The 112,255-nt window shown below is 59.0% G+C and carries 112 protein-coding genes and 1 tRNA gene (2 of these 113 only partly in view); 61 read left to right on the top strand and 52 right to left on the bottom strand.

What is annotated here, in order from left to right; genetic code table 11:
• The 6 genes in view from V8J82_RS08575 to rho are tightly spaced (at most 18 nt apart) and all read right to left on the bottom strand, a layout consistent with a single transcriptional unit that may run on beyond the window.
• On the bottom strand, positions 1–794 hold the 5' portion of the coding sequence (locus tag V8J82_RS08575; RefSeq protein ID WP_339974198.1) for a ParB/RepB/Spo0J family partition protein. The gene continues 112 nt to the left of window position 1, outside the view; 794 of the gene's 906 nt are visible here — the first part of the coding sequence; it begins with the start codon at positions 792–794; its stop codon lies beyond the left edge, outside the window.
• Positions 794–1,573, bottom strand: a complete 780-nt coding sequence (locus tag V8J82_RS08570; protein ID WP_339974196.1) for a ParA family protein — start codon at positions 1,571–1,573, stop codon at positions 794–796. Before V8J82_RS08570 ends, V8J82_RS08575 begins: the two co-directional genes overlap by 1 nt.
• 18 nt (positions 1,574–1,591) lie before the next feature.
• Complete coding sequence (gene rsmG / locus V8J82_RS08565; protein ID WP_339974194.1) at positions 1,592–2,206, bottom strand: 16S rRNA (guanine(527)-N(7))-methyltransferase RsmG; 615 nt, start codon at positions 2,204–2,206, stop codon at positions 1,592–1,594.
• A complete protein-coding gene (gene mnmG, locus V8J82_RS08560) occupies positions 2,203–4,077 on the bottom strand; it encodes a tRNA uridine-5-carboxymethylaminomethyl(34) synthesis enzyme MnmG (protein ID WP_339974192.1) in 1,875 nt (624 codons plus the stop codon). The genes rsmG and mnmG overlap by 4 nt, the downstream gene beginning before the upstream one ends.
• Positions 4,078–4,079: 2 nt before the next feature.
• Entirely contained in the window at positions 4,080–5,360 is a 1,281-nt protein-coding gene (gene mnmE / locus V8J82_RS08555; RefSeq protein WP_339974190.1) for a tRNA uridine-5-carboxymethylaminomethyl(34) synthesis GTPase MnmE, read from the bottom strand.
• 13 nt (positions 5,361–5,373) lie between these two features.
• Positions 5,374–6,645, bottom strand: coding sequence for a transcription termination factor Rho (rho, locus tag V8J82_RS08550; protein ID WP_339974188.1), 1,272 nt, complete (start codon positions 6,643–6,645; stop codon positions 5,374–5,376).
• Positions 6,646–7,066: 421 nt separating this feature from the next.
• Here rho and V8J82_RS08545 point away from each other — a divergent pair, with 421 nt between their 5' ends.
• From V8J82_RS08545 to dnaQ, 4 genes are read left to right on the top strand one after another with little or no spacing between them, the layout of a single operon-like run.
• The gene (locus tag V8J82_RS08545; protein ID WP_339974186.1) at positions 7,067–7,786 is read left to right on the top strand and encodes a Maf family protein; all 720 of its coding nucleotides are present in this window, start codon (positions 7,067–7,069) and stop codon (positions 7,784–7,786) included.
• On the top strand, positions 7,779–8,615 hold the full coding sequence (locus tag V8J82_RS08540; protein WP_339974184.1) for a shikimate dehydrogenase: 837 nt from the start codon (positions 7,779–7,781) through the stop codon (positions 8,613–8,615). The genes V8J82_RS08545 and V8J82_RS08540 overlap by 8 nt, the downstream gene beginning before the upstream one ends.
• Positions 8,612–9,208: a dephospho-CoA kinase gene (gene coaE / locus V8J82_RS08535; RefSeq protein WP_339974181.1), complete on the top strand. Its 597-nt coding sequence runs from the start codon at positions 8,612–8,614 to the stop codon at positions 9,206–9,208. Before V8J82_RS08540 ends, coaE begins: the two co-directional genes overlap by 4 nt.
• The gene (gene dnaQ, locus V8J82_RS08530) at positions 9,209–9,907 is read left to right on the top strand and encodes a DNA polymerase III subunit epsilon (RefSeq protein ID WP_339974179.1); all 699 of its coding nucleotides are present in this window, start codon (positions 9,209–9,211) and stop codon (positions 9,905–9,907) included.
• Here dnaQ and secB read toward each other — a convergent pair whose 3' ends face one another.
• Together secB and V8J82_RS08520 are read right to left on the bottom strand one after the other, a co-directional pair.
• Positions 9,908–10,423 (bottom strand): protein-export chaperone SecB, encoded by a 516-nt coding sequence (gene secB, locus V8J82_RS08525; RefSeq protein ID WP_339974177.1) that lies wholly within the window; start codon positions 10,421–10,423, stop codon positions 9,908–9,910.
• Between the two features lie 55 nt (positions 10,424–10,478).
• The gene (locus V8J82_RS08520) at positions 10,479–10,937 is read right to left on the bottom strand and encodes an FxsA family protein (protein ID WP_339974175.1); all 459 of its coding nucleotides are present in this window, start codon (positions 10,935–10,937) and stop codon (positions 10,479–10,481) included.
• Between the two features lie 140 nt (positions 10,938–11,077).
• Between V8J82_RS08520 and V8J82_RS08515 the strand changes: the two genes are divergently transcribed.
• The 3 genes from V8J82_RS08515 to V8J82_RS08505 are packed head-to-tail and all read left to right on the top strand — an operon-like array spanning position 11,078 to position 13,368.
• Positions 11,078–11,737, top strand: a complete 660-nt coding sequence (locus V8J82_RS08515) for a Tim44/TimA family putative adaptor protein (protein ID WP_339974173.1) — start codon at positions 11,078–11,080, stop codon at positions 11,735–11,737.
• Positions 11,738–11,740: 3 nt separating this feature from the next.
• Positions 11,741–12,757, top strand: coding sequence for a murein transglycosylase A (mltA, locus tag V8J82_RS08510; protein WP_339974171.1), 1,017 nt, complete (start codon positions 11,741–11,743; stop codon positions 12,755–12,757).
• Positions 12,758–12,759: 2 nt separating this feature from the next.
• A complete protein-coding gene (locus tag V8J82_RS08505) occupies positions 12,760–13,368 on the top strand; it encodes a Smr/MutS family protein (RefSeq protein ID WP_339974169.1) in 609 nt (202 codons plus the stop codon).
• A 2-nt stretch (positions 13,369–13,370) separates the two neighbouring features.
• Here the strand turns inward: V8J82_RS08505 and V8J82_RS08500 are convergent, their stop codons facing one another.
• Together V8J82_RS08500 and hslU are read right to left on the bottom strand one after the other, a co-directional pair.
• Complete coding sequence (locus V8J82_RS08500) at positions 13,371–14,492, bottom strand: alpha/beta hydrolase (protein ID WP_339974167.1); 1,122 nt, start codon at positions 14,490–14,492, stop codon at positions 13,371–13,373.
• 22 nt (positions 14,493–14,514) lie between these two features.
• The gene (gene hslU, locus V8J82_RS08495; RefSeq protein WP_339974165.1) at positions 14,515–15,831 is read right to left on the bottom strand and encodes an ATP-dependent protease ATPase subunit HslU; all 1,317 of its coding nucleotides are present in this window, start codon (positions 15,829–15,831) and stop codon (positions 14,515–14,517) included.
• A 132-nt stretch (positions 15,832–15,963) separates the two neighbouring features.
• Between hslU and V8J82_RS08490 the strand changes: the two genes are divergently transcribed.
• Positions 15,964–16,347, top strand: coding sequence for a DM13 domain-containing protein (locus V8J82_RS08490; protein ID WP_339974162.1), 384 nt, complete (start codon positions 15,964–15,966; stop codon positions 16,345–16,347).
• Positions 16,348–16,440: 93 nt separating this feature from the next.
• Here V8J82_RS08490 and hslV read toward each other — a convergent pair whose 3' ends face one another.
• From hslV to crtD, 3 genes are read right to left on the bottom strand one after another with little or no spacing between them, the layout of a single operon-like run.
• Positions 16,441–16,998 (bottom strand): ATP-dependent protease subunit HslV, encoded by a 558-nt coding sequence (gene hslV / locus V8J82_RS08485; protein WP_339974160.1) that lies wholly within the window; start codon positions 16,996–16,998, stop codon positions 16,441–16,443.
• A 54-nt stretch (positions 16,999–17,052) separates the two neighbouring features.
• Complete coding sequence (crtC, locus tag V8J82_RS08480; protein ID WP_500796447.1) at positions 17,053–17,880, bottom strand: carotenoid 1,2-hydratase; 828 nt, start codon at positions 17,878–17,880, stop codon at positions 17,053–17,055.
• Positions 17,877–19,457, bottom strand: a complete 1,581-nt coding sequence (crtD, locus tag V8J82_RS08475; protein ID WP_339974158.1) for a 1-hydroxycarotenoid 3,4-desaturase CrtD — start codon at positions 19,455–19,457, stop codon at positions 17,877–17,879. The genes crtC and crtD overlap by 4 nt, the downstream gene beginning before the upstream one ends.
• Before the next feature lie 98 nt (positions 19,458–19,555).
• Between crtD and V8J82_RS08470 the strand changes: the two genes are divergently transcribed.
• The 14 genes from V8J82_RS08470 to dxs all read left to right on the top strand — a co-directional run bounded on the left by V8J82_RS08470 (position 19,556) and on the right by dxs (position 32,950).
• On the top strand, positions 19,556–20,428 hold the full coding sequence (locus V8J82_RS08470) for a polyprenyl synthetase family protein (RefSeq protein WP_339974156.1): 873 nt from the start codon (positions 19,556–19,558) through the stop codon (positions 20,426–20,428).
• Positions 20,429–20,430: 2 nt separating this feature from the next.
• On the top strand, positions 20,431–21,561 hold the full coding sequence (locus V8J82_RS08465) for a methyltransferase (RefSeq protein ID WP_339974154.1): 1,131 nt from the start codon (positions 20,431–20,433) through the stop codon (positions 21,559–21,561).
• 142 nt (positions 21,562–21,703) lie between these two features.
• Positions 21,704–22,645, top strand: a complete 942-nt coding sequence (gene bchC / locus V8J82_RS08460; RefSeq protein WP_339974153.1) for a chlorophyll synthesis pathway protein BchC — start codon at positions 21,704–21,706, stop codon at positions 22,643–22,645.
• Complete coding sequence (locus V8J82_RS08455) at positions 22,642–23,643, top strand: chlorophyllide a reductase iron protein subunit X (RefSeq protein ID WP_339974152.1); 1,002 nt, start codon at positions 22,642–22,644, stop codon at positions 23,641–23,643. The genes bchC and V8J82_RS08455 overlap by 4 nt, the downstream gene beginning before the upstream one ends.
• A complete protein-coding gene (locus V8J82_RS08450; RefSeq protein ID WP_339974151.1) occupies positions 23,633–23,809 on the top strand; it encodes a hypothetical protein in 177 nt (58 codons plus the stop codon). The genes V8J82_RS08455 and V8J82_RS08450 overlap by 11 nt, the downstream gene beginning before the upstream one ends.
• The gene (gene bchY, locus V8J82_RS08445) at positions 23,806–25,371 is read left to right on the top strand and encodes a chlorophyllide a reductase subunit Y (RefSeq protein WP_339974150.1); all 1,566 of its coding nucleotides are present in this window, start codon (positions 23,806–23,808) and stop codon (positions 25,369–25,371) included. Before V8J82_RS08450 ends, bchY begins: the two co-directional genes overlap by 4 nt.
• A 91-nt stretch (positions 25,372–25,462) precedes the next feature.
• Positions 25,463–26,947, top strand: coding sequence for a chlorophyllide a reductase subunit Z (gene bchZ / locus V8J82_RS08440; protein ID WP_339974147.1), 1,485 nt, complete (start codon positions 25,463–25,465; stop codon positions 26,945–26,947).
• The gene (gene pufQ, locus V8J82_RS08435) at positions 26,940–27,161 is read left to right on the top strand and encodes a cytochrome PufQ (RefSeq protein WP_339974145.1); all 222 of its coding nucleotides are present in this window, start codon (positions 26,940–26,942) and stop codon (positions 27,159–27,161) included. The genes bchZ and pufQ overlap by 8 nt, the downstream gene beginning before the upstream one ends.
• A gap of 213 nt (positions 27,162–27,374) precedes the next feature.
• Positions 27,375–27,527, top strand: coding sequence for a light-harvesting antenna LH1, beta subunit (gene pufB / locus V8J82_RS08430; protein ID WP_339974143.1), 153 nt, complete (start codon positions 27,375–27,377; stop codon positions 27,525–27,527).
• 11 nt (positions 27,528–27,538) lie between these two features.
• Positions 27,539–27,706 carry a light-harvesting antenna LH1, alpha subunit gene (gene pufA, locus V8J82_RS08425; RefSeq protein WP_339974140.1) on the top strand — a complete coding sequence of 56 codons (168 nt, stop codon included), beginning with the start codon at positions 27,539–27,541 and terminating at the stop codon, positions 27,704–27,706.
• Between the two features lie 144 nt (positions 27,707–27,850).
• Positions 27,851–28,765 carry a photosynthetic reaction center subunit L gene (gene pufL, locus V8J82_RS08420; protein ID WP_339974138.1) on the top strand — a complete coding sequence of 305 codons (915 nt, stop codon included), beginning with the start codon at positions 27,851–27,853 and terminating at the stop codon, positions 28,763–28,765.
• Positions 28,765–29,772, top strand: coding sequence for a photosynthetic reaction center subunit M (gene pufM, locus V8J82_RS08415; protein WP_339974136.1), 1,008 nt, complete (start codon positions 28,765–28,767; stop codon positions 29,770–29,772). The genes pufL and pufM overlap by 1 nt, the downstream gene beginning before the upstream one ends.
• Before the next feature lie 3 nt (positions 29,773–29,775).
• Positions 29,776–30,924, top strand: coding sequence for a photosynthetic reaction center cytochrome PufC (gene pufC, locus V8J82_RS08410; RefSeq protein WP_339974134.1), 1,149 nt, complete (start codon positions 29,776–29,778; stop codon positions 30,922–30,924).
• A gap of 121 nt (positions 30,925–31,045) precedes the next feature.
• Positions 31,046–32,950, top strand: coding sequence for a 1-deoxy-D-xylulose-5-phosphate synthase (gene dxs, locus V8J82_RS08405; protein ID WP_339974132.1), 1,905 nt, complete (start codon positions 31,046–31,048; stop codon positions 32,948–32,950).
• Here dxs and V8J82_RS08400 read toward each other — a convergent pair.
• The 7 genes from V8J82_RS08400 to V8J82_RS08370 are packed head-to-tail and all read right to left on the bottom strand — an operon-like array spanning position 32,947 to position 39,623.
• Entirely contained in the window at positions 32,947–33,336 is a 390-nt protein-coding gene (locus V8J82_RS08400) for a hypothetical protein (RefSeq protein ID WP_339974130.1), read from the bottom strand. The two genes, dxs and V8J82_RS08400, sit on opposite strands and share 4 nt — an antisense overlap.
• A gap of 59 nt (positions 33,337–33,395) precedes the next feature.
• Positions 33,396–33,929, bottom strand: coding sequence for an isopentenyl-diphosphate Delta-isomerase (locus V8J82_RS08395; RefSeq protein ID WP_339974128.1), 534 nt, complete (start codon positions 33,927–33,929; stop codon positions 33,396–33,398).
• Positions 33,926–35,107 carry a geranylgeranyl diphosphate reductase gene (locus V8J82_RS08390; protein WP_339974126.1) on the bottom strand — a complete coding sequence of 394 codons (1,182 nt, stop codon included), beginning with the start codon at positions 35,105–35,107 and terminating at the stop codon, positions 33,926–33,928. The genes V8J82_RS08395 and V8J82_RS08390 overlap by 4 nt, the downstream gene beginning before the upstream one ends.
• Positions 35,108–35,109: 2 nt before the next feature.
• Positions 35,110–36,315, bottom strand: a complete 1,206-nt coding sequence (locus V8J82_RS08385; protein ID WP_339974124.1) for a PucC family protein — start codon at positions 36,313–36,315, stop codon at positions 35,110–35,112.
• Between the two features lie 41 nt (positions 36,316–36,356).
• The gene (gene chlG / locus V8J82_RS08380; protein WP_339974122.1) at positions 36,357–37,268 is read right to left on the bottom strand and encodes a chlorophyll synthase ChlG; all 912 of its coding nucleotides are present in this window, start codon (positions 37,266–37,268) and stop codon (positions 36,357–36,359) included.
• A 57-nt stretch (positions 37,269–37,325) separates the two neighbouring features.
• Positions 37,326–38,777: a transcriptional regulator PpsR gene (ppsR, locus tag V8J82_RS08375; protein WP_339974120.1), complete on the bottom strand. Its 1,452-nt coding sequence runs from the start codon at positions 38,775–38,777 to the stop codon at positions 37,326–37,328.
• Between the two features lie 6 nt (positions 38,778–38,783).
• Positions 38,784–39,623: a cobalamin B12-binding domain-containing protein gene (locus V8J82_RS08370; RefSeq protein ID WP_339974118.1), complete on the bottom strand. Its 840-nt coding sequence runs from the start codon at positions 39,621–39,623 to the stop codon at positions 38,784–38,786.
• Positions 39,624–39,984: 361 nt separating this feature from the next.
• Between V8J82_RS08370 and bchF the strand changes: the two genes are divergently transcribed.
• The 15 genes from bchF to V8J82_RS08295 all read left to right on the top strand — a co-directional run bounded on the left by bchF (position 39,985) and on the right by V8J82_RS08295 (position 56,023).
• Positions 39,985–40,470, top strand: coding sequence for a 2-vinyl bacteriochlorophyllide hydratase (bchF, locus tag V8J82_RS08365; protein ID WP_339974116.1), 486 nt, complete (start codon positions 39,985–39,987; stop codon positions 40,468–40,470).
• Positions 40,467–41,750, top strand: coding sequence for a ferredoxin:protochlorophyllide reductase (ATP-dependent) subunit N (locus V8J82_RS08360; RefSeq protein ID WP_339974114.1), 1,284 nt, complete (start codon positions 40,467–40,469; stop codon positions 41,748–41,750). Before bchF ends, V8J82_RS08360 begins: the two co-directional genes overlap by 4 nt.
• Positions 41,751–41,823: 73 nt before the next feature.
• Positions 41,824–43,389, top strand: a complete 1,566-nt coding sequence (gene bchB, locus V8J82_RS08355; protein ID WP_339974111.1) for a ferredoxin:protochlorophyllide reductase (ATP-dependent) subunit B — start codon at positions 41,824–41,826, stop codon at positions 43,387–43,389.
• The gene (locus tag V8J82_RS08350) at positions 43,379–46,942 is read left to right on the top strand and encodes a magnesium chelatase subunit H (RefSeq protein WP_339974109.1); all 3,564 of its coding nucleotides are present in this window, start codon (positions 43,379–43,381) and stop codon (positions 46,940–46,942) included. The genes bchB and V8J82_RS08350 overlap by 11 nt, the downstream gene beginning before the upstream one ends.
• 49 nt (positions 46,943–46,991) lie before the next feature.
• A complete protein-coding gene (gene bchL / locus V8J82_RS08345) occupies positions 46,992–47,915 on the top strand; it encodes a ferredoxin:protochlorophyllide reductase (ATP-dependent) iron-sulfur ATP-binding protein (RefSeq protein WP_339974565.1) in 924 nt (307 codons plus the stop codon).
• Positions 47,916–48,608 carry a magnesium protoporphyrin IX methyltransferase gene (bchM, locus tag V8J82_RS08340; RefSeq protein ID WP_339974107.1) on the top strand — a complete coding sequence of 231 codons (693 nt, stop codon included), beginning with the start codon at positions 47,916–47,918 and terminating at the stop codon, positions 48,606–48,608.
• On the top strand, positions 48,605–50,035 hold the full coding sequence (locus tag V8J82_RS08335) for a PucC family protein (RefSeq protein WP_339974105.1): 1,431 nt from the start codon (positions 48,605–48,607) through the stop codon (positions 50,033–50,035). Before bchM ends, V8J82_RS08335 begins: the two co-directional genes overlap by 4 nt.
• A gap of 24 nt (positions 50,036–50,059) precedes the next feature.
• Positions 50,060–50,842: a photosynthetic reaction center subunit H gene (puhA, locus tag V8J82_RS08330; protein ID WP_339974103.1), complete on the top strand. Its 783-nt coding sequence runs from the start codon at positions 50,060–50,062 to the stop codon at positions 50,840–50,842.
• Between the two features lie 39 nt (positions 50,843–50,881).
• Positions 50,882–51,535 carry a photosynthetic complex putative assembly protein PuhB gene (puhB, locus tag V8J82_RS08325; protein ID WP_339974100.1) on the top strand — a complete coding sequence of 218 codons (654 nt, stop codon included), beginning with the start codon at positions 50,882–50,884 and terminating at the stop codon, positions 51,533–51,535.
• Between the two features lie 15 nt (positions 51,536–51,550).
• The gene (gene puhC, locus V8J82_RS08320) at positions 51,551–52,057 is read left to right on the top strand and encodes a photosynthetic complex assembly protein PuhC (protein WP_339974098.1); all 507 of its coding nucleotides are present in this window, start codon (positions 51,551–51,553) and stop codon (positions 52,055–52,057) included.
• 3 nt (positions 52,058–52,060) lie between these two features.
• A complete protein-coding gene (locus tag V8J82_RS08315; RefSeq protein WP_339974096.1) occupies positions 52,061–52,357 on the top strand; it encodes an O2-dependent cyclase accessory protein in 297 nt (98 codons plus the stop codon).
• Complete coding sequence (gene acsF / locus V8J82_RS08310) at positions 52,354–53,472, top strand: magnesium-protoporphyrin IX monomethyl ester (oxidative) cyclase (RefSeq protein ID WP_339974094.1); 1,119 nt, start codon at positions 52,354–52,356, stop codon at positions 53,470–53,472. The genes V8J82_RS08315 and acsF overlap by 4 nt, the downstream gene beginning before the upstream one ends.
• Positions 53,472–54,284, top strand: a complete 813-nt coding sequence (gene puhE, locus V8J82_RS08305; RefSeq protein WP_339974092.1) for a putative photosynthetic complex assembly protein PuhE — start codon at positions 53,472–53,474, stop codon at positions 54,282–54,284. Before acsF ends, puhE begins: the two co-directional genes overlap by 1 nt.
• Positions 54,281–55,492 carry a 5-aminolevulinate synthase gene (gene hemA, locus V8J82_RS08300; RefSeq protein WP_339974089.1) on the top strand — a complete coding sequence of 404 codons (1,212 nt, stop codon included), beginning with the start codon at positions 54,281–54,283 and terminating at the stop codon, positions 55,490–55,492. The genes puhE and hemA overlap by 4 nt, the downstream gene beginning before the upstream one ends.
• A gap of 84 nt (positions 55,493–55,576) precedes the next feature.
• Positions 55,577–56,023 carry a c-type cytochrome gene (locus V8J82_RS08295; RefSeq protein ID WP_339974087.1) on the top strand — a complete coding sequence of 149 codons (447 nt, stop codon included), beginning with the start codon at positions 55,577–55,579 and terminating at the stop codon, positions 56,021–56,023.
• A gap of 62 nt (positions 56,024–56,085) precedes the next feature.
• On the opposite strand, the gene bchO is transcribed toward V8J82_RS08295, so the two are convergent.
• The 4 genes from bchO to crtA are packed head-to-tail and all read right to left on the bottom strand — an operon-like array spanning position 56,086 to position 60,384.
• Positions 56,086–56,952, bottom strand: coding sequence for an alpha/beta fold hydrolase BchO (bchO, locus tag V8J82_RS08290; RefSeq protein ID WP_339974085.1), 867 nt, complete (start codon positions 56,950–56,952; stop codon positions 56,086–56,088).
• The gene (locus tag V8J82_RS08285) at positions 56,949–58,634 is read right to left on the bottom strand and encodes a magnesium chelatase subunit D (protein WP_339974083.1); all 1,686 of its coding nucleotides are present in this window, start codon (positions 58,632–58,634) and stop codon (positions 56,949–56,951) included. Before V8J82_RS08285 ends, bchO begins: the two co-directional genes overlap by 4 nt.
• Positions 58,631–59,650 carry a magnesium chelatase ATPase subunit I gene (bchI, locus tag V8J82_RS08280; protein WP_339974081.1) on the bottom strand — a complete coding sequence of 340 codons (1,020 nt, stop codon included), beginning with the start codon at positions 59,648–59,650 and terminating at the stop codon, positions 58,631–58,633. The genes V8J82_RS08285 and bchI overlap by 4 nt, the downstream gene beginning before the upstream one ends.
• A complete protein-coding gene (gene crtA, locus V8J82_RS08275) occupies positions 59,647–60,384 on the bottom strand; it encodes a spheroidene monooxygenase (protein WP_339974079.1) in 738 nt (245 codons plus the stop codon). The genes bchI and crtA overlap by 4 nt, the downstream gene beginning before the upstream one ends.
• A 123-nt stretch (positions 60,385–60,507) precedes the next feature.
• Here crtA and V8J82_RS08270 point away from each other — a divergent pair, with 123 nt between their 5' ends.
• On the top strand, positions 60,508–62,058 hold the full coding sequence (locus V8J82_RS08270) for a phytoene desaturase (protein ID WP_339974077.1): 1,551 nt from the start codon (positions 60,508–60,510) through the stop codon (positions 62,056–62,058).
• Positions 62,059–62,069: 11 nt separating this feature from the next.
• A complete protein-coding gene (gene crtB, locus V8J82_RS08265) occupies positions 62,070–63,083 on the top strand; it encodes a 15-cis-phytoene synthase (protein WP_339974075.1) in 1,014 nt (337 codons plus the stop codon).
• On the opposite strand, the gene V8J82_RS08260 is transcribed toward crtB, so the two are convergent.
• On the bottom strand, positions 63,084–63,956 hold the full coding sequence (locus V8J82_RS08260; protein WP_339974073.1) for a DMT family transporter: 873 nt from the start codon (positions 63,954–63,956) through the stop codon (positions 63,084–63,086).
• Positions 63,953–64,591: a tRNA (5-methylaminomethyl-2-thiouridine)(34)-methyltransferase MnmC2 gene (gene mnmC2, locus V8J82_RS08255; RefSeq protein ID WP_339974071.1), complete on the bottom strand. Its 639-nt coding sequence runs from the start codon at positions 64,589–64,591 to the stop codon at positions 63,953–63,955. Before mnmC2 ends, V8J82_RS08260 begins: the two co-directional genes overlap by 4 nt.
• A 54-nt stretch (positions 64,592–64,645) precedes the next feature.
• On the opposite strand from mnmC2, the gene V8J82_RS08250 reads away from it, so the two are divergent.
• Positions 64,646–65,671 (top strand): NAD(P)/FAD-dependent oxidoreductase, encoded by a 1,026-nt coding sequence (locus tag V8J82_RS08250; RefSeq protein ID WP_339974070.1) that lies wholly within the window; start codon positions 64,646–64,648, stop codon positions 65,669–65,671.
• Here V8J82_RS08250 and V8J82_RS08245 read toward each other — a convergent pair.
• On the bottom strand, positions 65,668–66,207 hold the full coding sequence (locus V8J82_RS08245; RefSeq protein ID WP_339974068.1) for an NADPH-dependent FMN reductase: 540 nt from the start codon (positions 66,205–66,207) through the stop codon (positions 65,668–65,670). The genes V8J82_RS08250 and V8J82_RS08245 overlap by 4 nt on opposite strands.
• Before the next feature lie 30 nt (positions 66,208–66,237).
• Positions 66,238–67,584, bottom strand: a complete 1,347-nt coding sequence (locus tag V8J82_RS08240; protein WP_439650039.1) for a mechanosensitive ion channel family protein — start codon at positions 67,582–67,584, stop codon at positions 66,238–66,240.
• A gap of 245 nt (positions 67,585–67,829) precedes the next feature.
• Here V8J82_RS08240 and leuC point away from each other — a divergent pair, with 245 nt between their 5' ends.
• On the top strand, positions 67,830–69,233 hold the full coding sequence (gene leuC, locus V8J82_RS08235) for a 3-isopropylmalate dehydratase large subunit (RefSeq protein WP_339974066.1): 1,404 nt from the start codon (positions 67,830–67,832) through the stop codon (positions 69,231–69,233).
• Positions 69,234–69,269: 36 nt separating this feature from the next.
• Here the strand turns inward: leuC and V8J82_RS08230 are convergent, their stop codons facing one another.
• Positions 69,270–70,955: an ABC transporter permease gene (locus tag V8J82_RS08230; protein ID WP_339974064.1), complete on the bottom strand. Its 1,686-nt coding sequence runs from the start codon at positions 70,953–70,955 to the stop codon at positions 69,270–69,272.
• 102 nt (positions 70,956–71,057) lie between these two features.
• On the opposite strand from V8J82_RS08230, the gene V8J82_RS08225 reads away from it, so the two are divergent.
• From V8J82_RS08225 to arsJ, 3 genes are read left to right on the top strand one after another with little or no spacing between them, the layout of a single operon-like run.
• Positions 71,058–71,882: an arsenate reductase/protein-tyrosine-phosphatase family protein gene (locus V8J82_RS08225; RefSeq protein WP_339974062.1), complete on the top strand. Its 825-nt coding sequence runs from the start codon at positions 71,058–71,060 to the stop codon at positions 71,880–71,882.
• Between the two features lie 5 nt (positions 71,883–71,887).
• Positions 71,888–72,883, top strand: coding sequence for an ArsJ-associated glyceraldehyde-3-phosphate dehydrogenase (locus V8J82_RS08220; RefSeq protein WP_339974060.1), 996 nt, complete (start codon positions 71,888–71,890; stop codon positions 72,881–72,883).
• Complete coding sequence (gene arsJ / locus V8J82_RS08215) at positions 72,876–74,132, top strand: organoarsenical effux MFS transporter ArsJ (protein ID WP_339974058.1); 1,257 nt, start codon at positions 72,876–72,878, stop codon at positions 74,130–74,132. The genes V8J82_RS08220 and arsJ overlap by 8 nt, the downstream gene beginning before the upstream one ends.
• Here arsJ and V8J82_RS08210 read toward each other — a convergent pair.
• Positions 74,119–74,916: a phytanoyl-CoA dioxygenase family protein gene (locus V8J82_RS08210; RefSeq protein WP_339974056.1), complete on the bottom strand. Its 798-nt coding sequence runs from the start codon at positions 74,914–74,916 to the stop codon at positions 74,119–74,121. The two genes, arsJ and V8J82_RS08210, sit on opposite strands and share 14 nt — an antisense overlap.
• A gap of 260 nt (positions 74,917–75,176) precedes the next feature.
• On the opposite strand from V8J82_RS08210, the gene V8J82_RS08205 reads away from it, so the two are divergent.
• Both V8J82_RS08205 and V8J82_RS08200 read left to right on the top strand, forming a co-directional pair.
• A complete protein-coding gene (locus V8J82_RS08205) occupies positions 75,177–76,901 on the top strand; it encodes a cation:proton antiporter (protein ID WP_339974053.1) in 1,725 nt (574 codons plus the stop codon).
• Positions 76,898–77,884, top strand: a complete 987-nt coding sequence (locus tag V8J82_RS08200; protein ID WP_339974051.1) for a universal stress protein — start codon at positions 76,898–76,900, stop codon at positions 77,882–77,884. The genes V8J82_RS08205 and V8J82_RS08200 overlap by 4 nt, the downstream gene beginning before the upstream one ends.
• Positions 77,885–77,965: 81 nt before the next feature.
• Here the strand turns inward: V8J82_RS08200 and rraA are convergent, their stop codons facing one another.
• From rraA to V8J82_RS08180, 4 genes are all read right to left on the bottom strand, one after another.
• Positions 77,966–78,439 carry a ribonuclease E activity regulator RraA gene (gene rraA / locus V8J82_RS08195; RefSeq protein ID WP_339974049.1) on the bottom strand — a complete coding sequence of 158 codons (474 nt, stop codon included), beginning with the start codon at positions 78,437–78,439 and terminating at the stop codon, positions 77,966–77,968.
• Between the two features lie 37 nt (positions 78,440–78,476).
• On the bottom strand, positions 78,477–79,754 hold the full coding sequence (gene otnK, locus V8J82_RS08190; protein ID WP_339974047.1) for a 3-oxo-tetronate kinase: 1,278 nt from the start codon (positions 79,752–79,754) through the stop codon (positions 78,477–78,479).
• A complete protein-coding gene (locus tag V8J82_RS08185; RefSeq protein ID WP_339974045.1) occupies positions 79,748–80,422 on the bottom strand; it encodes an aspartate/glutamate racemase family protein in 675 nt (224 codons plus the stop codon). The genes otnK and V8J82_RS08185 overlap by 7 nt, the downstream gene beginning before the upstream one ends.
• An 85-nt stretch (positions 80,423–80,507) precedes the next feature.
• Positions 80,508–81,593: an isocitrate/isopropylmalate dehydrogenase family protein gene (locus tag V8J82_RS08180; RefSeq protein WP_339974043.1), complete on the bottom strand. Its 1,086-nt coding sequence runs from the start codon at positions 81,591–81,593 to the stop codon at positions 80,508–80,510.
• A gap of 277 nt (positions 81,594–81,870) precedes the next feature.
• Here V8J82_RS08180 and V8J82_RS08175 point away from each other — a divergent pair, with 277 nt between their 5' ends.
• From V8J82_RS08175 to V8J82_RS08160, 4 genes are all read left to right on the top strand, one after another.
• Positions 81,871–82,836, top strand: coding sequence for a Bug family tripartite tricarboxylate transporter substrate binding protein (locus V8J82_RS08175; protein ID WP_339974041.1), 966 nt, complete (start codon positions 81,871–81,873; stop codon positions 82,834–82,836).
• 67 nt (positions 82,837–82,903) lie between these two features.
• The gene (locus V8J82_RS08170; protein WP_339974039.1) at positions 82,904–83,431 is read left to right on the top strand and encodes a tripartite tricarboxylate transporter TctB family protein; all 528 of its coding nucleotides are present in this window, start codon (positions 82,904–82,906) and stop codon (positions 83,429–83,431) included.
• Between the two features lie 33 nt (positions 83,432–83,464).
• Positions 83,465–85,003: a tripartite tricarboxylate transporter permease gene (locus V8J82_RS08165; protein ID WP_339974037.1), complete on the top strand. Its 1,539-nt coding sequence runs from the start codon at positions 83,465–83,467 to the stop codon at positions 85,001–85,003.
• A gap of 153 nt (positions 85,004–85,156) precedes the next feature.
• Positions 85,157–86,071: a GntR family transcriptional regulator gene (locus V8J82_RS08160; protein ID WP_339974035.1), complete on the top strand. Its 915-nt coding sequence runs from the start codon at positions 85,157–85,159 to the stop codon at positions 86,069–86,071.
• 184 nt (positions 86,072–86,255) lie between these two features.
• On the opposite strand, the gene V8J82_RS08155 is transcribed toward V8J82_RS08160, so the two are convergent.
• From V8J82_RS08155 to V8J82_RS08135, 5 genes are all read right to left on the bottom strand, one after another.
• Positions 86,256–86,332: transfer RNA gene (locus tag V8J82_RS08155), tRNA-Pro, on the bottom strand.
• A 46-nt stretch (positions 86,333–86,378) separates the two neighbouring features.
• Complete coding sequence (locus V8J82_RS08150; protein WP_339974033.1) at positions 86,379–87,353, bottom strand: DMT family transporter; 975 nt, start codon at positions 87,351–87,353, stop codon at positions 86,379–86,381.
• 117 nt (positions 87,354–87,470) lie between these two features.
• A complete protein-coding gene (locus V8J82_RS08145; protein WP_339974032.1) occupies positions 87,471–87,929 on the bottom strand; it encodes a GNAT family N-acetyltransferase in 459 nt (152 codons plus the stop codon).
• Between the two features lie 6 nt (positions 87,930–87,935).
• Positions 87,936–89,036, bottom strand: coding sequence for a 3-isopropylmalate dehydrogenase (gene leuB / locus V8J82_RS08140; RefSeq protein ID WP_339974031.1), 1,101 nt, complete (start codon positions 89,034–89,036; stop codon positions 87,936–87,938).
• Between the two features lie 57 nt (positions 89,037–89,093).
• Positions 89,094–89,987, bottom strand: coding sequence for a LysR family transcriptional regulator (locus V8J82_RS08135; RefSeq protein WP_339974029.1), 894 nt, complete (start codon positions 89,985–89,987; stop codon positions 89,094–89,096).
• Between the two features lie 94 nt (positions 89,988–90,081).
• Between V8J82_RS08135 and V8J82_RS08130 the strand changes: the two genes are divergently transcribed.
• On the top strand, positions 90,082–90,945 hold the full coding sequence (locus V8J82_RS08130) for a Rossmann-fold NAD(P)-binding domain-containing protein (RefSeq protein ID WP_339974027.1): 864 nt from the start codon (positions 90,082–90,084) through the stop codon (positions 90,943–90,945).
• Here the strand turns inward: V8J82_RS08130 and V8J82_RS08125 are convergent.
• The 4 genes from V8J82_RS08125 to V8J82_RS08110 form a co-directional block, all read right to left on the bottom strand.
• Positions 90,942–91,850: an endonuclease/exonuclease/phosphatase family protein gene (locus V8J82_RS08125; RefSeq protein WP_339974025.1), complete on the bottom strand. Its 909-nt coding sequence runs from the start codon at positions 91,848–91,850 to the stop codon at positions 90,942–90,944. The two genes, V8J82_RS08130 and V8J82_RS08125, sit on opposite strands and share 4 nt — an antisense overlap.
• Before the next feature lie 47 nt (positions 91,851–91,897).
• The gene (locus V8J82_RS08120; protein WP_339974023.1) at positions 91,898–92,767 is read right to left on the bottom strand and encodes a hypothetical protein; all 870 of its coding nucleotides are present in this window, start codon (positions 92,765–92,767) and stop codon (positions 91,898–91,900) included.
• 288 nt (positions 92,768–93,055) lie between these two features.
• A complete protein-coding gene (gene leuD / locus V8J82_RS08115; RefSeq protein WP_339974021.1) occupies positions 93,056–93,661 on the bottom strand; it encodes a 3-isopropylmalate dehydratase small subunit in 606 nt (201 codons plus the stop codon).
• 54 nt (positions 93,662–93,715) lie between these two features.
• Positions 93,716–94,522 carry a DUF4198 domain-containing protein gene (locus V8J82_RS08110; RefSeq protein ID WP_339974019.1) on the bottom strand — a complete coding sequence of 269 codons (807 nt, stop codon included), beginning with the start codon at positions 94,520–94,522 and terminating at the stop codon, positions 93,716–93,718.
• Positions 94,523–94,536: 14 nt separating this feature from the next.
• Here V8J82_RS08110 and V8J82_RS08105 point away from each other — a divergent pair, with 14 nt between their 5' ends.
• Entirely contained in the window at positions 94,537–95,664 is a 1,128-nt protein-coding gene (locus V8J82_RS08105; protein ID WP_339974017.1) for a HupE/UreJ family protein, read from the top strand.
• 76 nt (positions 95,665–95,740) lie between these two features.
• Positions 95,741–96,910: an MFS transporter gene (locus V8J82_RS08100; RefSeq protein WP_339974015.1), complete on the top strand. Its 1,170-nt coding sequence runs from the start codon at positions 95,741–95,743 to the stop codon at positions 96,908–96,910.
• 33 nt (positions 96,911–96,943) lie between these two features.
• Here V8J82_RS08100 and V8J82_RS08095 read toward each other — a convergent pair whose 3' ends face one another.
• Positions 96,944–97,951 carry an extracellular solute-binding protein gene (locus V8J82_RS08095; protein WP_439650050.1) on the bottom strand — a complete coding sequence of 336 codons (1,008 nt, stop codon included), beginning with the start codon at positions 97,949–97,951 and terminating at the stop codon, positions 96,944–96,946.
• A gap of 171 nt (positions 97,952–98,122) precedes the next feature.
• On the opposite strand from V8J82_RS08095, the gene V8J82_RS08090 reads away from it, so the two are divergent.
• Positions 98,123–99,310 (top strand): MFS transporter, encoded by a 1,188-nt coding sequence (locus V8J82_RS08090; RefSeq protein WP_339974011.1) that lies wholly within the window; start codon positions 98,123–98,125, stop codon positions 99,308–99,310.
• A gap of 6 nt (positions 99,311–99,316) precedes the next feature.
• Here the strand turns inward: V8J82_RS08090 and V8J82_RS08085 are convergent, their stop codons facing one another.
• Positions 99,317–100,609 (bottom strand): DEAD/DEAH box helicase, encoded by a 1,293-nt coding sequence (locus V8J82_RS08085; RefSeq protein WP_339974009.1) that lies wholly within the window; start codon positions 100,607–100,609, stop codon positions 99,317–99,319.
• A 345-nt stretch (positions 100,610–100,954) separates the two neighbouring features.
• Between V8J82_RS08085 and V8J82_RS08080 the strand changes: the two genes are divergently transcribed.
• On the top strand, positions 100,955–101,977 hold the full coding sequence (locus V8J82_RS08080; RefSeq protein ID WP_339974007.1) for an aspartate-semialdehyde dehydrogenase: 1,023 nt from the start codon (positions 100,955–100,957) through the stop codon (positions 101,975–101,977).
• Positions 101,978–102,243: 266 nt separating this feature from the next.
• On the top strand, positions 102,244–103,917 hold the full coding sequence (locus V8J82_RS08075; protein ID WP_339974005.1) for a DUF4139 domain-containing protein: 1,674 nt from the start codon (positions 102,244–102,246) through the stop codon (positions 103,915–103,917).
• 15 nt (positions 103,918–103,932) lie between these two features.
• Here V8J82_RS08075 and V8J82_RS08070 read toward each other — a convergent pair whose 3' ends face one another.
• The 4 genes from V8J82_RS08070 to V8J82_RS08055 all read right to left on the bottom strand — a co-directional run bounded on the left by V8J82_RS08070 (position 103,933) and on the right by V8J82_RS08055 (position 106,544).
• Positions 103,933–104,466, bottom strand: coding sequence for an SRPBCC family protein (locus V8J82_RS08070; protein WP_339974003.1), 534 nt, complete (start codon positions 104,464–104,466; stop codon positions 103,933–103,935).
• A gap of 68 nt (positions 104,467–104,534) precedes the next feature.
• Positions 104,535–104,846 carry a P-II family nitrogen regulator gene (locus tag V8J82_RS08065; protein WP_339974001.1) on the bottom strand — a complete coding sequence of 104 codons (312 nt, stop codon included), beginning with the start codon at positions 104,844–104,846 and terminating at the stop codon, positions 104,535–104,537.
• Between the two features lie 3 nt (positions 104,847–104,849).
• A complete protein-coding gene (locus V8J82_RS08060) occupies positions 104,850–105,830 on the bottom strand; it encodes a sodium-dependent bicarbonate transport family permease (protein ID WP_339973999.1) in 981 nt (326 codons plus the stop codon).
• A 63-nt stretch (positions 105,831–105,893) separates the two neighbouring features.
• Positions 105,894–106,544 carry a carbonic anhydrase gene (locus V8J82_RS08055; protein WP_339973998.1) on the bottom strand — a complete coding sequence of 217 codons (651 nt, stop codon included), beginning with the start codon at positions 106,542–106,544 and terminating at the stop codon, positions 105,894–105,896.
• Between the two features lie 165 nt (positions 106,545–106,709).
• Between V8J82_RS08055 and V8J82_RS08050 the strand changes: the two genes are divergently transcribed.
• The 3 genes from V8J82_RS08050 to V8J82_RS08040 are packed head-to-tail and all read left to right on the top strand — an operon-like array spanning position 106,710 to position 109,384.
• Positions 106,710–107,114 (top strand): hypothetical protein, encoded by a 405-nt coding sequence (locus V8J82_RS08050; protein ID WP_339973996.1) that lies wholly within the window; start codon positions 106,710–106,712, stop codon positions 107,112–107,114.
• Between the two features lie 60 nt (positions 107,115–107,174).
• On the top strand, positions 107,175–108,548 hold the full coding sequence (locus V8J82_RS08045; RefSeq protein WP_339973994.1) for a leucyl aminopeptidase family protein: 1,374 nt from the start codon (positions 107,175–107,177) through the stop codon (positions 108,546–108,548).
• The gene (locus V8J82_RS08040) at positions 108,545–109,384 is read left to right on the top strand and encodes a C40 family peptidase (RefSeq protein WP_339973992.1); all 840 of its coding nucleotides are present in this window, start codon (positions 108,545–108,547) and stop codon (positions 109,382–109,384) included. Before V8J82_RS08045 ends, V8J82_RS08040 begins: the two co-directional genes overlap by 4 nt.
• Here V8J82_RS08040 and V8J82_RS08035 read toward each other — a convergent pair.
• Together V8J82_RS08035 and V8J82_RS08030 are read right to left on the bottom strand one after the other, a co-directional pair.
• Positions 109,381–109,716 carry a DUF2794 domain-containing protein gene (locus tag V8J82_RS08035; protein WP_439650049.1) on the bottom strand — a complete coding sequence of 112 codons (336 nt, stop codon included), beginning with the start codon at positions 109,714–109,716 and terminating at the stop codon, positions 109,381–109,383. The genes V8J82_RS08040 and V8J82_RS08035 overlap by 4 nt on opposite strands.
• A 50-nt stretch (positions 109,717–109,766) precedes the next feature.
• Positions 109,767–110,219, bottom strand: coding sequence for a MarR family winged helix-turn-helix transcriptional regulator (locus V8J82_RS08030; RefSeq protein ID WP_339973988.1), 453 nt, complete (start codon positions 110,217–110,219; stop codon positions 109,767–109,769).
• 107 nt (positions 110,220–110,326) lie between these two features.
• On the opposite strand from V8J82_RS08030, the gene V8J82_RS08025 reads away from it, so the two are divergent.
• The gene (locus tag V8J82_RS08025) at positions 110,327–110,755 is read left to right on the top strand and encodes an organic hydroperoxide resistance protein (RefSeq protein WP_339973986.1); all 429 of its coding nucleotides are present in this window, start codon (positions 110,327–110,329) and stop codon (positions 110,753–110,755) included.
• Between the two features lie 63 nt (positions 110,756–110,818).
• Here V8J82_RS08025 and V8J82_RS08020 read toward each other — a convergent pair whose 3' ends face one another.
• On the bottom strand, positions 110,819–111,688 hold the full coding sequence (locus V8J82_RS08020; protein ID WP_339973984.1) for a branched-chain amino acid aminotransferase: 870 nt from the start codon (positions 111,686–111,688) through the stop codon (positions 110,819–110,821).
• Between the two features lie 191 nt (positions 111,689–111,879).
• Here V8J82_RS08020 and V8J82_RS08015 point away from each other — a divergent pair, with 191 nt between their 5' ends.
• Positions 111,880–112,255: the 5' portion of a MarR family winged helix-turn-helix transcriptional regulator gene (locus tag V8J82_RS08015; RefSeq protein ID WP_339973980.1), read on the top strand. 140 nt of this gene lie beyond the right edge of the window; 376 of the gene's 516 nt are visible here — the first part of the coding sequence; the start codon lies at positions 111,880–111,882; its stop codon lies beyond the right edge, outside the window.

Here is a 112,255-nt window from a genome sequence, read left to right as displayed (position 1 = left end):
CCAATCGACGCAGTAAGATCTCGTTCCAATGCAATTGTATCGGCATCTTTTGAACGGGCCGCTGGACGCTGTGCTTGCCCACCGTCGCCAGATGCAGTTTTCGCGGCACGCTCTACCTCCCGCACCGACATCCCAGCCGACACAGCTTTCCGCGCGAGCCCAACCGGGTCATCCGCGGTGATCAAGGCGCGCGCGTGACCGGCGGACAAGCGACCGTCAACAAGCATCGACTGAACTTCGTCCGGCAATTGTAGTAACCGCATGACGTTCGCCAAATGACTTCGGCTTTTACCCATCGCTTGGGACAATTGCTCTTGCGTATGTCCGAACCGATCAATCAGCTGTCGATATCCCTGCGCTTCTTCGATCGGATTGAGGTCCGTGCGCTGGATATTCTCGATAATCGCGACTTCCAGAACTTCAGTGTCATCGAAGTTCCGCACGACAACTGGAACCGTGTGAAGCTGAGCGAGCTGAGCGGCACGCCAGCGACGTTCCCCCGCGACGATTTGATAACTCCCGTCGTCGGTTGGATCAGGCCGCACGATCAGTGGTTGGATAATGCCCTTCTCCGAAATCGAGGCCGCCAGATCGGCGAGCGCATCTTCGGAAAAATGACGCCTTGGCTGATCGGGATTCGGACGAATGGACTCGACCGGAATCTCTCGCTCTGGACGACTTTGCGCAATTCCACCAGATGATGTAGGCTCAGCTGTCGCTGGCGCAATATCGGCCTCAGCCATAAGTGCTGATAATCCACGGCCAAGCCCGCGACGATCCCTTTGTTTCGCCATTATACGGGCTCCTTCTGTGATGTTTGTCGCGCGATCAGCTCCTGCGCCAGATCGATATAAGCATGACTGCCCTTGGATGTCGGGTCATACGCGATGACGGGCAATGCAAAAGACGGCGCCTCTCCCAACCGGACATTGCGTGGAATTCGAGTTTTGAACACCAACTGACCAAGCGTTTTGCGCGCGTCTTCTTCGACTTGGCGGCTTAGATTATTGCGCGGATCGTGCATTGTCAGGACAACACCTTCAATGCGGATGCTGGGGTTAGCTGTCTCGCGAATATCGCGGATTGTCAGCATGAGTTGCGACAATCCTTCTAGCGCGAAAAACTCTGCTTGCAGCGGGACCAATACGGAATCCGCAGCAACGAGAGCATTGACAGTCAGCAAGCTCAGCGACGGGGGACAATCTATCAGGACGATATCATAGAGCTTATCGCTTTGATGCAGAGCTTCCTTCAAAAGAAAGATCCGATTGTCTCTGCTGCTCAGCTCGACATCGGTTGAACTAAGATCCGTTGTCGCTGGGGCGATCGCAAGATTTGCCACATCCGTTGGCACAACAACATCCCGCAACGCCGCACCTTCAAGCAGAAGATCATAGGTTGTGAGCTCGCGATCAGTCGAGTCCACACCTAATCCTGTCGACGCGTTGCCCTGCGGATCAAGATCAATAATCAGAACCTTGTATTCCATCGCAGCCAGAGTTGCGCCCAGATTGATGGCTGTGGTTGTTTTCCCAACGCCACCCTTTTGATTTGTGATGCCGATAACACGCATGGCTCAGGGGTCCGAATATCAATTGTGGAATCTAAGGATGACAGCGCTAGGATCGGTCTGGCTTGGCACCACATCCACCTTTGTTTGCCAGTCAGGATCGAGGGTTTCAAGCTCATCCTGATACGTTGCGCCCTTTGGGAACAACATGATCGCACCCTGCGCGAGATGGGGGGTCGCATAGGCGACAAGCTGATCCAACTGCGACAATGCGCGAGCGGAGACAACTTGGGCGTTTTGCTGCGGGATCTGATCAATTCGCCGACTTAGAATGTTCACCTTAATACCCATTGCTCGCGCCGTTTCCCTAAGAAATCCACATTTTCGGATATCACTCTCCACCAGCGTCACGGTTAGATCTGGAGATTTTTCGGCAGCGATCGCTGCGATGACCAGTCCAGGGAATCCACCTCCGGATCCCAGGTCCAGCCAGCTACCACTCACGTTTCCAGCAATATCCCAGAGCTGTGCGGAATCGAGGAAATGGCGCGACCATATGACATCCAGCGTTTTGGGTGCTACGAGGTTGATTGTGCGCTGCCATTTCAAAAGAAGGGCTTGATAGATATCCAACCGTTCTGATGTTTCACGTGAAACATCAGAAAGCACATGCGCCCGCGCTTCATCTTCAGTCACGCCGAAATCCGTTCCATGTGGCGCAGCTTTGCCAGGATCAATGCCAGCGCTGCAGGTGTCATGCCATCGATACGCCCGGCTTGCCCCAAGGACGATGGCTTCACCCGTGTTAGCTTTTCGGTCAGCTCGTTTGAGAGACCTTCGACAGAGGAATATGGGAAATTGCCTGGGATCGATTTCGCTTCATCCCTGCGCAAGGCCTCTGCATCACGGTTCTGGCGTGCAACATAGGTCGCGTAGACCGCCTCGATCTTTAGCTGATTTTGTGTGTCTGCATCGACATCTTTGAAAGCTGGGCACGCTTTGACCAGATCAGAGGGCTGAATATCGGGAAATGCCAGCAAATCCAGGCCATCGCGACGCTTACCATCGGCATTGACCGGCAGGCCAACAGACTTCGCTTCGCCTGGCGACAGACGAAGCTCTTTCAACACCTGGCGTCCGTGACTGAGCCGCTCCATCTTCTGAGAAAACGCGCAGATGCGCTGTTCATCGCAAAGACCCAACTCGATCGCCAGCGGTGAAAGCCTCTGATCTGCATTATCCGCCCGCAAAGACAGACGATATTCGGCGCGCGATGTGAACATGCGATACGGTTCCATCACACCACGCGTCACAAGATCATCGACCATGACGCCAATATAACTTGTCGCACGCGAGAACTGTGCAGGATCTCGACCCAAAGCACGATGAGCCGCATTTAAGCCAGCAACCAATCCTTGTGCTGCGGCCTCTTCATATCCTGTCGTGCCATTGATTTGACCTGCAAAGAAGAGGCCAGACATGTTCTTCACTTCAAGCTCAGAGGTCAGATTGGTTGGATCAACGTAGTCATATTCTATCGCGTATCCTGGCTGCAGAATCTCCGCGTTTTCCAAACCTTTGATCGAATGCACGTAACGAACCTGCACATCCAACGGCAACGAGGTCGAGATACCGTTTGGATAGATCACATCAGATCCGACGCCCTCAGGCTCAAGGAAAATCTGGTGAGAGGTTTTATCGGCAAACCGGACCACCTTGTCTTCAATAGATGGGCAATATCGTGGGCCAACTCCTTCGATCATACCGCCATACATTGCTGACCGATCCAAGTTTTCCTGGATAATAGCATGCGTATCGGTGTTCGTATGAGTGATCGCACAGCTTACTTGTGGCGCTTGCACCGACGTCGTCATGAACGAAAAGAAGACAGGATCAGGATCACCCTCCTGTTTCGGAAAAGAATCCCAATCAAGCGACGTTTTTGAAAGGCGCGGCGGTGTTCCGGTTTTCAAACGCGCTGTCGTCAGGCCCAAACCGCGCAAACGCTCCGCTAGATAGGTCGCAGGGCGATCCCCCCAGCGGCCACCGCTTTCTTTCTTGTCACCGATATGAATGGTTCCGCCCAAAAACGTTCCAGTCGTTATGATCAAGGCAGGCGCTTTAAGGATGCTATCATCGGCTAAACGAACACCATCCACAGAACCATTCATATCGAGAATATCGACGACTTCGCCTTCGATGATGGTCAGGTTATCTATCTTTGTAAGACGGTCCGTCACAGCGCGGCGGTACAACTTACGGTCTGATTGAGCGCGCGGACCTTGTACTGCCGCACCTTTCCGACGATTCAACAGCCTGAACTGGATACCAGCAGCATCTGCCGCCTGCCCCATGAGCCCGCCCATTGCGTCAATCTCGCGAACAAGGTGCCCCTTCCCGAGACCTCCAACCGCCGGATTACAGGACATAACGCCAAGATCGGTCTTTTTCAGAGATATCAACGCGACACGCGCGCCTACACGACAGGCGGTATCGGCAGCCTCTGCACCTGCATGACCACCGCCCACAACGATGACATCAAATTTAGAATGTTCCACGTGAAACACCCTCACTTGCCAATACAAAAATTCGAGAAAATCTCACCTAAGACCATCTCTACATCAACACGCCCGATCAATGAGTCAAGTGCACCAACCGCAGCCCGGGTGCGTTCGGCTACCAATTCAATTGGTCCATCATTGCTCGCAATATCTTGCGCAATTTCCAACTCAGATGCGGCACGTTGAAGATTTCCGCGCTGCCGCTCAGATACAGTCGTGCGCACGGTTGCCATTCTACCTTCCAAAACAGCGAAGATATCAGCAAGCATTTGATCGATACCTGCGCCAGTTTTCCCTGAAAGCGTACCTGCACCCCCAGGATCGCCTTTTGCAATATAGCTGAAATCGATCCTGCCGTCTAAATCCGCGCGAGGCTGCCAATCGTCGGTTCGCAGCAGAATTCGAAGATCCGCATCCAAAGCGCGTTGGATCGCACGGGCGACACCAATCTTTTCGACATGATCCGTCGTATCTCTCAAACCGGCAGTGTCCAGAAACGTGACCGGCACGCCGTGAACATCTAAGCGTGCCTCCACAACATCACGTGTGGTTCCAGCCATCTCGGATGTAATTGCGACCTCGCGTCCTGCAAGCGCGTTCAGCAATGTCGACTTTCCCGCATTCGGTGCACCGACAATCGCTACCTCAAATCCGTCGCGCACACGTTCCGCCACAAAAGATCCAGCAATTTCATCTGATAGATCCGATGACACCTGGCGCAACAGCTCCATCACCTCGGGCATCACGTCGGTGGGCACATCTTCATCAACAAAATCGATCGTGGCTTCCATCAACCCCGCGGCACGAAGCAAATCGCTTCGCCATTTCTCAGTTCGCTTGGTCAATTCACCATCAAACAACTGAGAGGCTTGTTTTCGCTGCGCTTCCGTCTCGGCGTTGATAAGGTCCCCTAACCCTTCGACCTGCGCGAGATCCATTGCCCCATTCAGAAGTGCGCGTTGGGTGAATTCTCCCGGCTCTGCCAGGCGTGCGTGACCTGTCGCTTCGATGGCTGATTGGATCGCAGCCACCACGGCAACACTGCCATGTACTTGAAATTCAACAACATCTTCGCCTGTAAAGCTGGACGGGCCTTCAAAAAACAAGACTAAACCGCGGTCAAGAACATCCCCGTCCACCGAACGAATGGACCGCAACCGATGATGCCCAGGAGCTGGCAAATCACCAACCAGCGATGTCGCGACCAAAACAGCATCTGGCCCGGATATGCGTATGATCGCCACGCCCGCTTTTCCCCGGGCCGACGCCTGGGCGAAAATCGTTCGCATGGCGACCTCCGGTCTAAGTGTTCATCGAGTCGAAGAACTCGGAATTGGTCTTCGTCTGTTTCAACTTTGAAATCAGGAACTCAATCGCATCGGTCGTTCCCATCGGGTTCAGGATCCGCCGCAAAACAAAAGTCTTCTGCAAGTCACCCTTATCGACAAGCAGATCTTCTTTCCGCGTTCCCGATTTCAGGATGTCCATCGCTGGGAACACACGCTTGTCGGCAACCTTGCGATCCAGAACAATCTCGCTGTTACCGGTACCCTTGAACTCTTCGAAGATCACTTCATCCATCCGGCTCCCGGTATCGATCAGAGCGGTCGCAATGATGGTCAGCGATCCACCCTCTTCGATGTTCCGAGCCGCACCGAAGAAGCGTTTTGGGCGTTGCAGCGCGTTCGCATCCACGCCGCCGGTCAAAACTTTACCTGAGCTCGGCACCACCGTGTTGAAGGCGCGTCCAAGTCGGGTGATCGAGTCGAGCAGAATGACGACATCCCGCTTATGTTCCACCAAGCGTTTGGCTTTCTCGATCACCATCTCAGATACTGCCACATGGCGTGTCGCCGGCTCATCGAAAGTAGATGAAATGACCTCACCCTGCACGGAACGCTGCATGTCCGTCACTTCTTCTGGGCGTTCATCGATCAACAGGACCATCAGATAGCATTCCGGGTGGTTCGTCTCGATCGACTTCGCAATGTTCTGAAGTAGAACGGTTTTCCCTGTCCGCGGCGGAGCGACGATCAGGCTCCGCTGGCCTTTCCCAATAGGCGAGACCAGGTCGATAATCCGGGCAGAGCGGTCTTTGATGGTCGGATCTTCGATTTCCATGGTCAGACGTTCGTCGGGATAGAGCGGCGTCAAATTGTCGAAACTAACCTTATGTCGGGCGCGCTCAGGTTCTTCAAAGTTGATCGATGCCACTTTCACCAGACAGAAATAACGCTCCGTCTCACGCGGCGCTGTGATCACACCCTCGACGGTATCCCCTGTCCTGAGGGAATGCTGGCGGATCATGTCAGGCGAAACATAGATATCATCGGGACCTGGAAGATAGTTCGCCTCCGGGCTCCGCAGAAATCCAAAACCGTCCTGTAGCACTTCCAGAACGCCATCTCCGGAAATCTCCCAGCCTTCCTCAGCACGATCTCTGAGGATCTCGAACATCATGTCGCCCTTACGCATGGTTGAGGCGTTCTCGATCTCCAGATCTTCAGCCATCGCCAAAAGGTCTTTAGGGGACTTCGCCTTGAGATCAGACAGGCTTAGGGTGTTCTCGGTCATGGGGTATCCGATATCCGTGCAAAGCATCTCAGCCCAGCATATGGTCGTAAATATATGTGAAGGTGCTGTCCCGGACGGGCTGCAATACTCAGCTAAGTTCCTAGGAGCCGTCTGTCAATCTGCACCTTAGGCTCATGAACGAATAAATAAGAAAGAAAGAATCTTATTTTGTTGTTCTTAGTAGCACCGAGGAGAACGCGGATAAGTCAGTTGTGAACATTTTCTTAACACGTTTGCAATTCCTCCTTCCGCCAGCGTTATCTCGATGCAGATCTTCGATAATAAACATGTATACAATATATTTATCAGATGCTTATGCTGCGATTACCTGTTAACAAAACGTTGAAAACTTACGGGCAGAAGAGCATAACTTCTGAGGTAGGTTTCTTCACAAGCTTATCTTCCCCCGGGCAGAAACATCATGGCAGTTGTCACAAAACCCGCGCAAAGCGCTAGCCGGGCGGTGATGAAAAAACTTCACCACAATCGACACAGGCCGATTACACAGGTTTTCAACAGGGATGTGCTGAACCGGGCTACCATGACAAAAATCACGTTGGCTTCGTCGTCACCCATACGACTTCAACTTCTTGAAAATGTTGGGTTATCCGTAAGAACGCACCCGGTTCGTGTAGATGAAGACGCGATCCGAGAGGCTTTGATTGCCGAAGATGCCAGCCCGCGTGACATTGCCGATACCCTTGCTGAATACAAAGCGAGGCGTGCGTCAGATCAATGTCCAGCCGACCTGATTCTCGCTGCCGATCAGGTTCTGGCCCTGAAACGGCAGGTTTTTGCCAAGCCCAACGACCGCGATGAGGCAGCGGAACACTTGGAGTTGCTATCTGGACAAACCCATCATCTCTATTCGGCTGCCTGCATCTATCAGGCCGGGAAACCGCTTTGGCGCCATGTCGGCACCGCCAGGATGACCATGCACGCCCATACCAGCGCTGAAATCCAAGTCTATCTGCAGCAAGCATGGCCCGATGCATGCTACTGTGTCGGCGCCTATCAGGCCGAAGGTTTCGGCGCGAAGTTGTTCTCACGGATTGAAGGGGATTGGTTCTCGGTCCTCGGGTTGCCGTTGCTGGATATTCTGTCCTACCTTCGATTGCGGGGGTCAGATGATCATGGCTAAGAACATCATTCCGCTGGCCGGCGTCATCGGCGATCCGGTGGCGCAGTCTTTGTCGCCGCGGCTCCATGGCCATTGGCTGCGCCGCTACGGTTTGCCTGGCCACTATATTCCCATGCATGTCAATCACACGGATCTTCCTGACGTCTTGGATACTCTTCCACGGATGGGATTTGCCGGTGTCAATGTTACGATCCCCCACAAAGAGCTGGCCTTGAGTCTCGCCGATAACGTCACGGACCGGGCTGCGTTAATCGGGGCAGCCAATACACTGACATTCATGGCAAACGGTCAGATTCAGGCTGACAATACCGATGGCATCGGCTTTCTCGCCAATATCCGCCAATCACTACCCGGGTGGAGCGCTTCGGCGGGTCCTGCCTTGGTGTTGGGCTCTGGCGGTGCAGCGAAGGCGATTGTCTCTGCCCTAATCTCTGATGGCGCGCCGCTGGTTTACGTCGCCAATCGCACCCGGGCGCGCGCTGATGGGTTGCGCGAACAATTCGGGGCCCGTGTCTCGCCGCAAGACTGGACAAAGATCGCCGATCTTGTTGGGGATTGCGCGTTGATCGTGAACACGACGTCCCTTGGGATGCAGGGTCAACCGCCTTTGTCTTTTGATCTTAGCCGCTTGTCGCCGCCAACAATTGTGACGGATATCGTCTACACGCCCCTGGAAACCGATCTCCTTGCCGAGGCGAAACAGCGAGGATGCGAGACGGTGGATGGGCTTGGTATGCTTCTTCATCAAGCGGTGCCTGGGTTTGAGCGCTGGTTCAGCTACACACCCCTGGTTGATGAAGATCTGCGTCAGGCCGTTTTGGCGCCGTGAGCGTTACGCTTGGTCTAACCGGCTCGATCGGTATGGGGAAAAGCACCACGGCGCAGATGTTTCGCGATCTGGATGTGCCGGTATGGGATGCGGATGCGGCGGTTCATCACCTCTATGCGCCGGGCGGTGGCGCGGTCGCTCCAATTGGTGAACTTGTGCCCGAGGCGATACGCGATGGCGGTGTCGACCGCGTGGTTCTGAAACAGCATCTCGCCGCAGATCCATCATTATTTGCCCGGCTTGAATCCATCGTTCATCCGTTGGTTGCCGAAGATCGTTCAAAGTTCCGCAGGGCGCATGAGAACTTCCCCCTGGTGGTATTCGATATCCCGTTGCTGTTCGAAACCGGTGGGGACGCTCACTTTGATGCAACTCTCGTTGTCACCACGGATGCTTCAGAACAGCGGCGCCGAGTCTTGGCGCGTGGGACGTCGGAACAGGTGTTCGAGGATTTGCTTGCGCGGCAGATATCAGATGCCGACAAACGCCACCGGGCGACCTATGTCATCCGGACAGATACACGCGAAGCTACTCGCAAAGCGGTTGCAGATTTGGTATCCAAGCTTTCTATAGACACTAAAGAAGACCCTTAGATGCGCGAAATCGTCCTTGATACCGAAACCACAGGGTTAAACCCGTTCGATACGCCGCGCCATCGGATTGTCGAAATCGGCGCGGTCGAACTTTGGAACCAGGTGCCCACCGGCAAGACCTATCACCAGTACATCAACCCGGAACGCGATATGCCGACCGAAGCGTTTGAGGTGCATGGCATCGGTGATGAGTTTCTAGCTGACAAACCGGTATTCACTCAGGTGGTGCAAGCTTTCCTGGATTTTGTTGGTGACGCCAAGATGGTCATCCACAATGCTGAATTCGATATGCGGTTCCTGAATGCCGAGCTTGAATGGGCGGGCCATCGGCTATTGCCCAACGACCAGGCGTTGGACACGTTAAAGATTGCTCGGCGGCGCTTTCCAGGTTCGCCTGCATCGCTGGACGCCCTGTGCCGCCGGTTCGGGATCGACAATTCCGCGCGGGAAAAGCACGGCGCTTTGCTCGATTCCGAAATTCTGGCGGAGGTCTATCTAGAGCTTACTGGCGGCAAACAGCCCGATTTCGCCTTGGCTCAGGCCGAAAAGCGAAGTTCCGGCTCGGACGCGGATGAAAGCTGGCGACCCCGGCCTCGCACACAGACTTTACCATCTAGAGTAACGGAAACGGAAAAGGCCGCGCATGCGGCCTTTGTCGATAAACTTGGCGATGACGCGTTGTGGCGTCGGTTTAGCTGATCAAGCTGTGCCCTGTGCCGTCTGCTGCGCCCGAGCGGCCAATTGCTGACGGTAGAGCGCCACGAAATCGATTTGATCCAGATTCAGCGGTGGGAACCCACCATCGCGTGACACGTCAGAGACGATGCGGCGCACGAACGGGAACAGCATCCTCGGGCACTCGATCATCAGGAATGGATGTAGCTGTGCCTCTTGAACGTTTTCGATCAGGAACACGCCGCCATATTCCAGCTCGATCAAGAAGATCGCCTTCGGTTCGTCTTCCTTGGTCTTCGACTCGATCTTGACCTTCATGATCACGTCGAACTGATTTTCAGTTGGGCGTTTGCGCGCATCAAGTGCGACCTGCACCTGAATGTCGGGCTGGCCATTGGCGACCACGGCATTCTGAACTGCGGCGTTTTCAAAGGATAAATCACGGATAAACTGACCCAAAATCTGCATCTTGGGCAAAGTGGGCATCGCCGTGTCTGGCGCGCCCTCGGTTGCGTCGCCGTTTGCGGTGGCGTCGGACATTGTTGGACTCCCTAAATCAAGGTCGCGCCGTCCATAGCAGGCGGGCGCGCAGGCCTCAATCCCGGGTCCAACCTGAAGGCCCGCTGGGGCGATCCGCCTCGGAATAGGTGCCCTCGATGATCGTGTCATCTTGTGGGCGCCATCCCGCGTCGCGGCTCACGGTCTGAACTTTCACACGTTTCTTCAGCTCTCGCAGAACGCCTCGGCGCACGCCCGGGATCAAAAGTGCGAAACCGACGGCATCAGTGAAAAAGCCAGGCGTCAACAGAAGCGCGCCCGAGAACAAGATCATGGCCCCATGGGCCAAAGGTTCGGTCGGATCGCGTAAATCGTCAAAACTCGACCGCAATTGTGCCAAGGCTTGGGCACCTTGGCTGCGTACCAAGGCGGTTCCGACAAATGCGGTGACGACGACGATCGCAAGCGTTGGCCAAAGACCGATCCAACCGCCCACCTGGATGAACAATCCGATCTCAACCAGCGGAACGATGATGAAAAGTAAAAGCAGCCACATGTCGATATCGCCTCAAAGTCGATCCAATCAGGAGGGATTTCACCCCATGCGCCCTAAGGCGACATGGACTTGACCCATCCCCTCACCTACATATGTGCCTGAAACGCCAAAAATGAACCCATTCGCCTTGCTGAGGTGCCATGAACTCGTCCCTCTTGTCTCTGTTGGTGCTTGCTGGCATCGCAATTTTCCTGATCCTGCGGCTTCGATCCGTCTTGGGCACGCGCGAAGGGTTTGAAAAGCCAGTCGCGCGTCCGGACACGTTGCGGTCAGGGCCGCGGCAGCAATTTGAGGTGATCGAAGGCGGCCCCGACGAAGATATCATCGACCATGTCGAAGATGGATCCGACAGCGCCAAAGCCCTCGCTGCAATGAAGCTGGCCGAGCCTGGTTTTCGGGTGTCTGAATTCTTGCAGGGCGCGCGCCAGGCCTACGAGATGATTTTAATGTCGTTTGAGCGCGGCGATGTCGACGGCCTGCGCCCCTTTTTGGCGGACGACGTCATGGAAACCTTCGAGGCGGTCATCAATCAGCGCAATGAGCAGGGTCTTAGCATTGAGGCTGAATTTGTCGGTGTGCGCGAGACCGTCCTGCAAGTCGCCACATTTGATCGTGACACTAACACCGCCGAGATCACCGTGCGCTTTGTTGCGGAACTGACCAGCGTTGTTCGGAATTCCGATGGCGAAATCATCGAAGGCGACACCAGCGAGATCAAACGTCAGCGCGACGTGTGGACATTTGCCCGGTCGATGGGGTCCGATGATCCCAACTGGGCGCTGGTGGCAACCGACGGATGATCCATGCGGCTGCGGGCGGCTGTCCTTTCCTTTTGGCTGGCGACGACTGGTGCTGTGGCGGATGAACCCGTCCAGCTTGTGGAATTTGCCGATCTAGACGGCTGGGCTGCGGATGATCATGCCGCAGCCCTTGCGACGTTTCAGTCTACTTGCATGGATCTGGATGGGTCCGATTGGGACGCGATTTGCGCCGTTGCCGATACTGCGCCTGATGCCCGCACGTTCTTCGAGCTGTTTTTCCAACCGGTCCTGATTGGGAGCGAGAGCCCGGCCCTGTTCACCGGCTATTTTGAGCCCGAGCTAAGCGGTTCGCGGCAGCGTATCGGGCGCTATAGATTTCCGGTCTACAGATTGCCGCCAGAGGTTGATGGCCAATGGCTGACTCGTGCGCAAATCGAAGAAACGGGTGTGCTTGAAAATCGCGGGCTTGAGATTGCTTGGGTCGATGATCCGGTGGAATTGTTTTTCCTGCAAATTCAAGGCTCTGGTCGGATCACGTTGACGGATGGCGATATCATCCGTGTTGGATATGCTGGACGCAACGGGCATGAATATCGCTCGGTCGGGCAAGAACTTGTACGTCGTGGCATCTATCAGCCGCATCAAGTTTCCGCGCAGGTTATCCAATCCTGGGTCCGTCGCAATCCTGTTGCCGGTCGGGATCTGTTGCATCACAATCCATCTTACATCTTCTTCCGCGAGGTCGATATCAGCGATCCAGAGCTTGGGCCGCTCGGGGCGATGAACCGCAACATCACGCCGCTGCGCAGCATCGCGGTGGATCCAGAATTCACGCCACTGGGCGCGCCGGTCTGGATCGAGAAGGACGGCGCGGATGAGATGCGACGCTTGATGATCGCCCAAGATACCGGCGGCGCGATCCGTGGTGCTCAGCGCGCGGACATTTTCTTTGGCTACGGCGATGCGGCGGGCGAGGCCGCTGGCACGATCCGGGATCCCGGCCGCATGATCGTGTTGTTGCCCATCGAACGGGCCCATCAATTGGTTCCGGATGCCTGAATATGGCGAAGCGCGGCAAACGAGGTCTCTCGTCTGAGGATAAGGCCCTTTGGGAACGTGTTGCGGCCACGGCCAACCCAATGGATCGCCGTGGTGCTCCGAAGATTGCGGATATCCCTGTTCCGTCCAAACCTCAGATCAGGCCGGAGCCCACAACCACCGCTGATCGCCTACCCGCCTTCCGCCTGGGCGAAAAATCATCGTTCAATTCCGGCACCACCAACCATTCGCCGACATTGTCGGCCAAGCTGGCCCATGCGCCGGTACGGATGGATCATGGCACGCATAAACGAATGCTCCGTGGCAAATTGAAGCCCGAGGCGCGCATTGATCTGCATGGCATGACGCTGTCAGAGGCCCATCCGGCACTGATTGGCTTCATAAACTCTGCTTATGATCGAAATCTAAGATTGGTTTTGATCATAACTGGCAAAGGCAAGGATCGGGACAGTGGTGGCCCGATCCCAATCCGGCGCGGTGTCCTGAAGCATCAGGTGCCCGGCTGGCTCACCGCGCCGCCCTTGGGTGCCCTTATCCTCGACATCCGCGAAGCGCATCAACGCCACGGCGGTGGCGGCGCCTACTACGTCTACATGAAACGACGGCGATGAACTCAGCGCAGGTTTGGCGGGCTCAGCACGACTTGGGTTGCGTTTTGGATGATCAGAACCGTGCCTGGAATCAATCCGGGTAGCTGCGTTGGATCTTGCTCGAAGGATTGGTTCACGCGATTGACATCCCTGAGGATCTGGATGACCGCAGGCGACGTGGCGCCAGCGAAGTGATTGAACGGATCCCGCGTACCACCCTGAAACTCGGAGATATCGATCAATGTGATTTCGAAATCGGCAACCTCATCCGCCGAGGCGAGATTTCCAACGCGCGCGGGCGATCCTGTGATCCGGGCCGAAAGGCCCAGCGCTCGGTCGCGTTGCGAAGTGAAAATGATGAAGGGTTGTGGTAGCTCGCCGATGCGCATGGCTTGGCTACGAAATACATCCACATCAATGTCCGGCGAAAACAGGATCACGCCGTTGATCTGACCGATCACATCCTCGCGCCGCCCAATCCGAAGCTGTCGCAATAGCTCCATCACCACGGACGATCCAAGCGAATGGGCGATCAGAACCACATTCAACCCGGCATCCGTGATCTGGGTGACCAGTTGCTCCAGCCCGTCCCTCGCAAAAAGCGCCGAATCTCGATCATAGGCATACCAAAGCGGATGTGCGGCGCTGGGCCAAGCGTAGTGAACGGCAAGGCCCGGGATGTCAAAATCATGCCGGATCTGCGCGGTTCGGTAGAGGCCGGACCCAAAGGTGTTGTTGAACCCGTGGATGAAGATCATCACCTCGCGCGTGCCGCGCCGCTTAGCCTCCGCGATCAGCGCCTCGCGAAATCCGCGATCTCCGCCCAGTTGCTCGCCAGAACTGGCCACAAAATCGGATTGTAAATTTGGGCCGCGCGGGCCGCCCCGCGCCGGATTGACTGCGCCGGCCAAACGGTCTGGCGGAACATTGACCGAAAACCGTGCAAAGCTCAGATACTCCTGCCGGTCCACCTGGAAGGCACCATCGGCGAAGATCCGGTTTGTGGCGACAAATACCGTTTCACTGCTGCCTAAACCCGCTGCTTCCGGCACGATCATCAGATCCGGCGCGTCCCCACATGCCAGTAATGGCAGGCAGGCTGCGCTGGCCATGAAGCTTCGGCGAGAGAGGATTGCGCGTGTCATGGCCCCGCATACCAAGCTTGGCTTACAAAACGTAGCGGCTCAAATCGGTACTGCGCGTCAATTCGCCGAGATTGTCATCGACAAAGCTGGCATCTACGCGGATTTCCGCACCGGCCCGGTCTGGGGCGGTAAAGCTAAGCTCCTCAAAAACGCGCTCCAAAACGGTATAAAGCCGCCGCGCACCGATGTTTTCAATGCTCTGGTTCACCTCTGCTGCAATACGCGCCAAGGCTGCGATCCCATCATCGGTGAACTCGACCGTGACCTCTTCAGTGGCCATGAGCGCGGTGTACTGGCGTGTCAGGGCGTTGTCGGTTTCGGTCAGGATTCTCACGAAATCTTCTTCAGTAAGCGCACGCAGATTGACCCGGATCGGTAGACGGCCCTGTAGTTCCGGCAGCAGATCCGAGGGCTTGGCGATGTGAAACGCGCCCGAGGCAATGAACAGGATATGGTCGGTTTTCACCGGGCCGTGTTTGGTCGAAACGGTTGTGCCTTCGATCAATGGCAACAGGTCCCGTTGCACGCCTTCGCGGCTGACGTCCGCCCCACGCGCATCGGAGCGCGCGCAAACCTTGTCAATCTCGTCGATGAAGACGATCCCGTTTTGCTCAACGGCACGCAGGGCCTCCTTTGTGACCGTTTCCGCATCCAGTAGCTTGTCCGCCTCCTCATCAATGAGGATCTCGTAGCTGGCGGCGACGCTTAACCGGCGTTTCACCTTGCGACCCCCCATCCCTTTGAACAGATCGCCCAGGTTCATCATGCCGCCGCCCATACCACCAAGCCCACCAGGTTGTCCGGGGATCTCAAACCCGCCAAACGGGTTGGAATTGTCGGTCACCTCAAGTTCGATGATCGTGTCGTCCAGCTCACCGGCACGGAGCTTCTTGCGGAACATCTCGCGTGTTTGCTCGCGGGCGGTGTCACCTGCCAATGCCTCAATCACGCGTTCTTCCGCGGCATCATGGGCCTTCGCCTTCACCTCTTCGCGCATGTTCTCGCGGATCATAATTTGCGCTGCATCGACGAGATCGCGGATGATCTGTTCCACGTCGCGCCCGACATATCCGACCTCGGTGAATTTTGTGGCTTCCACTTTTAGGAAGGGCGCTTTGGCGAGTTTTGCCAGGCGCCTCGAAATTTCGGTTTTGCCAACGCCGGTGGGCCCAATCATCAGAATATTCTTCGGATAAACCTCATCCCGCAGGTCGTCGCCCAGTTGTTTGCGCCGCCAGCGATTGCGCAACGCCACGGCGACCGCGCGCTTGGCATCGGATTGGCCAATAATGAAACGGTCCAGCTCGCTGACGATTTCGCGCGGGGTAAGATTGGTCATATTCGGGCTCCTTTCGCCCATACCTAGTCAGTCACGAAAAATGCGCAACCAATCACGAGGCCGTGGGGGTGGGCTGACGAGATGGCCACGTCTGTGCATGTATTTCGACACTCACCTAAAGGAGCCAAGGATATGGACCGTCGCCACTTTCTTTTCACCGTCGCCTCGACTGCAGCGGCAACCACAGCATTCGCCACCCTACCCGCATCTGCCGGTGGTCACGGCCGTATTGGCACGTTTCAAGGCCGGTCAAATCACGTGACCTCGGGCCGCGTCGAAATCGTCGATGGGCGCGTCAATCTTCTAGATGATTTTTTCTTCGATGGGGCGCCGGATCCCAAGGTTGCCTTGGGCAATAACGGCTATGATCCATCAACCCTCATGGGCCTTTTGACATCAAACACTGGCGCGTCCAGCTATCAGATCCCCGATGGGATCAATCCCGACGATTACAACGAGGTTTGGATCTGGTGCGAGCGGTTTAACGTTCCGCTGGGCGTTGCGCGGCTGACCTAAATCGCAAAAGGCGGCAACCTGGTTTTGCCTGGAAATCCTACCAAGGCGCGGATGATCGCGCCTTGGCCTAAAGGTCGTCGCGGGTGATATCGCTTATGCGCTGATCGTCTCAACGGTGAGATTTCCGTTTGTATAGACACAGATATCAGCGGCGATCTGCATTGCGTCGCGGGCAACGGTTTCGGCGTCTTTGTCGCCGTCGATCATTCCGCGAGCCGCAGCAAGCGCGTAGTTCCCGCCGGACCCAATGGCGGCTATCCCGTGTTCGGGTTCCAGCACATCGCCGGCGCCGGTGATGATATAGAGTTCGGATCCGTCGGTGACGATCAGCATCGCTTCGAGCTTCTGCAGATACTTATCGGTGCGCCAGTCTTTTGCCAGCTCGACCGAGGCGCGTTGAAGCTGGCCGGGTGTCGCCTCCAGCTTGGATTCCAGCCGTTCCAGTAACGTGAAGGCATCCGCCGTCGACCCGGCAAAGCCGCAGACAACATCATATCCGCCAGGGCTCAGCCGCCGCACTTTACGCGCCGAGCCTTTTATCACTGTTTGTCCAAGGCTCACCTGCCCGTCACCGGCCACCACCACTTGGCCGCCCTTGCGGACGCCGATGATTGTCGTGCCATGCCAGCCGGGAAATTCGTTACTTGCCATCGGGATCTCCGTTTTTCTACGCCCTATATGGCGAGCGTCACGGTCCGCGGCAAGCTATCCGCCGGGCCAACCACGGCGCCGGGGCACCCGAACCGCCAGCATCGGCATCAGCCAGGGGCCGCGGAACCGATCAAGATCCAGCGCCTCGTAGACGCCGATGGTTTCCTCGCCGTTGATCTGTGTCTGAATGGCCGAACGATTGTAGAACGGGGCGTCCAGCATCGCTTTGACCTGCTTTGGCCGATAACCCGCATCCGCCCGTGTTTCCCGCCGCACCATCCACAAAGGCCTGTTCAGTTTCGCTTTCGGGGGAATTTGGATCGCGTATGGGCTGCCGTCTTCGGCAAAGCCAACGCCGGTTCCCATCGCCGTTCCATCGCGCCTTTGCAGATCATAAAAACACGCTGATCCGTCTGACAGTGGAAAGCGCCCCCAAGTCCAATAGTTGAAATCGGCCTCCAGGGCGCGCGTGCCGAAATTCGCATCGAAATAGCCATGGCCGGTCCAGGTCCAGCCTGGCCTATTGAGCATCACCTCGATCCGCGCGGTTGGAGCAAAGGGACGCCAGATATGGGCGCCATCTTCTGTCAGCGGCATTTCGACATTCGTGATCGCGCTGGGATGGATTGTGACCATGCCGCTGATCCGTTGGGCATGGGGGGTCGAAATCTCGTTCACTTCGACCTCAAGCCGGTCGCCGCGCCACACCATGGCAGAGGGCCCGATTTGAAGCCGATCCTCCGATAGACCAAGCGCATCGGCGCCCCGGTCTGTCATGGTCCATCGCCCGCCGCGTCCATAGGTAACGACGTTTAAACAGCAATGGTTCGCCGGGTTGCGCCGTCCGCTCCACCGATACCAGGGCGAAAAGACCGATCCTATGAAGCCGATGATGGAGATGGCGCGGGTGCCATCGTCGCTGATCCCGTCGACATACCACCAGGCATAGCCATCGGGCGGGACGTCGATATCGAAGCAAGGTCGCTGAGTATCGCCGCGGCCGCGTGCTTGCCGGAGAGGCAGGCCATCGGGATCCCCGCCCCCGGATGCGCCCCGCCGCCCGCCAGATAGAGCCCCGGTATTGTCGTTCGTGCTGTGGGTCGTTGGAACGTGGCAGACATCCCGTGCGGGCTCCTCCCGTAGAGGGAACCGTCCGACGCGGGAAAGGCCCGGTTGAAATCCGCCGGCGTGGTCAACGCGCTGATGTCGGGTGTCGGAGAGAAGGTCAAACCCATCCGCGCTAACGTCTCGAACGTGCGTGTTTGGCATGTTTTTCTATCCTCCGTCGTCGTCCTGTGACCGGGTGGGCCGTTCATGATGATTTCAAAGCGTTCAGGTCCATCGTGTGTCCGGGCACCCCGATCCTGTGCGCAGACATAGAGGCTCGCGTCGCGTGGCATCTGACCCTGAGCAAGATCGCCGAATTCCACCTTTGGATCGTCGCAGAAGAAGACGTTGTGGTGCACCAGATCAACGCCCGCTGGTTCAGCGGCAAATCCCCAAACGAAGGCGGACAAGCTGCGCGGCTCGGTCCCGGTATCTGGAACAGCGCCCGTGACGGCATCGCCCAAAAAGCCATGGCGCAATGCGCGCGGGTCACCATTGAAAACGATCACGTCAGCTGGAAGGCATGTGCCGTCAAGAAGAACCGCCTGCGCGATGCGCCCCTCTGATTGATCGATTTGGGTGACAGGCTGACTGAAGATGAACTCCACGCCTTTCGAGGCTGCGAGGTCGTGCATGGCCTTGGCCAGGCCATGCATTCCGCCCGCCACGCTCCAAACGCCCTGCGCTTCGGAATGCCAAATCAAGCCCAACACGGCGGGGCTTTGATAGGGCGAGCCGCCGACATATGTGGCGTAACGCCCGAAAAGCTGTTGCAATCGAGGATCACTGAAGCTGAGCGATAGGCGCCGCGCGAGGCTAAGGCCGGGCGCCATAGCGGGGATCAAGGACGGTTTCCTCAGCACATGGGCTGTTAGCCTGCTGAAACGCGGAGTGTCCGCTTGCATCACCGGCCCATCGAACGCCTCGAATAGCGCGCGGGCCTTAGCGCTGAAGCGACGGAATTGCCGCTCGGCCTTGGCGCCTGCAAAGTTGCGGACAGCCTCGGCGCTCGCGTCAGGGTCGTCGAACAGGTCAAGGCTGGATCCGTCACGCCAATGATGCCGCGCCAGCAGGGGGTCACGATGGAGTGTGACGTGATCGGTCAAGCGCTCCCCCAGATTTGCGAAGAGCTCTTCAAAGACCGGGCGCATGGTCAATACAGTCGGGCCGATATCAATCGGGCCTGCATCAGATGGGGTGGTGCGCATCTTGCCGCCCGGCATATCGGCTGCCTCGACAACTGTTACCGCCAGACCTTGCGCGACCAAACGCATTGCAGCCGAAAGACCGCCGATACCGGCGCCAATTACAACGGCACGGGTCTGCGAACGGGTCAGCGCATCATCCTCCAAGTGTCAGTCATTGTTGACAGTGCGATCCAATATGTCCAGTCTGATTTACATATCAGATGTCGTAGCCACTGACCGCCCTGATGATGAAGGAGATGCCCATGCCCTTGAAAACGCGTATCGAACGGGCGGTGTCGACTGCAATTTCGCAGGCGCAGGGCGGTGCGGCGCCACCAAAACTGGCCAACGCTTTGGACTATGCGGTCAATCCGGGTGGCGCACGGATTCGCCCGACTATCTGTTTGTCCGTTGCGTTGGCATGTGGTGATGATCAGCCTGCTTTGTCTGATGCCGCGGCAACGGCGATCGAGTTGATCCATTGCGCCAGCCTTGTGCATGATGACATGCCCTGTTTCGACAACGCCGATACGCGCCGCGGCAAGCCATCGGTGCACAAAGCCCACGGCGAGGCGCTGGCCCTGCTCACGGGCGATTCCCTGATCATTGCATCGTTTGAAGTCTTGGTTCGTGAGGCAGCGAGCGATCCCGGTCGCGCGATTGAGCTGATGCGGATCTTGGGCGACTCGACGGGTATGCCCAATGGTATCTGTGCCGGTCAGGGCTGGGAGAGCGAGGATAAGATCGACCTCTCTGCGTATCATCGCGCCAAGACCGGCGCGCTGTTTGTCGCCGCGACCCGAATGGGTGCCGCCGCCGCCGGGCACGAATCCGGGCCTTGGACCGAGCTTGGCGCGCGGATCGGCGAGGCGTTCCAGGTCGCGGATGACCTGCGTGATGCGCTTTACGACGAGGCGACCTTAGGCAAACCAATCCACCAGGATGAGATCAACGGGCGGCCCAACGCAGTGTCCGAGCTTGGCGTGCGCGGCGCGATCAGACGGCTGGAGGACATTTTGTCCGGTGCCATCGCCTCGATACCGTCCTGCCCGGGCGAAGCGATGCTTGCCGATATGGTCCGCAAGACCGCGGAACGCCTGACGCCCGTCATGCCGCCGGTGCAAGCGGCGGAGTAACCATGGCGCTGGCCGAACCCGACCATATCCCTTTGCGTGACAGGCTTTATGCATGGAAAACCGCCCTGATTGGATCGCGCGGATTTCAAAAACGCGCGGCCCGCATGCCGATTGCCGCCAGCGTGGCGCGCAAAGACGGTGAGGCGCTGTTCGATCTGGTGGCGGGCTTTGTACATAGCCAGATCCTGATGGCCTTTGTTGAATTAAACCTGCCGCAGCATCTGGCCCGACAACCGCACAGTCTTGAGGATTTGGCGCAGCGGACAGATGTTCCGGTGGATCGAATGCGTGTGTTGGCCCAAGGCGCAGCGGCGTTGGGCTTGATGAAACGTCGACGCGACGGGCGCTATGCGTTGGGTCGATTTGGCGCAGCATTGCCTGGCATCCCGGGCCTTGCGCAGATGATCCGTCATCATGATGTGCTGTACCGCGACCTTGCAGACCCTGCCGCATTCTTCCGCGATGGGTCTGCGACCGAGCTTGCCGAGTTTTGGCCCTATGTCTTTGGCGCCACTGGGGATGTTGATCCAGAGATTGCAGCGAAATACTCGGATCTCATGGCCGACAGTCAAGCCTTGGTTGCGGAAGAGACGTTGACCCATGTGAAACTTAACGGCGTCAAAACGCTGCTGGATATCGGCGGCGGTACAGGTGTGTTCTTGAGCGCCGCGGGTCACGCATATCCAGATCTGTCGCTCCATCTGTTCGACCTGCCAGCCGTTGTGGCGCCGGCCCAAGCTCGCTTTGACTGCGAAGGTTTGGCCCCGCGCGCGCAAATCACAGCGGGATCGTTTCGAACCGATGCGCTGCCGTCTGGCGCCGATGCGATCAGCTTGGTCCGCGTGCTCTACGATCACAGCGATGATACAGTGCGGATGTTGCTGGCGAAGGTGCATGCGGCACTGCCTGCGAATGGTCGGGTGATCGTGGCCGAGCCGATGTCCGGCGGTGCACGGCCCAGTCGCGCCGGGGACGCATATTTCGGCCCCTATTGTCTGGCCATGCGCACAGGCCGAGTGCGCAGCGCAACAGAGATTTCTGAGCATTTGGCGAAGGCTGGATTCAGTGCAGTGACAGTCAAAAAGACGTCGCGCCCCTTTGTGACAGGGCTAGTGACCGCCACAAAGCTGTAAATCTACATTTACACCATTGGTTTTTGTCTATCCTAATTGACATGTAAATGTGTCAGGTTAAACTGACACTGACGTGCATCTGGATCAGATTCTTCCGAATCTTTTCAGGTAAGACAACCGACGACCGATGGAGAGAGATCGCTTGCACAGCGCAGCCGTCATATTGGAAGGCCCCCGCTCACTGCATTTGGGGCAGGTCACATTGGCTGAACCGGGTATCGGTGATCTGGTTGTTGATGTTACCCATTCCGGTATTTCCACGGGCACCGAAAAACTGTTCTGGTCCGGTGAGATGCCACCTTTCCCCGGCATGGGATATCCCCTTGTTCCCGGATATGAGGCCGCAGGTGAAGTGGTCGAGGCTGCGGCTGAAACAGGCTTCAAACCCGGTGATCGGGTCTTTGTGCCCGGCGCAAATTGCTACGGCGATGTGAAGGGTCTGTTTGGCGGGGCTTCGAACCGGCTTGTGACCGCTGCGGATCGCGTTGTCAAAATCGACCCCACGCTGCATGCCGAAGGCGCTTTGTTGGCTCTGGCCGCCACCGCGCGGCACGCCATGGCAGGGCTTGATAAGACATTGCCTGAACTGATCATCGGACATGGCGTTTTCGGACGTTTGCTGGCGCGGCTGACCATTGCCGCCGGGGGCAAGCCCCCGATCGTTTGGGAAATCGATGAAAGCCGTATGGCCGGTGCTATCGGGTATCAGGTGATCCACCCGGATGCGGATGAGCGTCGCGACTATACCTGCATCTATGATGCAAGCGGTGTGTCCGATCTGCTCGATACGCTTATAGGACGTCTCGCCAAGGGCGGCGAGATCGTGCTGGCTGGCTTTTACCCTGAACCGCTATCCTTCGCGTTTCCTCCCGCGTTCATGCGCGAAGCCCGGATGCGGATCGCGGCGGAATGGACGCGGGATGATCTGGTTGCCACCCGCGATCTGATCGATCACGGCGCGCTCAGCTTGAATGGGCTGATCACACATACGCGCCCGGCCAGCGCCGCAGCCGAGGCGTATCGGACCGCATTCGAAGACCCGGCATGTCTGAAAATGATCCTGAATTGGGAGGGAACGGCATGAGCTTGGATGTCCCAAATCTACGCGAATATGACAACAAATTGCGGGACGAAGCCGCAGAACCGACCCTGGAAGTGCCTCAGGGCGAGCCGACGAAAAAAACCCAGATCATCGCGATCTATGGGAAGGGCGGCATCGGCAAAAGCTTCACGCTCGCCAATCTCAGCCACATGATGGCCGAGCAGGGCAAGCGCGTGCTGCTGATCGGCTGCGATCCGAAATCCGACACAACCTCGCTGCTGTTCGGCGGCAAGGCCTGCCCGACGATCATTGAAACCTCGACCCAGAAGAAACTCGCGGGCGAAGAGGTGAAGATCGGCGATGTTTGCTTCAAGCGCGGCGGTGTCTTTGCGATGGAACTTGGCGGCCCCGAAGTCGGTCGCGGCTGCGGTGGGCGTGGGATCATCCACGGGTTCGAGCTGCTGGAAAAGCTGGGCTTCCACGACTGGGATTTCGACTACGTGCTGCTCGACTTCCTGGGCGACGTTGTCTGTGGCGGCTTTGGTCTGCCGATTGCGCGCGACATGGCGCAGAAGGTGATCCTTGTTGGATCGAACGATCTGCAAAGCCTTTACGTGGCCAACAATGTCTGCTCGGCGGTGGAGTATTTCCGCAAGCTGGGCGGCAATGTCGGCGTCGCGGGGCTGGTGATCAACAAGGATGACGGGTCGGGCGAGGCGCAAGCCTTTGCCAAGGCCGTCGACATCCCCGTTTTGGCCAGCATCCCGCAAGACGATGATCTGCGCAAAAAGTCTGCGAACTACCAAATCGTCGGCACGGCTGAAAGCCAGTGGGGCGCGTTGTTCGCGGCCCTTGGCGAAAACGTGGCCGATGCGCCGCCGATGCGCCCCGTTGCGCTGAGCCAGGACCAATTGCTGGAATTGTTCGACGGCTCCGACACCGGGGCTGGGGTTGTTCTGGAACCGGCAACAGACATGGATATGCGCGGCAAAAATGCAGCGCCAAAGCAATCGTTGGAGGTGGTCTATGATGACGCCTAGCAACGACAGCTTTATCGCCCAATGCAATCTGTTCATTGAACGTGTCAAGGAACAGCTGCGCATTTCGGCGGCGCAAATCAAAGCCGCGCAAGAACAGATCGCCACGTCGGAAGAGCGCTTGGTCGCCGGTGGCAGATGCTGGGCTGCATTGGGTGAGTTCCGATGAGTTCGGAGCTGACATATGACACCTCTGCCGAAGTGGATGTGATCGAGGGCGACGCTGTCGATACCGGCTCAAAACCGCAAGACGGAGACGGTTTTGGTTGCCATGCGGGTGCCGCTGAGATGGAGGCGGCCGCGCGGTCTGCTGGCAAGTCCGAGATCTTGGATCAATTCGCCAAGGACTATCCGCAAGGCCCCCACGATAAACCGCAGAGCATGTGCCCCGCCTTTGGGTCTTTGCGCGTTGGCTTGCGGATGCGCCGCGTGGCGACGGTGCTGTCGGGCTCGGCCTGCTGCGTCTATGGGCTGACCTTTGTCAGCCATTTCTACGGCGCCCGCCGGTCGGTGGGTTATGTTCCGTTCAATTCCGAAACGCTCGTCACCGGCAAGCTTTTCGAAGACATCAGAGACTCTGTGCACGAGATGGCAGATCCCGAGCGCTATGATGCGATTGTGGTCACCAATCTCTGCGTGCCGACAGCGTCCGGAGTTCCGTTGCGGCTGTTGCCCGACGAAATCAATGGGGTTCGGATCGTCGGCATCGACGTTCCGGGCTTCGGAGTGCCGACCCATGCCGAGGCGAAAGACGTCCTCGCTGGGGCGATGCTCAATTATGCCCGACAGGAGGTGGAGGCCGGTCCAGTTCAGGCTCCAGTTTCGGGTGTTTCAGACCGTCCAACAGTGACGCTGTTGGGCGAAATGTTCCCTGCGGATCCCCTTGGGATTTCAGGGATGCTCGCGCCGCTCGGTCTGGCGGCAGGTCCGGTCGTTCCCTGCCGTGAGTGGCGTGAGCTCTATTCCGCGTTGGACAGTCAGGTGGTGGCGGCGATCCACCCTTTCTACACCAGCGCCATTCGTGAGTTTGAAGCCGCGGGTCGGACCATCGTCGGATCGGCCCCCGTTGGACATGACGGCACCGCCACATGGCTGGCGGCCATCGGTGACGCTTATGGTGTTCCGCCCGATCAGGTTGCGGTGGCTCAGAACGCATTTTTGCCAGCGATATCAGGGGCTTTGGCCTCGGTTCCCGTAAAGGGGACCATCACGTTATCGGGCTATGAAGGCAGCGAATTGCTGGTCGCGCGGTTGCTGATCGAAAGCGGGGCGGAAGTGCCTTATGTAGGCACGGCCTGCGCCAAAACTCCTTGGAGCGCGCCCGATCTGGACTGGCTGGAATCCAAGGGCACAAAGGTCAAGTTCCGCGCCTCTCTGGAAGATGATTGCGCGGCGATGGAGGCGATCCAACCAGACTTGGCCATCGGCACGACGCCGGTGGTGCAGAAAGGCAAAGAGCTTGGGATTCCAAGCCTTTACTTCACCAATCTGATCTCTGCGCGCCCGTTGATGGGACCCGCCGGTGCCGGGTCTTTGGGGCAGGTCGTGAACGCCGCGATGGCCAACAAAGACCGCATGGATCACATGCGCGAATTCTTTGAAGGCGTGGGCCACGAGGATACGGCAGGCGTTTGGGAGGGCACGCCCAATCTGCGGCCCGATTTCCGTGCCGCGCATCAGAAAAAGCTCGACAAGCAGGCCCGCGCGGCCAAGGCGCAGGAGATGATCTGATGCGCCCCTTGGAGCCAAAACCCCGTGTAAAGATCCTGTCGTTTTTCTGTAGTGTTTTCGTAACGACACCCTCCGCTGCGGGAGGCGCGCCATGCTGATCCAGGATCACGACCGCGCCGGTGGCTATTGGGGGAGCGTTTACGCCTTCACCGCGGTGAAGGGATTGCAATGCATCATCGATGGTCCGGTCGGCTGCGAAAACCTGCCCGTGACATCGGTGCTGCATTATACCGACGGTTTGCCGCCCCATGAATTGCCGATTGTCGTCACCGGGCTTGCCGAAGAAGAGTTGGGCCGCGACGGCACCGAAGGCGCGATGAAGCGCGCCTGGGACACGCTTGATCCGGCTTTGCCTGCTGTGGTGGTCACCGGCTCAATCGCTGAGATGATCGGTGGTGGCGTTACCCCACAAGGCACCAACATCCAACGCTTCCTGCCGCGCACCATCGACGAAGACCAATGGGAAAGCGCTGACCGCGCGATGACCTGGATCTTTACCGAATTCGGGATGACCAAGGGCCGGATGCCGCGCGAAAAGAAACGCGAGGAGGGCGCCGCGCCGCGCGTCAACATCCTTGGCCCGATGTACGGCACGTTCAACATGCCGTCGGACCTGCACGAAGTCCGCCGTCTGGTCGAAGGGATCGGATGTGAGGTCAATATGGTGATGCCGCTGGGCGCCCATGTGGCTGAGATGCGCGATCTGGTGAATGCGGATGTGAATATCTGCATGTATCGGGAGTTTGGTCGCGGCTTGTGCGAGGTGCTGGGCAAACCCTATCTGCAGGCACCGATTGGGATCGACTCCACCACAAAATTCCTCCGCAAGCTGGGAGAGTTGACCGGGCTGGATCCAGAGCCCTTTATCCAGCGCGAAAAGCATTCAACCATCAAACCCGTCTGGGATTTGTGGCGGTCAGTGACCCAAGACTTTTTCGCGACCGCCTCTTTCGGGATCGTCGCGAACGAGACCTATGCCCGCGGCATTCGCAATTTTCTGGAAAACGATCTGGGTTTTCCCTGTGCCTTTGCGGTTGCGCGGGTGGCGGGCAAGAAGACCGACAATGATGCCGTGCGCGAGATGATCCATACCAAACGCCCGCTGGTGCTGATGGGGTCGATCAACGAAAAGATGTACCTGGCCGAAATGGCCGGAGGTCACGGGCCGAAACCCGCCTTCATTCCCGCCAGCTTCCCGGGCGCCGCGATTCGCCGCGCCACCGGCACGCCGATGATGGGATATGCAGGCGCGACCTATCTGGTCCAAGAAGTCTGCAACAGCTTGTTCGATGCGCTGTTCCACATCCTGCCGCTGGGCAGTGACATGGACAGCGCGGAGGCGACGCCCGCGACCCTGAAACGGGATTTCCCATGGGAACCCGAAGCGCAGGCGATCCTGGATCGGATCGTCGCCGAACACCCAATTCTGACCCGTATCTCTGCCGCAAAAACCTTACGCGACGCTGCCGAAAAGGCCGCGCTTGCCGATGGGGCAGAACGGGTCATGCCCGAAACCATCAAGCGCCTGGCGCCCACTGGTTTTGATTTCGAGGAGGAGGAGAAAGCCCATGAGTGACATGACCTCGAACAGCCCCGTCACGCGGTCGGCCAAGCCACCGAAGACGGAGTTCATGATCTACTTCGCGATCATCTTTGTTGCCACCTTGCCGCTGGCCACGCTCACCTGGGCGTTCACAGCGATCAAAAGCGGCACTTTGACCGATAAGGGCCCGATCAAACGGGCCTGGCTGCAGGCGCATCTGATCACACCGATGATCTTTGCCGCCTAGCGATATGCCCTGATGTGCACGTTAGACCCTGACTAGACCCAGGGTGTGCAGATCAAGGACTACAAAATTCTCGGCGTGACGACCGGAGCCGGGGCTGTGTTCATCGATGGGCCACATCCGTGACCCTGAGATGGAATGCCGGCAGGGCAATGAGGCCTTGTCGGGGCCCGGCCGCAGGGTTTGCGGCATCAGTCTGACGTTCCGGAGGAAAATATGGCTGATAATTCCGATCTGTCTTTCACAGGTCTGACCGACGAGCAGGCGCAAGAGCTGCACGCGGTGTATATGAGCGGGCTCTGGCTGTTCTCGGCCGTCGCCATCGTTGCTCATCTCGCCACGTACATCTGGGCGCCGTGGTTCGGGTGAGGAGATAAGACATGGCTAAGTTCTACAAGATCTGGCTCATCTTCGATCCCCGCCGCGTGTTCGTCGCACAAGGCGTGTTCCTGTTCTTGCTGGCAGCGATGATCCACCTGGTGGTGCTGTCGTCCGGCCTGAACTGGTTCGAGTCAGCCGCCATGAACATGGGGTTCGGCGGCGAATAAGCCCCCGACACCTGTGCTTCATACGGCATTTCAAGAATAGCTGCGGGCGGGGGCTCACCCCTCTCGCCCGCGGCAAACATCGAGACACTGACGGACGACTGACCACAACGGCTAGGGATAAGTCGCCAAACGCGGAGAGAGCGCATGGCTTTGCTGAGCTTCGAGAAAAAATATCGCGTCCGCGGAGGGACGCTGGTGGGCGGCGACCTGTTCGATTTTTGGGTCGGTCCGTTTTATGTGGGCTTCTTTGGGGTCACGACGGCCTTTTTCGCCCTGTTGGGGACCATCCTGATCTTTTGGGGCGCGGCGATGCAGGGGAACTTCAACCCCTGGACCATCAATATCGCGCCACCGGATCTGAGCTATGGCTTGGGTTTTGCCCCGCTGATGGAAGGCGGGCTCTGGCAGATCATCACATTCTGCGCGATGGGCGCGTTCATTTCCTGGGCCCTGCGCGAGGTTGAGATCAGCCGCAAGCTGGGGATGGGTTATCATGTGCCCTTCGCCTTCAGCTTCGCGATCCTGGCCTATGCAACGCTGGTCATTTTCCGCCCGCTTCTGATGGGCGCGTGGGGGCATGGGTTCCCCTATGGGATCTTCAGCCACCTCGATTGGGTCAGCAATGTGGGCTATGCCTATCTGCACTTCCACTACAACCCGGCCCATATGATCGCGGTGACGCTGTTCTTCACCACGACATTTGCGCTGGCGCTGCATGGCGGCCTGATCCTGTCGGCGGCGAACCCGCAAAAGGGCACGCTGATGAAGACGCCGGATCACGAAGACACGTTCTTCCGGGATTTCATCGGCTATTCGGTCGGCACATTGGGCATCCACCGTGTTGGCTTGCTGCTGGCACTGGCCGCCGGGTTCTGGAGCGCGGTCTGCATCATCATCTCCGGGCCGGTCTGGACCTCGGGTTGGCCGGAATGGTGGAATTGGTGGCTGGATCTGCCGATCTGGCCGGATCAGGGCGTCGTCTATGATACGACCGGAATGACCACCTACGGGACCGAAGCGGGCTACGCCGATGTCGCAGTGCAGGGGGGGACGGAGTAATGGCCTACTTCGAATATCAAAACATCTTCACCCAGGTTCAGGTTCAAGGCGAGCCCGAAGCGGGGATGGAGCAAGTCGGCGAAAACATCCTCGGCGGCGAACGCTACGGCAAAGGCGGGTTTTCGACCCTGCTTGGCTGGCTCGGCAATGCACAGCTTGGTCCGATCTATCTGGGTTGGGCAGGTGTGATCAGCCTGGCCACCGGCCTTGCCTGGTTCAACATCGTCGGCTTCAACATGCTTAGCCAGGTGGGCTGGTCGATCCCGGAATTCATCCGACAGCTCTTTTGGCTGGCCTTGGAGCCACCGGGACCGGAATGGGGTCTGCGGATGCCGCCGCTGAATGAGGGTGGCTGGTACATCATCTCCAGCTTCTTCCTGCTGGTCTCGGTCATGAGCTGGTGGTTACGGACCTATCTGCTCGCCGTGCAGCACGAGATGGGCAAACACATCGCCTGGGCCTTCCTGGCCGCGATCTGGTTGTTCCTGGTTCTGGGCCTGTTCCGTCCGGTTCTGATGGGCAGCTGGTCGGAGGCGGTGCCGTACGGGATCTTCCCGCATCTGGATTGGACCACCGCGTTTTCGATCCGCTACGGCAATCTCTATTACAACCCGTTCCACTGTCTCAGCATCGTGTTCCTCTATGGCTCTGTTCTGCTGTTTGCCATGCATGGCGCCACGATCCTGGCCGTCAGCCGCTATGGTGGCGACCGGGAGCTGGAACAGATCATCGACCGCGGCACGGCCTCGGAACGGGCGGGCCTGTTCTGGCGCTGGACCATGGGCTTCAACGCCACGATGGAAGGCATTCACCGCTGGGCTTGGTGGTTCGCGGTTCTGACGCCCATCACCGGCGGGATCGGGATCCTGTTGACCGGAACGGTTGTCGATAACTGGTTCATCTGGGCCCAGGAACACAACTTCGCCCCCGACTACCTCGAACCTTATGGCTATGAGGCCTATGGCTCGTATCAGGAGTTTGGCGGCATCTCACGTGGGGAGGAGTAAGAGATGTTTCCCAAGTGGTTTGAACAGTGGAACACGGACAACCCCACAAATATCTTCGGCCCGGCCATCGCGGTTGGGGCGCTGGGGGGCGCGATCTTTGTCGCGGCAATGATCGTGGCCTGGGGGCAGCCCTACGCCACACAGGCCATGCAAACCGGTCCACGCGGAACGGGGATGCATGTGCAGGAGTTCATCTCGGATCTAGAGGCGGGCGACCCGACGGTGGCGGATTTCTACACCGATGAGCCGTTCGTTCCTGAAGAGGGTGAAGAACTGGCCGGCGACATTTATGAAAATGTCCAAGTGCTGGGCGATCTGACCGATGCGAACTTCAACCGGCTGATGAGCGCGATTACGCAATGGGTCTCTCCCGAGGAAGGATGCACCTATTGCCACGCCGGTGCGGCGGATGGGGAATATGCGAATGATGACCTTTATACCAAGGTCGTCGCCCGCAACATGCTTCTGATGACGCGCAATATCAACGTGAACTGGGATGCCCATGTGAACGCCAATTATGAGGTCGGCGTCACGTGCTACACCTGTCATCGCGGCCAACCCGTGCCGAACAACGTTTGGTTCCGGATCAGCCCTGTGAACGAAAATGCCGGTGGGTGGAGCGCCAATCAAAACCGCGCCACCATGACATCGAACTTCACGTCGCTTCCATCGGATTATCTGGAGCATTATCTGATTGAAAACGAGGATGGCGGTTACAATCAGATCGCCGTGCATGATCTGGAAAGCCGGGTGCAGCAGATGCCGGGCGATCCGCTGATCCAGCAGACCGAACGGACCTACGCGTTCATGAACTACCTCTCGAACTCGCTGGGTGTGAATTGCGTCTTCTGCCACAATTCGCGGGCCTTCTACGATGGGGCGCAAAACACGCCGCAATGGGGCACGGCCTCTCTCGGGATCATCATGGTGCAAGAGATGATCGCCGAATATCTGCTGCCCTTGGAAGAGGTCTACCCGCCGGAACGGCTGGGCCCGGTCTATCAGGATGCGCCGCTGGCCGCCTGCCGGACCTGCCACCAGGGATACCAGCAGCCGCTTCAAGGGCTGAACGTGATCGCGAATTGGCCTGAACTGAACGTCCTGGATGGGCCGCCCGACTACTCGGCCTGGGAGGAGGCCGCGGCCGAATAAGGACATGCGCGGCGGGTGAGGGATCATCCGCCGCGTTTTGCTTTGCCGTCGGGATGGACCCCTGGCGCTTTGGCAAAGCCCCCGCATTTGGAGGAATGCGGGATCCACAGGGAGAACGACCATGACCAGACCACATACCCCGATCTTAGACCGTGTGACGCATCCCGCCGATTTGCGCCGCCTGACCGATGCCGAGCTTGCCACCTGCGCCGATGAATTGCGGGCCGAGGTGATCTCGGCCGTCAGTGAAACGGGTGGGCATCTTGGATCGTCCCTGGGCGTTGTGGAATTGTCCGTCGCCATCCATGCCGTCTTCAACACCCCCTATGACAAGCTGGTCTGGGATGTCGGCCATCAATGCTATCCCCATAAGGTGCTGACCGGGCGACGCGACCGCATCCGGACGTTGCGCCAGAAGGGGGGGCTGAGCGGGTTCACCAAGCGCGCGGAATCCGACTATGATCCGTTCGGCGCGGCGCATTCCTCCACCAGTATCTCTGCGGCGCTGGGCTTTGCGATGGCGCGGGAATTGGGGGAGGCGACGGGCGATGCGATTGCCGTGATCGGGGACGGATCGATCAGCGCGGGCATGGCCTATGAGGCGCTGAACAATGCCGGCGATATGGGCAAGCGGTTGATCGTGATCCTGAATGACAACGAGATGTCGATTGCCCCGCCTGTTGGTGCAATGAGCCGGTATCTGACGGATCTGCAATCGCCCTTGGCCACGTTGAAAGACATTGCCGATGGCGTGGCGGCGCATCTGCCGACGCCGTTGCGCCAAGGGGCCGAACGGGCGCGTGAGCTGGTGACCGGTCACCAGCCGTCCGCCACCTTGTTCGAACATCTGGGCTTCACCTATGTCGGGCCGATCGATGGGCATGATATGGGTGAGCTGCTGACGACTTTGCGGGCCGCTAAGGCCCGTGCCGATGGCCCGATCTTGATCCATGCGGTGACCGTGAAAGGGAAGGGGTATTCCCCCGCCGAATTGTCCGACGATTGCTATCACGGTGTTGCGAAATTCGATGTCTCGACCGGACAGCAAAAGAAAAGTGCCCCGAACGCGCCAAGCTATACCAGCGTCTTTGGAAAGACCCTGTTACGCATGGCAGAGACAGATCATCGAATTGTCGGTGTGACGGCAGCGATGCCCGGCGGAACCGGCATCGCGACGATGCAAAAGGTCATGCCATCGCGTGTGTTCGATGTGGGGATCGCTGAACAACATGCGGTGACGTTCAGCGCGGGGATGGCGGCGGGGGGGCTCAAACCCTTCTGCGCGATCTATTCCAGTTTCCTGCAGCGCGGCTACGATCAGGTTGTGCATGATGTGGCGCTGCAAAACCTTCCCGTGCGGTTTATGATTGATCGGGCGGGGCTGGTGGGCGCCGATGGCCCGACCCATGCGGGCGCCTTCGATATCGGTTATCTCGCGGCCTTGCCCAATATGAGTGTGATGGCCTGCGCCGATGAGGCGGAGCTGGTGCATATGCTCGCCACCGCGGCGGCCCATGATGACGGCCCAATCGCGCTGCGGTATCCGCGGGGGGAAGGGACGGGCATCGAATTGCCGGAGGTCGGAGAGGTTCTGCCCTTCGGCAAGGGCCGTGTGATCCAGAAGGGCGGCGATGTCGCCCTGCTGTCATTCGGTGCGCATCTGGGTGAAGCGCAAGAGGCCGCCAAGCTGCTGGAACAGCGCGGCCTGAGCGTGACGATCGCCGATGCACGGTTCGCGAAACCGCTGGACACGGAACTCGTGGATCGCCTGATCGACGATCACTCCGTCCTGATCACGATAGAACAAGGCGCCATGCTGGGCTTTGGCGGCATCGTTCTGCATCATCTGGCGGCGACGGGGCAGTTGGATGGGCGATGTGCGGTGCGCACATTGCATCTGCCGGACCGGTTTATCGATCAGGCCAGCCCCGCGGAGATGTACGAACAGGCCGGGCTGACATCGGGGGATATCGCCCGCCATGCGCTGGAGATGCTGGGCGTCGAAACCTTGCGGGCCCGCGCCTAACCCGCGCCTTGGTGCACCACAATGTATTGCGGCGTGTTTCCGAAACCGTAGATCTCGATATAGACGTAGGATATGCCGCCTGACGCGACATAGGCAGGGAGCCCACCGCCGCTCGCGCCCAGGGTCCAGATCGAGGGGATGCGCGACCGGTTCTCGCGGCTGCCGAAGATCGGATCCCGCTGATCCGAGGCATCCGCCCGCCCGAAACGATGAACATTGGCCCGGTCCTGTTGAAGGATGGCGCCGAAATCCGTCAGCCGGACGCCTGAGCTGTTGTAGTGATCCTGCGGCCCAAGCGTGGTGTAGTAGCTGCCGATAAGCTGTTGGGCCTGTGCTGCGCCAGGGACGAAAAGCGCGCAAAAGGTAAGAATAGCAATGAGGCGCATAAAAAGCTCCGAGGTTAGAAAATCTAACCCAGGATAGCCCTACAAATGCGGGAAATCAGCTAGTTTGAGTGGCTCACGTCGCGAAAAATCAAATCCGAATACTCGCGCAGATAGATTTGAAGCCAAGGCGTGAAGCCATCGGGCGATTGCAATACCTCGGCGGCAAGGCCGGATAGCGGGCGCCAGATCGTATCCATGACTTCGTCGGGATTTGGCACCGGTTCTACGCCCGCTGCCATCTCACCCACAAAAATATCCACAACTTCATGCTCAATGAGGCCACCGCCGACATCGGCGCGGTATTCCACGGTATCCCGATACACAAGCGGTACACCATTTATCCCCAACTCCTCATCCAGGCGGCGAATGGCACAATCCAGGCCGTTTTCGTCCCAATGGGGATGGGTGCAGCAGGCATTCGCCCAAAGTCCGGGCGTGTGATATTTGCCCAAGGCCCGCCGTTGCAGCAGCACCTCGCCGTCGCGCAGCACGAAAACGGAAACCGCCTTGTGCCGCAGTCCGCGTTGATGCGCCTCCAGCTTTTCCACAGGCTGCAATTCGCCGTCGATCCAGGTGGGGATATGAATGGTCATACGCGTGTCGGTGTTACGAGGCCCGTGAGATGGGCGAGGTTCTTGATGCCGATCTTGATATGCGCCAGCGGGCGCGCCTTGACCAGCTTCTTGTTCATGTAAGCCTCGAAGGTCAGACGCTGCACATCGATATCGTGGCACAGGCTGACGAAGCGCTCACGCCGTTCGTCAGATTTGTAATAGGCGTTCTGCATCGCGCCGAGCACTTTGAAGACCTGCTTATGTTCCCGCATGAACAGCTTGCGCGCCAATTGCAGATCCTTCGCGCGGCCCGATTGAAGGGTCGCTGCTGCGGCTGTGGCCGCAACGCGTCCGCCGACCATCGCATAGTAAATTCCTTCGCCGGAAGATGGCGCGACGACGCCCGCAGCGTCACCCGCGAGCACAACGTCCCGGCCATTGTCCCAGCGATCCAGCGGTTTCAAGGGGATCGGCGCGCCCTCTTTACGGATCGTTTTGCAGGTATCGAGACCTGAGGCGGCGCGGAGCGCGGCGGTTGCTTCCTTCAGGTCGACATCCTTCACCATCGAGCCCATGCCGACACTGGCGGAATGCCCATGTGGAAAGACCCATCCGTAGAAATCCGGGCTGATCGCACCGTCATAGATCACATCGCAGCGATCCGGGTGATAAGCGCCTTGGGCGCCGGGCGCCTCGATGATTTCGTGGTAGGCGATGACATAGGGGATTTTGTCGCCACCTTCGACCTCGCTCCGGGCGACCCCGGAGCGCGCGCCATCCGCGCCAATGACAATCTTGCCCGTTAGGGTCTTTTCATCACCGCTTAGCTTATCGCGGTAATGCACATGGGTGCCGTCGTCGTCGCGGGTGATCTTGGTATAGGTCCCGGTAAATCGATGGGCGCCAGCGCCCTGGGCGCGGTCACGCAGGAATTCGTCAAAATGCTCACGGTCGACCATGCCGACAAAGCCGTTTTCAATCGGAATATCGACCTGTCGCTTTGTCGGAGAGATCATGCGTGCGGTGGTGATCTTGGCCACCAACTGGTCGTCGGGAATGAAGAAATCCTGGATCAGCCGCGGCGGGATGGCGCCGCCACAGGGCTTGATGCGCCCAGCGCGGTCGATCATCGCCACTTTATGACCGGAGCGGGCCAGATCCTCGGCGGCAGTGGCGCCCGATGGTCCGCCACCCACGACTATTGCGTCATAGATCATCTTCACTCTCCCGGTTGAAGTTGTGGCGCCTGGGCGCGGGGTTGCAGAAGCCGTCCGGCGACCAGCGCGGCGGCAAGGAATAGGATCGCCTCAAGCCCGAAAACGGTGCCGTAGGCGGCCTCAATCGGCAGGGCCAGGCGCGCCAGATCCAGGATTCCGGTGGCAAGCAACCCGGCAAGGCCCGCGGCAATCGCCTGGGCGGCGCCGAAAACACCCATACGTGTCCCAGCAGCGCCTTGGCGCTGGGCGGCGATCCGCATCATTGATCCGATGGCGCCCACCACAAACAGCCCGTTGCCAAGGCCCAGTACCATCGTGAAGGGTACCAGCGGCAGACCGGCACCAAGGCCCATAAGCCCAGCCGCAGAGATGATGCAGCCGATCACGGCCCAAGCCCTGAGCGAGCCGATCCCAAATGTGGATAAGGCGCCCACAGCCAGCATACCGATCAGGGCAGCGCCATCTTTGCCGCCGCTCAGCTTGGTGGAATCCTCTGGCGGCAGGCCATGGACATGGCCCGCGAAGGGCTCAAGCACCAATTCGGAAAGGTAGAACGCCAAGATCGACAGAAAGACGAATCCGGTGAAGGCACGCGCGGCGGGATCGGCCCAGGTCGCACGCAGCGCAGGGCCAAGCGCGGGATCTGCGGGCGCGGGCACGGCCCCCAGCTGCGTCTCGATCCGCCAGGTGGCGATAAAGGCGAGCAACAGGCAGATCACAGCGACGGCGCCAACCACGGGCAGTAGCCGCGCGGGGCTGTAAGGTTCCAGAGCAATGCCGGACCCGATGGAAGCCGCAATGGCGCCCAAAATCAGCATCAGCCAGGCGATTGTCGCCGCCGCCCCCTTGTGTTTGTCGGGCGCGGCTGTCGCAAGCAGGGCTAAAAATGAGGTACCTGCCGCGCCAATCCCCAGACCAATCGCGGCGTAGGAGGCGATCCAAAGCGCCAACGCTGCGCCGCCGTCCAAATAGCTGATCCCATAGGCGACGCCCACCAGACCAAGCCCAACGCAGGCAACCCCGCTTAGGATGAAGGGCGTCCGCCCGCCCTTTGCATCGGATCTATGGCCCCAATAGGGCCGCGTGACCTGCACGCCGTAATGCAACGCAACCAGCACGCCGGGCAGGATTGCGGGCCAGGACAGCTCTACCGTCATCAGACGATTGAACAGATTGACCGGCAAGGCGGCCAACCCGCCAATCGCCATGTTTGCCAAGCAAAGGCGAAGGATATTGCCCCAGCCCAAAGTCATGCCAGCCCCCGGATCGCGAAGGCGGTGACCATCATGCCCAAGACGTAAAGGCTGACGCCGGTGCCATTGTACCAGGGCGCCTTGGCTTTTGGGTCGCGCAACAGCACACGCATGGCGGCGAGTTGCAGCAGCAGAGAGACAATTATGGCTGCAGCGAACCAGGGCCGATCCCAGTAAACCAGCAGGCCGATTACGGCGATCTGTGGCAGCGCCATGATCACGCAGGCCAGCTTTGCTGCGCGCTCTGGCCCGAGCGTGACGGGCAGGGAGTTCACACCCATTTGGCGGTCGCCCTCCAACGCCTTGAAATCGTTGAGCGTCATGATGCCATGGGCGCCGATGCCGTAGAGCAGCGCCACGAAGATCACCGGGAGTGAGGGCGCCCCGGCCGACAGGACCGCCGCGCCGGTGAACCAGGGCAGGGTTTCATAGGACAGGCCCACAAGGCCCGGACCCCACCAGCCAGAGCGCTTCAGGCGGATCGGTTCAACGGAATAGGCCCATGCGGCGGCAATGGCGACCAAGGTCGCGCCGAAGCCCCAAGGGCCGAGCGTTAGACCCAAACCAGCCGCGCCGACAGACATGATAATCGCGATCCACAGGCCCCAGCGACCCGGAATTCGACCTGACGGGATTGGGCGGTTGGGCTCGTTGATCGCGTCCACATGGCGGTCGCACCAATCATTGGCGGCCTGGCTCATCCCGCAAACAACCGGGCCCGCGAGAACAACACCGATCACCAACACCAGCCAATGGCCGCTGGGCGCAACCCCGGCAGAGACGGCGCCACACAGATAGGCCCACATCGGCGGGAACCACGTAATGGGTTTGAGCAGGGTCAGAACAGCCCTGGGCTCCGGCAATGTGCGGGGCGTTTTTGTGGGAGTGAGGTCGGTCGTTACACTCATAGTGTCAGTTTAGTCTGACACATGACGAGTCGGCAAGTGTTAAGCTAGGTTGACGCTTTAGGCGGAGCCATTGCTGTCGGACCTGTTAATCAGCCCATATTTCCGCAATTTCACATAAAGCGATTGGCGTGAAAGCCCCAACATCTCAGCCGCGGCGACGCGGTTGTTGTCGGTCAGTTCAACCGCGGTTTCGATACACATCTTTTCCACGACATCGGTCGTGGCAGAGACGATATCCTTCAACGAGGCAGAGCCGACAAGCTCCATCACATTGCGCATCGCATCGTCGGACATGGGCATCGGTCCGGCCGTCGCGGTGCTTGCCGGTTCCCGCACAACTTCCATGCGGGTCGTATCGCGCATGACGAACGCAAATCCGGGATTTCCCGGTCCGGGCATGTGTGTCGTCGACATCTCTACCGACAATTGTGAGCCAAACGCACCCTCAAGCCGCGTTGAATAGAGCTTCATCTTCCGGTTGCGGGCGGCATTGTCGATCAGGACCTTCAGATCAACCGAGCCGCGTGACAGGAAATCACCCAGAGATTTACCCTTCACATCGGACAATTGCCCCGCATCACACAGGCTGAGGAAGGCATCATTGGCCGACCGGATCTGGCCATGCATATCGGTGAACACAATCGCATCGGCGCCATCGCGATAAAGCGACGTCATCATAAGCGACAGATCTGCCGCCATGCTGTCGGCCTTGTCGGTGCCTTCGATCCGGCAGAGCAACGTCTTGTCACCCGCCGCGCGGAAAACCATCGGATGCAGCATGACCTCTGCGTCGGTGCGGCGGGTCTGAACCTGCACAGCGCGTGAGGCTTCGTCTCCAGCAGCCAGAACAAGCCCTTCGATGAACTCGCCACGGCGGCGGCCTTCGAATTCCTGGGTGAAGGCTGCGCCAGTCAACGCGTCGGTATTTGCGCCCAAAACATGGGCCGCAGCAGAGTTCAGGTCGATGATCCGGCCCGTCCCCACATCCACCAGGACCAGCGCATCGCGCGCGGCCTCCATGATCACGCGATAGCGCGTCTCATAATCGCGGTGGGTCTCATAATCCTTCTCAAGCGCCAATTGCGCTTTCACCAGGCGGTGCTGAAGCTCCGCAATCGGACGCAGATCGCGGCCCAACATCAGAATGATGTCCTCGCGCCCCGTGCGGTGCAATGTATAGCGGATCGGGAATTCCCAATTCGCGTTGTCGAAATGGTTCACCTCAATCGCATCGACCTTGGCCGACACGCCGTCGCGATACGCGGCCAGTTGCGCCTCTAGCTTGGACAGGCTGTCTTCAGCCATAAATTCGCGGATATCGCGATCTTTCCAATGATCAAGACGCCCAAGCGTCGGGTTGAGCGGGTTGGTGATGACGGAGTGCACTTTGCCTTCCGTATCCAGGACAATCGCCAGGTCGGCGGCGGTGGTGACAATATCGCTAAATTGCTCCGGCCCGATAGGGGGAGACGAGGGTTGATCCCAAAAGTCTGATCCGCGGGTGTTCATTCGAACTTAGTCTCCGTCACCGGTCGCTCGTTCCACTATATTGGCGTGACCAGCCATTAAACCAAGTGAAGGGTCTGCCTCCACCATATCCAACCCGCACATTTCAAGTGCCGATTGAACATCCTGCGCCACGTAATCGACGCCGGTCATCTGCTTTAACGGCAGGTCGGTATCGGTCAGGCTGCCACCGAGTATAATTGGTGTCGCCCGCGTGTTGCTGGTTCGGATTTTGTCAACCAATTCTCTTGCCGATGCAAGCGATCTGCGCCCGGCAACCGTAATCCCCACCATCACATATCGCTGTTTTCGCACGTTCAGTGCGACCTGGTTAGGGTGTTGATCAACCGAGACATGGACATCATATCCAAACCGTCTCAATTGATCCGCCGCGACAAATGTGCCGAGCGTATGCTGCTCGGGCCGCGGGATAATCAGCAGGATCTTTGGCAAAGACCCCGGTTGGCTCTGTAGAATTTGCTGCGCATCGTCTGCGAAAGGCGAACTTCTTGCCGCAAGCGCGCGCACCATTTCCTGTAGTCGCGCGCTGGCCAGCGACACTTCCGCAAAGCTCAACGTGTCATCTGCCCATTCCCAACCCAAGCGCCGGGCAACAGCCGGAATGACCTCATCCACGATATGTGCGGCAGTCAGGCCGTCACGGCGGAAATGAGCCATCGTCTTGCGCTCAACAGCCTTGGAGTCCGACAAGATGGCCTTGTGCAATTCCTGGGCATGTTGATCGAGCGCGCGACGTTCTTCCTCAGACGATTTCGTCGGTGACCCAGCGCTTGACGCCAATATGCGGATAGCCTGCGCCGCCAGGTGTCGCACGTCAGTCTCGGTCAAGAAACCGACTTGAGGTCTACCGCTTCTCTGGTCGTCGGCTATCACGGTGCCAATGCCCTTGCTCACAACGCGCGTGGATCGCGCGTTTCCATACGTTTACGGGAGCTCGCCGTCGCGCTCCGAGTTTGGCCGAGTCGGGGCCTATATGTCAAAGAAAATTGACACCTGACGCCTTTGGTGCGCGCCTTTGCCATACCGCAATCAGCCAGCGTTCCTTATTCATCTATGCTTTACGGGAAGTTTGCCGTCGCAACAATGCCTGTCGCACGCCCAATGACACCATGCCAGAGTGTAAGTTTCAGTTGACACTCTGATGTTTACAGCCGTAATTTTGTGTCCAGGCCAATAGGAATCGAAACCCATGCCGAGCGACACTTTGACGGGGCTGCCCGAACGGCCACTTTACACCCCCGACGAACGCGCCCGCCGCGATGCCACAATCTGGACTGTGGTTCAGGGGGTTCTGGCTCCGATCCAATTCGCTGTCTTCCTCATCTCGTTGGTTTTGGTCATCCGCTACATGGTCACCGGCGCTGGATATGAGGCTGCGACCCTGTCGATTATCGTCAAGACCGGCATCTTGCTCACGATCATGGTGACGGGGGCGATCTGGGAAAAAGTCGTTTTCGGTCAATACCTTTTCGCGCCGTCCTTCTTTTGGGAAGACGTCTTTAGCTTTGCCGTTATCGCCCTCCACCTCGGCTATGTCTGGGCGCTGATCGCGGGTTGGCCCACGGACACTCAGATGTGGATCGCGCTCGCCGCCTATGGTGCCTATGTGATCAATGCCGGACAGTTCTTGTGGAAGCTGCGCCAGGCGCGCCTGGATGCGGAGGCGCGCATATGAACCGGCCAGCCGCCGTCCCCTCTGCCTCCTGCCGCGACGCTCCGATCCTCAAGGAACGTGGCCAACGCGAGGTGTTTTGTGGGCTGACGGGGATCATCTGGTTGCACAGAAAGATGCAAGATGCGTTCTTTTTGGTGATTGGGTCCCGCACCTGCGCGCATCTGTTGCAATCGGCGGCAGGCGTCATGATCTTCGCCGAACCGCGTTTCGGCACGGCAATCCTGGAAGAGAGCGATTTGGCCGGAATGGCCGACGCCCATGACGAATTGGACCGCGAAGTGGCACGGCTTTTGTCGCGTCGGCCCGATATCAAGCAGCTTTTTCTGGTCGGCTCCTGCCCGTCTGAGGTCATCAAACTGGATCTCGCCCGCGCAGCTGAGCGCCTGACGCAGGTTCACGCGCCCCATGTGCGGGTGCTGAATTATTCCGGCTCCGGGATCGAGACGACCTTCACCCAGGGTGAGGATGCCTGCCTGGCGTCGATGGTGCCGGTCATGCCGTCCACAGATCAACGTGAATTGCTATTGGTCGGCGCGCTGCCGGATGTGGTTGAAGATCAAGCCGTCAGCCTGCTGGAACAGATGGGCATTGGTCCGATCCGGGTATTGCCCGCCCCGCGCAGCGCCGAAGCGCCTGGTATCGGCCCCAATACGGTCTTTGCCTGTCTGCAACCTTTCCTCGGCGATACCGCAGCAGCGCTGACCCGGCGCGGGGCGCTTATGATCCAAGCGCCGTTTCCGTTTGGCGAGGAAGGCACCACACTTTGGCTGCGCGCGATTGCCGATGAGTTTGGTGTCGATGACGAGACCTTTGACAAGGTCACTGCCGCCCCGCGTGCCCGCGCCCGGAAAGCCATCGCCAATGCAGCCGGGTCGCTGCAAGGCAAATCGATCTTCTTCATGCCGGATAGTCAGCTTGAGACCCCCTTGGCCCGGTTCCTGACCCGCGAATGCGGGATGGAGGCAATCGAGATCGGGCAGCCCTACATCCACAAGGGCTTGGTTGGCCCAGATCTGGACCTGATCCCCGCAGGTCCCACGATCTCCGAAGGACAGGATGTCGACAAGCAACTGGATCGCGTCCGCGCGGCGCGCCCCGACCTGACGGTCTGCGGTTTGGGTCTTGCCAATCCGTTGGAGGCCGAAGGGCTGACAACGAAATGGGCCATCGAACTGGTCTTCACACCCGTTCATTTCTACGAACAGGCGGGTGATCTCGCGGGCCTGTTCAGCCGACCGATCCGGCGACGTGACCGTCTAAAGCTGGAGGCCGCCGAATGATCCGTGCCGCCTCTTTCATCTTGGCCCAAAAACTCTGCGGGGGTCTGGGGGTGCAAAACCCCCAGCGCGCGCCATGAAGCTGACGGTGTGGACATATGAGGGCCCGCCCCATGTGGGTGCGATGCGCGTCGCCACCGCGATGAAGGATCTGCATTACGTCCTGCACGCTCCCCAGGGCGACACCTATGCGGATCTGCTGTTCACGATGATCGAGCGTCGCAATCATCGGCCGCCGGTCACCTACACCACGTTTGAAGGCCGTGATCTGGGCGAGGATACTGCGGGGATCTTCAAGACGACCTGCCAAGACGCCTATGACCGGTTCAAGCCGCAGGCGCTGATTGTCGGCGCGTCGTGTACCGCCGAACTGATCCAGGATGATCCCGGCGGTCTGGCTGAGACGATGGACATCCCCGTTCCTGTGATCGCACTGGAGCTTCCATCCTATCAGCGCAAGGAAAACTTCGGCTCGGACGAGACGTTCTATCAGATCGTCCGTCATCTGGCGCAGCCGCTCCCGCGGACGCCAGAGGTGAGTGTGAACTTGCTCGGCCCGCTCGCGCTTGGCTTTCGGCATCGCGATGACATCGAAGAGGTCAAAGGCCTGCTTTACGAGATGGGGATCGGCGTGAATGTCGTGGCACCTTTCGACGCAACGCCGGAGGATATAACCCGGTTGGGCGCGGCCCATGCCAATGTCCTGATGTATCCCGAACATGCCGAAACCGCTGCGCGGCACCTCGAACGCATATGCGGCCAGCCCTACACAAAAACTGTCCCCATCGGCGTTGGCGCAACCCATGATTTCGTCGCGGAAGTGGCCCAACTCTGCGGGGTCGAGCCGCGCAAGGATCTCTCCCGCCTGAGACAGCCGTGGTGGTCCAAATCCGTCGACAGTACCTATCTGACCGGTAAGCGGGTCTTCCTGTTTGGGGACGCAACCCATGTGAAAGCCGCCGCCCGCATCGCCCGCGACGAGATGGGGTTCGAGGTGGTGGGCCTCGGCTGCTACAACCGCGAATTTGCGCGGCCAATCCGGGCTCTGGCAAAGGAATTCGGCGTCGATGCTCTGATCACCGATGACTACTTGGCTGTGGAGCAGGCCATCGCCGAGGCTGCGCCCGAGATGATCCTCGGTACGCAAATGGAGCGTCATATCGGCAAGCGTCTGGGCATCCCCTGCGCCGTGATCTCGGCCCCTGTCCATGTGCAGGATTTCCCCGCCCGCTACTCGCCCCAGATGGGGTGGGAGGGCGCGAACGTTATCTTCGATACCTGGATCCATCCGCTGGTCATGGGCCTGGAGGAGCATCTGCTGGCGATGTTCCGCGAAGACTTCGAATTCCATGATGAGGCTGGACCCAGCCACCACGGGGGTCACGCGCCGCGGTCATCCGACATTGGGGGGCCAGCCCCCCAATCCCCCCGGGATATTTCCGAAACAGAGAAACAGACCCACGACGGAACAGGGTCTGATGTGATGATCTGGCTGGCCGATGCCGAGCGCGAGTTGAAGAAGATCCCGTTCTTCGTGCGGGGGAAAGCCCGGCGCAACACCGAGAAATTCGCAGCCGATCAAGGGCTGACGGAAATCAGCATCGACACTCTTTACGAAGCGAAGGCCCATTTTGCGCGGTGACGACGACCATATCCCCGGCTATCGGGTTGTGATTGTCACGTTGGACAGCCACGTGGCCGGCCCCGCCGCGCGCGCCTCGGAGCGGTTGGCCGATGAGTTCCCGGGTCTGAATGTTTCGGTCCATGCCGCCGCCGAATGGGCCGAAAACCCCGAAGCGTTGGACGAGGCGAAGCTTGCCGTCAAGCATGGCGATATCATCGTCGCCAATCTTCTGTTCATTGAAGAGCATATCCGGGCGATCTTGCCGGATCTTGAGGCTCGCCGTGACGCTTGCGATGCGATGATCGGCATCATCTCGGCCAGAGAGGTTGTTCAGCAGACCCGGATCGGTGAGCTGGATATGAGTAAGCCCGCCTCCGGGCCCATGAAGCTGTTGAAAAAGCTGCGCGGCGCCAAAGAGCCTTCGGCCAATTCCGGTGAGAAGCAAATGAAGCTGCTGCGCCGTTTGCCGAAGATCCTGAAGTTTCTTCCGGGCAAGGCGCAGGATCTGCGCGCCTGGTTCCTGACCATGCAATATTGGTTGGGTGGGTCTGACGACAATGTCGAACAGATGATCCGCTTCCTGATCGGGCGCTATGCCAGCGACACCGCATTCCGCGGGGCCGAAGCGGCGGCGCCAATCGATTACCCCGATGTCGGGCTGTATCATCCAGACCTGCCGGGACATCACATCACCACTGATGCCGCGGATCTGCCCCAACCGTCGGCGCCCGTCGCCACTGTCGGTCTGCTGATGATGCGGAGTTACATCCTTGCCTCGGATACGGCGCATTACGATGCGGTCATTCGCCAAATGCAGAGCGCCGGGATTGCCGTTTTGCCCGCGTTTGCCGGTGGCCTCGATGGTCGGCCAGCGATCGAGACGTATTTTGATGGCGGGAAAATCGATGCCTTGGTGTCGTTGACCGGATTTAGCCTGATCGGCGGCCCGGCTTATAATGACAGTGCTGCCGCGGTTGAGATTCTGACCCGTCTGGATGTGCCTTACATCGCTGCCCATCCCATCGAGTTCCAAACGCTGGGCCAATGGGCGTCTTGTGACGGTGGTCTTGGTCCTGTCGAGACCACGATGTTGGTCGCCCTGCCTGAGATTGACGGCGCCACCAATCCGACGGTCTTTGGTGGGCGGCACGGACCGGACGGATGCCAAGGCTGCCATATGGCATGTGAGCGCGTGCACGACACAAAGGCGATGGCGCCCTGTCGCGAGCGGATCATCTCGCTGGTGGAAAAGACCAAACGTCTGGCGCTTCTGCGGCGGATGGAGAATGCCGAGAAGAAGGTTGGCGTTGTGCTGTTCGGGTTCCCGCCCAATGCCGGTGCGATCGGAACGGCGGCCTATCTGAGTGTCTTCGAAAGTCTCTACAACACATTGCAGAGCCTGAAAGCACAAGGGTATCGCGTTGAGGTTCCGGCCTCGGTCGATGATCTGCGCAAGGCTGTGCTTGAAGGCAACGCCGCGCAATATGGGCAAGAGGCCAACGTTGCCGCCCATGTGGATGCCGATACGATTGTCGTCAATACACCGCCCCTAGCGGCAATTGAATCGGTTTGGGGGCCGGCGCCCGGCAAGATCCAGTCGGATGGCCGAGGTGTCTTCATATTGGGCGCGCATTTCGGAAATGTCTTTGTCGGCGTGCAACCGACCTTCGGCTATGAAGGCGACCCGATGCGTCTGCTGTTCGAGAAGGGTTTTGCGCCGACCCACGCCTTCACGCAATTCTATCTGTGGCTGCGCAACACGTTCCGGGCCGATGCGGTGCTGCATTTCGGGATGCATGGCGCGTTGGAGTTCATGCCCGGCAAGCAGGCGGGTCTTGGGGCGCAGGATTGGCCGGACCGGCTGATTGGCGAGCTTCCAAACATTTACCTTTATGCCTCAAACAATCCGTCCGAAGCATCGCTGGCCAAGCGTCGGTCGAACGCAATTACGGTCACCCATCTGACCCCGCCTTTGGCGGCTTCGGGGCTCTATAAGGGCCTCGCTGAGTTGAAGGATAGTCTGACGCGGTGGCGTGGGCTGCTTCCTGATGCGCCCGAACGCGACGAATTGGCAACCCTGATCGCCGCGCAGGCCGAGGCGGTGGATCTGCAGGACCGCGACCCCGATACGCTTTGGTTGACACTGCTGGAAACCGAAGATGCGTTGATCCCTGATGGGCTGCATGTGGTGGGCAAGCCCATGTCCTCGGAAGAAATCATGGAACATCTGAAGGTTATGGCGGATCAGGATCCGGAAACGCAGGATCGTGTCGCCCGGATGCTGCGGGAGGATGCGGAATTGCCCGCGCTGATGCGCGCTCTGGGGGGCCGCTATATCGCGCCTGCCCCCGGTGGAGATCTGATCCGGTCCCCCGATGTGCTGCCGACGGGTCGCAACATCCACGCCTTCGACCCGTTCCGCATGCCCACCGCGTTCGCCCTGCAAGACGGCGCGGCGCAGGCGCAAAAGCTGATCGAGGCGGCGGGAGAGATGCCGCGCTCCGTCGCGTTGGTTTTGTGGGGCTCGGACAATATCAAATCCGATGGCGGCCCAATCTCGCAGGCGCTTGCGCTGATGGGAGCTGTGCCGCGCTTTGACGGGTTCGGCCGTCTCTGCGGGGCTGATTTGATCCCGCTGAATCAACTTGGTCGCCCGCGCATCGATGTGGTGATGACCCTGTCGGGGATCTTCCGCGACCTGCTGCCGCTGCAAACCCGGATGCTGGCGGAGGCCGCGTACAAGGCTGCAACCGCGGACGAACCGCGCGACCAGAACTTCGTCCGGGCCCATGCGCTGGATTACGCCGCGGAGATGGGTGTCCCGATGGAAGAGGCGGCGTTGCGCGTCTTTTCCAATGCCGAAGGGGCCTATGGTGCCAATGTGAACGCGCTCATCGATAGCTCTGCCTGGGGTGAGGAAGACGAGCTGGCCGACGCTTATGAGGCCCGCAAATGCTTTGCCTATGGCGTCGACGGGAAGGCGACCAAGAACAGCGGCATGCTGCAATCGGCGCTGAAAGACGTCGACCTTGCCTACCAGAACCTGGAAAGCGTCGAGCTGGGTGTCACGACCGTCGATCATTATTTCGATACGCTCGGCGGGATTTCCCGTGCCGTGAAGCGCGCCAAGGGTGGGACCGAGGCGCCTGTCTTTATCGGCGATCAGACCCGTGGCGATGGCAAGGTGCGCACCCTGCAAGAGCAAGTGGCGCTAGAGACCCGGTCGCGCAGCCTAAACCCCAAATGGTTCGAAGGCTTGCTGAAGCACGGCCATGAAGGCGTTCGGCAGATTGAGGCGCAGGTGACCAATACGCTGGGCTGGTCCGCCACAACTGGTCAAGTCGACCCTTGGGTCTATCAGCGCCTGAGCGAGACCTTTGTTCTAGACGATGAGATGCGCCGCCGATTGGCCGCGTTGAACCCGCAAGCCAGCGCCCGGATGGCAAACCGCCTGCTGGAGGCGCACGACCGCAATTATTGGCAACCCGATGAGGCCACATTGGCCGCGCTTCAAGCTGGCGCGGACGAGCTGGAAGATACGCTCGAAGGCCTCAACGTGGCTGCGGAATAGGAGACGAGTGATGCTGGACGAAAAGAATCCTCCCGCCGCCCGGGCCGCGATGCGTGAAGCTGCTGGGCTTGAGGCCCGCGGTCTTGGCGCCCCGCCTGTTCTGAAAAAGGGTGAGGATGGCGAAGGGTCGCTTCAGGTCCACCAAGACGCGTCGATGAAAATCGAAGGCGCGAAGGTGTTCAGTGTCTATGGCAAGGGCGGAATTGGTAAATCGACCACCTCGTCCAACCTGTCCGCCGCTTTTTCCAAGCTGGGTAAGAAGGTCCTGCAGATCGGTTGTGATCCGAAGCATGACAGCACCTTCACGCTGACCGGAATGCTTCAACCCACCGTGATCGACATCCTGAAGGAGGTCGATTTTCACGCTGAGGAACTGCGCCCCGAAGATTTCGTCACCCACGGCTATAATGGCGTGATGTGCATTGAGGCTGGCGGCCCACCTGCAGGGACCGGCTGTGGTGGCTATGTCGTGGGTCAGACCGTGAAGCTGCTGAAACAGCACCACTTACTGGAAGACACCGATGTGGTGATTTTCGATGTGCTGGGCGACGTGGTCTGCGGGGGTTTTGCCGCGCCATTGCAACATGCGGATCGCGCCGTGATCGTCACGGCAAATGATTTCGACAGCATCTACGCCATGAACCGGATCATCGCGGCGGTTCAGGCAAAATCCAAGAACTACAATGTCCGCTTGGCTGGGTGCATCGCCAACCGCTCGAAGGAGACCGACGAGGTCGACCGCTATTGCGAGACCGTCGGCTTCAGGCGGATCGGGCATATGCCCGATGTGGATGCGATCCGCCGCTCGCGCCTGAAGAAGAAGACCTTGTTCGAGATGCCTGATGACGAGGACATCGTGCAATGCCGCGCCGAATACATCCGTCTGGCCGAGATGCTCTATGCGGGCACCGATCCGCTGGCGCCCGCGCCGTTGGAAGACCGCCATATCTTTGAATTGCTGGGGTTCGACTGAATGGTGGGCACCCCGACATATGATGCCACCCGCAACCGGGTTGAGGCCTATTTTGACCGCACCGCGACCAAAACCTGGGAGCGGCTGACCTCGGACGCGCCGGTTTCTGGAATCCGCCAGACGGTGCGCGAAGGCCGGGATCGGATGCGGGACATCATGCTGAGCCGTCTGCCCGAGGATCTGACCGGGAGACGCATCTTGGATGCAGGCTGCGGCACTGGTGCGATGTCTGAGATCCTGGCCCGCCGTGGCGCCGATGTGGTGGCCATCGATATCTCTCCGCAATTGGTTGAGATCGCAGAAAAGCGGATGCCTGAGGCTTTGGCCCCCCGCATCACCTTCACCTCTGGCGACATGCTGAGCGAGACGCTCGGCGCGTTCGACCACGTCGTGGCGATGGATTCGATGATCTATTACCAGGCCCCGGATTTGGGCCGCGCACTGGCCACACTTTCGGAGCGCGTCGATCACTCGATCATCTTTACAGTTGCCCCGCGCACGCCGTTCCTGATGGCGTTTTTTGCGATGGGCAAACTTTTCCCGCGCTCGGATCGCTCGCCGACGATGATCCCCCATGTGCCCGCTCGGATCGCACAGGAAACGTTTCAAAAAGGCGCTTTAGGCACGCTTTCAGAAGTCGAGCGGGTCAGTCGCGGGTTCTACATCTCCACCTGCTTGGAGTACCGCGCATGAGTATGCTGAAACGCATATCCATTCGTTATCTGCCCTTCGCGGATGCAGCCAGCGATGAGCTGCCGCTGAGCCAATTGCTGCGGCTGAGCCTGTTCCAGATTTCGGTCGGGATGGCCGCGGTGCTGCTATTGGGCACGCTGAACCGGGTGATGATCGTTGAGCTTCAGGTGCCTGCGACATTGGTCGCCGTCATGGTCGCGCTGCCGGTTCTGATCGCGCCGTTCCGCGCGCTGCTGGGATTCAAATCCGACACTTACAAATCCGCCATTGGATGGAAGCGCATTCCGTATCTTTGGTTCGGCACACTTTGGCAGTTTGGCGGGCTGGCGATCATGCCCGCGTCGCTGCTGGTTTTGGGCGGCGATGTCACGCGGGTGACTTACGACATCCCCTTCGCCGGTGAGGCATTGGCAGGTCTGGCGTTTCTGATGACCGGTGTCGGCATGCATATGACGCAGACCGCTGGTCTGGCCTTAGCGGCGGACCGTGCCACCGATGAAACGCGGCCGCGGGTCGTTGCGCTGCTTTATGTGATGTTCCTGATCGGCATGGGGGTTAGTGCCGTTGTCATCGGGTGGTTGCTGCGCGAGTTCACCCCGCTTGAGCTGATCCAGGTGATCCAAGGCGCCGCCGTTGTGACGATTGTGCTGAACGTGATCGCCTTGTGGAAGCAAGAGCGCGTCAAGCCGATGAGCAAGGCCGAGCGGGCCGAGGCGACCCCAACCTTCCGCGACGCTTGGTCTGACTATGCCAGCGGCGGAACCGCCGGGCGGCTGCTGGTCGTTGTGTTTCTGGGCACGATGGCCTTCAACATGCAGGATGTGCTGCTGGAACCCTATGGCGGTGAGATCCTGGGCCTGTCGGTGTCAGCGACGACCCTACTGACTGCCACTTGGGCGGCGGGTGCGCTGGCGGGCTTTGCGCTGGCCGCACGGTGGTTGAGCGATGGGATCAACCCCTATCGCATGGGTGCGCGCGGATTGCTGGCGGGCGTCGTGGCGTTCAGCGCGGTGATCTTCGCCAGCCCCTGGGCCTCGTCGACGCTGTTCTTCTTGGGCGCCTGCGGTATCGGATTTGGCGGCGGGCTGTTCTCCGTCGCCACGCTGACCGCTGCGATGACGATGCCAACACGCGACAAAGCGGGCCGCGGCCTCGCTTTGGGTGCGTGGGGTGCGGCCCAAGCCACCGCCGCTGGCCTGTCGATCGCGATGGGTGGCGCAATTCGCGACGGTGTGAACGCCATGGCCCAGTCTGGACAGCTGGGCGAGGCGCTCGCCAATCCGGGCACCGGGTATTCCGTTGTCTATCACCTCGAAATCTTTCTGCTTTTCGCGACTCTTGTGGCCCTTGGGCCGCTCGTGCGCACACGAACGACCACCACACAGGATGGGGGGGCAAAAATTGGCCTCGCCGACCTTCCCACCTGACGCCGACCTGAAAGGATTCCAGAAATGGAAAACGCATTCTTTGGCAATTTCGACCTGGCCAGCTTGTCGATCTGGTTGTTTTGGATCTTCTTCGCGCTGCTGATCTACTATCTGCAGACCGAGAATATGCGCGAAGGCTATCCGTTGGAAAACGACGATGGCTCGCCTGCGCCAAACCAAGGACCGTTCCCGGTTCCCAAGCCCAAGACCTTCAAGCTGCCCCATGGCCGGGGCGAGGTGACCGTCCCGTCCAAAGAGAACGAGGATGAGCATCGCCGCGATAACCTGGGCGATCTGATGGAAGATGTGGCGAAGTCCCACGGCTTCCCCGCCGATCCGGTTGGCGATCCGATGTTGGCTGGCGTTGGCTCCGGATCCTGGACGCCGCGCCGCGACGAGCCGGAACTTGACGGCCATGGCCACGCCAAGATCGTGCCGATGGGCCAGACCGAAAGCTACCGCGTCAGCGCGGGCCGCGATCCGCGTGGACGGTTTGTCGTGGCCGGTGACGGCGAAGTTGTCGGCACGATTTCCGACATGTGGATCGACGCGCCGGAACAGCTTGTCCGCTATCTGGAGATTGAGCTCGACGCCGACCATGGCGGCGGCAAGCGGCTGGTGCCAATCCACTTCTGTCAGATTTGGAAGACCGTGAAGATCAACTCGATCCACGGACGCCATTTCGCGGGTGTGCCTGTGACGAAATCTCCGACGCAGATCACCAAACTCGAAGAAGAGAAGATCTCGGCCTATTACGGCGCCGGGATCCTCTATGCCGACGAAAAACGGGCTGATCCGCTGCTCTGACCAAGCAGCGGCACGCCGCACGCCAGGAGGACCAAAACGATGCCGCATGATGGCCACGACGACTTTCAGACCGAGCCGGTCCGTGGACTTCCCGAATCCTTGCCACCGGGGGAACATATCCTCTGGCAGGGACAACCCAATTGGTGGGCGCTGGCCAAAGACGCCCTGAGCCTTTGGTGGGTTGCGGGATATTTCGCCTTTCTGTTCGCCTGGCGAACAGTGGGCGGGGCAGCGACGGAAAGCTGGGCGCAAAGCGCCACGGCGGCATCGTTCTTCCTGGTCCTCGGCGCAATCGTGTGTGCGTTGTTGATTTTGGTCGCTCTGATCCAGGCCAAAGCCAGCGTTTACACGATCACCAACCGGCGTGTGGCGATGCGCATCGGCGCCGCGCTGACCATGACGTTGAACCTGCCCTACAAGCAGGTGATGAACGCCAATCTGGGCCTGCGCAAAGACGGCACGGGGACCATCGCGTTGGAGATGCATCCCGAAGGCGGCATGACATTTTCCTACCTGATGACCTGGCCCCATGTGCGGCCCTGGAAGATGGCCCACACCCAACCTGCTCTGCGCTGCATCAATGATGCAAAAGAGGTCGCTGCGATCCTATCGGAAGCGGCTCAAACCGCTGTATCAGAGCCTGTTATCGAACGTATCCCGGTGCCTGAGATGGCCCATCAACCAGCGGAATAAGGAGGAGAACGACCCATGACCCTCACCCCCGCCCCAGAGAAAGACTATGTTCGCAGTCGCGCGGAACAGAAGCTTGTCACCCGTGACAAGGAGATGATCCCCACGGTTCTGATCCGTGCGATGTTTGTCCTGTGTTTATGTGTGCTGATCATCGTCAGCTATGCGCGTTTGACCGACCGGCCCCTATCAGCCATGCCTCCGCCTGAGGCCGAGGTGCCGCCTGTGGCCGAGCGGATGATCCGTATCTTTGGTCAGCTTGATGGCTCCGCTCGCGTGCTCGACCTGAACGGAAATGTCGTCGCCAATTTCGGCCCCGATGAGGGCGGATTTGTTGCCGGCGTCTACCGTGTTCTTGAGCGGGAGCGCGGCGCTGTGGGGTTAACCCCCGACGCGCCGATCCGTTTGGTGCGGTTTGCCGATGGGCGGATCAGCCTGCGCGACGATGTCACCGACTTCCGCGCCGAGCTTGTGGGCTTTGGCGCAGACAACGAAGCCGCCTTTGCGCGCCTGTTGGAGGAATAGACCATGGGACTTATCACACGCGATTTCGAAATGGCGCCTTGTGAGGTCGAGGTCAGCCATTGCTTCGATAGCCTGCACGCCCACGTCAAATTCCTGAACGGGGCGACGATCAATCCCGGTGACGAGGTGCAAGTGCAAGGCGCGCCCGTCATGGCGCCGTATGGCGAGGTTGTGCGCGAAGAGCGTATGGCCCGCATCACCCGCGCCTCGAAACTGGAACAGCTCTGGACCCGCATGACCGGCGACTTTGAGTTCATGGAGCTGTGCGAATTTTCGTTCTCTGAGGAGGTCGAGCTATGAAAGACGCAAACGCCACACACTCCGCTGATGCCACCACCGTCGAAGAGGCGCTGGCCGCATCCAACCATCAGCCCGTCGTCGATAGCGACGGCGCCACGGCGCTCGCGATGCAGAACACTCTGCTGACGCCACGCTTCTACACCACCGATTTCGATGAAATGGACGCCATCGATGTCACACCCGTCCGCGAAGATTGGGACAAGCTGATCGCGCAGATGAAATCCGACCCGAACAAGGGCCATTTCAAGAAGAACGAAGACTGGGACGACGTCGACTGGGACGGTATGGAGCCGAAGCTGAAGGCCGAGTTCATCGACTTTCTCGTCAGCTCCTGCACGGCCGAATTCTCGGGCTGCGTGCTCTACAAGGAAATGAAGCGCCGCGGGAACAATGATGACATCGTGACCCTGTTTCAGCTGATGGCGCGGGACGAGGCGCGCCATGCGGGCTTCATCAACGATGCCCTGCGTGAGGCGGGTATTGCGGTGAATCTGGGCTTCCTGACGCAGAAGAAGAAATACACCTATTTCCGGCCGAAATTCATCTACTACGCGACCTATCTGTCCGAGAAGATCGGATATGCGCGCTACATCACCATCTTCCGCCATCTAGAGGCGAACCCCGAACACCGGTTCCACCCGATTTTCAAATGGTTCTGCGAATGGTGCAATGATGAGTTCAGCCATGGTGAGGCCTTCGCCCTTCTGATGAAGACCGATCCAAAGCTGACCCAGGGCGGTAACGTTCTCTGGATCAAGTTTTTCTTAACCGCCGTCTATGCCACGATGTATGTGCGCGACCATCAGCGCCCCGCCTTCCATGCGGCGTTGGGGGTCGATCCGGATTGGTACGCCCATGAGGTCTTCACCAAGACGTCCGAGATCTCGAAACAGGTCTTCCCGATCACATTGGATATCGACCATCCGCGTTGGGAAAAGGGCCTGAAGCGGTTGCAAAAGGCCAATGCCGATTTGGCGGAGGCAAAGCAGAAAGGTCAGTTCTTCCGCCGGATCGGTGCGTCTGCGCGGGCAGGAATGGCGTTTGTCAGCCTGTTCACGATCCCTGCCGTGAAGCACAACGTGCCCGTTCAAACCCGTCTGGAGCCTGCCTACTGATGCTCGCATCGCCCTGGATCGCGGCCCTTGCGGCCCTGTTTGTCTGGTGGTTCTCCACCGGAGCGATCCTGCTGGCGGTGCGCAAGGCAGATCGCGCGGGACCCCATGCGCGGCTTTGGGTCTGCCTGATGAACCTGCCGTTCCTTGTGTTGGGGGCGGCAGGCTTTGTCGACACACTGAACAATGGCACCGTCGCGGGCACCTATGTGGCGTTTCTGTCGGCGCTGGCGCTTTGGGGCTGGATCGAACTCGCCTTCCTCACCGGTACGATTACCGGCCCCGTCACCTCGGATGCCCGTCACGGCGTTCCCGAATGGGAGCGGTTCATTCGGGCCTGGGGCACCATCGCCTATCACGAAATGCTGCTTGTCGCGGTCCTGCTGGCCATGATCGGTCTATCTTGGGGGACCGATAACCAATTCGGCACCTGGACCTTTGCGCTTCTCTTCGTGGCGCGGATCAGTGCCAAGCTGAACCTCTATCTGGGCGTGCGGAAGATCAATGTTGAGTTCATCCCCGAACCGTTGAACCATCTTCCCAGCCATTTCCGTCACGCGCGGATGAATTGGCTGTTCCCCATTTCAATCACTGGCCTGTCCTTCGCCGTTGCCTGTTGGCTTGAGCGTTTATGGGCCGCGGAAACTGGCGCCGATGTGGTCGGCTTTGCCCTTTTGAGCGCGCTGACCGCGCTCGCCCTTTTGGAGCACTGGTTCATGGTGCTCCCGCTACCCGATGAAAAACTATGGCGATGGATGCTGCCCGACAGGGAGGCCGCCAACCAAGCCGCACTACCAAGCGAGGAAGCCCGATGAACTTTGATCAGATGTTCCAAACCCAGCTCGATGCCCTGAAGGCCGAGGGGAATTATCGCATCTTCGCTGAGTTGCAGCGCAAATGTGGGGCGTTCCCACGTGTGCGGAACCACTCCGATGGCCAGGACGAGGTCACCGTGTGGTGTTCGAATGATTACCTTGGGATGGGGCAGAACCCGAAGGTGATGCAGTCGATGATCGATACGGTCAACGAATGCGGCACGGGCGCCGGTGGAACGCGCAACATTTCGGGCAACGCGCATCACCATAAGCTGCTTGAGGCGGAGCTGGCCGATTTGCATGGCAAAGAGGCGGCGCTGCTGTTCACCAGCGGTTATGTGTCGAATTGGGCATCGTTGTCGACGCTGGGCTCTCGTCTACCGAATGCGGTGATCCTGTCCGACAGCTTGAACCATGCCTCGATGATCGAGGGTATCCGCCACGCCAAATGCGAGAAACGGATCTGGAAACACAACGATCCAGAAGATCTCGACCGCAAGCTGGCTGCCTTGCCTGCCAATGCGACGCCCATCGTCGCGTTCGAGTCGGTCTATTCGATGGATGGTGATATCGCGCCCATCAAAGAGATCCTGGATGTCTGCGATAAATACGGCGCCATGTCCTATATCGACGAGGTCCACGCCGTTGGTATGTATGGCCCGCGTGGCGGCGGTGTGGCCGAACGCGAGGGCTTGATGGATCGCATCACGCTGATTGAGGGCACGCTGGGCAAAGCCTATGGCTGTGTTGGTGGGTACATCACCGGATCCCACGCGCTGATCGACTTCATCCGATCCTTTGCCAGTGGGTTCATCTTCACCACGGCGCTTCCGCCCGCGGTGGCCGCTGCGGCGACCACATCGGTCCGGCACCTCAAGGAAAGCGGTTGGGAACGCGCGATGCAGCGTCGCCAGGTGGACCGTCTGCGCGCCCGGTTGGATGCCGAAGGCATTCCGCATGAGCATAACCCATCCCACATCATCCCTGTAATGGTGAAGGACCCCGTCAAATGCCGCATGTTGAGCGACATTCTTATGGAACAATTCGGGATCTACGTGCAGCCGATCAACTATCCGACCGTTCCGAAAGGAACCGAGCGGCTCCGCTTCACGCCGGGTCCCCTGCATAGTGATGAAGATATTGAATACCTGGTCATGGCGCTGAAAACCCTATGGAAACAATGCGCAATCGCCCATGCTGTCGCCTAATTCATGCAGGTTCACAAAAAGATGTGGACGACGCCCCTGAAAGTTTAGGTATACAACGGTGAGCATAAACTAGGGAGACTACCCATGAAGCGACTTTCCGTTCTCGCCACGGCGGCAACGCTCCTGACAACTCCGGTTCTGGCCGATGGTCACGCGACCGGCGACGCCGAAGCCGGTGAACGCGCATTCCGTCAGTGCATCTCGTGCCACGTTGTTGTGGATGCTGAGGGCGAGACCCTCGCAGGCCGCAATGCGCGCACTGGCCCCAACCTGTGGGGCATCCATGGTCGTACCATCGGCAGTGTCGAAGATTTCCGCTATTCCAACGGTCTGACGGCCCTGATGGAAGCGGACATGGCGTGGGATGAGGCGTCGTTTGTAGCCTATGTTCAAGACCCGACCGGCTGGATCCGTGAAACTGCCGGTGATGACAGCCTGCGTGGCGCGATGAGCTTCCGCGTCCGGTCCGAAGAGGACGCGCTGAACCTTTACGCGTACCTCGTGTCGCTGGGCGGCCCCGAAGAAGAATAGTCTTCGACCGATAGTTTGATTGTGAGATTTTGGGTGGCTCTCTGATCTGAGGGCCACCCTTTTTACTGGGCGAGAGCTGGCGTGGCGGCAAAGGCAGCGATCTCGGCGGCGACGCGCTCCGGCGCCTCCTCATGGGCCAGATGGCCCACGCCGTCGATCACGATCAACTCCGCATTCGGCATAGCACTGACGGCGCGTTTGGCGATGCTGGTATCGACGGCTGTATCGTTGCCGCCATGGATGAAAAGGGTCGGTGTTTCGATTTCGGGCAAAGCCCGGTTCAGCTCCGCCAGCGACCATTGCGCCATCATCGCCAGGGTTCCGTCCACATGGGCGCGGCGTCTGACAAGATCGGCATAGGGGCGAAGGGCGGCATCGGTCAGTTCGGATCCGGTGGACCGTATCAGCGACCTCACTTGGCCAAGCGATCCAGAGCCGGAAGACAAGAACAACCCGGTCAGCGGATTCAGGGCAAGCATCTTGGCCATCACCGGAAACAGCACACCTGCAGCGCCGCGGAAGTCTTCCAGCGCGGCATTGACCAGGATGAGGCGATCCGGCGCAATTAAATTGCGACGCACCATTTCCAAAGCGACGGCTGCCCCTGCGGAATGGGCGACTACAAGGTTCGGATTGGCCTCAAGCGCGTTCATCAAGTCGGCAAGATCCATTGCGACATTTGTCAGGCGCGCACGGCCTCGGGGACTTCTGGTAAAGCCGTGTCCGGGCAAATCAGGTACTAACAAGCGGTTCTGAGCCTGAAAAATTGTGATCAGATCCGTCCAGGAATGTGCCGAAGCACCCGCCCCATGCAGCAGGAGTACCGGGTCTCCGTCACCAATGGTTTGGACATGCCAGCGATGCGGCGCGGCCTCGACGATCCGGCTATGGGCGCGGTTGGGCCAGTATTCCGGTGGCAGCCCGGTCATGGCGCAAGCGCAGTATCGACGGCGCGCGACAGGCTGCGGCTATCTGCGCGCGGCAGCGGCAAATAGGGCGCGCCCATTACTTGAGCCAAAGCGTCCAAGCCACGCGTCGGTCGCAGCCCGGTGTCGATCACTAGGCCAGGAATGGCATCTGTACGAATGGCTGTCGCCAGCGCTGTGGCATCTTCCGCGGCCTGCGCACGATCGGCCTTGCCCGTCAAGTCTACATTGGCCCGCCCATCCGTGAGCAGGGCAAGCGAGGGCGTCATACCCTTACCGCGCGCCAGATCCGCCAGCTCCATGGCAGCCTTTAGACCGGCCGCGAGTGGCGTACCACCACCGCCCGGCAAGCTAGAAAGCCTCCGCTTGGTCTGCACCAGGGATCGCGTCGGCGGCAACAAAACGTCCGACCCCTCGCCGCGGAAAGCGACCAGCGCCACATGATCGCGGCGCGAATAGGCTTCGGCTAGCAGCAATTCGACCGCTCCCTTCGCCTCCGCCAACCGTGCCATCGCGGCAGAGCCCGACGCGTCGACCACGAAGATGATCGCGCGGTCGGAGGTTTCCTGGAACCGGCGCACGCGAATGTCTGACATCCGCACATGGATGCGGTCGGCAATACCCGTCGTTTGACGCCGCATCGGTTGCCAGGGCGCAGCGGCGCGCAGGGTCGAAACCAGATCAATTCGCGCACCATTACCCACCCGACCCGGGCGAGGTGACAATGGTCTACCGCGCCGATTGCCGGCCTTCTTCGCACCACTGCCCGAGGCGGCGCCGTTGCGTGTGGCTTTTCCCGTTGCGATCCTGGCCAATAGATCTTCTGGTAGCATCGCTTTGGCTGCGTTCAGGATCATCTCAACCGGCGGCAAGCCCGGGCTTTCATCTGTATCCCCAGCCGCGTCCTCTGAGGGCGGTTCTGGCGGCGGTGGCGTGTCGGCAGGCTCGTCAGACGCATCTGGGATCGTGGTCGCGCGCGGGGCCAGAACCAGTTCAACCGCAAACATGATATCGGTTTCATCGACGCTCTTGGCCTCTGACAAGGCGGCAGAGGCGCGGGCCAGGGCCAGAGCTTGCAACGGTGCCCGCAAAGACCCGATGCCCAATCGCGCTGCGACCGCTGTCAGGTCCGCTAAGGCGCGCTCAGGCACATCAACGCTGTCAAAACACGCGCGGGCCGCTTTTAGGGCCTCGGTATCGAAACAGAGTTCCGGCGCGTCGGACAATGGGTGGTCGCTGAGATCCAGATGGATCGCCAAACGATCCGTCAGCGAGTCAGGCGCACGCTCCGCCGGTTCTGCACCTTCGTCCAACGCGATCAACGCCAAGTCACGACCGGTATCCAACGCCAATGCCAAACGTCCTGCAAACTCTGAGGACGCCCGTTCGGCCATTGGCAAGATCAAGACATCTGCGTTGGCCAAAACCCCACGCGTTCGCACCAAGGTGCCAGTGTCCAGCGTCGCCGCCAGATCTACGCCGCCAAATAGCGCGTCATCGTCCATCAGCGGGGTGATGCGCCTGACAGAATGTCCCTGAAGAGCAGTTCTGAGACCTTTTTCGACACGGTCGCGTACCGGACCAACCCGCGCGCGCAGCCAAAGACCGCCGAGATCGAAGGGCGCGACGGCAAGGCAGGCAAGGGCGAGGTTGACCCGCTGCCACCGTGCCTCGGCACCGCTCACCCCAGGACCTCGTCAACGACGCGATTGACCCGTGCAGTTGATCCGGCCTCATCGAGGGGGTCGCGGCGCAACCGGTGCCGCAACGCGCTGGGCGCAACGCGCCGCAAGTGATCGCGCGTGACGCTTGTGTCGCCTTGGAACGCCGCCAAAGCCCGCGCTGCCCTCAACAATGTCAACTCGCCGCGCAATCCATCGGACCCCAAGGCGATACACAACGCCGCGCAATCATGTAGGGCGGCATCATCGGCATCGACCGTGTCGAGCCTTGTGCGTGCCTCGATGATGCGCGCCCGCAATTCGGCATCCGCGCCGCTCCATTCGATGCAAAACTCCTGCGGATCGCGATCATAGGCGTCGCGCCGCCGGATCACGTCGATCCGCATCTCGATATCGGTGGGGCTTTCGACCTCAACCGACAGGCCGAACCGATCCAGCAATTGCGGGCGCAATTCTCCCTCTTCCGGGTTCCCGGACCCGACCAGCACGAAACGCGCGGCGTGACGGATCGACAGGCCTTCGCGTTCGACCACATTCTGGCCCGATTGCGCGACATCCAGCAAGAGATCAACCAGGTGATCTTCTAGCAGGTTGACCTCATCAATATAGAGATAGCCGCGGTTGGCGCGCGCGAGCAGGCCTGGTTCAAAAGCCTTTTCCCCCTTGGTTAGCGCCTTTTCGATATCTAAGGCACCCACGACCCGATCTTCGGTCGCACCCAGCGGGAGATCGATGACCGGAGTGGGGATATCGACCATGGCGTCGGTGGCAGATGTGACCCATTGCGGCACATCCGCAAACTGGGCCGAGTTCACCGGGCACCCTTGGACCGCCTGGATCTGGGGCAACAGCGCAGCAAGACCGCGTACGGCGGTGGATTTCCCAGTGCCGCGATCGCCGAAGACCAGAACGCCGCCGATCCCCGCATCAATCGCCGTCAGGATCATGGCGCGCTTCATCTCGTCTTGGCCCACGATGGCGGAAAACGGGAAGGGTCCGATTTCGATAACGTCTTTCATTCCGCTGCCACTTTCATGTTGTCCGCGGTCAAATCGGCTTGCAGGGGTCCAAAGTCAGGCGTGGCGCCATTCCACCGCCCCTCGACCGCATCCAATCGAAACCGCGCGTAAAGCTCTTCCCGAAACCAGCGCTCGGTTCGCACGGCGCGGATCGCTTTTGCGTGCGGGCCATCATGGCGCGCGAAGGCCGCCATCGATTCTGCGTCGGGCCAGATCGAAAAGGTCACCTGATGCAGCCACGGCACCTCACCAATGCCGATCTTGAACATCACATTGGGATCTTTGCCGATCACCTTTGAAATGCCGGGAACACGCCCCCAAAAACGCGCCGCGATGCGGGGCTTGATCGTGGCCCGCGTTAAGGCCGCGATCGGTCCACCTGGCGCGTCTTGTGGTTCGAATGGCGCCTTGCCTGCCCATCGACCTCGGGCCGAGGTGGGCGTCAGGAACATTGTCATCATCTCGTCGGAATGATCGCGATAGCGCCGAAACACTGGCGCGCCGAACAGCGCGCGCCGCGCTGTGTCATGGTCTGGCCATGTCGCAAGAATGGCATAAACGGCGGTATTGGGCACAGGCGTGAACCCTTCCCCAGTGCCGGAGCCGCAGAGTTTCCAGGTGCCGATTCCCTTGGTCCGCGCGATCTGGGCGCGCGCCAATCCCATTTGTGCAAAAGCCCATAAACGCGCAGATAGGGCGCCGAAATGATACAGGCTAAGAGTCGTCGATTGCATGGCCGGTCTTTCCATGTGTCAATCAAGTCTGACATTTTTCTTGCGAAAGTGGAAGCCAAATCTCCTTTGCAAATCCGATCTTGCAAGCATATTGTCAGATCAGATTGACAGATTGGTGGTGCTATGGGTGAGTCCTTGAGCAACAGACCGACGCAAGCCATCGTGATCGGTGCGGGCCTTGGCGGCTTGTCTGCTGCAATGCGGCTGGGTGCGAAGGGATATCAGGTCACCGTTCTGGATCGGTTGGATCGCGCCGGTGGACGGGGCTCGTCCATATCGCAAAACGGCCATCGCTTCGATCTGGGTCCGACCATTGTTACCGTGCCGCAAGTGTTTCGACAGCTTTGGGCGGAGTGCGGGCGCGATTTCGATGCCGATGTCGATCTGCGCCCCGTGGACCCCTATTACGAGATTCGCTGGCCCGACGGGTCGCATTTCCGCGTGTCGCAGGATGAAGCCGAGATGGAGGCCGAGGTGCAGCGCCTCGCCCCCGGTGATCTGTCGGGATATCGCAAGTTTCTTGTCGACAGTCAGAAGCGCTATGAATTTGGGTTCGAAGGTTTGGGCCGTCGCCCAATGAACAAGCTGATGGACCTGGTGCGAGAACTGCCGGGTTTTGTCCGCTTGCGCGCCGACCGCTCCGTCTATCGCCACGCTGCCGCCCGGGTCCGCGATGCACGCCTGCGCATGGCATTGTCTTTCCATCCATTGTTCATCGGCGGGGATCCGACCCGTGTGACCAGCATGTATATTCTGGTCAGCCATTTGGAGAAAGAATTTGGCGTTCATTATGCGATGGGCGGCGTGCAGGCCATGGCCGACGCGATGATGGGCGTGATCGAAGATCAAGGCGGGTCTGTCCGATTGGGTGTGGACGTGGCTGAGATTACCGTCAAGCAGGGTCGAGCATGCGGTGTTGTCATAGCGGATGGCGAAGATCTTACGGCGGATATCGTCGTGTCTAATGCAGATCCGGGCACCACATACGAACATCTTCTGGCAAAACACCCCAAGCGTCGCTGGACGCCGAAACGGCTGAACCGCTCACGCTGGTCCATGGGTTTGTTCGTTTGGTATTTCGGAACCAAAGGCACACGCGCGAAGTGGTCGGATGTCGGCCATCACACGATCCTCAACGGCCCACGATATAATGGCTTATTGGACGATATTTTCATCCGTCGTCATTTGGCCAAGGACATGTCGATCTACCTGCATAGGCCAAGCATTACTGACCCGTCGGTTGCACCGGCGGGCGATGATACGTTTTACGCCCTGGTACCGGTGCCGAACCTGCACGGCCCATCGGTCCATTGGGAGAAGATGACCGAAACCTACCGCGCACGGCTGGCGGGTATCCTGAATGATCAACTTCTACCCGGGTTCGAAGATCACCTTAGTGCCTCGCATATCTTCACACCGCAAACCTTCATCGATCGCTATCGGTCGCCCCATGGGGCCGGATTCTCGCTTGAGCCACGGATTTTCCAATCCGCCTGGTTCCGCCCGCATAATATCTCTGAAGAGATTGATGGCCTTTACCTTGTCGGAGCGGGGACCCATCCCGGGGCCGGTATCCCGTCGGTTGTCACCTCATCCGAGGTTCTGACCCAATTGGTGCCTCCCGCCACCAATCCGGTGACCCCACCCAAGCAACACCACCTTGCCGCTGAATAACGAACGACCAGATGATCGACCCTGATGATTTAGCCCATTGCCGCGCAGCGATCCGCGAAGGATCTTATTCGTTCCACGCGGCGTCGCGTCTTTTGCCCGCCTCCGTACGCGACCCGGCGCTGGCGCTCTACGCGTTCTGCCGTCTGGCCGATGACGAAGTTGATTTCGGAACCGATAAACCGGCTGCTGTTCTGTCGCTGTCTGAGCGGTTGGATGCGGCCTATCGTGGGCGGCCCCGCAATGCACCGGCAGATCGCGCCTTTACAGCGTTGATCGAGGAATTTGAGATGCCGCGCGCTTTGCCAGAGGCACTGCTTGAAGGCTTGGCCTGGGACGGGATGGAGCGGCGATACGAAACCTTGTCGGATCTGCGCGCCTATTCCGCCCGCGTTGCCGCTGCGGTTGGCGCTATGATGTGTGTGCTGATGCGCGTGCGTGATGAGCAGGCCCTTGCGCGCGCATGTGATCTGGGGGTCGCGATGCAACTTACAAACATCGCGCGCGATGTGGGTGAAGATGCCCGCGCCGGTCGGCTATATCTGCCGCTCACTTGGCTGGAGGAGGAGGGGATTGCGCCCGACGCGTTCCTGTCCAACCCGCGTTCCACACCTGCGATCAAACGTCTGACCCGACGATTGCTGTCCGAGGCGTCGCGCCTGTACTACCGGTCCGAGCCTGGGATTGCGCGTCTGCCGCTGTCCGCCCGGCCCGGTATTTTTGCAGCGCGTCATTGCTACGATGCGATTGGCCGCCGTCTGGCGCGTCTGGATCATGACAATATTGCCCATCGCGCGACGACAAGCTCGGCTCACAAACTGGGTCTTTTGGCGCTGGCCGTCTTGCGTAGTGTAAACGTCTCTATTCTGCCCATGAGCGCCGTAATCTACGCGAAACCTCTGCCCGAAACGGCGTTTTTGGTCGAGGCTGCGGCGCATCCGACACCGGACCGCTCCACTTGGAGCGATCCTTTGCTGAGCGTATTGACGCAATTGAAGGCGCGCGACACCGCAACGCCGGCGGAGTGATCACCGGCTGTGCCGCGCCCGTTCGCGCCATAGGGTGAACAGGCCCGCGCCGACAACGATGCCTGCGCCGATCACGACATTGCTGGCCAAGTCTTCGCCGAACACAACCAATCCCAGTGTCGAGGCGAACACCAATTGAAGATAGGCAAAGGGCTGCACCGCGGAGGCTTCGGTGATCTCGTAAGTTCTGATCAGCAAGTAATGCCCCGTCGCCCCTGTAACACAGAGCAGCGCCATCCAGGCCCAATCCAGCCCGCTCATCGGTTCCCAGAACCAAACGCCAATTGCGGTCATGACCACGCAGCCCACCGTTCCGGTCCAGAAGAAACTGGTTGCTGCGCGGTCTTTGCGGGCGGCAAACCGCGTGAGCAGGTTATACAGCGCGAACATCATAGCGGCACAGAGTGGTACGAGGGCTTCGATGGAGAAGACGGTCACTCCTGGCTGAAGAATGATCAAGACACCGATGAAGCCGATGCCAATCGCGCTCCATCGTCGCCAGCCGACCTTCTCCCCCAGGATCGGGCCCGAGAGCGCGGCAACGATAAGCGGATAGCAAGTGAAGATCGCGTGGGATTCGACCAATCCCAACAGCACAAAAGCACCAACCATTACGCAAATCTCGGTTGCCAAAAGCGCGCCGCGGAAAATCTGCAACACAGGTTGATCCGTTTGCGCTGCCGCACGAATGCCGCCCGCTTGGCGCGACGCGACTGTCACGACGAATGCGGCGAAGAACCAATAACGGATCATCACCACCATCAGGACGTTGTATTCGGCAGCCAGATGACGGCTGAGCCCGTCCTGCATCGCAAAGACAAACATCGTCAGCATCATCAGGTAGATACCCAGGCGGGGCGAAGCTTGTGTCATGCAAGATGCCCGCAGGTCATATGGCGTTTGCGGCCGAAGCCAGGCACCCGCTCCACGGTGAAGCCTGCATTCGCGAGACCCCGCCGAATATCGCCTGCGGCGGTGTAGGTTGCAAAGGTGCCGCCAGGCACTGTGTGTCGGGCAACCATCTCCATCAAGTCGGGGCCCCACATCTCGGGGTTTTTGGCAGGAGAAAAGCCGTCGAGAAACCAGGCATCGGCGCGCCCGCCCCAAGCCGCCAGCATGTCGCGGGCATCACCTATGATCACGGTTAGCTCATAATCAGGCCCTGTTTGGCTGGTTAGAGCCTCAATCGGTAGGTCTTTATGGGCATCCAATGCGCGGCGCTGATCTTCGGGCGCCATTGGATAGGCTTCGAAACTCGTAAAGATAAGACGCCCGGCGCTGCCGCTGTCTCGAAACGCCTGTAGGGCCGTCAAAAAGTTCAGACCGGTGCCAAATCCCAGCTCCGCAATATGGAAACCGTCGCTAAACCGCGCTGGCAGATCATTGCCCTGTAGAAAGACATGGCGGGTTTCGGCCACGCCATCGTCCAGCGAATAGAACGGGTCGTCGAATTGCACCGACACTGGAACCGTGTCGCGCCACTCGATCTTGTGCTGGTTCTTGTCCATTGCGCGTCCTATCACCTGCGTCAGGGACGATCTGCCACCAACAGCGGAGTTGCAATGCCTGACTTCACCATTCGCGGCGCCGGGATCACCGGCCTGATGTGCGCGTGGCACTTGGTGCAGCGCGGTGCACGGGTGCAGGTGGTCGATCCAGGCGGCATAGGCGCTGGCGCGTCCGGCGGGATCGTGGGGGCGCTTGCCCCCCATGTGCCTGAGAACTGGAACGACAAAAAGGCCATGCAGTTTCGCGCGTTGGACCAGGCTGAGGCGCTTTGGGCTGATATCGCGGCGACCGGCGGAGCCGATCCTGGATATGGTCGAACCGGTCGCGTGCAACCCATCGCAGATGATGCCGCCGCGGCTTTGGCGCATCTTCGGGCCGAAACGGCCAAGGATCTATGGCAGGGCCACTACATATGGACGGTGAAACGGGCGGTGGACTTTGGCCTGTCGAGCCCAACCGGTTTGGTGATTTTCGACACGCTCACCGCTCGTATCCACCCCCGCCGTGCCTGTCATGCCCTGGCAATGGCTTTGCAGTCGCGCGGCGTTGAAATTCTGCCCGATGAGCCAACCAAGGGTGTTGAGGTTTGGGCCACAGGTGCCGCCGATCTGCTGGAGATATCTGAGGCCTTGGGCAAATCCATCGGGGCGCCGATCAAAGGTCAGGCGGCGTTGCTTCGGGCCGATTTGAAAAGTGCGCCCCAGATCTTTGCGGACGGGTTGCATATCGTGCCCCATGCGGATGGCACCGTGGCACTTGGGTCGACCACCGAGCGGGTCTTCGACAACCCAACCAGCACCGATGCGCAGCTAGATCCGTTGATTGCCCAGGCGCGTGCCGTCTGTCCGCAACTAACCGAAGCACCGGTGATCCAACGCTGGGCGGGATTGCGCCCGCGTGCGCGAAGCCGCGCACCGATGGTCGGGCCGCATCCGACACGACCGGGTGCCTATATCGCCAATGGTGGTTTCAAGATCGGCCTCGCCATGGCCCCAATCGTGGCGGAGATGTTGGCCGATCTTTTGCTGGAAGGTGTTGATGCGATTCCTGACAATTTCCGCCCAGAGGCCAGCCTTTAAAGGCCCGCCGCCATGCGTAGTGCCGTCATCTGCTCACCCAAAAGCTTGCGCCCCATCTCACCTGTGAGCGTATCGCCATCGAATTCTTTGGACGCGCCGCCGATCAAGACTTCCGGCCCCAGGATCAGCCGCGGGCGAAAGGCGACCATGCATTCCCGCATGCTCAGCTGCGTGCGCTCGCCACCCGAACGGCCCGCCGTAGCGGACAGGATCGCAACGGGTTTGCCATTCCAGGGGCTGCCCTTTGTGCGGCTGATCCAATCCAGCGCATTCTTAAGCACCCCCGAAATGGCTTTGTTGTATTCCGGGCCCACGACGATCACAGCATCGGCTGAGGCGATCTGGTCGGCCAAGGCCTGAACCTCGGTTGGGATACCTTCGGCCTCTTCAAGATCCCCGTCATAAAGTGGCAGGCGCAGATTACCGTCGATGAAGACCCCAGGATCAAACGCGCGCGACGCTTCCATCATCAGCTTGCGGTTGAACGATCCTGACCGAAGTGATCCGCATAATCCCATAAGTGTGCCGCTTGGCATGTGGTGGTCTCCAATTTCAAAAGGCTGCGTTTAGTCCAAGGCGGTCGCCGGTTGGGGTTGATCCAACATGCGCACCTCTCGCTGTGGGAACGGAATACTAATTCCGTTCTCCTGAAAGGCATCCCAAAGGGCCAAATAAACATTGCCTCGGATATTGGTCAGACCGCCGGTGGGGTCAGTGATCCAGAAGCGGAGGATATAGTCGACCGATGAATCGCCAAACCCCACGATATGGCAGACCGGTGGGCGATCTTTCAGCACTCTGCTGACATTTGATGCGGCCTCGATCGCGATGCGTCGGACCGTGTGGGGATCATCGCCATAGGCGGTGCCGAAATAGATATCGAGCCGCACAAATTCGTTCGAATGGGACCAGTTTACCACTTGGCTGGTGATCAGATCTTCGTTCGGGATCAGGTATTCCTTCCCGTCCCGCGTCACGACGCTGACATAGCGGGCACCAAGGGCGTTGATCCAACCAAAGGTCTCGCCCAGGCTGATCACGTCACCGGGTTTGATCGACTTATCCAGCAGGATGATCACACCCGACACCAGGTTTGAAACGACCTTTTGCAGGCCGAAGCCGAGGCCAACGCCAATCGCGCCAGACAGGACCGCAAGACCAGTCAGGTCTATGCCGGTCAGCCGCAACCCCACAAAGACCGCCAATCCATACAAAGCCACCTGTACGAATTTGACGACCAGCACCCGCATCGAGGGGCTCATATCCTCATTGCGCTCGATCCGGGTGGATGCCGTCCGGGTCATGAATCTTGCGGCCAGAACCAGAGCGGTGATCACCAGAACGGCTTGCAGTAGAACAAGCAGCGACAGGCGCGCTTCACCCAGGTCGAAGCCAACGGAGTCGAGAACAGCTGCGGCCTCGTCTCGCAAATCGAGGATCAACAGGGTCACAAAGATCCAGGCGCCATAGCGCACGAGGGTTCGCACAAAGCTGGATCTGATCAGGCGCGTGACAAAAGCAACAAACAGCCAGGCGGTTGCCAGCTCCGCGACGATGGTCAGCAGGTAGGTGCGAGAGGGCCAAGTGATCTCGCGCATCATCAGCACAACGATCCAGATCAACAGGACAAAGAAAATCATCTGAAGGCGCAAGTGGATCACCACCAGGATACGCATGCGCCAAGTGGGCCATCCTTCGCGTGCAGCCATCCAGGCGCGGATCCGTGGCCCAAAGAGCAGGCGCAAGACGTAAGCCGCCAAGAAAACCGCCAGGGCAATCCCGATTTGGTAGGCGTTCCAAGGTCGTAGCAGGCTTTCCGCGAAGGTTCCCACGCTGTCCCATAGCCCCATCACCTCGGTAATTGCGGTGTTCAGCGGTGCGGTGGTTTCGGGAAGTGGTGTTTCTGGATCCATAACTCGTCCGATTGCCGTCAGGTCGGACTACCATATCGGGCTTGGGTCGCCTCGCAAGTCGCCACCTTGGCAAGGTCTGCATCGCCGTGTAATTGCATCGCCGATGATCTGTTATTTTAACATCGGCGATCACGCGCGTATGCCATGGCGATTCCATGGTTTGCGCCGCTCGCGTCCGCGCGATCTCTGACCCGCGCCCGACCTCAAAGATTGATCCGATACCCTCCTGTCGACGGAGATGCACAATGACCGGCAAGACGCTTTACGACAAAATCTGGGATGCCCACCTGGTCCATGAGGCCGAAGATGGCACAAGCCTTTTGTATATCGACCGCCATCTGGTGCATGAAGTCACCAGCCCGCAGGCTTTCGAAGGGCTGCGTATGGCTGGCCGCAAAGTGCGCGCGCCCGAGAAGACCATCGCGGTGCCAGACCACAACGTGCCCACGACCGAGGGGCGCGAGAACCCCGAGAACATGACCGAAGACAGCGCGGTTCAGGTCGCGGCTCTGGACAAGAATGCTAAGGATTTCGGGATCCATTATTATCCCGTGACCGATGTACGGCAGGGGATTGTGCATATCGTCGGCCCTGAGCAGGGTTGGACCTTGCCGGGCATGACGGTGGTGTGCGGTGACAGCCATACCGCGACCCATGGTGCGTTCGGTGCGCTCGCCCACGGTATCGGCACGTCTGAGGTCGAGCATGTGCTGGCCACGCAGACGCTGATCCAGAAGAAATCCAAGAACATGAAGGTGGAAATCACTGGGACGCTTGCGCCCGGTGTAACCGCAAAGGACATCACCCTGTCTGTGATCGGCAAGACCGGCACGGCGGGTGGCACCGGTTATGTGATCGAATATTGCGGCGAGGCGATCCGGTCGCTGTCCATGGAAGGCCGTATGACGGTTTGCAACATGGCCATCGAAGGCGGCGCGCGTGCCGGTATCATCGCACCCGATGAGAAGACGTTCGAATATGTGAACGGCCGCCCCCACGCCCCGAAAGGTGCCCAGTGGGAGGCTGCGCTGGCTTGGTGGAAAACCCTCTATTCCGACGATGACGCCTATTGGGACGAGATCGTGACGATCCGCGGCGAAGACATTGCACCCGTTGTGACCTGGGGCACATCGCCCGAGGATGTGTTGCCCATCACCGCCGATGTCCCAGCGGCTGAGACGTTCCAAGGTGGTAAGGTCGATGCGGCGAAGCGTTCGCTCGATTACATGGGTCTGACCCCGGGCACGCCGCTGAACCAAATCGAGATCGACACGGTTTTCATAGGGTCTTGCACAAACGGACGGATCGAAGATCTGCGCGCTGCTGCTGAAATCCTCAAAGGCAAGAAAGTGGCGGTGAAACGCGCGATGGTTGTGCCCGGCTCGGGCCTTGTGCGGGCCCAGGCTGAGGAAGAGGGCTTGGCCGATATCTTTAAGGCAGCTGGATTTGAATGGCGTCTCGCGGGCTGTTCGATGTGCCTGGCGATGAACCCTGATCAGCTCCAACCGGGCGAGCGCTGTGCGGCGACGTCAAACCGCAATTTCGAAGGCCGTCAGGGCCGCGGTGGGCGGACACATTTGATGAGCCCGGCAATGGCCGCTGCCGCAGCTGTCACGGGTCGTCTGACCGATGTGCGCGAGATGATGTAAAGTGAAGGGCGGAAAACGCGTGTTCTCCGTCCCGGATTAGGTGCGTAATCCGGTCTCTGCGGTGTCCAGTGGCTCTGGGATGAAGCGCCGTGCTGACCGGTCGCGACCCAACCCAAAGCACAGGATGATCACCGGCAGCAATCCGACGGCGGCGATGACCAGTGATGGCACCGCCGCCTCGCCCAATCGCTCATCCGCAGCCAGCCGGTGCGCTTGAACCGCCAGCGTATCGTAGTTGAATGGGCGCATGATCAGTGTCGCTGGAAGCTCTTTCATTACGTCGACGAAGACGATCAGCAATGCAGTCATCAATGAAGGCCGCAGGATCGGTAAATGTACCCCGCGCAGCATCGATCTTGGCGTGCGCCCGAGGGTTCGCGCCACGGCATCGACATTGGGGTTAATTGTGGACAAACCCGCATCATAGGCACTAAGCGCGGCGGCCATGAAGCGCACGGCATAGGCCGCCACCAACAACCAGATCGAGCCCGTAATCAGAAGGCCGGTATCGATCCCGAACCGCGCCTCCATGAACGCGTCCAGCGCATTGTCGAACGCGGCGAATGGCACCAGCAGCCCCACCGCGATTACCCCACCTGGAACGGCATAGCCCAGGCTCGCGATCCGAACGGATCCTGCGGACAGGCGCGACGGATGCAGACGCGCATTAAAACCAAGCACCACCGCCGCCGCGACGGTCACAACGGCGGCGGTCGAGGCGAGAACAACCGAGTTTTGTAGAAAGCCCAGATAGCGGCTGGTCAGCAGGTTTCCGGCGTGGTCCCAGCCAAGCGATAACAACAGTCCTACCGGCAGGAGAAAGCCCAAAACGACGGGCAGACCGCAAAATACCAGCGCGCCAAATCCACTCCACCCGCTCAATTCGACCGCCTGCATCGCTTCAAAGCGACGTCCGGCGGCGTGGTGGCGTTGGCCTTTGCGCTGGTTCCTTTCCAGGCTGGCCAAGACCAGCGCGACGATCAGTAAGCATAGCGCCAATTGCGCTGCGGCGCCGCGGTCGAAAAACGTGTACCAGCTTTGGTAGATGCCCGTGGCGAAGGTTTGCACGCTGAAATACGAGACGGTACCGAAATCGGCCAAGGTCTCCATCAACGCCAGCAAAACGCCCCCGGCAATGGCGGGGCGCGCGATCGGAAGGCTGACATGGAAAAATGCGCTCCAAGGTCCATGGCCCAGGGTGCGCGCCGCGATATAGGCGGTTGCGGATTGCTGTAGGAATGCGGCTCGGGTCAGCAGATAGACATAGGGGTAGAGCACGAGGGTCAACATCGCCGCCGCACCGCCAACCGAACGGATCTCGGGGAACCAATAGTCGCGCGGTCCCCATCCCGTCAGGTCTCGCAAGGTGGTTTGAACCCAGCCGGGATGATCCAAGAAATCCGTGTAAGCGTAGGCGAGCACATAGGCCGGGAAGGCAAGCGGCAACGCCAGAGCGATTTCCACGACACGCCGTCCCGGAAAACGGGTAGCGGTCACCAGCCAAGCCGCGCCGGTCCCGATGATCGCGGTTCCGATCCCAACACACAGGATCAGGATCAGAGTTGTGCTTGCATAGCGCGGCAGGACAGTGCTGGCCAAACTCAGCGCGGTGTCGAAGCCACCGGTCGCCGCAGCCAACACAGCCGCAAACATCGGTAGCAGACACATACCCGCCAAGATGGCGGCCAAGGCATTCAAACGTGTGGGACGGAGATGGCGCATGATCCTTGGCGTTTTTGTCAGGATTGCGCTGAATTGCAAGCCTTGCGCGTGTCACACAAGCTTCACTTGGCATTTGCTTTCTATTTCGATATTTCATGAAATATGGAAATAGATTATGCTTCCCACTTTTCAGCGCTTGCCCATCCGCAAAGATTGTCGGTTCTTCGGATGCTTCTGCGCCGGTATCCCGATGCCGTTCCGGCGGGCGAAGTCGCGCAAGCGCTGAATGTGAAATCCAACACATTGTCAGCCTATCTGGCCGCGCTGCGCGCCGCGGGGTTCGTCACTCAAGAGCGCGACGGCACATCCCTGCGCTACGCAGCCAGTCCAGCTGGCCTGAGCGCCCTGTTCGATGGGTTTTTGCGGGAATGCTGCCAGGGCCGACCGGACCTATGCCGAGGCATAGGTGGAGATCTCCAGACAAAAAAGGGGACTGATATGCCATTTCGGGTCTTGTTTTTATGTACCGGAAACTCGGCGCGTTCGATCTTTGCCGAATGCCTTTTGCGGGCAATTGGGGGTGACCGGTTTGAGGTGCATTCCGCCGGAACGCGCCCGGCATCGCAGCTAAACCCGCTTGCCGTGCGGATGCTGGCCGAGAAGGGGCATGAGACCGATGGTCTAAGGGCCAAGCACATGTCCGAATACCAAAACGACGCCAAGGCGGGATTCGATTTTGTGTTCACCGTCTGTGACCGCGCCGCGAATGAAGAATGCCCGGCCTGGCCTGGTCAACCGATCAGTGGTCATTGGAGCACCCCCGATCCGGTTGCCGTCCACGGGACCGAGGCGGAACGGATGCTCGCGTTTCAAACGGCTTATGGGATGCTTCAGAACCGGATTTCCGCTTTTGTTTCGCTCCCCTTGGAAACACTCGACAACCTTGCATTGCAGCACGCGGTGGATGACATCGCCCGGAAGGATTAGACGACATGACGGTTTACGCACTCAATGGCTTGGGACGGATCGGCAAACTTGCCTTGAAGCCATTGTTGGAACGGGGCGCTAAGATCGCGTGGATCAATGATGCGGTTGGCGATGCCGCGATGCACGCGCATTTGCTGGAGTTTGACAGCGTCCATGGGCGTTGGCCCGCAAAGTTCAGCGCGGAGGCCGATGGGATCACTATAGATGATGTTCGGTTGCCGGTTCACACCCACCGCGACCTGTCCGACCTGCCTCTGGACGGCGTCGATGTTGTGATTGACTGTACGGGGGCCTTCAAGACGGAGACAGCGCTGCAACCCTACTTCGATGCTGGTGTGAAACGGGTTGTTGTATCCGCGCCTGTCAAAGATGGGCCGACGGCGAACATCGTCTATGGGGTGAATAACAACACATACGATCCCGCGCAGCATCGGATTGTCACGGCGGCGTCTTGCACCACCAACTGTCTCGCGCCGGTGGTGAAGGTGATCCACGAGGGGCTGGGGATCAAACATGGCTCCATCACAACGATCCACGATGTGACCAATACGCAGACGATTGTCGATCGTCCTGCGAAAGATCTGCGCCGGGCCCGGTCGGCTTTAAATTCTTTGATCCCGACAACAACCGGCTCCGCCACTGCGATCACACTGATCTATCCCGAATTGAAAGGTCGGCTAAATGGCCATGCGGTGAGGGTCCCGTTGCTCAACGCGTCGCTGACGGATTGCGTATTCGAAGTCGAACGCGCAACCACCGACCAAGAAGTCAATGCATTGTTCGAAACCGCCTCAAAAACCAGCCTGAAGGGCATTTTGGGCTATGAGACACGGCCTTTGGTCAGCGCGGATTACACCAATGACACCCGATCCAGTATCATCGATGCGCCATCGACCATGGTGGTGAACGGCACCCAGGTAAAAATCTATGCCTGGTATGACAACGAGATGGGATATGCGCATCGCCTGGTCGATGTTGCCTTGATGGTTGGCCATGGCTGACGCTGCGCAAAAGTCCGACGGTTTGGCTGCCTATATCGCTGTGACGGCGGCCTATTGGGCTTTCATGCTGACCGATGGCGCCCTCAGAATGTTGGTTCTGCTGCATTTCCATACGCTGGGCTTTTCGCCGGTTCAGCTCGCTTATTTGTTCATCCTCTACGAAGTGGCGGGCATCATCACGAATCTATCGGCGGGATGGATTGCCGCGCGGTTTGGCCTTACATCGACGCTGTATGCGGGCCTTGCATTGCAGATCCTGGCTTTGCTGGCGCTGACGCAGCTTGACCCGACATGGAGCGTTGCGGCATCGGTCGTTTTCGTGATGTGCGTTCAAGGCCTGTCGGGTGTCGCCAAAGATCTCGCGAAAATGTCGTCGAAATCTGCCGTGAAGCTATTGGCGCCAACAGGGCAGGGTGGTCTGTTCCGCTGGGTCGCAATCCTGACCGGATCGAAGAATGCAGTGAAAGGACTGGGCTTTCTGATCGGCGCTGCGGCCTTGGCGCTTGTCGGGTTTGTGCCATCGATTTTGGGTATGGCCGCTGTGTTGGCAGTGATCTTATTTGTCATCGTGATGCGGATGCCGCCGGGTCTGCCTATGGGACGGAAGGATGCGAAGTTTTCCGAAATCCTATCCGACAATCCCAACGTGAACTGGCTCTCCGCGGCGCGTGTCTTTCTGTTTGGCGCTCGCGATGTCTGGTTCGTGGTCGGCATCCCCATTTATTTCTATGCGGTTCTGTCCGATGGCAGCACCGAGGGAAACCGTGCTGCGTTTTTCATCATTGGCACCTTTATGGCCGTTTGGATCATTCTCTATGGTGCAGTTCAGGCCGCCGCCCCCAAATTGCTGCGCGCGGCAGTGCGGCCTGAGGGCGAGTTGGTTAAGGCCGCAAAACTCTGGGCTGCAGGTTTGGCCGTCTTGCCGGCAGGGCTCGCCGCGCTGGTGTTGTCAGCGGGTCAGCCCGCGCTTTGGCTAACCGCCACGTTGATTGGAGCGCTGCTGATCTTCGGTGCGGTCTTCGCGGTGAACTCGGCATTGCATTCCTACCTGATCCTTGCGTTCACAAAGGCCGAGCGCGTCACAATGGATGTGGGGTTCTATTACATGGCAAATGCGACCGGGCGGCTCATGGGAACGTTGCTTTCAGGGTTGAGCTACCAGATCGGCGGATTGCCGATGTGTTTGGCCACGGCGGCTGTCTTCTTAGCGCTGTCGGCTGTGTTTGCGGCCCGGCTCAGGCCCGCTTGAAGATCACGGGAAACCAGTCTTTCCGCAGAGCGTCACCCTGCTTCATTTCATGGCCAGGGAATGGCGGGGATGTCTTACCTGGTCGTTCCACATAGCGCGCATCGTCACCCACGAACCGCAACGAAAACGCGCGGCGCCGATCTGTGGCATCGTTCCCGCGCGCGCCATGTAAGGTCCAATAGTGAAAAGCTACCGCATCGCCAGGCTGCAACGCCCATTCGGCGATTGCCATTCCTTCCGCATCCGGATCCGGGACAGGTTGATAGGCATCACTGTCGGGATAGAATGCGTCTTCATTCAGCCAGCGGGTCGGCAGGACTGGTTTTTCCCAAAGATGCGAGCCTAATACGCAGCGCAGAGACGCATCTTTCACTAAATCTACCGGCGCCCAGAAACTGATATTTTGTCGACCGTCGACGAAATAATACGGCCCATCCTGATGCCATGGCGTTGCCTTGGCAGTGCCGGGCTCTTTCACGAGAACATGGTCATGGAAGATTTGTGTTGTGTCGGAACCCATCAGATCTGCGGCAACCTCCCCTGCGGGTGAATGCTCGATCACATCACGAAATTCAGAGATTCGCTGCCAATTGCAGTAATCATCGAAGAACCGTCCGGACTCGCCCGGTTTCAGGTTCTCCGCCGCGTAGGGCCCTGGATCGGCCATGTTGCGCGCAATGCCCTTGCGGATCGTGTCGACATAGTCGGAAAACAAACCACGGATGATCGTCACGCCGTCGCGCTGATAGGCATCGATCATATCCTGGGAGACAAGGCTGTGCATGTCAGAGGGGGACCTTCAACGACCTGCGCGCCGATCACGCAGCGCTAGATCATCACATGCCTTTAAGCTGAGGATCAAGAGCACTGCCTGCTGCATTCGGTTTCTATAAACGCCGGCCAATCCTGGAAAATCGGTCGATCCCCACTCGCAATCAAGGTCCTCCGTCACTAGTATTAACCAAAGACGGTATGCAAATTTTCCCCGCCGAAACGCGGGCAGCCCTGACGTTCGATAGGAACGTTCAAAACAAAGGCCGATGCATGACCGCCGCGATCGAAGGCTACCTCTTCTATGAAATTGCGGCGCTGCTGGTGCTGGCTGCGGGTATCGGATTTGTGGGCCTGCTGCTGCGCCAGCCCCTGATCGTTAGTTTCATCGCCTTGGGCATCATCGCCGGTCCGTCCGTCTTGAATATTGCCCGCTCAGATGAACAGATCGACTTGTTGGCCGAACTAGGGATCGCCGTCCTGCTGTTCCTTGTTGGTCTGAAACTCGATTTCAACCTTGTCCGCACGCTGGGGCCCGTTGCCTTGGTCACCGGGCTTGGGCAGGTTTTGTTCACGACGGTTTTCGGCTTTATCATCACACTTGCGCTTGGGTTTGACGCACGCACCGCACTCTATGTGGCGATTGCGCTGACATTTTCTTCAACGATCATCATCGTCAAACTTCTGTCCGACAAACGCGAGATCGACGCGCTGCATGGTCGGATCGCGCTGGGCTTTCTGATCGTTCAAGACATCGTGGTTGTCATTGCAATGATCTCGCTATCTGCCATCGGCGTTGGCAGTGCGGCTGAGGGAGAGGGCGCTTGGGCGGATGTGCTGCTGGTGCTGAGCTATGGGCTGGGCATGCTCGCCTTTGTCGTCTTTTTCATCCGCTATGTCGCCGATCCGCTGGTCGAACGTCTTTCTCGCGCGCCGGAACTGTTGGTGTCATTTGCCATCGGTTGGGCGGCTTTGCTGGCGGCGGTTGGGCACTACCTTGGTTTCGGGAAAGAACTTGGCGGGTTGCTGGCCGGTGTTTCACTGGCCTCGACCCCGTTTCGCGAGGCAATAGCGGCGCGGCTCGCCTCGCTGCGCGATTTCCTGCTTTTGTTTTTCTTCATTGCCCTCGGCGCATCGTTGGATCTTTCGGTTCTTGGCGCGAGCGTGGGGCCAGCTTTGCTGCTGTCGCTGTTTGTGCTGATCGGCAACCCACTGATCGTTCTCGTGATCATGGGGGCCATGGGATATCGCAAGCGCACCGGATTTCTGGCCGGGTTGACCGTGGCGCAGATCAGTGAGTTTTCCCTGATTTTCATGGCGATGGGTGTCGCTATTGGCCATGTGGCGGATGAGGCGCTTGGCCTTGTTACGCTTGTCGGTTTGGTGACCATAGCCGCCTCGACCTACATGATCACCTTTTCGCACCAGCTTTATAGTGTTTTCGAGCCGGTGCTGGGCATCTTCGAACGGCGTCGCACGGGGGCAGAGCCCGACAGCGGCCCCGAGGCTGATCAGCCCCACGATGTGATCGTGTTCGGCTTGGGGCGCTATGGTCTGGGGATTGCCCACGAGCTTCGCGACAGCGGAAAGCGGGTCCTAGGTGTCGATTTCAGCCCTCAAGCGGTCCGCTACGCCCGCGATCAAGGATATGACACCGTGTTTGGCGATGCGACCGATCCTGAGTTTTTGGCACATTTGCCGCTGAGCCATGCCGATTGGCTGGTGCTCGCGGTGCCGGAGCACGACACCGGAGTGACCCATGATGATCCGCGCCATGCGCTATTGCGGGCGGCACGCGACTTTGACTATCGCGGAAAGATCGCCGTCGCGGCTCATCGCGAGATCACGGCCGAGAGATTGGCAGCGTCAACGGCAGATTTGGTTCTGATGCCCTATCGCGATGCTGCGTTCGCAGCGGCGCGGATGATTGTGGGCGACTCCCATGCTCCAGAGACCGTGGCGGTTGACCCTGACGGCCAGAAGGAGCTTTCCGTATGACCGGATCTGTTGGTGCGCGACCCCGCCGTATCCTGGCCGTCATGAATGAGGACATGGATCACATCGCAGTGCAAAGCGCGGCGGCACTGGCCGATCTGCACGATGCTAGGCTTGACGTCTTTGTTTGCCTCGAGCCACCCGATGACATCGAAGTGCTTGCGCGGCTGTCCAATCGATCGCCAACCGACTTGTTACGCGCCATGCAAGCGCGGCGGCGTGCAGATATCCAAGCCGTTTTGGATACATATCTGCCTGGTCGCGCGATTGAGTTGCATCTACGGACTGGAAAACGCTTTATCGAGGTGATCCGGCATGTGTTGTCGACGGGCACCGATTTTGTGGTCAAGACCGCCGAACCTCTGACCGGGATGCATCGGTTCCTTTACACCAGCACAGATCAGCATTTGCTGCGCAAATGCCCCTGTCCGGTTTGGCTGCAGACGCCGACCGCCAAGCCAATCCCACGTCGTATTCTGGCCGCCGTGGATGTGGATGCCTGGCATGCGGCCGAGCCTGACACCCTGGCATCGCTTAATCGACAGGTCATCGACGTGGCGCGCAATGTTGCGCCGACAAGCGACGCCGAGATCGTTGTGTTGCATGCTTGGGACGCGATTGGCGAAGGGATGGTCTGGGCCTTTTCCGCGACCGAAGGCGCTCGTATCGCCGCAGATGCGTATGTGAATGAGGTTCTGGGTGAGCGCCAAGAGGCAATGCGTGGTCTTATGCGCGAGGTGTCTGAGACCAAGGCCTCAACAGGTGGCGCCAAGCTGGTCACACGCCTGGTACGCGGGGCGCCTGAACAAGTGATCAAAGACCAAAGTCGCGATATTCAAGCCGACGTTGTTGTCATGGGGACGGTTGCGCGCACAGGCTTGAGCGGTGTGTTTATCGGCAACACGGCAGAGAATATCATCAACAGCCTCGAATGCCCGGTGCTTGCCGTGAAGCCCAGCGGATTCGTCAGCCCATTGGCCAGATGACCGGGGCTGGCGTTTGGCGCGATGCCAAATCCGGCCCCCATAACGTCCTCAACCATGAAGACGGCGCCTGCAAGACGTGGTTCAGGCTAGCTTCTGTTGACTGACCAGCACGCCATCGGGATCTGCATAGACCCACATACCGGGCGCGACATTGGCTCCACCGATATCGATGATGTCGCCCACTTTACCGAAACCGTGCTTCGCGCTTTTTACTGGCGATGTGGCAAGCGCGAAAACCAGCATATCCATCATAGCGATCTCCGCGCTATCGCGGATCGCACCGTTTATCACGACACCCACCCAATTGTTCCGGATCGCAAGCGCGGCAAGAATGTCGCCCATCACCGCGATACGCGTGGACCCACCTGCATCAACGACCAGAACGCGGCCCTCGCCAGGTGTTTCCAGTTCTGCGCGTATCGATGTATTGTCCTCAAAGCATTTCACGGTTTGAGCTGGCCCGGCAAAGCTGTGTTTGGCGCCAAAACTGCGAAACGGAAGGTGAATGAGCTTCAGCTCAGCGGCATGTTTATCGATCAGATCGGCGGTTTTCATGATGGTCAAATCCTATGAAATCGGCCTGTGCAAAACGTCATGTTCCAATCTCCATCATTCGCAGCGCCTTTGCGAAGAAGTCCGGGGTCCCGAAATTCCCTGATTTCAACGCCAAGGCGACCGTGTTGTTTGATCCGAGGCTTAGGATCGGCACACCTGGATCAATCTCGGGGCCTATCGCCATGGCAGGTGCGCCAAGTGCGCCTGATAGCGCTTGCGCCACTGCGCCCGAGGTTTCGCCGCCTGCAACCACAATCCGGCGATAGCCGTGCTTTGCAAGTTGCACCGCCGTTTCAGCGAAAAGTGCGTCGAGCTTGTCTGCCACCTGGTCGCGACCGAATTCCGTCTGGAACGCTCGCACGTCATCCGGCGATCCGGATGAATAGGCCAGCGGCGCGTTCCCCTCATGTGCGCGATAGAAATCAATTAGCGTATTCGCTGTGATATCGCCACGCATCACACCTGGCACGTCGATCGCAAATGTCGGATGTCGTTTTGCATGACGATCGATTTGACCACGGGTCGCGCCCGAGCAAGATCCGGCAAGAACAGCCTCAGGTCCCACGATTGGACGAAAATGAGGATCGCGTGCCGGGACAGACCCCGCCCGCAGTATATTGCGCGGCAGACCCAGGGCGATGCCTGAACCGCCAGTGATCAGCCGGGCGTCCGCCAAGACCGTGCCGAGATCCAGCAGGTTCTGATCCGAAATGGCGTCTGCAACGACAAATCGGTGGCCGATCCGCTCCAAAGCCTGACGAATGGTTTCCGGATCCTTCGTGACATCCATGAGAGGCAAATGACCGACAGGTTCAAGCGTCTGATGACCTAACCAACGTCGAATGTCCGGATCTGTCATTGGTGTAAGTGGATGCCGGGCCATCCCGGATTCGTGTAAGGGTTGGTCCCCGACAAAAAGGTGCCCCTGATAAACGGTTCGCCCGGTGGTGGGAAATGCGGGGCAGAAGATGACACGGCGCGCGTCGAGTGCGTCTGCCAGCGCCTCGGCAACGGGGCCGATATTGCCGCCTTTGGTGGAGTCGAAGGTCGAGCAATATTTGAAAACGATCTGTCGACAGCCCTGCGCCAAAAGCCAGTTGAGCGCCGTGATGCTATCGGCAACGGCGGCGTCCTTGGGCGCTGTCCTGCTTTTGAGGGACACCACACCCGCATCGACGTCGCCGGGTGCCGACCGGTCTGGAACACCCGCGAATTGAGCGGTTCTTAAGCCGCCCTCGGGGGAGATCCCTTTGGCGAGTGTGTTTGCGATATCGCTGGCGCCGGTGAAATCATCTGCAATAACCCCGATCAGCATATTTGGCGCCTTTGCATGGTTTCAACGCGGCGGCGAATCTCGGTGATGGCGGCTTCTGGGCTGGTCAGGACCGGGGTCGTGATCCGGCGAAGCACCGCATCGGCGGCGCTCGCCATGGAAAACTGTGCCAACATGATGACGTCAGCCTCGGGGATCTGTTCTGCAGTCTCGGCGATCAATCGGTCATGGGTGACCACATCTCCTGCCCGCTTGGCATCCAGAGCGCCCGCACAGAAATACGAAGTCAACACAGCCTTGCTGCCTTTCGATGCGGCAGCCGTCTTGAACTCGTCTTCCATACCCGCAGCGGCAGGTGGAAAGGTGTAGATCATGGCGATCCGATCACCGTAGCCGAATGCAGCGTTAAACATCGCCTGGTTGGGTTTCATGATGGGTATCAGGCTGTCTTCTGCCGCGTCGTCGATCGCCTGACCAAAGGCTGAGCAGGTGAACAGAATGGCGTCAGATCCCGCACTTTCGGCATATCGCGCAAGGCCGATGATGCGATCCCAGAGTTCCAAAGACAGATCGCCGGATTTTTGGCGATCCACAGAGAGACCCTCTTCCATGATCGAGATGGTCTCCGCCTCGGGCCAATGCGCTTTTGCGGCTGCTTCGATCGGCGCGATGGCGACCCTTGTCGCGTGGATGAGAGCAATCCTTGGCATGATGTCCGGTGCTGTTGAATTGGGGGGTGGCGCCGCTCGAAGGTGACGCCACCCTTTGACCGGACGAAACGTCCGGGGGAGAAACTCAGGCCGCCACCGCCTCACGGGCGACGGTATCCGCCACAAAGCGGCCAAATGTGTCGGTATTGATCGTGCCGCCCAGATCACTGGTACGCTTGGCGGGATCGTCGATCACGGCATCGACTGCTTCGGCAATCGCTTGACCGGCGGCGATCAATTGTGGGTTGGTGCGTTGCTCACCCAGCCAAGTCAGCATCATTGCCGCCGATAGGATCAAAGATGTCGGATTGGCCACGTTCTTGCCTGCGATATCGGGTGCCGATCCATGTTGTGCCTGCGCACAGCATAGACCAGTTTCCGCATTTGCGTTGATCGAACCTGCAAGGCCCAAAGACCCTGATAGCTCCGAGGCCAAGTCGGACAGGATGTCGCCGTAGAAATTCGTGGCGACAACCACATCGTAGGTCTCGGGCTTGCGGACCAGCAACGCCGCAAACGCATCGACGATCAGTTCCTCTGTCTCGACTTGGGGATAGTCCTTCGCAACGTTGCGGAAGCAGTCCAGAAACAAACCATCGGTCATCAGGAAGGAATTCGCCTTGTGTATGGCGGCAACCTTCTTCTTGCGTTGCATGGCAAGCTTGAACGCTTCACGACAAATCCGCATCGATCCGTGCCGCGTGATTTTGCGCACGGACAACGCCATGTTGGGATCAGGCATCATCTCACCCACGCCTTTGAACATGTTGCGGTCGGGGTAAAAGCCTTCGGTCGCCTCGCGCATGATGACCAGATCCATGCCGTTTGCTTTGTTGTCCAGGAAGTCGCGGCTGCGGGCCGGGCGTACATTTGCATAGAGGTCGAGCCCAATGCGGAAACCGGCAGACACATTCCGCCCGCCTTCTGCCACAGGGGGGTAATCCATGTGCGATTGGGTTCCCAAAATCACGCCGTCAAATTGAGTACGCGCGCGATCCAAGACCTCTTCCCTCAGGGTGATGCCATGTTTTTTGAGACTGACGAAACCGGCATCTTCCTCATGAAATGTGATGCCCAAGTCAAAGCGCGCATTGGCGGCCTCTACAACGTCAAGGGTGGCGGCCATGATCTCGGGGCCGATACCGTCACACGGCAATACCATCAGCTTCATCTTTGAACATCCTCCCAGTTTGCTACGCCGTTCACAGCATCTATAGTTGGCCTTTAAGATATTAAAAAGCAATCATCAATAGAAAGTTTTCGTTGCTTGTCGCTGGCTTTGGTAGCCAGAGTCTCTGACGTCATCACGAATATCACTATAAAATAAAGGCTATGGACAATATTCATAACGAAAAAGCCAAGATTGCATTTATGATTGACATCATGCAATTTATTAGACTAATGCACTGCACAAATCAAAAATGCAAAGTGATCTAAGGGAGGATACTATGATCATGCGTCGAACCTTTGTGGCTCTGGCCGCTGTTGCAGTCACGTCCGCCGCGGCTATGCCCGCAAGTGCTGACGATTATCCGTCAGAACGATTGACCTATACGATTGCATTTGGTCCAGGTGGCGGGAACGACCGGATGTCGCGGACGGTTGTCGACATTTTGCGCACCTACGATCTGTATGCCGGGGACATCGTTGTAGAGAACCGCGAAGGCGGAAGCGGGGCCGTTGGGTTCAGCTATGTCGCACGTCAGGCGGGCGATCCCTATCGTTTGACATCCACCAGCGGGAACTTCATCGGGACGCCTCTCGTTGCCGATACCGATTGGAACTATGCCGACTTCACACCGATTGGGCTGTTGGCCAGTGATGCGATGCTTCTTGTCGTGCGCTCGGATTCCGAGTTCGACAGCGTGGATGCCTTTGTTGAGGCGGCCAATGCCGGTCGTGTGACGATTGCGGGCAGTGGCTCTGCTGGTCCCGAACGGGTCACAGCTGCGCTCTTTGCACAGGCCGCGGATATCGAATTCGAATATGTGCCGATTGGCTCTGGCGGTGAATTGGTGACGGCGCTGACCTCGGGCAGCGTGGACGCGGTTGTTGCGAACCCTTCGGAGGTCGCCGGTCAGCTTGAGGCAGGCACGTTGTCGGCCTTGGCATTCTCGGATTCCGCGCGTAGCACCAACAATCCAGATGTGCCCACATTCATGGAGCTCGGCTACGATTTCAGCTTCTCTCTGCCGCGGGGCGTAGTGATGCCGGCAGACTTGGATCCAGATGTTCAACAATGGTGGATTTCGACCCTGCAACAGGTGATCGAGACGCCGGAATGGCAGGATTATCTGGCGGCCAACGGGATGTCAGGTAACCCAATCTGGGGCGATGAATTCGCATCCTACCTTGAAGAAACAAGCACCCAATACCGTGCCACGCTGATCGAAATCGGCGCCATCGAAGAATAGCTCAAGCAAAGCGATGCGGGCGCCCGAGGGTGCCTGCATCATCATCCTGCTTCGGAGGGGAGGTCCGATGAAAAAGTGGTTTGCGGCAACTCTTTTGCTTTTGGCGCTCGGGTACACATTTTACGGGCTTAGTACCCTGACGTTGCTGACGTCATCGGGTCGGCCCGCGGCCGGTTTCTTTCCGTTGGTTGTCGGGGTGCTTCTGGTCATCTCCTGCGCCATAAACCTTTGGGGAGATGCGCGGGACTGGATGAAAGAACGCCAGAGCGGCGTGGCTCCGATCCATCAGGCGGACCCGGAGGCCGAAGCAAAGGCCGATACGTTCGGTGTCGATGCCCACGCCATCGATGGCGGCCCCGAATTCGGTCGCGATGTTGCGATCGTCTTCGTCTATATCTGCGTGTTCGTCGCGATCATGAACCTAGTGGGCGCCCTGATTGCGATGGTGCTGTTCATGCTCGCCTTTCTCTTCACGTTTAACCGGCCGCATGTGGTCAGCAACCTTCTCTACAGCCTGGCATTGCCTGGTTTCCTCTACGGGCTGTTCAAAATTCTACTCAACGCATCCCTGCCGACCGGCCCTTTGGGCTTCTGAAGCGAAAACCGTTCGCTTGAAAGGACAAGCACCATGCTGGCTGACATCGTCTCAAACCTCTCTCTGGGCCTTAGCATCGCGGCATCGCCGCAGGGGTTCTTATTCCTGGTTATCGGCGCCTTCTTGGGTATGATCGTGGGTCTGTTTCCAGGCTTTGGGCCTGCCGCAGGTATCGCGGTATTGATTCCGATGACCTTCGGATTGGAGCCGACCATCGCCATCATCATGTTAGCGGGCATCTACTACGGGTCGATGTATGGCGGCACGATTACGTCAATCCTGATCAATACGCCGGGGGAATCGGCGACCGTCGCCTCGACCATTGACGGTTATCCTCTAGCGCAAAAGGGCCGTGCCGGTCCGGCGCTGGTGATGCAGGCGGTCGCGTCATTTTTCGGTGGCACCATCGGCGTTATTTTGATCACTGCCTTGGCGCCATCGCTGGCGAATTTCGCGGCCTCGTTCGGTCCGTCGGAATACTTTCTAATCATTGCAGTCGGTTTGTTGATGCTGACCACGATGATGGGTGACAATAAATTCAAAGGATTTATCTCGGCGCTCATCGGCTTTGCGGTTGGCACGGTCGGCGTCGATGTGATGAGCGGTCAGCAACGCTACACGTTCGGTTCTCCCGAGCTCATCGGCGGTGTTTACTTCGTAGCTGTTGCCATCGGCCTTTTTGGCATTGGCGAGTTGCTGCACTGCATTTTCAACGGCCAGCACCGTCAACCTGCCAAACGGCTGCGGATCAGCTTTCGAGACAAGGAGTTTTGGCCGTCCAAGAACGACTATCACGACTCTCGCTGGACGTTTTGGCGTGGCTCGGCCATCGGCTTCATCGCTGGCGTCTTGCCGGGGTCCGGCGCAACGCTTGGCTCGATCATCGGCTATTCGGTTGAAAAGAAGATCGCAAAAGATCCTGAAAAGTTCGGCAAGGGCGAGATGCGGGGGCTGGTGGCGCCGGAGGCCGCCAACAACGCCGCGTCGGCCGGGGCCATGGTGCCGCTCCTGTCGCTGGGCATCCCCGGCTCAGGGGCAACGGCGGTTCTTCTGGGCGCATTCCTGATGTGGGGCTTGCAGCCTGGCCCTTTGCTCATCGTAAATGATCCCGAATTCGTCTGGGGTCTGATCGCAAGCATGTATCTGGGCAACATGATCCTGATCGCGATGAGTATTTTTGCCATTCCGCTTTTCGTCAAGTTCCTCGATATCTCCTACGTGAATGTCGTGCCGGTCATCGTCTTGCTCTGCGTGATCGGCGCCTTTGCGATCAACGCCAGCATTGTTGAAACCTGGATCCTCGTGGGCAGCGGACTGATTGGTTTCGCGATGAAGAAATACGGCTACTCACCCGCCGCCACGGTTCTGGCATTGGTGCTTGGGTCGATGGCGGAAGAAACCTTTTTGCAGACCTACATTATCTCTCAAGGCACGATGAGCTTGTTCTGGGATCGCCCGGTCTCTCTCGTCTTGTCTCTCATTCTGCTGGCTGTGATCTTTGTTCCCATCGGCCTCGCGGCGCTCAACCGGGCCAAGCGGGGAAAGGCTGCGGCAGATCGGAACGCGATGTAGGAACGAGGACACTTGGCGCGATGTTGCAAGGACGATGGAAAAATTGCGCGAAACGCCTTACGCATTTGAAGTCTTGGTGCAATTCTAACGCCAGCGGGCAGGGGGACACGCCGCTCCCTTGGCCAAGCGATCGAACAAAAGGTGCCCTCGGCTATGCGAACAAGCGATCTTGCTCAACGGATCTCGAAGCGTCTGTTGCAGGACATCGCGTCGGGCGGCATTTCCTCTGGTCAACATCTCGGTGCGCAGCAGCTTGCGGATCGATATGGCGTGTCACGCACCCCGGTTCGAGAGGCGATGAGCCTACTTGAGACCAGCGGGTTTTTGGTGCGGGAAGCCAATCGCGGCTTCTTCGTGGCAGAGGCCGATATCGCGGCTATGAATGAAGCGCTTGATGCGCAACCAAATTCTGCCGACGACGATTACCATAAGCTGGCCGAAGATTGGCTAATCAACCGCTTGCCGGAAGAGGTGACGGAGCAATTCTTGCGGCAGCAGTATGGGTGGACGAAGGCCCGGACCAGTGAGGTTCTGGTTCGCGCCGCGCGTGAAGGGTGGATCGAGCGCAAGGAAGGCTATGGCTGGCGCTTTCTGCCGGTGGCCAACACGCCTGAAGCGTTTGACGAAATCTACCGCTTTCGCATGGCGATCGAACCTGCCGCGATGCTTGAACCGTCATTCGAGTTGGATCGAAGGATCCTGGCCGAGCAGCGGCGTATCCAAGAGGCGATGCTGGATATGGATTTCAGCGCCGTGCCGGCTGAATCCCTGTTGGAAAACGGTGCGATCTTCCATGAGGAATTGATCAAGCTCTCCGGCAACCCGTTCTTTTTGATGGCGCTGCAACGGGTCAACCGCATGCGTCGGCTGATGGAATATCGCGCGGAAGTGAATCACGACCGTCTGATCGAGCAATGTACCGAGCACATTGAAATCCTCGATCTGCTGGAGGCCGGTGACAATCTGGATGCGTCCCACAAGATGCGGAAGCATCTCAGTGGCGCCTTGAAGCGAAAATCGCCAATTGCCTGGACTTGGGCCGCAGATGCCAGAAAGCCCTCGCAATAGTCACTTTGAGATCGGTGTGCCCTGCGGAGCGTTTCTGAGAAATTGTGTAAGATGCCGCAGAGATCTTAAATGTCATCATATGGTAACGGCAAGGCAAAGAAGCTCAAACACCACTCACAACTGAAACGTTGCCGGATCGGACGACTTCGCTTGGCAATGCGCGAACAAAAATAGGCTGATCTCTTGGTCGGAGTGGCGAGATTCGAACTCACGACCCCTGCCTCCCGAAGACAGTGCTCTACCAGGCTGAGCTACACTCCGACCGTGCATGGCGGGATAGCCTTGGGCGCGGGTCTTGGCAAGAGGGTCAATCCTGTTGATCTGGAGGCACCGGGCCGCGGGATTCTTCGGATAGGAACGGCGCCACGCGTGGTGCGCCTGGTGTGCCAAGCCGCGACCGCGTGCGCAGCACGGGCGTGGTTGTCGATTTGCCGCCGCTGCCCTCCCGCAAGACAATGTATATTCCTGACGCGACGATGATTGCCGAGCCAATGAGCGTCGGGCTTTCGATGCTTTCGTCAAACAGAAGCAGGCCGTAGAGGGTCGCCCACAGAATCTGCGAATATTGCATGGGCGCCACCAGGACCGCTGGTGCCAACCGGTAGGCGAGGATCAGGCAGCTGGTGCCCGCCAAGGCAAAGACGGCCACGACCACCAGGGCGCCCATATCTTGAACCGGCATCGGCTCGTAAACGAACGGCATGGCAGCCCCCATCAAAACGAAGTTCGCCATCATCGGATAGAGGATCAGAACGACCGGGCGTTCATCGCGGCCAATCTTGCGCACCACCAAAGAGGCGAAGGCGCCAGCACAGGCGGCCACAAGGGCTGCGGCGTGGCCAAGCGACAGCTCCGTCGTGCCGGGCTGTAGCACTACGATCACGCCAGCCAATCCCACGACCACGGCGGCCCCGCGACGCCAGCCGACCTTTTCGCCCAGCATCGGGATTGCCAGCAATGTGATCAACAGGGGTGATGCGAAAAGAATGGCGTAGGTCTGTGCCAGAGGCAAAACGCTGAATGCATAGAAGGCGCAGAAGCCGGTGACGACCGCCGCGAAAGTGCGCATCGCCGTCCACCAAGGATGGGTCGGGCGCAGATTCGCTTCGGTCGCATCGCGCAGCAGCGTGAATGTGATGATCGGAAACCCGAACACAACCGAGAAGAAAACGATCTGAAACGGCGAATAAACACCGCCTAGATACTTCACAACCACATCATGGGTCGCGAAAATACCGAAGGCGAGCAAGGCCAAGAGGGGGCCGCGGAGATTCGTAGACACGCGTCATATCCGGCTATTGGGTCACCATAGCCATACGTGTCGCCGCACAACCTGCAAGTGTGTTTTGTGACCTGCCGTATCGGTCAGGATTGTCGAACTTGCAGTGCTGGCCAAACGCTACTGCATGAAGCGGTCGAAATCGTGCCGCTTCACACTGAAATGGACCTTTTCCTCGCGGGTCGCGCCCAGCGTATCGTAGAACTTCAACGCCTCGGGTTGGAAGCTGCCCCAATCCAGTCGAACCGCGCCAACCTGATCAGCGGTCTGCACAAGGTTGCCCATCAGCGCTTTTCCAGCACCAAGACCCCGCGCCTCGGCAATCACAAATAGCTCTTTGAGATAAAGCGCGATGCCATTGGCCGCCGGATAAACCTTCACCCAGGTTGAAAATCCAATCGCCCGCCCATCGTGGAAGGCAAGATCGGCCGACATACCCCGAGTTGCGTGCAGATCGTCTAGGATTTCGGCTTCGATCTCTGGTCGGGCCGGGCCGACTTTGTAGTGATCCAAGCACGCTCGGTACAAAGTAAGGAAGGCATCTTCCTGACCTGGCCCGAATGCGCGCACCTGGATCATGGCAAGTTACGCCGCGAGCTTCGCGATGATCGCGTCGCCCATCTCTGACGTGCTGATCGGCGTGCCGCCGTCGGGGCCCATCAGATCGGCAGTGCGGGCGCCGTCCGCAAGAACCTGTTCCACAGCCATCTCCAGGCGGCTCGCCTCATCGCCGAGGTCGAAGGAATAGCGCAGCGCCATGGCAAAGCTGAGGATACAGGCGATCGGGTTGGCCTTGCCTTGGCCCGTGATATCTGGCGCTGAGCCATGGACGGGTTCATACAGCGCCTTGGGCCGACCGTTTTCCATAGGTGCGCCGAGGCTGGCAGATGGCAGCATCCCGAGAGAACCGGTCAGCATCGCGGCACAATCGCTGAGGATGTCGCCGAACAGGTTGTCGGTCAGGATCACGTCGAACTGTTTGGGCGCGCGCACCAACTGCATCGCGCCGTTATCGGCATACATGTGGCTCAGCTCTACATCGCCATATTCTGCGGCATGGACCTCGTTCACGACATCGCGCCATAGGATGCCGGATTCCATCACATTGGCCTTCTCCATCGAGCAGACCTTGTTATTGCGGCGGCGAGCCAGTTCGAACGCCGAGCGTGCGGCGCGGGCGATTTCGGACTCGGTGTAGCGCTGCGTGTTCACGCCGACGCGTTCATTGCCTTCTTTGTGGATGCCACGCGGCTCGCCGAAATAGACGCCAGAGGTCAATTCACGCAGGATCATGATATCCAGACCCGACACGACATCGCGCTTTAGAGACGAAAAATCGGCCAAAGCGTCAAAGCATTGGGCCGGGCGAAGATTGGCGTAGAGGTCCATTTCCTTGCGCAGACGCAGAAGCCCACGTTCGGGTTTCACGCTGAAATCCAGATCGTCATAGGCCGGGCCACCAACGGCACCCAGAAGAACGGCGTCTACGTGTTGCGCCTGGGCCATCGTCTCATCGGTCAGAGGCGTGCCGTGGGCATGGTAAGATGCGCCGCCGACCAACCCTTCGGACACGGTGAATCCGATCCCGCGGGCCGAGCCGAACCAATCAATGACCTTGCGCACTTCGGCCATCACTTCGGGGCCGATCCCGTCGCCGGGCAGAATAAGCAGTGAACGGTCGGTCATGATTTGGATCCCTCTATCAGCTTGTCGCGCCTGCGGTATCTTGCGGCTCTGGGGGCGTCAAGAAAGCAACGGGGCAATCGCGCGATGCAACGCGCGCCAAACTGCATCGATGCGCGGTTGATGCCGCAGAGCAGGATGCGCGGTCAGCCAAACAGGCAAGACCGGCAATCGCATGTCCGGCAGGATGCGTGAGACGCCAGGCGTCCGATCCGCGACAGCGCATTGGCCGATCCCGATGCCACATCCTGCCGCGACGAAGTTCCAATAGGCCACTTGGTTGTCGGTACAGGTCACAAAGAAATCGCGGTCGACGTTAAATCCCAGATGTCGCATTCCAAGAATGATCTGATCGTTGCGGTCATAGCCAACCATCGCGTGATCGTAGATGTCTTCGGGCTTCGCGGGCGTTCCGTTTGTCGCAAGATAGCTGTCGGCGGCATAGAGCCCCAGCGGCAGGTCCCCCAAATGCCGCGTGATCATATCCAGTTGGTTGGGTCGATACATGCGCAGCGCGATGTCTGCTTCATGGAATAGCAGGTTCTCGGTCGTATCGCTGGCCACCACATCCAGTTTGATTTGCGGATATTCCTCGCGGATTCGAGCGAGGATCGGCGGCAAAATATGCGTCGTGACGAAGATCGAGGCTGTAAGCCGGACCCGACCGGCCAAGGTCGGCTGTTGCCCGGCGGCGACCAGGGACAATCGGCGCATGTTGTCTCGCATCTCGCGGGCGAAGGGCAGAATGCGTTCGCAGAACGACGTGGGGGACAATCCTCGCTGATGCCGTTGAAACAAAGGTTGTCCAAATGCGTCCTCTGCCGCGCGCACGTGGCGGCCAAGGGTTGGCTGGCTTTGCCCACTCTGGCGCGCTGCGGCAGAGAGCGAACCGGCTTCGGCCACGGCAAGCACCGCGCGCATATGCGCCCAATCCAAATCATCCGGCATATCCATTCATAAATGAATATCATATTTCCATTATTCAGCAATATCCATTCATATACGAGATGCCCATATCAGCACAGATATTGTCTTTTGGGAGAGTTCCATGCCTAGAACTGCCTTGATCCTCGGCGCCTCTGGCCGGTTCGGTCGCAATGCTGCCAACGCGTTAGAAAGGTCCGGTTGGACCATTCGTCGGTTCAATCGAAACCGTGATGATCTGAACGATGCGGCTATGGGGGCCGATATCATCGTGAACGCCTGGAACCCGCTCTATGCCGAATGGGCGAAGGTTGTTCCGGGCCTCACCCAACAGGTGATCAAGGCCGCGCGGGCCAGCGGTGCCCGCGTGTTTATTCCTGGAAACATCTATGTGTATGGCGCGAACATGCCGCCAATTCTGACCCGCGAGACGCCGCATCTTGCGCAGAATCCGCTCGGTAGGTTGCGGCGCGACCTTGAAGATGCGTATCGTCAGAGCGGTGTGAAAACCGTTGTCCTGCGCGGTGGCGACTTCTTGGATACCAAAGCCTCGGGAAGTTGGTTTGACCGGATTATCGCCAAAAAGGTGGCGTCTGGGGTTGTGACGTATCCCGGCGACATGCAGGTGTGCCATGCTTGGGCTTACCTGCCGGATATGACCGATACGCTTGTACGACTAGCCAATCACCCCGAAGACCTGCCAGAGTTCTTGGACCTGCCGTTTGATGGCTACAATCTGACAGGCACAGAGTTGGTGACCGCGATGTCCCAAGTTCTTGGCCGTCCATTGCGCGGCAAATCCATGGCTTGGCTGCCGATCAAATTGGCGCGCCCGTTTTGGCAAGAGGCCAAATATCTGCTTGAGATGCGCTATCTTTGGAACACGCCCCATAGCGTGGATGGCGCGGAATTGGCCAAATGGGTACCTGAGCGTCAGCGAACGCCGCTGCACGACGCTTTAAGGCGCGCGTTGGCCGATTTGACTTAAAATTGCACGTCGACCCATACCAATCGGTGGTCCGAGGCCTCTGCTGCGGTCTCGGCCCGGGCGCCGTCCTCCGGCCATAAAACGCCGCTGTCGACCACATTCAGAACGGTTGCAGGCAGAATGTAGTCAACCCTTAGATCGCCTGGAACTGGGTCCTCCCAATCGGCGGTCGCAAGGCCACCGGCGCCTGTGGGCCGCGGGTCTTGCAACGCGGGATGTCTCAACAGCGCATCTATCCCGCGGCGCAGCCCTTCTCCCCGATCAGGATCAACATTGAACGTGCCCAACACCGCGAAATGCGCCGCGACAAAGCTGGTGCCTTCTGGCGTCCAGCCGTCCAGGTAGAGCGACCAGAACCGCAGCTCATCGGCGTTGCGCAACCCATTCCGATCCTCGGGCCCGTCGAAAACGGGCGGCGTTGCGTGAGACATCAGGATATGAATCGGTCCTGCTGGCGCCATGACCTCGACGTCCCAGGCGCCCACGGTATGTAGTCGTAGGACCTCTAGCGCATCTGGCGCAGTCACCTCAGCGGCGCGAGACTCGGGTAGGTCACGCCAAAGCAGCTCGGAGAAATCGCGTATTGCACCAATCGGATAGCGCGATAGCAAAACCATACCGCCAGCCCCGCTGAATCGCCCATATCCATGGGCATCGCGCGCTAAATCATTACGTCCGTCCCCGTCCAGGTCAAAACCTGTGGGACGCCCGGTATTGGGCCGCAACGAGACGAAATGGGGGTAATCAAGACCGCGATCGAACAATGCGGTGCGCAGGGCTGTGACAGCGGAACCACCACCGTCATAGTCGAAATCCTGCAATGCGAGGATGTCGGCATTGGCGTTTAAAATAATATCCAGGCTCGCAGGGGCAGACTCATCCCCGCGAATGATGTCCTGCAGCATTACACCGGGTCCGCGCCCGGAAAGCGATGTGTGAAAGGTGGCGAGCCTTATTGAGTCCGCCAGCGCCGGGGCAGCAAGGCAGACCACGACCAGGCTTGCCGCGATCTGGCGACAGCACTTGCCGAGATATCGACTGGCTGGTCGCCGTTGAGGCCCGCAACCAGCCGTGCCCGCCGCGCCCGGATCATGTTGGAGATCCGCAGCATCGCTTGCCCGCGCATGACAAGGCTGAGGGGGAGAAACATCCATATTACAATTGCCCAAACCATCGTATGCGGCGATGCCAGCACCGGGACCTGCAATTGGTTCGCCCCCATGACCGCCACCACTGGAATGACAAATGGCGCGAAAAGTCCAAAGATAATGTTAACTTGCCCATCGCGTCTTAGTCTTTTGATAACGTCTCCGCCGGCAGTGGGATCGAAGGTGGGCAGATTTACCCAGACGTTGAACGGATTGTTTCGATTGGGCCAGCGCTCCAGACGGATCAGGGCGGAGAAGATAAACAGCGCAATGAGTGTGATCAGCATCGACAATCCGGCCATGGCCTGAACTTGTTCCGCTGTGCGAGAATTCACGCCCTGCGGAAGGTGCTCAAGAACCAGGGTCAGAGGGCTCATCCCGAAATCAAGCGCCCGTCCGACCAGAAAGCCTAAGGCGCTGATAACCATGACCAATGTGGACTCGTTTGGATCAAATCCGGCAATTGCGCTGCACCCAAACAGCATAAGCAGCAACGCAATGACGCGGACACGGTTAAATGGAGCAGCATCCCGGAATTCAACCAATCCAGGGTAGCGGGCACCGTATTCGATGGCGGTAAAGACACCTAGGATCAACGCGACCAGCGTCACCATTTGTGCGCCTTCAGTCGTTGTTCCGGGAATTAAGAGCGAAGGTGTTGCGATCACAACCATGATGACCGCCGCACGCAACCATGCGCTGACTATCCGATAAACCACTGCTGCTACCTCAGCGTTAGCCCCAATTCGTGTTGAAGCTTTTAGTTATGATTTTAGCCTTCTTTCTGGCTTGATCTGTCCAAATTTGTGCAATTTGCGCCAGATCATTCCCAATCGCGGCCTTATTTCACCATAGTCCTGCCCTGATTAGGCAAAGCTCGCAAGTATTCAGGCACGCTTATGCGAGGTAGCAGTGCTGAACCTGTCACTGAATTGCACCACTAAGTGGTGACGCGGATGGCTCTAGACCCAGGGCCGCGCTTGGCTTGCCTGGCCTTCAAACGTATCGATAGCCGCTGCTTTTTCCAGCGTTAGACCGATGTCATCAAGGCCATTTATCAAGCAATGCTTGCGGAACGGGTCGACGTCAAAACTGATCGAGCCACCGTCTGGTCCGGTAATGGTCTGGCTTTCCAGATCTACCGTGACAACTGCATTGGCTCCGCGCTCGGCGTCATCCATTAATTTGTCGACCTCTTCCTGAGGCAGCACGATTGGAAGAATGCCGTTCTTGAAGCAGTTGTTAAAAAAGATGTCGGCAAAGCTGGTGGCGATCACACAGCGAATGCCAAAGTCCAATAGCGCCCAGGGTGCATGTTCGCGCGACGAACCGCAACCGAAGTTATCGCCAGCGACCAAGATCTGCGCCTCGCGATAGGCGGGTTTATTCAGCACAAAATCGACAATCTCGTTGCCGTCATCATCGTAGCGCATTTCGTCGAAAAGGTTCACGCCAAGGCCAGACCGTTTGATCGTCTTTAGAAATTGCTTGGGGATGATCATGTCGGTGTCGACATTGATCAGGGGCATAGGCGCGGCAATGCCGGTCAATTTCGTGAACTTGTCCATGGCGCTCTCCTTCGGTCGCGTTGGGATTAGCCGCTCAAGCCGTGGGCTACAAGGTCACTCGGGGACCGCGAAGGTCATATTCGCCCAGTGGGTGACCCAAATTGCGCCGCCCTCCGTGCTGGGCTCAACCGGCTCAAGAAACACGGCATCGGCCATGTAGGTAATTCCCGGCTCCACCGGCAGCGTAACGATTCCGTCGCCATCGGTGCGGTGCAGCGTTATCTCGACGTCGCCATCGTCATCTTCGGCAAACAGTTCAACCTGATAATCGGGCTGCAATGCGCCATCATACCAAAGCTCCATGCGCATCCCGTCGCCTGTTTCACCCATATAGGGGTTGGTCAGCGCCACAAGTTCCGCACGCAGGCCAACACGCCTGTCAGCGCCAGTCCCGTATTCGATTGCAACCAGCGATTTGGCGTAGCGGATATAGTCCTCGGTGACGTCGTCCTGACTCAGCTCGCGGTCGACATGCATCGCGGTGACATCGCCCAGATCCTTGTGATTGGCGAAGTTCAAGAACCGCTCCCATTCCGACCAGGTAATGGTCTGTCCGGCGGTTTGGTGCACGACCACGGCCAAACCTGCGGGCAGTTCTGCGACGTTCAATGCCGGTACATCGCCCAATCGGCCATCCACCGGCAGAGCTTCTCCGTCGGCGATCACATCGAAGGTTTCGAAGTTGCGCGGCAGGTAGCTTAACGCCGCGCCCGAGAAGTCCTGACCGACCCGTAGGTCACCCAGCAACGGCTCACCCGCGGCCAAGGTGTAATCCTCGGGATCGATCCAGAATTCATGGGCGATGCCCTTGCCTGTTAGAACGATTAGCGCAAATGTCGCGGCCAGATACACGGATTTCATAAAAGGTCCTTCCGATGGGTAGGTTAACGATGTTGCGGCCCGCGCTGTTGTCAATTGCACTTCTCTTCACGGTTTTACCAGCTGCAGCCCATGAAATCCGTCCGACCATCGCCGATATCGAAATCGGCGAGGCGGAGATGACAATGTCGCTGCGCACCACGCTGGAGGCTTTGATCTCCGGGGTTGATCTAAGCCTTGTGGACGATACCAACGACGCCCCCGAGGCTGCGATCTATGACCGATTGAGGGCGATGGAGCCCGCTGCCCTTGAACAGGCGTTTCGAGATGCATGGCCGCGGATCAGCGAGGGGTTTCTGATCGAGGTCGATGGAGAGCGGTTGAGCCCCGAGATCGGCGCGCTTCAGATCCCAAACATCGGCGATATCGAACTGCCCCGCGACTCCCTTCTGACGGTCACAGCGACGCTGCCGGAGGGTGACGCTGGCGTGCGCGTGGGTCTCGCCCCGCAATTCGGCACTTTCGTGCCTCGGCAGATCGGTGGAGGCGAGAATGCCTATGAAGGGTTTTTGGATGGCGGTAGCCTGACCCCTGAATTGCCCCGCGGTGAGGCTCTGACCGAAGGCGCCTGGCCGGTCTTTCTGCGCTATGTCGGCGCGGGGTTTGAACACATCATTCCATTGGGCCTTGATCATATCCTGTTCGTCCTTGGCCTGTTCTTTTTTGCCACACGCTTCGGTCCGCTTCTATGGCAGGTCACCGCGTTTACGGTTGCCCATACGATCACGCTGGCCCTGGCGTCGACCGGGGTGGTCAGCGTCCCCGCCAGTATTGTGGAGCCGTTGATTGCCGCGACGATCGTCTATGTCGGGGTCGAGAATACGCTGGGTTGGGGCAATATCCGCGGGCGAACGTTGCTCGTCTTTGCCTTCGGGCTCCTGCATGGCTTGGGCTTTGCCAGCGTGTTGGGGGATTACGGTATCGCATCGGACCGCTTTGCCGTGGCTCTGATCGGCTTCAATATCGGTGTGGAGTTCGGTCAGTTGGCCGTGATCGCCATCGCATTCGCGCTGGTCGGATGGTTTATGACCAAAGAATGGTATCGCAAAGCCATTGCCATCCCCGCTTCGCTGGTGATTGCAGCGATTGGCGCTTTCTGGGTGGTGGAACGGACCTTGCTGTGACCGGTCCCCGCCGCGCAACCGCTTGAGGTTCCTTCGTCAGAATGCCCGTTGGCTTGCCACAGGGCTTTTGCTCGCCTTGGGCTCTTCCTTTGGTCAGACCTATTTCATCTCACTCTTCGCAGGCGAGATCCGCACAGCCTATCGTCTGACCGATGGTCAATGGGGCGGGATCTATACCCTGGCCACAATCAGTTCGGCGGTCTTACTGATCGTCTTCGGCGGGCGAGCCGATACGGTACCTTTGTCACGCCTTGCCCCGATTGTCGCTATCATGCTGGCCGGGGCCGCTATGCTGATGGCGCTAGGACAAAACCTATGGACCTTGTTGATCGCGGTCTTTCTGCTGCGCTTCTGCGGGCAAGGAATGATGACCCATATGAAAGCCACTGCCATGGCGCGATGGTTTGTGGCGACCCGTGGGCGGGCCATGGCGATCACCAATTTGGGCTACCCGATTGGTGAGGCTTTATTGCCGGCGGTGACGGTCGGCATCATCGCCTGGATCGGATGGCGAGGAACTTGGGGCCTTGCTGCCGGGCTGATCGTTCTGGCCCTTATCCCGGCTCTTTTGTGGCTGTTGGCGCAGGACCGGTCGCCGACGGGCTTGGATGGTGGGCGTGGCGCTCCTGGCCTGCAGGGGCGGCATTGGACCCGGTCCGAAGTGCTGCGCCATCCGCTGTTCTATGCCCTCGTTCCGCTGCTGCTGACACCCGGCTTTATCGGCACAGTCATATTCTTTCACGCCGTCCACGTAGCAGAGGTGAAAGGCTGGAGCTTACCTGCCATGGCGCCCAGCTACGCGGCCTATGCGGCGGCAAGCGTGGGGATGGGCTTTGTTGCCGGATTTCTGTCGGACCGCTTTGGCCCAGTGCGTTTGCTGCCGATTGTGCTGATCCCCGAAGGCATCGGCATGTTTCTCATGGCGCCCGCTGAAACGCCGGTGGGCTGGTCGGTGGCTTTGTTCCTGGTGGGGGTGACAAACGGCATCTCTGCGACGATTGCAGGCACGTTGCTGCCTGGCCTCTTCGGCACCAACCATTTGGGCTCCGTCCGGTCCATCGCGACGGCGATCATGGTGTTTTCGACAGCGATCGGGCCAGGGATCACCGGTTGGTTCATCGACCGCGGTGTCAGTTTTCCAGATCAAGGTGTCGCGATGGGGCTGTGGTGCTTTGCGCTGAGCCTCGCGTTGATCCCGGTGATGATGTGGACACAACGACTTCAACGCGAACGGGCGCCCGGTTAAAGGCGCCCGTCCGTGATCGGGATCGGGCTAGGCTTATTCCCAACCCACTTCGTTAAAGATCTCTTGGGCCAGCGGCACGTTTTCTGCCACAGCTGCCAGGTCGACATCGTCGCCTTCGAATTCGCCCAGCTCCTGTACGGATGGCGCAATCTCGACCCCTTCGACAACGGGGTATTCGTCATTGCCCGCACTGAAATATTGCTGCGCCTGGTCAGAGGCGAGGTATTCCATAAAGGCCACCGCAGCCTCGGCATTCGGAGCATTTGCAGCAACACCGCCGCCTGATAGGTTCACATGGGCGCCATTTCCGCCTTGGTCGGGGAAGACCCAGCCGATATTCGCGCGCGCATCTTCGGGCAGGCCGTCAACCTCGGTGCGGATGGCCCGCGCGAAGTAGTAGGTGTTCGAGATTGCGATATCGCATTCACCCGATACCAGACCGCGCAGCTGGTCGGTATCACCGCCTTGCGGATCACGCGCGAAGTTGTTCACCACGCCAGCGGCCCATTCACGGGCGGACTCTTCGCCGAAGTTTTCGATCACGGCGCTCAACAGCGTTTGCGAGTAAACGTTGGTCGAGGACCGGTGACACACCATACCCTCATAGGCGGGATCGGCCAGATCCACATAGGTCTGCGGCGGCGTTTCCACATCGGCGGTATCGTAGAAGATGATCCGTGCGCGCTGGCTAAAGCCGAACCACAGATTATCGTCGTCGCGCAGGTTTTCAGGGATGCGTTCAGCCAGAACATCGCTTTCGACCGGCTGCAGCAGGCCCAAATCGGCGGCGCGCTGCAAACGGCTGGTATCGACGGTCAGGAACACGTCGGCGGGGCTGTTGGCGCCTTCGGCTTCCATCCGCGCGATCAGCTCATCCGCATTGCCTTCGATCCGGTTGATTGTGATGCCGGTGGCGTCGGTGAAGTCCGAGTACAGACGCTCGTCGGTATCGTAGTGGCGCGAGGAATAAAGGTTCAGCTCTTGCGCCTGTGCCGCGGTGGCGGCCGAAACGGCAATGGTGGTGCCCAAAAGGGCGGTCATGATGCGAGTCATAGAAGGCTCCCTGATTTACCCGACTAAAATAGTCAGAGGCCTTGAAGCCGACTCCGCGCGGCTGGTCAAGAGATTTCCGACAAAAACTATCGGGTTAATAGGCGATGGACGTTGTGGCGCGGAATAGTCAGGGTGCGCCAGGCCATGGAGGAGGCACGAATGCGGGTAGGTTTGGCATTTCTGGTGATCGCATACTGCCTAAGCCAGTTTTTTCGGGCCTATTTGGCGGTTTTGGCACCTTTGCTCCGAGAGGAACTAGGGCTTAGCACCTCGGATCTATCCTTCGCATCTGGCATCTGGTTCATCAGCTTTGCAGTGATGCAATTGCCAGTGGGCTGGGCGCTGGACACCTGGGGGCCTAGGCGCACGGTGTCGATTCTGTTCAGCTTTGGCGCTGTTGGTGGTGTGGTCGTGATGGCCATGGCGCAAGGGCCTGTCGGAATTGCGCTTGGCATGGCCTTGATCGGTATCGGGTGCGCACCGGTTCTGATGGCGAGCTATTATATCTTCGCGCGGGTGTTCTCAGCGGCTGTCTTTGGCACCTTGGCCGGGGTAACCGTTGGTGTCAGTTCCTTCGGCAACCTTTTATCGGCAGCGCCCCTTGCTGCGACGATAGAGGCCTTTGGGTGGCGCGAGACCCTGTGGGCGACATCCGCCTTCACGGCATTGATCGCGATTGGGATCGTACTTTGTGTCCGTAACCCGCAAAAACCCGCCGGTGAGGCAAAGGGCTCTTTCGCCGAGCTTCTTCGGATCCGCGCCCTTTGGCCGATCCTTGCGGGCATGTTCATCTGCTATGCGCCTGTCGCGGGCATTCGGGGTTTATGGATCAGCCCCTATATCGATGATCGCTTTGGTGCGAGCTTGGATCAGATTGGCGTCGCAACGCTGGTCATGGGCTTGTCCATGGTTTTGGGCAACTTCCTTTATGGTCCAATCGATCGCATCTTCGGCAGTCTGAAATGGCCGATTCTGATTGGCAATGCTGCGGTGGCTTTGATGTGCCTTGCATTGTTCCTGGCTCCGCCGGGGCAGATCACGGCGACTATTGTAATCTTTGCAGTGATTGGGGTGTGTGGCGCGTCTTATCCCGCGGTCATGTCCCATGGGCGCGCATTTCTGCCACCACATCTGACAGGGCGGGGCGTGACCTTGTTGAACATGTTTGGAATGGGGGGCGCAGGGGTGATGCAATTTGCATCGGGCCCCGCCCATGCGCGGTTCGCGCAGCTTGTCGGCACCGAGGATGCCTATGGCCTGCTATTCGCGGCGATTGCAGCCGCCATCCTGCTCGGGTTGATCGCCTATAGCGCGGCCCAAGACGGGCCGCGCTATCGTGAGGGATAGCCTGGCTCAGGCCGCGCGGCGCCGCCGGTTGCGGCGGGGTTTGCGCGGCTGACCATTCCCGGCGCCTGCAGCGGCATTGGTCTTGCCGCCACTGCCTTGAGGCTTCCGCTTGGCAGAGCCTTGGGGCCGACGCCGCGCACCCCTTTGGGGTTTCTCGACCTTGACCGGATCGGGCCGCGTTCCACTTGCCACCGGAATGCTGATTTTCATCAGCTTTTCGATCTGCTTCAACAGATCGACCTCTTCCGCCGAGCAGAACGCAATCGCTTCGCCTTCGCGGCCTGCGCGTGCGGTGCGACCAATGCGATGTACGTAATTGTCTGGCGTATCAGGCAATTCGTAGTTGATCACATAGGCCACGCCGGGAATGTCGATCCCACGGGCGGCCACATCGGTTGCCACCAGAATTTTTACACTTCCCTCGCGGAAGGCTTTGATCGCACGGTCACGCTGACCCTGGGATTTGTTTCCGTGGATCGAAGCGGCGTTAAATCCGTCAGCAACAAGTCCTTTCATCAGCTTCTCACAGCCGTGTTTGGTGCGCCCGAAGACCAGAACCAGCGCGTCAGGGTCTTGCGACAGGATTTCGCGCAGTTTTGCGCCTTTTGCGGGTTTGGGTAGGAAATGAACGCTCTGCGTGACTTTGTCCGCCGCTTTCCCGGGCGGAGAGACCTGAACCCGCTTGGGGTTCGTCAGGTAGGATTTCGACAATTCCTCCATCTGTTTCGGCATCGTGGCCGAGAACAACATGGTCTGACGTGGTGTGCCCAATTCCGGCGCAATCCGGCGCAATGCGTGGATGAAGCCCAGGTCAAGCATCTGGTCGGCCTCGTCCAACACCAGATGGCGGGTCGAGCTTAGATCGATGGCGCCGCGATCCATCAGGTCGATCAAACGGCCAGGCGTGGCGACCAGAATATCGGTGCCGCGGGACAAGGTGCTGATCTGACGCCCGATGCTTTGCCCGCCCACAACGGTGGCCACTTTGACCGGGCTGTTCTGGGTGAACACGCGCAGGCTATCGGCGATCTGGTTCACCAATTCGCGGGTCGGGGCCAAAATTAGCGCACGGGCTGTCTTTGGCTCTGGCTTACCGTGGAGCCCTAGAAGATGTTCCAGCAGTGGAAGGCCGAACGCCAGCGTTTTGCCGGTGCCGGTCTGGGCGAGGCCCAGAATGTCGTGACCGTCCAAGGCCAGGGGGATGGCTTGGTTCTGGATCGGAGTGGGTTCGGTGAACCCCGCGGTTTTCAAGGTCTTGGCGAGCGTCGGCTTCAAACCAAGCATATCAAAGTCAAACAAATCATGTCCTTTCAGGTCCACGCCGATCAAGCGCAGACCAAGGGGCCGCTTACAAAGCGGCTGAGCGAGGGCGCGACCAGACGGCGACTCCGTCGATCGTCAAGAACCCTGCGTGATGGGGATCCGGGGGGAATGTCATCAATGCTGAGGGCCCTGGAATGGGCGTCTGCTCACGCGGCAGTGCAGCATCGCTATGAAGCACTTGGAGCGCGCAAGGCCGCATGTCAAGGGAAAGCGCCATAGGCGACCGTGATGACCCCTTTCAAAACTTGTGTCCATGCGCCCCCTTTCCTTGGGCCGAGGCTTGGCTTATGTGCGCCAGCATCCAACCAAAGGATGAAGAGAATGGGCTATAAAGTCGTCGTCGCGGGCGCCACCGGCAATGTGGGCCGCGAAATGCTTAACATCCTGGCCGAGCGCCAGTTTCCCATCGATGAGATCGTGGCGCTGGCGTCGCGCCGGTCGCTGGGCACGGAATGCAGCTTTGGGGATCAAACCCTGACGACGAAGGATTTGGACACGTTCGACTTCACCGGCTGGGACATCGCGCTGTTTGCGATCGGGTCTGATGCGACCAAGCAATACGCGCCCAAAGCGGCCAAGGCGGGTTGCGTGGTGATCGATAACTCGTCGCTCTATCGCTACGACCCCGACATTCCGCTGGTTGTGCCGGAGGTGAACCCAGAGGCGGTCGACGATTACGCGAAGAAGAACATCATCGCGAACCCGAATTGTTCGACTGCGCAGATGGTCGTTGCATTGAAGCCGCTGCATGACCGGGCGCGGATCAAGCGGGTGGTCGTGTCGACTTATCAATCCGTCAGCGGGTCGGGCAAAGACGCGATGGATGAGCTTTGGAACCAGACCAAGGGTATGTATGTGCCGGGTCAGGAGGTTGAGCCGTCCGTCTATCCCAAGCAGATCGCGTTTAACGTGATCCCGCATATCGATGTGTTCATGGATAGCGGCGACACGAAAGAGGAATGGAAAATGGTCGCCGAGACGAAGAAGATCATCGACCCGGCCATCAAGGTCACGGCGACCTGTGTGCGGGTGCCTGTCTTTGTCGGACATTCCGAGTCCATCAACATCGAAACCGAGGATTTCCTGGACGAGGACGAGGCGCGCGATATCCTGCGGGAGGCACCGGGCATCATGGTCATCGATAAGCGCGAGGATGGCGGTTACGCGACGCCGGTGGAATGCGCGGGTGATTTTGCCACATTCGTCAGCCGTATCCGGCAGGATGTGACCATTGAGAACGGCCTGAACCTATGGTGCGTGTCAGACAATTTGCGCAAAGGTGCGGCGTTGAACGCCGTGCAGATCGCCGAGACGCTGGGCAATCGGGTCCTAAAAAAAGCATAGGCTTTCCAGGGCGGCGGGGCGCTCCCGCCCCCCTCGACCTACGGTCTGCGGGTGTTGGGCCGAGCGCGCCGGATGGCCTTCGGCCATGTCGGCGCGGCCCCGTTGCGCATAACGGACATTATTTCACATCGAACCCAAGGATTGGGGCAGGCCCTGCGTCAAAGGAATAATGCTGCGGTCACAAAGCGCCGGAAATCTGCCCTTGTTCGCGCTGGATCCGGTGCAGAGATTGCGGCCAACCCAGAATTCAAGGACCCTTTTCGATGATGAAACGCATTTTTTTGACGACAGCATTGAGTGCGACCTTTCCACTTATAGCCCAGGCTGACGACCTGTTGATCCGGGCCGAGCTGACCGAGGCCGTCGTGTTTGGGCAAGGCGCCGATGTCATCCGCTCCGGTGCTGTCACCATCCCTGCCGGGCAGCATCGCTTGCTGATTGCGATGCCCGATCTGGACGCAGCACAATTGCCCCAAATCACGGCATCCGACGGTGTTACGCTTGGTCTGCCGCAGCGTGTCTTCAACCATCCCGTGGCCGAAGGCGCCTTGGATGATGCAGAGCAAGCGACCGCGCGGGCCGCGTTGGAGGCCGCCGAAGATGACGCGCAAGCCGCGCAAGATGCGTTGACCGAGGCCAACACACGCATCCGATCGATTGAAACCCAGCAAGGTTATATTGCCGCAATCCTGCGCGGAGGCGATAGCGGTGTGGCGATGCCGGAAGATCCCGCTCTCGTCCCACAATTCCTTGCCACGCTTGGCGCCGAAAGTGCGCGCCTGGCCGATGAATTGCTAGAGGCCGAGGTCGCGCGCCGCGATCTATCAGAGGCTGTGACCGATGCGCAGCGGGCAGTTGCAGACACCACACGTGCCCTGCAGGATCTGTCACCCATCGGATTGCAGGTCGGGGTTTTTGCCATTGACGTGACTGCCGTAGCAGAGACGGAGGCGCAGATCGAGCTGTCTTACTTCACCCACAACGCGGCTTGGCAGCCAAGCTATGAGCTGGCGTTGAACACCCAGACGGATATCCTGGAAATCGACCGCTATGTCACGTTGCAAACCTTTGGCGCGGCGCGGTGGAAAGACGTCGCGGTGACTTTTTCGACCTCGGATCCTTTCCGAGACCGCGCGCCTACCGAGCTGTCCTCGATCCCTGCGCGGATTGAACCGCCACGGCCGCAGGCACAGGATGGCTACGCATCTTTGGGCGGTTTGCGACAAGCCGATGCCCTTGTACCTCCGTCACAACCCCTGGGCGCTCCGATGGCGGAGCCTACTGCAATCGAAGAAAGCGCTGTCGTGGCCAGTTTTGACGGCCTGTCCGTGACCTACGACTATCCGCGCCCCGTGACCATCGGCGCCGATGGTCAAGCCTTGCTGAACTTCGATACGTTGGAATTGTCGGTCGAGACGGAGAACCGAGCTGTTCCGCGCTGGGATGACACAGCGTTCTTGGTTGCAATGGGCGACAATACGACCGGCGAGCCGATCCTGCCTGGGCAGGCGCGCTTTTATCGCGACGGCGCCTTGCTCGGCGAAGGTTTCGTCCCCCTGATCGCGGCGGGCGCCGAGACCGAAATGGCGTTTGGTGCGTTGGATCATCTGCAATTGACCTGGATCGACCGGTCTCTGGCCGAAGGGGATCGTGGCATCTTTACGACCTCAACCACGCAAAACCGGCAGATCAGTTTTGGTGTGGAAAACACCGGAACCGAGCCAGAAACCGTGCGGGTGCTTTATGCGACACCCTTCGCCGAGCAAGAGGATCTGGATTTGGATCTGAGCCTCAGCCCGCGTCCGACAGAAGAGAACGTGGATGATGCGCGCGGTGTCCATGCCTGGGATTTGGACGTCTCGCCCAGGGAAGACGTGATGATTGATATGGATGTGTCGTTTGAATTCCCCGAAGGTCAGATCCTGACGTGGCGGCCATAGGCGCCAAAGCTGGGCCTATTCCTCCACGCTGTTTTGCAATCTCGTCAGGCCCCGTTCATAATCGGGGCCGACCATGCCATCCATGAACAGTCCGAACCAGCGGCCCACGGGGCCTTGACCCATATTGGCGTTGAGGCCCCATGTCACGCGGGTGACGGTTTCGCTTTCCGGTTCAAGCCGCCACCACGCATCCGCCGTGCCCATATCGCCAAAATCCAAAGCGGTAAGAACAAGTTCATTTTCAATGACTTCAACAATTTCTTGCCGTCCATTGCCAACATTTGGATGCTCGGATGTCCATTCCATCGCATTGCCAATTCCAGTGACCGGTCCGGAATAGGTGACCTGCATGTCCGGGTCGAAATCGGCCCACGGGGACCACTCCGCGAAGGCCTGAAGCGATGCGACATGCGGGAAGATGTCCGCCGGTTCTGCTTCGATTAGAATTTGACGCTCTACCACCTGATATTGCGGTAGAAAAAAGCCCGTCACCACCAGGCCGATAGCAAGGCCGACCAATGTGATCAGGAGATTGCTAAATAAGCGCATGGGATCCTCCGGCATATCTTCTTTGCCGGTTATCCTACCATAGGGACGCGCGCCGCACCTAGGCCACGCTAGAAGCGTTCTGCGCGCAAAACCTCACAATCACTAACCGTGATGACCCCGATATGGCTTTCAACAACGGCGAACGCTTTGTTCAACAGATCATCCAGCTTATCGGGTGAGATGATGCAGATAACCTGAACCATACCCTGCCCGCGCCCTACTTGGCCTTCGCGAGTCCAACGGCCAGAGCGTCCTCCGCCCGCGAGCACAGGCAGGATCGAATAACCGGTCACGCCGGCGTCTTCCATTGCGTCGGTCAGGCGCGATTGCATGACGGCTTCGATGATCACGGCCACGCGTTTGGCTTGGTGGGTCTGCATGCTCTATCCTCCGGTCAAGGCCGTGGCGACCGCCAGATAAAGCGGGATGCCAAGCGTTAGATTGAATGGGAACGTCACGCCAAGCGACAGCGTCAGGTAGATTGACGGGTTCGCTTCGGGCAGGGCGACGCGCATGGCCGCTGGCACAGCGATGTAGGAGGCCGAGGCGCTGAGCGTCATAAACAGCATCACGCCACCGGTACTAAGCCCCAACAACAAACCTGCAACCAAGCCAAGAGAGCTTCCTATCACGGGCATCAACACGCCAAACAGGAACAGTCCCGGTTTCAGTACACCACGCGCCTCGCGCAACCCGCGGCCTGCGACCAATCCCATATCCAGCAAGAACAGGCACAACACACCCTGGAATGGCGTGACGATGAACGGGGCGATCAGATCCAATCCCTCGGCGCCCGTGATGCAACCGATCAGGAACGAGCCGACCAGCAGCACGATCGATCCATTCAACAGGATCTCGCGGATCAGTGTGCCGTCCATCTGTGCGGCGCCTTTGTCAAAGCGGGCGATCAGCCACAGCGCTGATAGGATCGCCGGGGCTTCCATCACAGCAGCCACAGCCACCATATAGCCCTCGGTCGTGAGCCCGCTGGCCGTCGCGACAGAGGTCGCAGCCACGAATGTCACAATCGAAATTGATCCATAATGCCCTGCAACCGCGGCCGCATCGGTCACCGATAGCCCCGTCATCACACGCAACAGCGCAAAGGCCAGGATCGGGATGGCGAAGGAGAGGATCAGCCCTGCAAAAAGCGATAGGACCAGCGTCGCATCAATTCCGTGATCCGCAACGCTCGCCCCGCCCTTGAAGCCGATGGCAAACAGCAGATAGATCGACATGCCCTTTGCGACAGCCTCCGGGATCGACAGATCCGAGCGCGCAAAGGCGGCGGCAACGCCAAGGGCAAAGAACAGGATGATGGGTGACAAAAGATTGTCTGCGGCCAGCGCCAGCATACCCTCCATGGGGTGGTCCTCCGATCTTAGGCCGGTCTGCGCCGTTTAGGACCCGTATGGGCCGCATGCAAGTCAGGTGCGTTGAAAATGGCGCAACTGACCATCAAAGGTTTCCAGATCCATATCGGCGATATCGGCCCATAGACCATGCAGGCTCAGTGTTCCGGCATCGACAGCGGCTTTCACAAACGGATAGCTCAGCAAGTTTTCAAGGCTCACATGGATGCCTTCTTTTTCCAGCGCCGTCTGCCGTGCCTCAGGGTCTGTGATATCTTCAACCCGCGCAAAGCCGGGGCGCAGCACGTCCAACCAGCGACCAATGAAGCTTTCTTTCTTGTCGAAGTCCGGCGCGTGGCCTGTACACATCGAAATGCATCCTGCGACCCCGCCACAATGGGAATGTCCCATGATCAGGATATGCTCGACCTTCAGATGCTTGACGGCAAATTCAACGGCGGCCGCGGTGCCGTGATGTTCCCCGTCCGGCGTATAGGGCGGCACCAGATTGGCGATATTGCGGTGTACGAACAATTCGCCTGTCCGTTGCCCGAAGACCGAGTTGATGGCCACCCGGCTGTCGCAGCAGGCGATTACCATGGCACGTGGATTTTGCCCCTCATCGGCGAGCTTTCGAAACCAATCACGGTTTTCGGGAAAGGCGGTATCTTTCCAATCGCGATAGCGGTCGAGCAGATAATCCGGCAATGATCTGACGCGGTGCATTTGTCGTGTTCCTCCATCTGTCCGGGCGCCGACAATCCCCCAGATTCCAGTCAAATTTGCCGTGCTTGGGTCCGTGTAATCAATGGTTTGTTCATGGCGCAGTGTAAATGTCGCCGCACCCAGAGATGGGCGCCCTGTGGTGGGGGCGAAAATTGGAGTGAGACAATGCTTAGGACGGCCGGGGGTGACGTGCGCGCCCCGATTATGGAATTGGACATACAGGAACCGGCGCGGTTTAACCCCGACCGGCTCGAAGAGCTGTGCCATCGGATCGGCGAAGTGCGTGCCGAAGCCGAAGTGGCGTTGGCTCTGCATCGAATATCGGAACTTCTGCCGACCCTGCGCACAGCCATGCGGGATGATGAAGAGGCGTTCTTGACCGCCCTCGACACCATCGTCGCCGATGCCGAATTGATTGGCATGGCCACACTGGGTCGGGTTGCGCGCAGCGTCTTGGATAGCTTTGCGACCAACAATTTGGTGGCATTGGCGGCGACACTGGCGCGGTTGGAACGGGTCGGCGATCGGTCAATTCATGCCGTTTGGGATTTGGAAGATCTGTCGAGCTGATCCCACCTTGCGGCCCCCGTTCGACGCGCTAGGCTACGGCGCGATGAAAAGGGGGCTGAAATGCCGATGCAATTTGCCGATGCCGGGCCCGAAGCCCTTCCAATCTACCTGGTCGATAGTGATGCGCCCGAGGTCATCTTGGGCGAGATGGCGCAAGACCTTGCGGATTGGGCGGCGTTCAACGGCTTTCGTGGGCAGTTGGGGCGATCTCTGGTTCTCCCTAGCCGAGCGGGTGCGCTGATCGGTATCGGCACGGCCAATGGCCGAGCGCGGACTCGATTTGCCGTGGGCGCTGCCATTGCAAAACTGCCCGATGCGCTGTTTCAGATCGTCAATCCGCCGCCACCCGGCGCGGATCTTGATGAGATTGCGATGGGCTATCTGCTCTCGCAATATCGCTTCGACCGATACCGGGACCAACCCAAACCCAAAGCCCGTCTCGTTGCGCCCGAGGGTATCGACACCCCGCGTCTGTCCCAGATTGCAACATCCGAGGCGCTGACGCGGGATCTGATCAATACGCCCGCGGAAGATATGGGGCCCGACGCGCTTGAAGCCGCGATTGCCGATCTTGCGGCGCAATTCGGCGCGCAGGTTGCGTCGATCATCGGCGATGACTTGCTGGCGCAGAATTTCCCGCTGATCCATACGGTTGGCCGTGCAGCCGCGCGCACGCCGCGCCTTGTCGAAATGACGTGGGGCGAGACCGGCCCAAAGGTGACGTTGGTCGGTAAGGGCGTGTGTTTCGATACCGGTGGATTGAACCTCAAACCCGGCGCGTCGATGGGATTGATGAAGAAGGATATGGGTGGTGCCGCCAACGTTGTGGGGCTGGCGCGTATGATCATGGCAAGCGGTCTGTCGTGCCGTCTGCGCGTGCTGATCCCGGCGGTCGAGAACAATGTTGCGGGCAATTCCTTCCGGCCCGGCGACATTTTCACGGCCCGAAATGGTCTGACAGTCGAGATCAACAATACCGATGCCGAAGGGCGGCTGGTTCTGGCTGATGCTCTGGCGCTGGCCAGTGAGACGCCACCGGATCTGCTGATCTGCATGGCGACGCTGACCGGTGCTGCGCGTGTCGCTGTCGGCCCCGATATTGCGCCGTTCTACACCGATGATGATAGCTTTGCCGATACGGTGATGCAGGCCGCCGCGCAAACCGCCGATCCGGTCTGGCGTCTGCCGTTTCACGAGCCCTACGAGGCGATGATCGAGCCGGGCATCGCTGACCTGGACAATGCACCCTCTGGCGGCATGGCGGGCTCAATCACTGCCGCATTGTTCTTGCGCCGCTTTGCCAACGTGCCACGGTTTGCTCACTTCGATGTTTATGGGTGGCAGCGCAGCGCTGCGCCCGGACGGCCAAAAGGCGGCGTTGGCCAAGGGATCCGTGCGCTGTTCCATGCCCTGCCCGAGATCTTGCACCCATGATTGCCGATCCGCGCACGACCCCGTCAAACGGACGAATTGCCCATGCGTCCTTGAAGGGCGCGGTTGAGGCCGACCGTTATACCGAGGGCCAATGGATGATGGTCGCCCAGCCGATCACCCATATGACGGATGCTCCCAACGGCGCGCGCATCAGTCAATTGATGTTTGGCGAACGGTTTCTGGTTCTGGATTCCATCAACGGGTTTGCCTTTGGGCAGGCGGAACGTGACGGCTATGTCGGCTATCTGCCCAGCAGCATTCTGTCCCAGGCCGAGGCGCCGACCCATTGGGTCATGGCGCCTGCCACGCATCTCTATCCCCGGGCCGAGTTCAAATCCGCCCCCGATGTGTCGCTGTTCTTCGCCAGCCAGGTCCGTGTGACGGATCAAGAGGGTGAGTTTCGCAGGATCCATACGGGCCACTTCATTCCTGCGCAGCATCTGATGCCGATTTCTGCCCGGTTCAGCGACCCGGTTGGCATCGCCGATCTGTTCCTGGGCACGCCTTACCTGTGGGGCGGGTGCAGCCGTTGGGGGATCGATTGCTCCGGCCTTGTGCAATCCTGCCTGATTGCCTGCGGGCAGCCTTGCCCCCGCGACAGCGACCAACAGGAAGAGATTATGGGCGAGATGATCCCCGATGATGCCCCGCTGAAACGCGGGGATTTGATTTTTTGGGACGGTCACGTGGGCATGATGTCCAGCGATACGATGCTTCTGCACGCCAATGCCCACCACATGGCCGTGGCCTATGAGCCTCTGGAAGACGCCGTCGCGCGGATTGGGGCCAAGGAATTTGGTCAAGTCACGTCGCGCAAACGCGTTGCGCTCAGCTAGTCGACGGCGCGGATCAGCTTGCGTTCCAGCACACGTAGGACAGTCTTTAGATCATGCCCGCGTTTCAAGATGCGCCCGTCCATCCCAACCACTGAGTATTGACCCTGTTTGTCGCGCAGCTTGGGGCGTTTTTCGATGCGATAGATCGGATTCTCCGCGGTGCGCCGAAAGATCGAGAAAACGGCAACATCGCTCAGATGTGAGATGCCGTAGTCCCGCCACTCTCCCGTCGCGACCATCCGCCCGTATAGACCTAAGATCGGACCAAGCTCGGTCCGATGAAAAGCGACCTGTTTCTGGGTGGAGGACGGCCCGGTGGGCTGAAAATGCATGACCATGGGATGATGGTGGGGGTGGCGGGCCGAGTGGTCAAGCGAAACACTCACGCAGGTTGCGCGTTTCCGGCGTTTTCGAGCTGTTTTCTGAGGGTGGTGATCTGCCGCTGAAGGGCGGTCAGATCGGTCTCGGACAGGCCGGTCGCCTCAAGAATACAGCCCTGCGTGGTCATCGCCTGCGCGCGGAGGTCTTTACCTTTCTCCGTCAGCGTCACGAGAAGTCCTCTTTCGTCTTCCGCGTTTCGTTTGCGCTTAAGTAACCCGTTGGCTTCCATGCGTTTTAGCAATGGTGTCAGCGTATTGGTTTCTAACCCGAGATCGGTGCGAAGAGCGCGCAGCGTCACAGCTGCGCCATCGCCGAGTGCAAGAAGAACGATGTATTGCGGGTAAGTCAGCCCCAGCGGCTCCAGCAGCGGGCGATACAAGCGGCCCATCGCATGCTGGGCGGAATATAGCGCAAAACAGATCATGTCCTGCGGTGTTTGAATGGGTTCCGTCATCGCGCAAACATAGTCGCACGCGATATAATCGCAAGCGGTTGACATTGGCAGTTATCAGATAGATATATCGTGCACGATATAATCGCCTTCGATAAAAAGGATATCTTATGTCAATCAAGCCAGTCTACGTCGCCCACGCTACAGCCACCGGGGGCCGCGACGGCCGCGCCCGCACCGAGGATGGCAGCATCGATCTGAAACTCGCACCGCCGGTTGAATTGGGCGGCGACGGAAAGGGTAACAACCCCGAACAGCTTTTCGCCGCGGGATATGCCGCGTGTTACATCGGAGCGATGAAGTTTGCCCAATCTCAGGATGCATCCTTGCCCGCTGTGCCAGAAGAGACCAGCGTGACAGCCCAAGTTGGGATCGGCCCGCGCGAGGACCAGGGGTTTGGGTTGCAGGTGATTTTGAACGTGTCTCTGCCTGGCGTCTCGGCAGATGATGCAGCGCGCTTGACGCAGGTAGGCCACGGGATTTGCCCTTACTCGCACGCGACACAGGGCAATATCGACGTTGTCACGAACGTGGTGTGACACCTGATGACTTGATCCGCGCGCAGTGAAAATGTCGCTGCGCGCGGTACATTGTGTTTCAGCTTACGCCCGCACCAGATCCTCATAGCTCTGCGCGATGTCCCGTGTCATTGCGCCGACCTCGAAATTGTAGTCGCCGATCTGGCCCACTGGGGTGACTTCGGCGGCGGTCCCGGTCAGCCAGCATTGCTCGAAGCTTTCCAGTTCCTCGGGCATTATATGGCGCTCGTGGACCTTGATTTGCTTGTCCCGCAGCATTCCGATGACGGTCTGCCGGGTGATCCCGTTCAGGAAGCAATCGGGGTCTGGCGTGTGCACTTCGCCATCTTTCACGAAGAAGATGTTCGCGCCTGTCGCCTCGGCCACATAATTGCGGTAGTCCATGAACAGCGCGTCCGAACAACCCTTGGCCTCCGCTGCATGTTTGGACGTCGTGCAGATCATGTAGAGACCCGCCGCTTTGGCGTGGACCGGGATCGTCTCGGGCGAAGGGCGCTTCCATTTGCTGATATCCAGCTTGGCGCCCTTCATCTTCGCGTCGCCGTAATAGCTGCCCCATTCCCAGGCTGCGATCGCAAGCCGGACGGGGTTCTTCGCAGAACTGACGCCCATATCTTCCCCTGCGCCGCGCCAGGCAACCGCGCGTACATACGCATCGGTTAGGCCGTTGGCCTTCATCACCTCGTATTTCGCGGCCTCGATTTCATCGACGGTATAGGGGATCTCGAAATCGATGCAGCTGGCTGAGTAGTGCAGCCGTTCGGAATGCTTCCGGCTTTCGAAAATCTTACCGTTATAGGCACGTTCGCCCTCAAAAACACTTGAAGCGTAGTGCATCGCATGGGTTAGCAGATGGACATTCGCCGAGCGCCAATCGACCAATGTGCCGTCCATCCAAATCTTTCCATCGCGGTCGTCATAGGCTCCGGCCATTGTCCCATCCTCTCTCCTAAGGTCCGCTACCACTCGGCTCTTGCTTTTCGAAAGTTGCGTAAGTTACGTCCGTACCGGACATATAATTGCGCAAAACGTCAGATTGGCTAGCAATTGATTCTTGGAAAGTCAACAAGGCTGACATAAACTACTCGATATCCGGTGGAGCGGAGAGACGGAAGGACATCAAGATGGCTGAGCGCAGTGCAAGCGCCACCAAGGGTCGTGGCGAGACCCTGCTGTTTCTCACAGACGAGCAATTGCGCCGGGGCATCGAAGCGATGTTCTTCGCCTATCGCGGCTTTACCGCGGATCCGGATCGGATCCTCCATGAGAAAGGGTACGGCCGCGCGCATCACCGCGCGGTTCATTTCATCAACCGCACGCCCGGCACCACGGTCAATAACCTGCTGTCGATCCTGGGTGTCACGAAGCAGAGCTTGAACCGCGTGCTGCGGACGCTGGTCGATGATGGCCTTGTGGAGGCCCGGGTCGGTACACGCGACAAACGCGAACGGCATCTGTTCCTGACCGAGGCCGGACAACAATTGGAACATTCCTTGTCCG

The organism is Gymnodinialimonas mytili (assembly GCF_037544085.1).
In the GTDB taxonomy this organism is placed as follows: Bacteria; Pseudomonadota; Alphaproteobacteria; order Rhodobacterales; family Rhodobacteraceae; genus Gymnodinialimonas; species Gymnodinialimonas mytili.
This window is presented reverse-complemented; position numbering and strand designations above follow the sequence as displayed.

What these genes read in the sequence shown, in the direction of transcription:
- otnK (WP_339974047.1), bottom strand. Translation starts at nt 79,754, where the DNA reads ATGCTGATCGGGGTTATTGCAGATGATTTCACCGGCGCCAGCGATATC.
- V8J82_RS08240 (WP_439650039.1), bottom strand. Translation starts at nt 67,584, where the DNA reads ATGGATCCAGAAACACCACTTCCCGAAACCACCGCACCGCTGAACACC.
- V8J82_RS08490 (WP_339974162.1), top strand. Translation starts at nt 15,964, where the DNA reads ATGGACCGTCGCCACTTTCTTTTCACCGTCGCCTCGACTGCAGCGGCA.
- V8J82_RS08165 (WP_339974037.1), top strand. Translation starts at nt 83,465, where the DNA reads ATGCTGGCTGACATCGTCTCAAACCTCTCTCTGGGCCTTAGCATCGCG.
- V8J82_RS08315 (WP_339974096.1), top strand. Translation starts at nt 52,061, where the DNA reads ATGGGACTTATCACACGCGATTTCGAAATGGCGCCTTGTGAGGTCGAG.
- V8J82_RS08055 (WP_339973998.1), bottom strand. Translation starts at nt 106,544, where the DNA reads ATGCACCGCGTCAGATCATTGCCGGATTATCTGCTCGACCGCTATCGC.
- V8J82_RS08185 (WP_339974045.1), bottom strand. Translation starts at nt 80,422, where the DNA reads ATGCCAAGGATTGCTCTCATCCACGCGACAAGGGTCGCCATCGCGCCG.
- V8J82_RS08335 (WP_339974105.1), top strand. Translation starts at nt 48,605, where the DNA reads ATGAGTATGCTGAAACGCATATCCATTCGTTATCTGCCCTTCGCGGAT.
- V8J82_RS08060 (WP_339973999.1), bottom strand. Translation starts at nt 105,830, where the DNA reads ATGGAGGGTATGCTGGCGCTGGCCGCAGACAATCTTTTGTCACCCATC.
- V8J82_RS08210 (WP_339974056.1), bottom strand. Translation starts at nt 74,916, where the DNA reads ATGCACAGCCTTGTCTCCCAGGATATGATCGATGCCTATCAGCGCGAC.
- V8J82_RS08390 (WP_339974126.1), bottom strand. Translation starts at nt 35,107, where the DNA reads ATGATCTATGACGCAATAGTCGTGGGTGGCGGACCATCGGGCGCCACT.
- V8J82_RS08145 (WP_339974032.1), bottom strand. Translation starts at nt 87,929, where the DNA reads ATGATCCAGGTGCGCGCATTCGGGCCAGGTCAGGAAGATGCCTTCCTT.
- V8J82_RS08570 (WP_339974196.1), bottom strand. Translation starts at nt 1,573, where the DNA reads ATGCGTGTTATCGGCATCACAAATCAAAAGGGTGGCGTTGGGAAAACA.
- puhB (WP_339974100.1), top strand. Translation starts at nt 50,882, where the DNA reads ATGCCGCATGATGGCCACGACGACTTTCAGACCGAGCCGGTCCGTGGA.
- V8J82_RS08225 (WP_339974062.1), top strand. Translation starts at nt 71,058, where the DNA reads ATGGAAATAGATTATGCTTCCCACTTTTCAGCGCTTGCCCATCCGCAA.
- acsF (WP_339974094.1), top strand. Translation starts at nt 52,354, where the DNA reads ATGAAAGACGCAAACGCCACACACTCCGCTGATGCCACCACCGTCGAA.
- mnmE (WP_339974190.1), bottom strand. Translation starts at nt 5,360, where the DNA reads ATGCGAACGATTTTCGCCCAGGCGTCGGCCCGGGGAAAAGCGGGCGTG.
- pufL (WP_339974138.1), top strand. Translation starts at nt 27,851, where the DNA reads ATGGCTTTGCTGAGCTTCGAGAAAAAATATCGCGTCCGCGGAGGGACG.
- V8J82_RS08455 (WP_339974152.1), top strand. Translation starts at nt 22,642, where the DNA reads ATGAGCTTGGATGTCCCAAATCTACGCGAATATGACAACAAATTGCGG.
- V8J82_RS08400 (WP_339974130.1), bottom strand. Translation starts at nt 33,336, where the DNA reads ATGCGCCTCATTGCTATTCTTACCTTTTGCGCGCTTTTCGTCCCTGGC.
- crtA (WP_339974079.1), bottom strand. Translation starts at nt 60,384, where the DNA reads ATGCAATCGACGACTCTTAGCCTGTATCATTTCGGCGCCCTATCTGCG.
- V8J82_RS08040 (WP_339973992.1), top strand. Translation starts at nt 108,545, where the DNA reads ATGATTGCCGATCCGCGCACGACCCCGTCAAACGGACGAATTGCCCAT.
- V8J82_RS08250 (WP_339974070.1), top strand. Translation starts at nt 64,646, where the DNA reads ATGCCTGACTTCACCATTCGCGGCGCCGGGATCACCGGCCTGATGTGC.
- leuB (WP_339974031.1), bottom strand. Translation starts at nt 89,036, where the DNA reads ATGACCGACCGTTCACTGCTTATTCTGCCCGGCGACGGGATCGGCCCC.
- V8J82_RS08095 (WP_439650050.1), bottom strand. Translation starts at nt 97,951, where the DNA reads ATGACCGCCCTTTTGGGCACCACCATTGCCGTTTCGGCCGCCACCGCG.
- V8J82_RS08500 (WP_339974167.1), bottom strand. Translation starts at nt 14,492, where the DNA reads ATGACACGCGCAATCCTCTCTCGCCGAAGCTTCATGGCCAGCGCAGCC.
- rho (WP_339974188.1), bottom strand. Translation starts at nt 6,645, where the DNA reads ATGACCGAGAACACCCTAAGCCTGTCTGATCTCAAGGCGAAGTCCCCT.
- puhE (WP_339974092.1), top strand. Translation starts at nt 53,472, where the DNA reads ATGCTCGCATCGCCCTGGATCGCGGCCCTTGCGGCCCTGTTTGTCTGG.
- V8J82_RS08030 (WP_339973988.1), bottom strand. Translation starts at nt 110,219, where the DNA reads ATGACGGAACCCATTCAAACACCGCAGGACATGATCTGTTTTGCGCTA.
- puhA (WP_339974103.1), top strand. Translation starts at nt 50,060, where the DNA reads ATGGAAAACGCATTCTTTGGCAATTTCGACCTGGCCAGCTTGTCGATC.
- bchZ (WP_339974147.1), top strand. Translation starts at nt 25,463, where the DNA reads ATGCTGATCCAGGATCACGACCGCGCCGGTGGCTATTGGGGGAGCGTT.
- secB (WP_339974177.1), bottom strand. Translation starts at nt 10,423, where the DNA reads ATGTCCGACGCCACCGCAAACGGCGACGCAACCGAGGGCGCGCCAGAC.
- puhC (WP_339974098.1), top strand. Translation starts at nt 51,551, where the DNA reads ATGACCCTCACCCCCGCCCCAGAGAAAGACTATGTTCGCAGTCGCGCG.
- V8J82_RS08050 (WP_339973996.1), top strand. Translation starts at nt 106,710, where the DNA reads ATGCTTAGGACGGCCGGGGGTGACGTGCGCGCCCCGATTATGGAATTG.
- bchL (WP_339974565.1), top strand. Translation starts at nt 46,992, where the DNA reads ATGCGTGAAGCTGCTGGGCTTGAGGCCCGCGGTCTTGGCGCCCCGCCT.
- V8J82_RS08070 (WP_339974003.1), bottom strand. Translation starts at nt 104,466, where the DNA reads ATGCGCTTATTTAGCAATCTCCTGATCACATTGGTCGGCCTTGCTATC.
- V8J82_RS08075 (WP_339974005.1), top strand. Translation starts at nt 102,244, where the DNA reads ATGAAACGCATTTTTTTGACGACAGCATTGAGTGCGACCTTTCCACTT.
- V8J82_RS08270 (WP_339974077.1), top strand. Translation starts at nt 60,508, where the DNA reads ATGGGTGAGTCCTTGAGCAACAGACCGACGCAAGCCATCGTGATCGGT.
- pufA (WP_339974140.1), top strand. Translation starts at nt 27,539, where the DNA reads ATGGCTAAGTTCTACAAGATCTGGCTCATCTTCGATCCCCGCCGCGTG.
- chlG (WP_339974122.1), bottom strand. Translation starts at nt 37,268, where the DNA reads ATGAGTGTAACGACCGACCTCACTCCCACAAAAACGCCCCGCACATTG.
- bchF (WP_339974116.1), top strand. Translation starts at nt 39,985, where the DNA reads ATGCCGAGCGACACTTTGACGGGGCTGCCCGAACGGCCACTTTACACC.
- V8J82_RS08045 (WP_339973994.1), top strand. Translation starts at nt 107,175, where the DNA reads ATGCCGATGCAATTTGCCGATGCCGGGCCCGAAGCCCTTCCAATCTAC.
- hemA (WP_339974089.1), top strand. Translation starts at nt 54,281, where the DNA reads ATGAACTTTGATCAGATGTTCCAAACCCAGCTCGATGCCCTGAAGGCC.
- V8J82_RS08385 (WP_339974124.1), bottom strand. Translation starts at nt 36,315, where the DNA reads ATGGCGATTGGCGGGTTGGCCGCCTTGCCGGTCAATCTGTTCAATCGT.
- V8J82_RS08205 (WP_339974053.1), top strand. Translation starts at nt 75,177, where the DNA reads ATGACCGCCGCGATCGAAGGCTACCTCTTCTATGAAATTGCGGCGCTG.
- V8J82_RS08120 (WP_339974023.1), bottom strand. Translation starts at nt 92,767, where the DNA reads ATGGTTGTGATCGCAACACCTTCGCTCTTAATTCCCGGAACAACGACT.
- dxs (WP_339974132.1), top strand. Translation starts at nt 31,046, where the DNA reads ATGACCAGACCACATACCCCGATCTTAGACCGTGTGACGCATCCCGCC.
- crtB (WP_339974075.1), top strand. Translation starts at nt 62,070, where the DNA reads ATGATCGACCCTGATGATTTAGCCCATTGCCGCGCAGCGATCCGCGAA.
- dnaQ (WP_339974179.1), top strand. Translation starts at nt 9,209, where the DNA reads ATGCGCGAAATCGTCCTTGATACCGAAACCACAGGGTTAAACCCGTTC.
- bchB (WP_339974111.1), top strand. Translation starts at nt 41,824, where the DNA reads ATGAAGCTGACGGTGTGGACATATGAGGGCCCGCCCCATGTGGGTGCG.
- V8J82_RS08505 (WP_339974169.1), top strand. Translation starts at nt 12,760, where the DNA reads ATGGCGAAGCGCGGCAAACGAGGTCTCTCGTCTGAGGATAAGGCCCTT.
- V8J82_RS08245 (WP_339974068.1), bottom strand. Translation starts at nt 66,207, where the DNA reads ATGCCAAGCGGCACACTTATGGGATTATGCGGATCACTTCGGTCAGGA.
- V8J82_RS08130 (WP_339974027.1), top strand. Translation starts at nt 90,082, where the DNA reads ATGCCTAGAACTGCCTTGATCCTCGGCGCCTCTGGCCGGTTCGGTCGC.
- V8J82_RS08230 (WP_339974064.1), bottom strand. Translation starts at nt 70,955, where the DNA reads ATGCGCCATCTCCGTCCCACACGTTTGAATGCCTTGGCCGCCATCTTG.
- V8J82_RS08020 (WP_339973984.1), bottom strand. Translation starts at nt 111,688, where the DNA reads ATGGCCGGAGCCTATGACGACCGCGATGGAAAGATTTGGATGGACGGC.
- V8J82_RS08520 (WP_339974175.1), bottom strand. Translation starts at nt 10,937, where the DNA reads ATGTGGCTGCTTTTACTTTTCATCATCGTTCCGCTGGTTGAGATCGGA.
- V8J82_RS08220 (WP_339974060.1), top strand. Translation starts at nt 71,888, where the DNA reads ATGACGGTTTACGCACTCAATGGCTTGGGACGGATCGGCAAACTTGCC.
- V8J82_RS08395 (WP_339974128.1), bottom strand. Translation starts at nt 33,929, where the DNA reads ATGACCATTCATATCCCCACCTGGATCGACGGCGAATTGCAGCCTGTG.
- pufQ (WP_339974145.1), top strand. Translation starts at nt 26,940, where the DNA reads ATGAGTGACATGACCTCGAACAGCCCCGTCACGCGGTCGGCCAAGCCA.
- V8J82_RS08175 (WP_339974041.1), top strand. Translation starts at nt 81,871, where the DNA reads ATGATCATGCGTCGAACCTTTGTGGCTCTGGCCGCTGTTGCAGTCACG.
- bchY (WP_339974150.1), top strand. Translation starts at nt 23,806, where the DNA reads ATGAGTTCGGAGCTGACATATGACACCTCTGCCGAAGTGGATGTGATC.
- V8J82_RS08065 (WP_339974001.1), bottom strand. Translation starts at nt 104,846, where the DNA reads ATGCAGACCCACCAAGCCAAACGCGTGGCCGTGATCATCGAAGCCGTC.
- V8J82_RS08160 (WP_339974035.1), top strand. Translation starts at nt 85,157, where the DNA reads ATGCGAACAAGCGATCTTGCTCAACGGATCTCGAAGCGTCTGTTGCAG.
- V8J82_RS08540 (WP_339974184.1), top strand. Translation starts at nt 7,779, where the DNA reads ATGGCTAAGAACATCATTCCGCTGGCCGGCGTCATCGGCGATCCGGTG.
- V8J82_RS08180 (WP_339974043.1), bottom strand. Translation starts at nt 81,593, where the DNA reads ATGAAGCTGATGGTATTGCCGTGTGACGGTATCGGCCCCGAGATCATG.
- pufC (WP_339974134.1), top strand. Translation starts at nt 29,776, where the DNA reads ATGTTTCCCAAGTGGTTTGAACAGTGGAACACGGACAACCCCACAAAT.
- bchM (WP_339974107.1), top strand. Translation starts at nt 47,916, where the DNA reads ATGGTGGGCACCCCGACATATGATGCCACCCGCAACCGGGTTGAGGCC.
- bchO (WP_339974085.1), bottom strand. Translation starts at nt 56,952, where the DNA reads ATGACCGGGCTGCCACCGGAATACTGGCCCAACCGCGCCCATAGCCGG.
- V8J82_RS08360 (WP_339974114.1), top strand. Translation starts at nt 40,467, where the DNA reads ATGAACCGGCCAGCCGCCGTCCCCTCTGCCTCCTGCCGCGACGCTCCG.
- pufB (WP_339974143.1), top strand. Translation starts at nt 27,375, where the DNA reads ATGGCTGATAATTCCGATCTGTCTTTCACAGGTCTGACCGACGAGCAG.
- rraA (WP_339974049.1), bottom strand. Translation starts at nt 78,439, where the DNA reads ATGAAAACCGCCGATCTGATCGATAAACATGCCGCTGAGCTGAAGCTC.
- V8J82_RS08465 (WP_339974154.1), top strand. Translation starts at nt 20,431, where the DNA reads ATGGCGCTGGCCGAACCCGACCATATCCCTTTGCGTGACAGGCTTTAT.
- V8J82_RS08080 (WP_339974007.1), top strand. Translation starts at nt 100,955, where the DNA reads ATGGGCTATAAAGTCGTCGTCGCGGGCGCCACCGGCAATGTGGGCCGC.
- V8J82_RS08515 (WP_339974173.1), top strand. Translation starts at nt 11,078, where the DNA reads ATGAACTCGTCCCTCTTGTCTCTGTTGGTGCTTGCTGGCATCGCAATT.
- V8J82_RS08260 (WP_339974073.1), bottom strand. Translation starts at nt 63,956, where the DNA reads ATGACACAAGCTTCGCCCCGCCTGGGTATCTACCTGATGATGCTGACG.
- arsJ (WP_339974058.1), top strand. Translation starts at nt 72,876, where the DNA reads ATGGCTGACGCTGCGCAAAAGTCCGACGGTTTGGCTGCCTATATCGCT.
- V8J82_RS08110 (WP_339974019.1), bottom strand. Translation starts at nt 94,522, where the DNA reads ATGAAATCCGTGTATCTGGCCGCGACATTTGCGCTAATCGTTCTAACA.
- V8J82_RS08035 (WP_439650049.1), bottom strand. Translation starts at nt 109,716, where the DNA reads ATGCATTTTCAGCCCACCGGGCCGTCCTCCACCCAGAAACAGGTCGCT.
- leuD (WP_339974021.1), bottom strand. Translation starts at nt 93,661, where the DNA reads ATGGACAAGTTCACGAAATTGACCGGCATTGCCGCGCCTATGCCCCTG.
- V8J82_RS08200 (WP_339974051.1), top strand. Translation starts at nt 76,898, where the DNA reads ATGACCGGATCTGTTGGTGCGCGACCCCGCCGTATCCTGGCCGTCATG.
- mnmC2 (WP_339974071.1), bottom strand. Translation starts at nt 64,591, where the DNA reads ATGGACAAGAACCAGCACAAGATCGAGTGGCGCGACACGGTTCCAGTG.
- V8J82_RS08105 (WP_339974017.1), top strand. Translation starts at nt 94,537, where the DNA reads ATGGGTAGGTTAACGATGTTGCGGCCCGCGCTGTTGTCAATTGCACTT.
- V8J82_RS08545 (WP_339974186.1), top strand. Translation starts at nt 7,067, where the DNA reads ATGGCAGTTGTCACAAAACCCGCGCAAAGCGCTAGCCGGGCGGTGATG.
- hslV (WP_339974160.1), bottom strand. Translation starts at nt 16,998, where the DNA reads ATGGCAAGTAACGAATTTCCCGGCTGGCATGGCACGACAATCATCGGC.
- ppsR (WP_339974120.1), bottom strand. Translation starts at nt 38,777, where the DNA reads ATGAACACCCGCGGATCAGACTTTTGGGATCAACCCTCGTCTCCCCCT.
- V8J82_RS08470 (WP_339974156.1), top strand. Translation starts at nt 19,556, where the DNA reads ATGCCCTTGAAAACGCGTATCGAACGGGCGGTGTCGACTGCAATTTCG.
- V8J82_RS08135 (WP_339974029.1), bottom strand. Translation starts at nt 89,987, where the DNA reads ATGGATATGCCGGATGATTTGGATTGGGCGCATATGCGCGCGGTGCTT.
- V8J82_RS08450 (WP_339974151.1), top strand. Translation starts at nt 23,633, where the DNA reads ATGACGCCTAGCAACGACAGCTTTATCGCCCAATGCAATCTGTTCATT.
- V8J82_RS08025 (WP_339973986.1), top strand. Translation starts at nt 110,327, where the DNA reads ATGTCAATCAAGCCAGTCTACGTCGCCCACGCTACAGCCACCGGGGGC.
- mltA (WP_339974171.1), top strand. Translation starts at nt 11,741, where the DNA reads ATGCGGCTGCGGGCGGCTGTCCTTTCCTTTTGGCTGGCGACGACTGGT.
- pufM (WP_339974136.1), top strand. Translation starts at nt 28,765, where the DNA reads ATGGCCTACTTCGAATATCAAAACATCTTCACCCAGGTTCAGGTTCAA.
- V8J82_RS08295 (WP_339974087.1), top strand. Translation starts at nt 55,577, where the DNA reads ATGAAGCGACTTTCCGTTCTCGCCACGGCGGCAACGCTCCTGACAACT.
- leuC (WP_339974066.1), top strand. Translation starts at nt 67,830, where the DNA reads ATGACCGGCAAGACGCTTTACGACAAAATCTGGGATGCCCACCTGGTC.
- V8J82_RS08125 (WP_339974025.1), bottom strand. Translation starts at nt 91,850, where the DNA reads ATGCTGCAGGACATCATTCGCGGGGATGAGTCTGCCCCTGCGAGCCTG.
- V8J82_RS08090 (WP_339974011.1), top strand. Translation starts at nt 98,123, where the DNA reads ATGCGGGTAGGTTTGGCATTTCTGGTGATCGCATACTGCCTAAGCCAG.
- hslU (WP_339974165.1), bottom strand. Translation starts at nt 15,831, where the DNA reads ATGACCAATCTTACCCCGCGCGAAATCGTCAGCGAGCTGGACCGTTTC.
- bchI (WP_339974081.1), bottom strand. Translation starts at nt 59,650, where the DNA reads ATGAAAGACGTTATCGAAATCGGACCCTTCCCGTTTTCCGCCATCGTG.
- V8J82_RS08170 (WP_339974039.1), top strand. Translation starts at nt 82,904, where the DNA reads ATGAAAAAGTGGTTTGCGGCAACTCTTTTGCTTTTGGCGCTCGGGTAC.